This window comes from Nitrospira sp., from assembly GCA_024760525.1.
Lineage (GTDB): Bacteria > Nitrospirota > Nitrospiria > Nitrospirales > Nitrospiraceae > Nitrospira_D.
The window spans coordinates 2075165-2190507 of sequence record CP060499.1 but is presented as its reverse complement, the minus strand read 5'-3'; the positions used below and the strand labels follow the sequence as shown (position 1 = coordinate 2190507).

At 56.1% G+C, this 115343-nt stretch carries 103 protein-coding genes, 1 tRNA gene and 13 pseudogenes (2 of these 117 running past the window's edge); 85 read left to right on the top strand and 32 right to left on the bottom strand.

Annotated elements, in window-relative coordinates:
• On the top strand, nt 1–280 hold the 3' portion of the coding sequence (locus H8K04_10305) for a hypothetical protein (protein ID UVT14259.1). The gene continues 203 nt to the left of window position 1, outside the view; only the last 280 of its 483 coding nucleotides appear in the window; its start codon lies beyond the left edge, outside the window; its stop codon occupies nt 278–280.
• 51 nt (nt 281–331) lie between these two features.
• Here the strand turns inward: H8K04_10305 and H8K04_10300 are convergent, their stop codons facing one another.
• Nucleotides 332–661: a Rieske 2Fe-2S domain-containing protein gene (locus H8K04_10300; protein ID UVT17942.1), complete on the bottom strand. Its 330-nt coding sequence runs from the start codon at nt 659–661 to the stop codon at nt 332–334.
• A 158-nt stretch (nt 662–819) separates the two neighbouring features.
• Here H8K04_10300 and H8K04_10295 point away from each other — a divergent pair, with 158 nt between their 5' ends.
• The 5 genes from H8K04_10295 (at nt 820) to H8K04_10275 (ending at nt 7161) form a co-directional block, all read left to right on the top strand.
• On the top strand, nt 820–1365 hold the full coding sequence (locus tag H8K04_10295; GenBank protein UVT14258.1) for an HNH endonuclease: 546 nt from the start codon (nt 820–822) through the stop codon (nt 1363–1365).
• Nucleotides 1366–1586: 221 nt separating this feature from the next.
• Complete coding sequence (locus tag H8K04_10290) at nt 1587–2249, top strand: bifunctional precorrin-2 dehydrogenase/sirohydrochlorin ferrochelatase (GenBank protein UVT14257.1); 663 nt, start codon at nt 1587–1589, stop codon at nt 2247–2249.
• An 8-nt stretch (nt 2250–2257) separates the two neighbouring features.
• Nucleotides 2258–2566, top strand: a complete 309-nt coding sequence (locus tag H8K04_10285) for an MTH1187 family thiamine-binding protein (GenBank protein ID UVT14256.1) — start codon at nt 2258–2260, stop codon at nt 2564–2566.
• A 283-nt stretch (nt 2567–2849) separates the two neighbouring features.
• Complete coding sequence (locus H8K04_10280) at nt 2850–5708, top strand: response regulator (GenBank protein UVT14255.1); 2859 nt, start codon at nt 2850–2852, stop codon at nt 5706–5708.
• Nucleotides 5659–7161 carry an outer membrane protein transport protein gene (locus H8K04_10275; protein UVT14254.1) on the top strand — a complete coding sequence of 501 codons (1503 nt, stop codon included), beginning with the start codon at nt 5659–5661 and terminating at the stop codon, nt 7159–7161. Before H8K04_10280 ends, H8K04_10275 begins: the two co-directional genes overlap by 50 nt.
• Before the next feature lie 38 nt (nt 7162–7199).
• Here H8K04_10275 and alr read toward each other — a convergent pair whose 3' ends face one another.
• The 12 genes from alr to H8K04_10215 form a co-directional block, all read right to left on the bottom strand.
• On the bottom strand, nt 7200–8333 hold the full coding sequence (gene alr, locus H8K04_10270; GenBank protein ID UVT14253.1) for an alanine racemase: 1134 nt from the start codon (nt 8331–8333) through the stop codon (nt 7200–7202).
• A gap of 29 nt (nt 8334–8362) precedes the next feature.
• A complete protein-coding gene (frr, locus tag H8K04_10265; GenBank protein ID UVT14252.1) occupies nt 8363–8926 on the bottom strand; it encodes a ribosome recycling factor in 564 nt (187 codons plus the stop codon).
• A gap of 20 nt (nt 8927–8946) precedes the next feature.
• A complete protein-coding gene (locus H8K04_10260; protein UVT14251.1) occupies nt 8947–9672 on the bottom strand; it encodes a UMP kinase in 726 nt (241 codons plus the stop codon).
• On the bottom strand, nt 9669–10265 hold the full coding sequence (tsf, locus tag H8K04_10255; protein ID UVT14250.1) for a translation elongation factor Ts: 597 nt from the start codon (nt 10263–10265) through the stop codon (nt 9669–9671). The genes H8K04_10260 and tsf overlap by 4 nt, the downstream gene beginning before the upstream one ends.
• A gap of 62 nt (nt 10266–10327) precedes the next feature.
• Entirely contained in the window at nt 10328–11101 is a 774-nt protein-coding gene (gene rpsB, locus H8K04_10250; protein ID UVT14249.1) for a 30S ribosomal protein S2, read from the bottom strand.
• Nucleotides 11102–11312: 211 nt separating this feature from the next.
• Nucleotides 11313–12521, bottom strand: coding sequence for a bifunctional glutamate N-acetyltransferase/amino-acid acetyltransferase ArgJ (argJ, locus tag H8K04_10245; protein ID UVT14248.1), 1209 nt, complete (start codon nt 12519–12521; stop codon nt 11313–11315).
• Between the two features lie 53 nt (nt 12522–12574).
• Complete coding sequence (locus H8K04_10240) at nt 12575–13627, bottom strand: N-acetyl-gamma-glutamyl-phosphate reductase (protein UVT14247.1); 1053 nt, start codon at nt 13625–13627, stop codon at nt 12575–12577.
• A gap of 100 nt (nt 13628–13727) precedes the next feature.
• A complete protein-coding gene (gene rpsI / locus H8K04_10235) occupies nt 13728–14120 on the bottom strand; it encodes a 30S ribosomal protein S9 (protein ID UVT14246.1) in 393 nt (130 codons plus the stop codon).
• A gap of 33 nt (nt 14121–14153) precedes the next feature.
• Nucleotides 14154–14582, bottom strand: coding sequence for a 50S ribosomal protein L13 (gene rplM, locus H8K04_10230; GenBank protein ID UVT14245.1), 429 nt, complete (start codon nt 14580–14582; stop codon nt 14154–14156).
• Between the two features lie 44 nt (nt 14583–14626).
• Nucleotides 14627–15115 carry a bifunctional nuclease family protein gene (locus H8K04_10225; protein ID UVT14244.1) on the bottom strand — a complete coding sequence of 163 codons (489 nt, stop codon included), beginning with the start codon at nt 15113–15115 and terminating at the stop codon, nt 14627–14629.
• 16 nt (nt 15116–15131) lie between these two features.
• Nucleotides 15132–15587 carry a bifunctional nuclease family protein gene (locus tag H8K04_10220; GenBank protein UVT14243.1) on the bottom strand — a complete coding sequence of 152 codons (456 nt, stop codon included), beginning with the start codon at nt 15585–15587 and terminating at the stop codon, nt 15132–15134.
• 148 nt (nt 15588–15735) lie between these two features.
• Nucleotides 15736–16017 carry a Fe(2+)-trafficking protein gene (locus H8K04_10215; GenBank protein UVT14242.1) on the bottom strand — a complete coding sequence of 94 codons (282 nt, stop codon included), beginning with the start codon at nt 16015–16017 and terminating at the stop codon, nt 15736–15738.
• Nucleotides 16018–16178: 161 nt separating this feature from the next.
• On the opposite strand from H8K04_10215, the gene H8K04_10210 reads away from it, so the two are divergent.
• From H8K04_10210 to H8K04_10200, 3 genes are all read left to right on the top strand, one after another.
• Nucleotides 16179–16265: transfer RNA gene (locus tag H8K04_10210), tRNA-Leu, on the top strand.
• Nucleotides 16266–16532: 267 nt separating this feature from the next.
• Complete coding sequence (locus H8K04_10205) at nt 16533–17297, top strand: hypothetical protein (protein ID UVT14241.1); 765 nt, start codon at nt 16533–16535, stop codon at nt 17295–17297.
• Between the two features lie 135 nt (nt 17298–17432).
• Nucleotides 17433–17693, top strand: a complete 261-nt coding sequence (locus tag H8K04_10200) for a sulfurtransferase TusA family protein (GenBank protein ID UVT14240.1) — start codon at nt 17433–17435, stop codon at nt 17691–17693.
• A gap of 2 nt (nt 17694–17695) precedes the next feature.
• Here H8K04_10200 and H8K04_10195 read toward each other — a convergent pair whose 3' ends face one another.
• Nucleotides 17696–18421, bottom strand: a complete 726-nt coding sequence (locus tag H8K04_10195) for an rRNA (cytidine-2'-O-)-methyltransferase (protein ID UVT14239.1) — start codon at nt 18419–18421, stop codon at nt 17696–17698.
• 101 nt (nt 18422–18522) lie between these two features.
• Between H8K04_10195 and ccsA the strand changes: the two genes are divergently transcribed.
• The 57 genes and pseudogenes from ccsA to mtnA all read left to right on the top strand — a co-directional run bounded on the left by ccsA (nt 18523) and on the right by mtnA (nt 72792).
• The gene (gene ccsA, locus H8K04_10190; protein ID UVT14238.1) at nt 18523–19326 is read left to right on the top strand and encodes a cytochrome c biogenesis protein CcsA; all 804 of its coding nucleotides are present in this window, start codon (nt 18523–18525) and stop codon (nt 19324–19326) included.
• A gap of 18 nt (nt 19327–19344) precedes the next feature.
• Nucleotides 19345–20736 carry a glutamyl-tRNA reductase gene (locus tag H8K04_10185; protein UVT14237.1) on the top strand — a complete coding sequence of 464 codons (1392 nt, stop codon included), beginning with the start codon at nt 19345–19347 and terminating at the stop codon, nt 20734–20736.
• A 29-nt stretch (nt 20737–20765) separates the two neighbouring features.
• Nucleotides 20766–21713 (top strand): hydroxymethylbilane synthase, encoded by a 948-nt coding sequence (hemC, locus tag H8K04_10180; GenBank protein ID UVT14236.1) that lies wholly within the window; start codon nt 20766–20768, stop codon nt 21711–21713.
• Between the two features lie 5 nt (nt 21714–21718).
• Nucleotides 21719–23281, top strand: a complete 1563-nt coding sequence (gene cobA / locus H8K04_10175) for a uroporphyrinogen-III C-methyltransferase (protein UVT14235.1) — start codon at nt 21719–21721, stop codon at nt 23279–23281.
• Between the two features lie 46 nt (nt 23282–23327).
• The gene (locus tag H8K04_10170; protein UVT14234.1) at nt 23328–23720 is read left to right on the top strand and encodes a CBS domain-containing protein; all 393 of its coding nucleotides are present in this window, start codon (nt 23328–23330) and stop codon (nt 23718–23720) included.
• 8 nt (nt 23721–23728) lie between these two features.
• Nucleotides 23729–24700, top strand: coding sequence for a porphobilinogen synthase (gene hemB, locus H8K04_10165; protein UVT14233.1), 972 nt, complete (start codon nt 23729–23731; stop codon nt 24698–24700).
• A 6-nt stretch (nt 24701–24706) separates the two neighbouring features.
• Nucleotides 24707–25654 carry a bifunctional riboflavin kinase/FAD synthetase gene (locus tag H8K04_10160; protein UVT14232.1) on the top strand — a complete coding sequence of 316 codons (948 nt, stop codon included), beginning with the start codon at nt 24707–24709 and terminating at the stop codon, nt 25652–25654.
• A gap of 16 nt (nt 25655–25670) precedes the next feature.
• Nucleotides 25671–27107, top strand: coding sequence for a tRNA lysidine(34) synthetase TilS (gene tilS / locus H8K04_10155; protein UVT14231.1), 1437 nt, complete (start codon nt 25671–25673; stop codon nt 27105–27107).
• 18 nt (nt 27108–27125) lie between these two features.
• Nucleotides 27126–27671, top strand: coding sequence for a hypoxanthine phosphoribosyltransferase (gene hpt, locus H8K04_10150; GenBank protein ID UVT14230.1), 546 nt, complete (start codon nt 27126–27128; stop codon nt 27669–27671).
• A gap of 99 nt (nt 27672–27770) precedes the next feature.
• Complete coding sequence (locus H8K04_10145; protein UVT14229.1) at nt 27771–29582, top strand: ATP-dependent metallopeptidase FtsH/Yme1/Tma family protein; 1812 nt, start codon at nt 27771–27773, stop codon at nt 29580–29582.
• Nucleotides 29583–29817: 235 nt separating this feature from the next.
• Nucleotides 29818–30627 carry a dihydropteroate synthase gene (gene folP / locus H8K04_10140; GenBank protein UVT17941.1) on the top strand — a complete coding sequence of 270 codons (810 nt, stop codon included), beginning with the start codon at nt 29818–29820 and terminating at the stop codon, nt 30625–30627.
• Nucleotides 30620–31969 carry a phosphoglucosamine mutase gene (locus H8K04_10135; protein UVT17940.1) on the top strand — a complete coding sequence of 450 codons (1350 nt, stop codon included), beginning with the start codon at nt 30620–30622 and terminating at the stop codon, nt 31967–31969. The genes folP and H8K04_10135 overlap by 8 nt, the downstream gene beginning before the upstream one ends.
• 29 nt (nt 31970–31998) lie before the next feature.
• Entirely contained in the window at nt 31999–34515 is a 2517-nt protein-coding gene (locus H8K04_10130; protein ID UVT14228.1) for a DNA internalization-related competence protein ComEC/Rec2, read from the top strand.
• Between the two features lie 230 nt (nt 34516–34745).
• Nucleotides 34746–34922, top strand: coding sequence for a hypothetical protein (locus tag H8K04_10125; protein ID UVT14227.1), 177 nt, complete (start codon nt 34746–34748; stop codon nt 34920–34922).
• A gap of 39 nt (nt 34923–34961) precedes the next feature.
• Nucleotides 34962–35915, top strand: a complete 954-nt coding sequence (locus H8K04_10120) for an HD domain-containing protein (protein UVT14226.1) — start codon at nt 34962–34964, stop codon at nt 35913–35915.
• A gap of 10 nt (nt 35916–35925) precedes the next feature.
• Entirely contained in the window at nt 35926–36714 is a 789-nt protein-coding gene (locus tag H8K04_10115; GenBank protein UVT14225.1) for an SLBB domain-containing protein, read from the top strand.
• Nucleotides 36715–36741: 27 nt separating this feature from the next.
• Nucleotides 36742–38880 (top strand): polysaccharide biosynthesis tyrosine autokinase, encoded by a 2139-nt coding sequence (locus H8K04_10110; GenBank protein UVT14224.1) that lies wholly within the window; start codon nt 36742–36744, stop codon nt 38878–38880.
• A 24-nt stretch (nt 38881–38904) separates the two neighbouring features.
• Nucleotides 38905–40287, top strand: coding sequence for an O-antigen ligase family protein (locus H8K04_10105; protein UVT14223.1), 1383 nt, complete (start codon nt 38905–38907; stop codon nt 40285–40287).
• On the top strand, nt 40284–41471 hold the full coding sequence (locus H8K04_10100) for a glycosyltransferase family 4 protein (protein UVT14222.1): 1188 nt from the start codon (nt 40284–40286) through the stop codon (nt 41469–41471). The genes H8K04_10105 and H8K04_10100 overlap by 4 nt, the downstream gene beginning before the upstream one ends.
• Nucleotides 41449–42636 carry a glycosyltransferase family 4 protein gene (locus H8K04_10095; GenBank protein ID UVT14221.1) on the top strand — a complete coding sequence of 396 codons (1188 nt, stop codon included), beginning with the start codon at nt 41449–41451 and terminating at the stop codon, nt 42634–42636. The genes H8K04_10100 and H8K04_10095 overlap by 23 nt, the downstream gene beginning before the upstream one ends.
• A gap of 42 nt (nt 42637–42678) precedes the next feature.
• Nucleotides 42679–44151 (top strand): oligosaccharide flippase family protein, encoded by a 1473-nt coding sequence (locus H8K04_10090; protein ID UVT14220.1) that lies wholly within the window; start codon nt 42679–42681, stop codon nt 44149–44151.
• Between the two features lie 29 nt (nt 44152–44180).
• A complete protein-coding gene (locus tag H8K04_10085) occupies nt 44181–45131 on the top strand; it encodes a glycosyltransferase family 2 protein (GenBank protein UVT14219.1) in 951 nt (316 codons plus the stop codon).
• Between the two features lie 11 nt (nt 45132–45142).
• Complete coding sequence (locus tag H8K04_10080; protein ID UVT14218.1) at nt 45143–45883, top strand: class I SAM-dependent methyltransferase; 741 nt, start codon at nt 45143–45145, stop codon at nt 45881–45883.
• A 59-nt stretch (nt 45884–45942) separates the two neighbouring features.
• A complete protein-coding gene (locus tag H8K04_10075) occupies nt 45943–47211 on the top strand; it encodes a glycosyltransferase family 39 protein (protein UVT14217.1) in 1269 nt (422 codons plus the stop codon).
• Nucleotides 47211–48053, top strand: a complete 843-nt coding sequence (locus H8K04_10070) for a methyltransferase domain-containing protein (protein ID UVT14216.1) — start codon at nt 47211–47213, stop codon at nt 48051–48053. The genes H8K04_10075 and H8K04_10070 overlap by 1 nt, the downstream gene beginning before the upstream one ends.
• On the top strand, nt 48050–49225 hold the full coding sequence (locus tag H8K04_10065; protein UVT14215.1) for a glycosyltransferase family 4 protein: 1176 nt from the start codon (nt 48050–48052) through the stop codon (nt 49223–49225). The genes H8K04_10070 and H8K04_10065 overlap by 4 nt, the downstream gene beginning before the upstream one ends.
• On the top strand, nt 49222–50103 hold the full coding sequence (locus tag H8K04_10060; protein UVT14214.1) for a class I SAM-dependent methyltransferase: 882 nt from the start codon (nt 49222–49224) through the stop codon (nt 50101–50103). The genes H8K04_10065 and H8K04_10060 overlap by 4 nt, the downstream gene beginning before the upstream one ends.
• A gap of 5 nt (nt 50104–50108) precedes the next feature.
• Nucleotides 50109–50360 carry a hypothetical protein gene (locus tag H8K04_10055; protein UVT14213.1) on the top strand — a complete coding sequence of 84 codons (252 nt, stop codon included), beginning with the start codon at nt 50109–50111 and terminating at the stop codon, nt 50358–50360.
• A gap of 4 nt (nt 50361–50364) precedes the next feature.
• Nucleotides 50365–52296: an asparagine synthase (glutamine-hydrolyzing) gene (gene asnB / locus H8K04_10050; GenBank protein ID UVT14212.1), complete on the top strand. Its 1932-nt coding sequence runs from the start codon at nt 50365–50367 to the stop codon at nt 52294–52296.
• Nucleotides 52293–53516 carry a glycosyltransferase family 4 protein gene (locus H8K04_10045; GenBank protein ID UVT14211.1) on the top strand — a complete coding sequence of 408 codons (1224 nt, stop codon included), beginning with the start codon at nt 52293–52295 and terminating at the stop codon, nt 53514–53516. The genes asnB and H8K04_10045 overlap by 4 nt, the downstream gene beginning before the upstream one ends.
• Before the next feature lie 10 nt (nt 53517–53526).
• On the top strand, nt 53527–54714 hold the full coding sequence (locus H8K04_10040; protein ID UVT14210.1) for a glycosyltransferase family 4 protein: 1188 nt from the start codon (nt 53527–53529) through the stop codon (nt 54712–54714).
• A 22-nt stretch (nt 54715–54736) separates the two neighbouring features.
• Nucleotides 54737–56290 carry a hypothetical protein gene (locus H8K04_10035; protein ID UVT14209.1) on the top strand — a complete coding sequence of 518 codons (1554 nt, stop codon included), beginning with the start codon at nt 54737–54739 and terminating at the stop codon, nt 56288–56290.
• 15 nt (nt 56291–56305) lie between these two features.
• Complete coding sequence (locus H8K04_10030) at nt 56306–57013, top strand: WbqC family protein (GenBank protein UVT14208.1); 708 nt, start codon at nt 56306–56308, stop codon at nt 57011–57013.
• An 11-nt stretch (nt 57014–57024) separates the two neighbouring features.
• The gene (locus H8K04_10025; protein UVT14207.1) at nt 57025–57672 is read left to right on the top strand and encodes a PIG-L family deacetylase; all 648 of its coding nucleotides are present in this window, start codon (nt 57025–57027) and stop codon (nt 57670–57672) included.
• Nucleotides 57673–57686: 14 nt separating this feature from the next.
• Nucleotides 57687–58748, top strand: coding sequence for a DegT/DnrJ/EryC1/StrS family aminotransferase (locus tag H8K04_10020; protein ID UVT14206.1), 1062 nt, complete (start codon nt 57687–57689; stop codon nt 58746–58748).
• Nucleotides 58745–59911 (top strand): undecaprenyl/decaprenyl-phosphate alpha-N-acetylglucosaminyl 1-phosphate transferase, encoded by a 1167-nt coding sequence (locus H8K04_10015; protein ID UVT14205.1) that lies wholly within the window; start codon nt 58745–58747, stop codon nt 59909–59911. Before H8K04_10020 ends, H8K04_10015 begins: the two co-directional genes overlap by 4 nt.
• Nucleotides 59912–60527: 616 nt before the next feature.
• The gene (locus tag H8K04_10010) at nt 60528–60749 is read left to right on the top strand and encodes a hypothetical protein (protein UVT14204.1); all 222 of its coding nucleotides are present in this window, start codon (nt 60528–60530) and stop codon (nt 60747–60749) included.
• The gene (locus H8K04_10005) at nt 60746–61471 is read left to right on the top strand and encodes a hypothetical protein (protein ID UVT14203.1); all 726 of its coding nucleotides are present in this window, start codon (nt 60746–60748) and stop codon (nt 61469–61471) included. The genes H8K04_10010 and H8K04_10005 overlap by 4 nt, the downstream gene beginning before the upstream one ends.
• A 26-nt stretch (nt 61472–61497) precedes the next feature.
• Nucleotides 61498–62040: a DUF2974 domain-containing protein gene (locus tag H8K04_10000; protein UVT14202.1), complete on the top strand. Its 543-nt coding sequence runs from the start codon at nt 61498–61500 to the stop codon at nt 62038–62040.
• On the top strand, nt 62037–62459 hold the full coding sequence (locus H8K04_09995; GenBank protein ID UVT14201.1) for a hypothetical protein: 423 nt from the start codon (nt 62037–62039) through the stop codon (nt 62457–62459). The genes H8K04_10000 and H8K04_09995 overlap by 4 nt, the downstream gene beginning before the upstream one ends.
• A 346-nt stretch (nt 62460–62805) precedes the next feature.
• Nucleotides 62806–64629, top strand: a complete 1824-nt coding sequence (locus H8K04_09990) for a DUF2974 domain-containing protein (protein ID UVT14200.1) — start codon at nt 62806–62808, stop codon at nt 64627–64629.
• Between the two features lie 56 nt (nt 64630–64685).
• Nucleotides 64686–64907, top strand: a complete 222-nt coding sequence (locus H8K04_09985) for a hypothetical protein (GenBank protein ID UVT14199.1) — start codon at nt 64686–64688, stop codon at nt 64905–64907.
• Between the two features lie 59 nt (nt 64908–64966).
• The gene (locus H8K04_09980) at nt 64967–65698 is read left to right on the top strand and encodes a hypothetical protein (GenBank protein UVT17939.1); all 732 of its coding nucleotides are present in this window, start codon (nt 64967–64969) and stop codon (nt 65696–65698) included.
• 2 nt (nt 65699–65700) lie between these two features.
• Nucleotides 65701–66105 (top strand): annotated as a pseudogene (locus tag H8K04_09975) (hypothetical protein).
• Nucleotides 66082–67161 (top strand): annotated as a pseudogene (locus H8K04_09970) (hypothetical protein). Before H8K04_09975 ends, H8K04_09970 begins: the two co-directional pseudogenes overlap by 24 nt.
• Nucleotides 67162–67236: 75 nt before the next feature.
• Nucleotides 67237–67674 (top strand): annotated as a pseudogene (locus H8K04_09965) (hypothetical protein).
• Between the two features lie 177 nt (nt 67675–67851).
• A pseudogene (locus H8K04_09960) lies at nt 67852–68148 on the top strand (hypothetical protein).
• A pseudogene (locus H8K04_09955) lies at nt 68122–68415 on the top strand (hypothetical protein). The pseudogenes H8K04_09960 and H8K04_09955 overlap by 27 nt, the downstream one beginning before the upstream one ends.
• Before the next feature lie 12 nt (nt 68416–68427).
• Nucleotides 68428–68763, top strand: a pseudogene (locus H8K04_09950) (calcium-binding protein).
• Nucleotides 68764–68973, top strand: a pseudogene (locus H8K04_09945) (hypothetical protein). It begins immediately after the preceding pseudogene.
• Nucleotides 68953–69195 (top strand): annotated as a pseudogene (locus H8K04_09940) (hypothetical protein). Before H8K04_09945 ends, H8K04_09940 begins: the two co-directional pseudogenes overlap by 21 nt.
• Before the next feature lie 102 nt (nt 69196–69297).
• Nucleotides 69298–69516 (top strand): annotated as a pseudogene (locus tag H8K04_09935) (hemolysin).
• Nucleotides 69517–69696: 180 nt separating this feature from the next.
• Nucleotides 69697–70029, top strand: a pseudogene (locus H8K04_09930) (hypothetical protein).
• Between the two features lie 162 nt (nt 70030–70191).
• Nucleotides 70192–70461, top strand: a pseudogene (locus H8K04_09925) (calcium-binding protein).
• Nucleotides 70435–70731: pseudogene (locus H8K04_09920) on the top strand (calcium-binding protein). The pseudogenes H8K04_09925 and H8K04_09920 overlap by 27 nt, the downstream one beginning before the upstream one ends.
• A 159-nt stretch (nt 70732–70890) precedes the next feature.
• Entirely contained in the window at nt 70891–71580 is a 690-nt protein-coding gene (locus H8K04_09915; protein UVT17938.1) for a hypothetical protein, read from the top strand.
• Between the two features lie 180 nt (nt 71581–71760).
• The gene (gene mtnA / locus H8K04_09910; protein ID UVT14198.1) at nt 71761–72792 is read left to right on the top strand and encodes an S-methyl-5-thioribose-1-phosphate isomerase; all 1032 of its coding nucleotides are present in this window, start codon (nt 71761–71763) and stop codon (nt 72790–72792) included.
• An 18-nt stretch (nt 72793–72810) separates the two neighbouring features.
• On the opposite strand, the gene H8K04_09905 is transcribed toward mtnA, so the two are convergent.
• Both H8K04_09905 and H8K04_09900 read right to left on the bottom strand, forming a co-directional pair.
• Nucleotides 72811–73197: a hypothetical protein gene (locus H8K04_09905; protein UVT14197.1), complete on the bottom strand. Its 387-nt coding sequence runs from the start codon at nt 73195–73197 to the stop codon at nt 72811–72813.
• A 76-nt stretch (nt 73198–73273) separates the two neighbouring features.
• Nucleotides 73274–74749: a B12-binding domain-containing radical SAM protein gene (locus H8K04_09900; protein ID UVT14196.1), complete on the bottom strand. Its 1476-nt coding sequence runs from the start codon at nt 74747–74749 to the stop codon at nt 73274–73276.
• Between the two features lie 483 nt (nt 74750–75232).
• Between H8K04_09900 and H8K04_09895 the strand changes: the two genes are divergently transcribed.
• Nucleotides 75233–77560, top strand: coding sequence for a 6-phosphofructokinase (locus tag H8K04_09895; GenBank protein ID UVT14195.1), 2328 nt, complete (start codon nt 75233–75235; stop codon nt 77558–77560).
• A gap of 16 nt (nt 77561–77576) precedes the next feature.
• Here H8K04_09895 and pyk read toward each other — a convergent pair whose 3' ends face one another.
• Entirely contained in the window at nt 77577–79025 is a 1449-nt protein-coding gene (gene pyk / locus H8K04_09890; protein UVT17937.1) for a pyruvate kinase, read from the bottom strand.
• A 293-nt stretch (nt 79026–79318) separates the two neighbouring features.
• Here pyk and H8K04_09885 point away from each other — a divergent pair, with 293 nt between their 5' ends.
• The 4 genes from H8K04_09885 to H8K04_09870 all read left to right on the top strand — a co-directional run bounded on the left by H8K04_09885 (nt 79319) and on the right by H8K04_09870 (nt 86011).
• Complete coding sequence (locus H8K04_09885; protein UVT14194.1) at nt 79319–80386, top strand: P-loop NTPase; 1068 nt, start codon at nt 79319–79321, stop codon at nt 80384–80386.
• Nucleotides 80387–80574: 188 nt separating this feature from the next.
• The gene (locus tag H8K04_09880) at nt 80575–82167 is read left to right on the top strand and encodes a tetratricopeptide repeat protein (GenBank protein ID UVT14193.1); all 1593 of its coding nucleotides are present in this window, start codon (nt 80575–80577) and stop codon (nt 82165–82167) included.
• A gap of 280 nt (nt 82168–82447) precedes the next feature.
• Nucleotides 82448–83725, top strand: coding sequence for a FecR domain-containing protein (locus tag H8K04_09875; GenBank protein ID UVT14192.1), 1278 nt, complete (start codon nt 82448–82450; stop codon nt 83723–83725).
• A 228-nt stretch (nt 83726–83953) separates the two neighbouring features.
• On the top strand, nt 83954–86011 hold the full coding sequence (locus tag H8K04_09870; GenBank protein ID UVT17806.1) for an adenylate/guanylate cyclase domain-containing protein: 2058 nt from the start codon (nt 83954–83956) through the stop codon (nt 86009–86011).
• A gap of 58 nt (nt 86012–86069) precedes the next feature.
• Here H8K04_09870 and H8K04_09865 read toward each other — a convergent pair whose 3' ends face one another.
• The 5 genes from H8K04_09865 to H8K04_09845 form a co-directional block, all read right to left on the bottom strand.
• Complete coding sequence (locus H8K04_09865; GenBank protein UVT17805.1) at nt 86070–87563, bottom strand: GAF domain-containing protein; 1494 nt, start codon at nt 87561–87563, stop codon at nt 86070–86072.
• 159 nt (nt 87564–87722) lie between these two features.
• Nucleotides 87723–88088: a hypothetical protein gene (locus H8K04_09860; GenBank protein UVT17804.1), complete on the bottom strand. Its 366-nt coding sequence runs from the start codon at nt 88086–88088 to the stop codon at nt 87723–87725.
• A 262-nt stretch (nt 88089–88350) separates the two neighbouring features.
• On the bottom strand, nt 88351–88587 hold the full coding sequence (locus tag H8K04_09855; protein ID UVT17803.1) for a hypothetical protein: 237 nt from the start codon (nt 88585–88587) through the stop codon (nt 88351–88353).
• A gap of 37 nt (nt 88588–88624) precedes the next feature.
• Nucleotides 88625–89524 carry a hypothetical protein gene (locus tag H8K04_09850; protein UVT17802.1) on the bottom strand — a complete coding sequence of 300 codons (900 nt, stop codon included), beginning with the start codon at nt 89522–89524 and terminating at the stop codon, nt 88625–88627.
• Between the two features lie 10 nt (nt 89525–89534).
• Nucleotides 89535–90194: a DUF4412 domain-containing protein gene (locus H8K04_09845; protein ID UVT17801.1), complete on the bottom strand. Its 660-nt coding sequence runs from the start codon at nt 90192–90194 to the stop codon at nt 89535–89537.
• A 35-nt stretch (nt 90195–90229) separates the two neighbouring features.
• On the opposite strand from H8K04_09845, the gene H8K04_09840 reads away from it, so the two are divergent.
• Nucleotides 90230–90412, top strand: coding sequence for a hypothetical protein (locus tag H8K04_09840; GenBank protein ID UVT17800.1), 183 nt, complete (start codon nt 90230–90232; stop codon nt 90410–90412).
• Nucleotides 90413–90731: 319 nt separating this feature from the next.
• On the opposite strand, the gene H8K04_09835 is transcribed toward H8K04_09840, so the two are convergent.
• The 3 genes from H8K04_09835 to H8K04_09825 are packed head-to-tail and all read right to left on the bottom strand — an operon-like array spanning nt 90732 to nt 92919.
• A complete protein-coding gene (locus H8K04_09835) occupies nt 90732–91463 on the bottom strand; it encodes an intradiol ring-cleavage dioxygenase (GenBank protein ID UVT17799.1) in 732 nt (243 codons plus the stop codon).
• Between the two features lie 48 nt (nt 91464–91511).
• Complete coding sequence (locus H8K04_09830; GenBank protein ID UVT17798.1) at nt 91512–92243, bottom strand: Slp family lipoprotein; 732 nt, start codon at nt 92241–92243, stop codon at nt 91512–91514.
• A 13-nt stretch (nt 92244–92256) separates the two neighbouring features.
• A complete protein-coding gene (locus H8K04_09825; GenBank protein ID UVT17797.1) occupies nt 92257–92919 on the bottom strand; it encodes an outer membrane beta-barrel protein in 663 nt (220 codons plus the stop codon).
• Between the two features lie 247 nt (nt 92920–93166).
• Between H8K04_09825 and H8K04_09820 the strand changes: the two genes are divergently transcribed.
• Genes H8K04_09820 through H8K04_09810 form a run of 3 tightly spaced genes read left to right on the top strand, consistent with a single transcriptional unit; the run spans nt 93167 to nt 95068 of the window.
• Nucleotides 93167–93577: a DUF937 domain-containing protein gene (locus H8K04_09820; GenBank protein UVT17796.1), complete on the top strand. Its 411-nt coding sequence runs from the start codon at nt 93167–93169 to the stop codon at nt 93575–93577.
• Between the two features lie 34 nt (nt 93578–93611).
• Nucleotides 93612–94475 carry an SUMF1/EgtB/PvdO family nonheme iron enzyme gene (locus H8K04_09815; GenBank protein UVT17795.1) on the top strand — a complete coding sequence of 288 codons (864 nt, stop codon included), beginning with the start codon at nt 93612–93614 and terminating at the stop codon, nt 94473–94475.
• A 53-nt stretch (nt 94476–94528) separates the two neighbouring features.
• Nucleotides 94529–95068, top strand: coding sequence for a hypothetical protein (locus H8K04_09810; protein ID UVT17794.1), 540 nt, complete (start codon nt 94529–94531; stop codon nt 95066–95068).
• Between the two features lie 15 nt (nt 95069–95083).
• Here H8K04_09810 and H8K04_09805 read toward each other — a convergent pair whose 3' ends face one another.
• The 3 genes from H8K04_09805 to bioF form a co-directional block, all read right to left on the bottom strand.
• The gene (locus tag H8K04_09805) at nt 95084–96259 is read right to left on the bottom strand and encodes a PilT/PilU family type 4a pilus ATPase (protein ID UVT17793.1); all 1176 of its coding nucleotides are present in this window, start codon (nt 96257–96259) and stop codon (nt 95084–95086) included.
• Nucleotides 96260–96286: 27 nt separating this feature from the next.
• A complete protein-coding gene (locus tag H8K04_09800; GenBank protein UVT17792.1) occupies nt 96287–97345 on the bottom strand; it encodes a type IV pilus twitching motility protein PilT in 1059 nt (352 codons plus the stop codon).
• Nucleotides 97346–97464: 119 nt separating this feature from the next.
• Nucleotides 97465–98625 carry an 8-amino-7-oxononanoate synthase gene (bioF, locus tag H8K04_09795; protein UVT17791.1) on the bottom strand — a complete coding sequence of 387 codons (1161 nt, stop codon included), beginning with the start codon at nt 98623–98625 and terminating at the stop codon, nt 97465–97467.
• 153 nt (nt 98626–98778) lie between these two features.
• On the opposite strand from bioF, the gene H8K04_09790 reads away from it, so the two are divergent.
• The gene (locus H8K04_09790) at nt 98779–99555 is read left to right on the top strand and encodes a tetratricopeptide repeat protein (GenBank protein ID UVT17790.1); all 777 of its coding nucleotides are present in this window, start codon (nt 98779–98781) and stop codon (nt 99553–99555) included.
• 58 nt (nt 99556–99613) lie between these two features.
• On the opposite strand, the gene H8K04_09785 is transcribed toward H8K04_09790, so the two are convergent.
• Nucleotides 99614–100876, bottom strand: a complete 1263-nt coding sequence (locus H8K04_09785) for a transglycosylase SLT domain-containing protein (protein UVT17789.1) — start codon at nt 100874–100876, stop codon at nt 99614–99616.
• A 281-nt stretch (nt 100877–101157) separates the two neighbouring features.
• Here H8K04_09785 and H8K04_09780 point away from each other — a divergent pair, with 281 nt between their 5' ends.
• The 9 genes and pseudogenes from H8K04_09780 to H8K04_09740 all read left to right on the top strand — a co-directional run bounded on the left by H8K04_09780 (nt 101158) and on the right by H8K04_09740 (nt 112288).
• Nucleotides 101158–102300, top strand: coding sequence for an alanine--glyoxylate aminotransferase family protein (locus H8K04_09780; protein ID UVT17788.1), 1143 nt, complete (start codon nt 101158–101160; stop codon nt 102298–102300).
• Between the two features lie 32 nt (nt 102301–102332).
• The gene (locus tag H8K04_09775) at nt 102333–103916 is read left to right on the top strand and encodes a phosphoglycerate dehydrogenase (GenBank protein ID UVT17936.1); all 1584 of its coding nucleotides are present in this window, start codon (nt 102333–102335) and stop codon (nt 103914–103916) included.
• A 22-nt stretch (nt 103917–103938) separates the two neighbouring features.
• A complete protein-coding gene (gene hisZ, locus H8K04_09770; GenBank protein UVT17787.1) occupies nt 103939–105327 on the top strand; it encodes an ATP phosphoribosyltransferase regulatory subunit in 1389 nt (462 codons plus the stop codon).
• Nucleotides 105324–106676: a replicative DNA helicase gene (gene dnaB / locus H8K04_09765; protein ID UVT17786.1), complete on the top strand. Its 1353-nt coding sequence runs from the start codon at nt 105324–105326 to the stop codon at nt 106674–106676. Before hisZ ends, dnaB begins: the two co-directional genes overlap by 4 nt.
• 126 nt (nt 106677–106802) lie before the next feature.
• The gene (locus H8K04_09760) at nt 106803–108599 is read left to right on the top strand and encodes a tetratricopeptide repeat protein (GenBank protein UVT17785.1); all 1797 of its coding nucleotides are present in this window, start codon (nt 106803–106805) and stop codon (nt 108597–108599) included.
• 335 nt (nt 108600–108934) lie between these two features.
• Nucleotides 108935–109036, top strand: a pseudogene (locus H8K04_09755) (prepilin-type N-terminal cleavage/methylation domain-containing protein).
• 586 nt (nt 109037–109622) lie between these two features.
• Nucleotides 109623–110546, top strand: a complete 924-nt coding sequence (locus H8K04_09750; protein UVT17784.1) for a hypothetical protein — start codon at nt 109623–109625, stop codon at nt 110544–110546.
• Between the two features lie 15 nt (nt 110547–110561).
• Nucleotides 110562–111527: an ABC transporter ATP-binding protein gene (locus H8K04_09745; GenBank protein ID UVT17783.1), complete on the top strand. Its 966-nt coding sequence runs from the start codon at nt 110562–110564 to the stop codon at nt 111525–111527.
• The gene (locus tag H8K04_09740) at nt 111527–112288 is read left to right on the top strand and encodes an ABC transporter permease subunit (GenBank protein ID UVT17782.1); all 762 of its coding nucleotides are present in this window, start codon (nt 111527–111529) and stop codon (nt 112286–112288) included. Before H8K04_09745 ends, H8K04_09740 begins: the two co-directional genes overlap by 1 nt.
• A 96-nt stretch (nt 112289–112384) precedes the next feature.
• On the opposite strand, the gene ilvD is transcribed toward H8K04_09740, so the two are convergent.
• The 3 genes from ilvD to H8K04_09725 form a co-directional block, all read right to left on the bottom strand.
• The gene (ilvD, locus tag H8K04_09735) at nt 112385–114058 is read right to left on the bottom strand and encodes a dihydroxy-acid dehydratase (protein UVT17781.1); all 1674 of its coding nucleotides are present in this window, start codon (nt 114056–114058) and stop codon (nt 112385–112387) included.
• Nucleotides 114059–114075: 17 nt separating this feature from the next.
• A complete protein-coding gene (locus tag H8K04_09730; protein UVT17780.1) occupies nt 114076–114705 on the bottom strand; it encodes a periplasmic heavy metal sensor in 630 nt (209 codons plus the stop codon).
• Between the two features lie 115 nt (nt 114706–114820).
• On the bottom strand, nt 114821–115343 hold the 3' end of the coding sequence (locus tag H8K04_09725; GenBank protein ID UVT17779.1) for a DnaJ domain-containing protein. Its footprint extends 539 nt past the window's final position; only the last 523 of its 1062 coding nucleotides appear in the window; the start codon falls outside the window, past its right edge — the gene reads right to left on this strand; the stop codon is at nt 114821–114823.

Genomic DNA, 115343 nt, shown 5'->3' with positions numbered 1-115343 from the left:
CATGACTGAACATGTCCGTATGATGAAGGAACGCGGGCAGGGGGTTCGGCTCGGAGAATGGCGCGTCAAGCACGTCGATGGAGATATCTTCGAAATCCGCGTGCAACTTCGCGATCAAGGTGTACATGGTCAATGGTTCGAGCGGGAGTTCATCTGGCATGCCCATCTTCAACTCAAGAAGGTCAACGCCGCCTCGTTGCCGGCGGACGGCGTGACCCCGAAAGCGGCCGATGCCGATGAGCGACCTGCTCCATCGCCACCGGGTCCGTCACAGAGTTAGATTGTCGGTGCTGGAAAGCGATGTTCTCCGATCGACGGTGCGGCAGCTGTCTCAAGCCGGCTCTCTGAGCGCCGGTGGTATGGCGATCTGAACTTCATCCCCTTGAATGCGCACCTCACAACGGGTGATTTGGAAGTTGGAGTTCCCGACTCGTTCGCCTGACATGACGCTGAATTTCCAGCCGTGCCAGGGACATTCGACGACGGGTCCGCAGAGCGTTCCTTCCCCAAGCGGACCGCCCGCGTGGGGACAGGTGTTGTCGACCGCATAAAACATTCCGTCCACGTTGAAGAGCGCAATCCAAATCCCGTCGATTTCGACGGTTCGTCCCGTGCCGGGTGGAATCTCGTGCGTGAAGGCTGCTTTGACGAAATCGTTCATCATGGTCATCTTTCCGGGGGTCCGCCGCATGCGGCATCAGATGGGCGCTTGCTTGATTTAACAGCCACCTTATGGCATAGAACTATCACCAAGTAGTCCTGCCCCGCGGACACGCTCCACGACCCTCTTGGAGGCCCCAATGGGGATGAGGTTTCTGCATGGAAATGACCCTCCTGCTGAACGCGACCTATGAACCCCTGCGGGTCGTGCATTGGCAAAAAGCGATCGCGCTTCTCTGGCAAGGAAAAGTCGAAGTGTTGGAGGTCTACGACCGCGAGATCCACGGAATCTCTCTGTCGATCAAACTTCCGGCCGTGATGCGGCTCTTGAAGCTGGTGAAGTTGAAGGACAGTCATCGCGCGGTCAAGTTTTCCCGTATCAATATTTTTACGCGAGACGGCTACTGTTGCCAATACTGCAATCACAGATTCCGAACCGAAGAACTGACGTTCGACCATGTCGTGCCCATCGCCAAAGGCGGAAAAAAGACATGGGAAAATATCGTGACCGCCTGCTGGCGCTGCAACAATCGTAAGAGCGGGCGGACTCCGGAAGAAGCCGGCATGCGGTTGAAAAAGCGGCCGGTGAAACCCCGGTGGAGCCCCGTCATTACCATCACCATCGGCATTCGCAACACGCCGGAAAGCTGGCGTGACTATCTGTACTGGAACATGGAGTTGGATGCGGATCCCGCCGACACGTGAGGGTCGTTCCCGGCTGAATCATCTGTGCTTCACATCCCGTGTCTTCACACACGTCCTGCTAGTTTGAAGCCTCGCCCTCACCTCTCCCGCCCGATCGAGAGCGCCGCATTATAACCAGGCCTCGATCAAAAGTGGAGTCGGGACATTCCGTCCAAAAGCCTCTTGCATGCCGAGGCACATTCTCGGATACTGGCCCCCTCAGTCGAAACGGGAGTACCATCATGGCTGCGAATCCTGGCTTTCCTCTTGTCCTGGACGTAAAAGGCTGGCTGGTCCTGGTGATCGGCGGCGATGAGGAGGCGGCGGAAAAATCCCAACGCCTGCTCGATTCCGGCGCGCGTGTGACGGTGATCAGTCCTACGTTGAATGAACCGCTGCGGCAGTTGGCGGCTTCGGGCAAGATCATCCATCGCGGCCGCCATTTTCGAGACGCGGACCTTGAACACGCCATTCTCATTCTCAACACGCTCCGAGGTGAGCGCGATTTCGCGCAGATGCTGTCGGCCAAAGCCAGGGAGAAGCGCGTGCTGCTCTGGTCGGTCGACTATCCGGAAGCGAGCAGTGTCACGATGCCGGCGGTGGTGGCGGCGGGACACGTCCGTGTGGCGATCAGTACAAGCGGGGTGGCTCCGGCCCTCTCCGGATTCATCAAGGAAGATCTGGAACACGTCCTCGATACCCAGTTCATCGAGTTCGTCGAGTGGGTCAGGCAATTGCGGGAGCAGGCCAAAGCGAACGAGCCGGATGCCGAGAAGCGGCGCGCGCTTCTCCATGACGCGTTGGACGGTTTCCGTTTGCTTGGCCGCGTGCAGTACCCCAAAGTCTGGCTGGAACGACGATCTCAAACGGTCACGAGCGCGCAACCGGAACTGGAAAAACAATAGGAGCAACGATGGTTCTACTGGAATTCAGCATGTCCCCGTTGGGAAAGACTGAAAGTGTTGGAAAATATGTGGCCCGTTCCCTCGACATCATCGATAAGAGCGGAGTGCCCTATCGCTTGAACCCGATGGGGACGGTCCTGGAGGGAGAATGGGAAGAGGTCTTCGGGGTCGTGCAGCAATGTTACGAGCGGATGAAGAAGGATTGTAACCGTATTTCCTGCACGATCAAAGTCGACTATCGAAAGGGCCATTCCGGTCGTCTCCAGAGTAAGGTCGCCAGCATCGAAAAGACGTTGAAACGACCGGTCAAACAATAGGGCGATGTGAGGCCTTCTCGTCTTGCAGGCAAACCGAGAAGGCCGACTCGTTCGGACAGGGTCTGGATGTTGAGATTTCTGTCCCATCTATAGACGTGCTCGCCTCCTCTGTCACAAGGAGGCGAGCCGTTGTGTTGAAAACATTCTCCTTCGTCTATATACTTCAATCCGTACGAGGTATTCCTATGGTGAAACTGCGCAGTCTCTCGGCGGTCAGTGATAGATCGCATTCCGAACCAGCCGTGTTCCTTCCAATGATCACGTTGTTTCAGAGAATGACGGCATGACAAGCAGCGCGACGGAGAGCGTCGAGGCCAAATCCCTACCGACGATGGAGCTTTTGCCCAAGGATCACACGATTCTTGAGCAGGGCGCGATGGTGTTTCGCCCGTTCGGTCTGGACGAACAGGGTCAGACGATCCGAGACCTCAGTGGGGTCAGCATTCGAGCGGTCACCGTCTTTCTGGAGAAGCTGGTGGCGTCCGAGCGGGGAGCGCCGGCGGGGAAAGAGGCCGTGGAGGAGTTGTGCCGTCTCTTGAATGATCGCATCAAGGACCCCGTCTACCATGTCACGCCGGAATTTTTGAAGAATCCCTGGAACAGCTACTCGTACGAATTCGCCTCCTATCTATATGAGTTCTGCGAGAGGATTTCCGGAGAGCAGCGGTTCGCGTTCAAAGCGGGCGCGGAAAAGGTGTCTCCGATCATGTTGGCGCTGACCCGGCCATTTTCCCTGTCCCAGATCTACACGATGTTTCCCTACTTCGGGAATAAGTTTACCTCCGGCTCCGTTGAATTCCGGGTGGTGGAAGTCACGAGCAGCACCGCTGTGGTGGCGATGCAGTTCACCGAGCGTACGCTTCGCCAATTCGGACTCTATCGGAGGCGGTGTGCCTGTCTGGTGTGTCAGTCGGCGCAAGGCATCATGGTCGCGATGGCGGATCGCATCCACGGTCTTTCCCAGGCGGAAGCGATGGAGACTTCGTGCATCGGCAATGATGATGAATGGTGCCAGTGGACCATTCGGTGGCAGGAAGATAAGGGGTATCGAAAACGATTCTGGCGGGCCGCGTCGCCGCTGGAACAGGCGCGGCCGACTCTCCCGAGCGGGCCGGCACCGGCCGAAGTAGCCAGTGAGCACAGCACCCATCCGGTGACCACCGGGCGTGTCATTCCCCCCACTCATGCGCCGAGGCATTTCGCATGGTTCCTGTGGGGAGGTCTGTCGGGTATCGCCCTCATGGCGGGGGTCGGCATCTTCAACCCGGCCGTTAGCCTCGGCGAGGTATTGCTGGTGGGAGTATGCCCTATCCTCGCGGTCGGTATCATCGTCAACCGACGGCTCCTCCGCGAGAGCGAGCGTCGCGAGGCCCTGATTCAGGAACAGATCTCGTTCGTCGAATCCCGCCATGAAGAATTGCGCGCGGCCTATTTGGAACAAGAACAGATGCGGGTGGAGTTGCGCCGAAAGGTGGCCCAGCTCACGGCCCTTCATCGAGCGGGACTCTCGTTCAACTCGACTTTTGAACGAGACGCGTTGCTGCATCAAGTCTTGGAAGCGCTCACGCACGAACTCAGCTACAACAGCGCCATGGTTTCCATGTTTGATCCCGTTGAAAATATCGTTCAGCACATCCGCGTTATCGGCGCGCCGCCGGAGGTTGAAGAATTCGCTCAATCCTGCCGCATCCCGATCAAGGATCCTGAGAGTCCCGAAGGGATGGTGGTCCTGCAAGGACGGCCGCTCTTGGTCAAGGATATCGAATCGATACGGCACAATCTGCATCCGCTCAATCAGCGATTGGCCGAACTGAGCAGAACCAAGGCCCTGGTCGTGGTGCCCATCAAGACCAAGGACCGACTGTGGGGCATGTTGACGGTCGATCGCTCACACAATCAAAGCGTGACTGAGGACGATTTGGAACTGATGACGACGGTCGCGAGTCAGGTCTCCATCGCGCTCGACAACGCCTCGGCCTACCAGCAGATCGAAGAGTGGAATGCGGGCTTGGAGCTCAAAGTGCGGGAGCGCACGGAAGCGCTGGAACGAGCCGATCGTCTGCGCGCGCAGTTCCTTTCGCACGTGTCACACGAACTGAGGACACCGCTCACGTCCATCAAAGGATTCATCCAGAATTTGCTGGACGGACTGACCGGGCCGTTGAACGAGAAGCAGCAGCGCTATCTCGTCCGGATGTCGGAGAACTCGGATCGGCTGGTGCGTATGATAGAAGATCTCCTCGACCGCACCCGGATCGAAACCGGTCGTTTGGAAATCCATCCCGCCAACGTCGACCTGGAGCCTTGCCTCGCCGACGTGATCGAACAGCTGAAACCGTTAGCTCATGTGAAACAGCAAACGTTGGAATTCTGTTGCACCGATTCCGACATCGTTGTCTGGGCGGATCGGGACCGTTTGATTCAGACCGTGGTGAATCTGGTGCAAAACGCCATCAAGTTCACTCCACCCGGTGGAAGCGTCATGGTGACTTGCGAACTGACCGATCACCGAAGAGCGACCGTGCTGGTTCGCGATACAGGCCCCGGCATCCCTTCCGTGCATCTCGACAAGATTTTTGACCCGTTCTTCCGCATTCAGGAGGGCCAACGCACCGGACCCAAGGGATTGGGGCTGGGGCTTTCCATCGTGAAAACGTTGGTGGAATTGCAAGGAGGGGACGTGACGGCCCGCAACCGCCCAACCGGCGGTGCAGAGCTTGCCTTCACCATTCCGATCTACACGGTCCAGACGCCGCTTGTGCTCGAATCGCATCTCGCGGGCCGGCAAATCCTGGTCGTGGATGATGACACCGACATTCAGCAACTGCTTCATGACCGATTGAGGGCAGGGGGGTACCTGACCTACTCCGCGTACGACGGTCGTCAGGCGTTGGATACCCTGCAAACACGGGAATTCGATGGGATGATTCTTGACATCGGGATCGGCCAGATCGACGGTCTGGAAGTGTTGCGACGAGTCCGCATGACAAATCAGGAACTCCCCATCATCATCATCACGGCATCCGGATCCCTTGAACTGGCGGTCAAGGCGATTGGAATGGGGGCTCAAGCCTACTTGCTCAAGCCGTTCGATGCCGGCGAACTTCAGCAGGCCATGGATCGTTGGTTCCAACGTGTGTGACCCGCAGACGACACGCGCTCTCGGTCATCGGACACGACCTGGAGGGCGTCGAAGCCGCTTCACCCTCAGCGATGTCAGGATTCTCTCGAGGTGGGCGCTCGCCCTTCTCACCTATGCCATCATCGTCTGCGGCGTTTCCCCTGTATCGGCCCAGGTCCCTCGTGTCTATGGACAAGGGGCGGCTGCGTCGGGCATGGGCAATGCCTTCGCGGCCCAGGCCGACAATGCGTCCGCCATTCATTACAACCCAGCCGGTATGACGCAGCTTCGCGGCGTGGAAATGATGGCGGGGGGAATACTTGTCGGAGGGACCACCGATTTCAGAAGTCCGGGTGGAGTCACGACAGTTGGAGATCATGATGGCGCGTTCGCATGGCCCGGTCCGGGTCATGGGTATATCACGGCGAATCTCCAGGACCTTGGTGTCTCCCTGTTTGGCAAACTGGCGGTAGGGATAGGAATCACGACACCATTCGGGTCGGTCATGCGGTGGCCTGACGACAGCCCATTTCGGGCCATCTCCACATTCAGCGCACTGCCGTTGTTCGACATCAAGCCGACGCTTGCCTATCAGCCCCACCCGGATTTTTCCATTGGAGCGGGGGCGGACATCTACACCTTTGCGAGTTTCTTTGGCGAGGGGCATGCCGAATTGCAGTCCGTCTCACCCGGTGGATTGGCACCCGCCGGAAGCAAGCTGGAATTTCACGGCAAAGACACGGCTCCCGGGTTCAACGTCGGCGCCTTGTATACGGCATTGCGAAATGAAAATGGACAGCCGGTTGCGAATCTGGCCGTGGTGTACAGAAGCCAGGCGACCCTTCATTTGGATGGAGCGTTGATGGCTAATGGCATCAAGGTTCAAGATGCCACCACGACGCTGGTGTTGCCCCAGGTGATCACCGGCGGAATCGCCTTGTGGCCGATTCGGAATGCCGAACGCGAATGGAAGCTCGAGTTGAATGTGGATTACGTCGGTTGGAAATCGGTCAGAAACTTAGATCTTCGGCGACCAGATGGAACGGCCATTCTTGAACAACCGCAAAACTGGAAGAGCACCTATGCCATTTTGGCCGGGACCGAGTATCGATGGCTCAAAGTCGATCGGTTGCCCGGCTGGGAGATAGCCGTGCGGGGCGGCTATACGAATCAGCAAGCGCAGGTGCCGGATCTCAATTTCAATCCGGGAGTACCATCGGCCGATCTCCATGTTATTTCAACAGGTATCGGGCTGCAGTGCAAAGGCAATGGGTCGTTCTTGGGATTGTTCTCCTGTGGTGGTTTGGGAATAGGATCCGTCAAAGCAAAATTTATCGGTGTGGATCTGTCGTACCAGGCGTTCCTCTATGAGCCGCGGACAATTTCAGGGAATACGGGGCTTCGCGCTGCCGTGAACGGACTGTACAATACGACGCTGCACGCCGGCGGGTTTTCCGTCCGCGTCGGTTTCTAGCCGTGACGCTTCCAACGTAAGCGCTGTGAGAAAAGGATCTAAGAGGAGAGGTAGATTCGTGGAATCTTCGGACTCATCGCACACAGCACTTCGTAGGGGATCGTTCCGGTCCATTCCGCAATATCACCGGCTGTGATCCGCTCGTTCTCCTGTCGCCCAATCAGTACTACTTCATCCCCGACGGCGGCGCTCAGGATGGTCGTGACATCCACCATCACCATATCCATGCAGACCAATCCCACGATGGAAGCCCGCTGTCCTCGGATAAGCACATGGCCTCGATTCGAGAGATGGCGGCTGATCCCGTCGGCGTAGCCAATGGGAAGGACGGCCACTCGGGTGACTTTCTTTGCAGTGAAGGTCCGATTGTAACTGACCGTTCCTCCCGGCGGGATGGTTCGGATCTGTGCGATACAGGTTCTGAGTGAGAGAACGGGTTTGAGGTCGGGAGCCTGAACGGAACGGGGAAGAGTATGATATCCATAGAGCATGATACCGGGACGAACGAGGGTAAAGTGGGCTGATGGAAAACGGACGGCTCCACAGCTATTGGATACATGGATGAGGGGAACGCGGAACCCTGCCCCGACCACGACCTTCAGAGCTCGGCTAAAGCGGCTGATCTGTTCCTCGGTCGCATCCGGAACGAGACCGTCGCTATCGGCCAGATGAGACATCAATCCTTCCAGTTGTAGAGAAGCGGGGACCTGACGGGCGCTGATCAGGGTGTCCAGTTCGTCCTGCGTCAGCCCCAACCGACCCATGCCGGTCTCGATCTTGAGATGGATCGGGTAGGGGACGGCACGGGCAGCCGCAGCGTGGCCGAATGCCATGAGCATGGAAAGATCGCTCACCACCGGAGTGAGTTGATGGGCAAAGAGGTCCCCAAATTGCTCTTTAAAAACCGGGCCTAGAACGACGATCGACACATTGATGCCGGCCTGCCGAAGCTCGATTCCCTCGTCGGTTGAGAAGACCGCAAGGCGAGTGACGCCATGCCGGATCAACGTGTGTGCCGCTTCAATCGCCCCATGGCCATAGGCATTCGCCTTGACGACCGCCAGGACATTGCATCCGGGAGAAAGAATCCGTCGAAATTGAGAAAGGTTATGGGCCAGTGCCGTCAGATCAATGGTGGCAACGGTCGGTTGGAAAGTCGATGGAATCGGCACGCGATGAAGAGAGAATCAGGAAGCCGGACTCAGACTTCCATGATTTCCTGTTCCTTTTTCTTGATCACGTCGTCGATCTTTTGCCCGTATTGCTCGATCAGCTTTTGAGTGTCCTGCTCGGCTTTGCGCAGTTCGTCCTCGGTAAGCTTCGCATCCTTTTGGAGTTTCTTCAACTCTTCGTTCGCTTCCCGCCGGAAGCTCCTGATCTGTACCTTCGTTTCTTCGCCGTGCTTCTTGCACACCTTGGTCAACTCTTTGCGGCGCTCTTCCGTCAGCGGTGGGAGTGGGACGCGAATCAACTTCCCGTCGTTCGACGGCGTGACACCCAATCCGGAAGAGGATATGGCCTTCTCGATTTCCTTGATCAGCTTCGGTTCCCAGGGTTGAATGGTGACCAGCCGTGCTTCCGGGGTGGCGATGTTGGCAACCTGCTTCAGCGGGGTCATGGTGCCGTAATAATCGACGCGGACTCCGTCGAAGAGGGCTACGGAAGCTCTTCCGGTGCGAAGGCCGGACAAATCTTTGCGCAGATGCTCGAGAGCTTGATCCATGCGGGCGATGAATGATTGTCGAACCGGGGCTGCATTGGACATGAGAGCACCTCGTGATAGGGTCAGTGATCGCCGAGCGTCACCAACGTACCGATCGGCTCACCCATAGCCACACGTTTAAAGTTGCCTTTCACTTTCAAATTGAACACGGTGAGAGGCAATTTATTATCCATACATAGACTGATGGCCGTAGAATCCATGACCTTGAGATTCTGATTCAGGATGGACAAGAATGAAATCTTCTCATACTTCTTCGCCGTGGGGTTGTTGACAGGATCGGCGTCATAGATTCCGTCCACCTTCGTGCCTTTCATGATCACTTGGGCGCTGATCTCCATCGCGCGCAGCACGGCGGCGGTGTCGGTTGAAAAATAGGGGTTTCCCGTTCCGCCGGCGAAGATGACCACGCGGTTCTTCTCGAGATGACGGATGGCCCTTCGGCGGATGTAGCCCTCGGCCAGTTGGCGCATCTCGATGGCGGATTGAACACGGGTGATGATCCCTGCCCGTTCCAGCGCGTTTTGGAGGGCCAGGGCGTTGAGCACCGTCGCCAGCATCCCCATATAGTCGGCGGACGCCCGTTCCATTCCGGCGGCGCTTGCCGCGATCCCGCGAAAAATATTGCCGCCGCCGATGACGATGGCGACTTGAATTTCAAGGGCGACTACGGAGGCGATCTCCTCGGCAAGGTTTTCAAGAATAGACGGTTGGATGCCGTAGCCCTGCTCACCGGCCAGCATCTCCCCACTGACCTTCAGAAGGAGGCGGCGGTATTTCGCTGAGCTCATGCTTCGCCTAACTGATAACGGGTGAACCGGCGGATAATCATATTCTCGCCGATCTTGGCGATCTTTTGGGCGAGCAGATCCTTGATGGTGATGGCCGGATCCTTGATGAAGGACTGCTCCAGCAGGCAGTTTTCCTGGTAGAACTTTTCGAGTTTCCCTTCGATGATTTTTGGCCATGCGGCGGGAGGCTTGCCCATTTCCTTGGCCTGTCCCTCGTAGATCGATTTCTCCTTCTCGACGACCGCAGGCGAAACATCTTCGCGCTTGACGAATGAAGGCTTTGCGGCGGCGATCTGAAGAGCGAGATCGTTGACGAACGCTTTGAATTCTTCGTTGCGCGCGACGAAATCGGTCTCACAATTGACCTCGACCAAGACGCCGATCTTTCCACCCATGTGAATGTAGGAATGAATCAGCCCTTGATTGGTTTCGCGCCCGGCTTTCTTGGCCGCCGCCGCGAGTCCTTTCTGCCGCAGATAGTCGACGGCCTTTTCGACGTCGTCACCGTTTTCGGTGAGGGCCTTCTGACAATCCAGAATGCCTGCCCCTGTCTTTTCCCGAAGTTCTTTCACGAGCTGACTGGATCCTGCCATGATTCGTTATTCCTTCACACGTTCGATGAGGATGGGCCATTGATGGAATCGATCGTACGACCTTACGAAACCGGAACGCTTTCGACGCGCATCCCTGGTTTCTTTTCCCCGCCGGCGGGAGCCGATTGAAACTCGGCTTCTTCGCGCTGGACTCTCACATGCGCGCCTTCAATGCACGCATCCGCGATCTTGGACGTAATCAGCTTGATCGAGCGAATAGCGTCGTCATTTCCGGGAATCGGGTAGGTGATGTCATCAGGGTCGCAATTGCTGTCCAAGATGGCGATGACCGGGATATCGAGCCGTTTCGCTTCCTGAACGGCAATCTTCTCGATTCTTGTATCGAGAATGAACACCGCGCCAGGAAGGCCGCGCATGTTCTTGATCCCGGACAAGTACTTTTGGAGCTTGGCGATATCCTTCTGCATAAGAAGGATTTCTTTCTTTTTGAGGCCGTGCTCGCTGGGGTTGAGGAGGGTGGTCTCCATCTTCTTCATCTTATCGATACTGCGTCGAATGGTTTGGAAGTTGGTCAACATCCCACCCAGCCATCGCTGGTTGACGAAAAACATATTGGCTCGCTTGGCTTCTTCTTCGAGTATTTCCGCCGCCTGCCGCTTCGTCCCGACGAACAGGATCGATTCTCCGGCTGTGACAAGATCTCGGACGAAGGCATAGGTTTGCTCCATCCGTGCGAGGGTTTGTTGCAGATCGATGATATAGATCCCGTTCCGCTCGCCGAACAGAAACTTTTTCATCTTGGGATTCCAGCGGTTCGTCTGGTGCCCGAAATGAACGCCGGCTTCCAACAATTCTTTGATTGCCACCACTCCCATGCCTTCACCTCCCTTCAAGCTTGCAGAGCGCCCAATATCAGGGCGAGGGAATCGCTTCCCTTATTCTCAAGCTGTGCAGCGTGCCTAACGCTGATAGTGATTTTATTGAAATGGACCGGTTCCATTTACCGCGAATCGGCCCCTGTCAGACCCAGACCGGGGACGCTACCATAGTCCCGCAGAGGTTTCAAGCTGCAAAGCATCTTTCGACCTACGATCGATAACTTGCATTAATGCGGACATAATCATACGAAAGATCCGTGGTCCACATGTGCGCGCAGGCTGGGCCCTGCCCGAGATGGACGGCGACGGTAAACTCTTTCCGCTTGAAGACTTGAGCGATCTTGCTCTCGGCTTCAAGCCCCAGTCCGACCCCTCGTTTCACCATCACGACATCGTCAAAGCGTACCGTGACTTTGCCCGGGTCGATTGCAATACCGGATCGGCCGAGGGCCGCCATGACTCTTCCCCAATTCGCGTCCTCGCCGAACATGGCCGTTTTGACCAGATTGGATGTCGCAATGGTTTCGGCCACCCGTTTCGCCGACGCCGCCGTTGAGGCTCCTTCAACCAGAATCTTCACGACTTTGGTGCCCCCTTCTCCATCACGGCAAATCATGAGAGCCAACGTCTGTGCGGCTTCGGTTAAGAGGCGTTCGAAGTCGCGATAGGGTCGGGTACCTGGTTGGAGAGCCCGATTTCCGGCGAGACCGTTCGCTAGACAGAGGACGGTGTCGTTCGTGCTGGTATCACCGTCCACGGTAATGCAGTTGAACGATTGATCGACGGCGGATTTCAGCACCCGCTGGAGTGCGAGCGGAGCAATGGCCGCATCGGTCGTCAAATAGGCGAGCATGGTCGCCATATTCGGATGGATCATTCCCGAACCTTTGGCCATGCCCCCGATGGTGATTACGCGACCGCCTATTTTGGATTGGAGAGCGACCGTTTTCGGTCGCAAGTCCGTGGTCAGAATCGCTTGAGCGGCTTGGCCGCCTCCCTGGACACTGAGGCGTGAAATCAGGGTCGGAATGGCCGCCGTGATGCGATCGATCGGCAGCGCTCGACCGATGACGCCGGTTGACCCCACAAACACCTGCTGAATCGGAGTGCGAAGCTGCTGCGCCACCGCTGCGGCCATGGCTTGTGCCGCGACCAATCCTTGTTCTCCTGTGCACGCATTGGCATTGCCGCTGTTGACGATGATAGCCCGTCCATGATGAGACCGAAGATGGCGTCGGTCCACGAGAACCGGGGCGGCAGCGACTCGATTCTTCGTAAAGACTCCGGCGATCGGTCCGCTGACATCGGACACGCACAGGGCTAGATCGAGCAGCTCCGGCTTTTTGATCCCGCAATGCATACCGGTTGCTCGGAATCCCAGCGGTGCTGTAACACCCACGCGCTTTTGTCTCATCATAATTTCTTAGTTAGAGTTGCGGGCTCAGGGCGGCGATCGTCGGGGCCTTGCGACTAGGGATAACTGCCCGGCGCCGTAAGGCCGGTGTCTTCAGGAATGCCCAGCATTAGATTCATGGCTTGAATGGCTTGACCGGCGGCTCCTTTGACCAGATTGTCGACGGCAGCGACGGTTATGACCCGTCCGGCCCGCCCGTCTGTGTAGACACCGATGTCGCAGTAGTTCGTCCCCTTGATATAGCGCGGATTGGGAACACCGTCTTCGTAGAACCGGACGAACCGTTCGCCTTTATAAAACTCTCGGTAGAGATTCCGAAGATCTGAAAGGTCCATCGGCTCCGCCAACGTGCAATAGGCCGTACTCAGGATGCCGCGATTCATCGGCACGAGATGAGGCGTGAATGTCACGGTTACGGATTCGGCCATATCCTTAAATCCGGAAAGTTCTTGTTCGATTTCAGGAATATGACGATGCTGCCCGATCTTATACGGCTCCAATGATTCATGCGCTTCGGGGAAATGATAGGCAAGGGCTGGACTCCGACCGGCGCCCGACACGCCGGATTTGGCATCGATCACCACCGTCCCGGGCTGCACGAGTCCTTTGGCAAAGAGAGGCGCCAATTGTAAGACCGCCGCCGTGGGATAACATCCCGGCGAGGCGACCAACTTCGCCGTGGTGATTGCGGCGCGATGGAGTTCCGGCAAGCCATAAACCGCTTCCAGCAACAGCTGCGGGTGCGCATGCGAAGTCTGATACCACTTTTCATAGGTGCCGACGTCCTTCAGCCGATAGTCCGCGCTGAGGTCAACGACCAGTTTGCCGGCCTTGAGACAGATTGCCACGGCGTCCTGAGATTTGGTGTGGGGAAGCGCGAGAAAAATGGCGTCCGCTCGCTCCGCCAACGCTGCCGGCTCCATGGCTTCGAATCGATGCTCCACGATTCCCTTCAGGCTGGGGAAGACCGAGGAGATCAACTGTCCCGCCGACTTTTCAGAGGTTACTGCGGTGATCGTAAAATAGGGATGGCCTGCAGCGAGCCGAACAAGCTCTGCGCCGGCATATCCACTGGCACCCGCAATGGCGATTCGGAATTTCTTGGTCATCAGTTAGAATCCAGCGAGAACCGACGCCCACCCATCTGACGAAGACACAAAAAAGGGGAAGGCATGGAGCCTTCCCCTTTTGGAACGTTGGCTCCTGTGCCTAGCGCTTGGAGTACTGGAATCGCTTTCGGGCGCCTTTCTGCCCGTACTTCTTGCGTTCCTTCACCCGTGAGTCACGAGTGAGCAGCCCTTCCTTTTTCAATGGGCTGCGTGTCGAGGGGGTCATCGCAACGAGGGCTCGCGCGATGGCATGACGGAGCGCACCGGCTTGTCCGGTCGGTCCGCCTCCATAGACTGTGGCGCTGATCGAGTATTTGCCCATGAGACCGGCCATTTCAAGCGGCAGCTGGATGATTTGCCGAAGGGTAAGACGAGGAAACGCCTTTTCCAACGGCTTATCGTTCACAATGATGTCGCCCGCGGTTCCCGTTACCCAGGCTCTGGCGATTGCACACTTTCTCCGTCCTGTTGCGTATTGTGTCACCACTGCCATGCGACTCGTCTCCTTCTGTTATGAAATGAATCTCTAGAGAGCAATAGGCTCAGGACGCTGCGCCTGATGCGGATGGTCAGGTCCGACATAGACACGGAGTTTTCGCGCCATACCATTGCCAAGCGGCGTTTTGGGAAGCATACCCTTGATCGCTTTGGTCAGGAGTTGTGTAGGGTCTTTTCGAAACAGGTGCTCGGCGGAAGCGGTCTTAAGACCCCCTGGATATCCCGTGTGACGGCGGTACAGTTTGGTTTCCATCTTTCCGCCGGTCAACTGGATCTTCTCCGCATTCACGATGACCACATGATCACCCAGATCGACATTCGGGGTGAATGTCGGCCGATGCTTCCCCCGTAAGACACTCGCCACCCTTGCGGCCAGCCGGCCCAGGGTTTTCCCTTCGGCATCCACAAGATGCCATGTTTCTTTCACCTCTGTCGGTTTTTCCAAGTACGTCATCATCTTTTTCTTCTCCACTGCGTTAACGTTGCAACATTAAGAAGGAGTTAGACTTCCCCAGCACCGATATTCTTCGTTTCCAGCCTCGACAACCAGGCATCGAGATTTTGGCCGCTTCGCCTTTTCCATACATCCTGAGTGACATAAATAGGTGCTTGGCATCGCAGGGCCAAGGCGATGGCATCACTCGGCCGAGAGTCGATCGTTCGTGCGACTCCTTTGTTTGCGAGGAAGACGGTCGCATAGTAGGTGCTGCTCTTCACATCCGTCAGAACCACTCGCTCCGTCTTGATGCCCAGATGTTCTCCGAAACTTTTGATTAAATCGTGGCTCATGGGTCGTGGGGTCATCGATGTATCCAACGCGCGCCTGATCGCTTCACCCTCGGAAGCTCCGACCCATACCATGAACTGTTCCGATCCGCCGTCCGCTCGGGCCAACACGACGATCCGCGTGTCCGTATTCGAGTCTTCAACGACGCGATTGACGGTGAGCTGAATCAACGGCTCCGGCGATTGAGGCGAGTGTTCTTCCATAAAACCAGGCGATCCGTCAAGAATCCAGCTTTCCAAAGTCCTCGGGTTTGAGATTCTCCAACCACTGATCGAGTTCTTCCGAGCTCTGTTTTCGAATCACGGACTCGCTCGCAAAAATGGGAGCTTGGGTCCTGAGCGCAAGGGCGATGGCGTCACTCGGACGGGAATCGACGGTATATTCGGAATCTGCATAGGTCAAATGCACTTTGGCAAAGTACGTGTTCTCGCTCAGATCTGTAATGACCACACTGATGATCTTGGCGTTAAATGCGTCCAGATACGACTTCATGAAGTCATGGGTCATCGGGCGAGGCGGGGCGACATTTTCGAGCGCCAGGCTGATCGAACTGGCTTCGGATTTTCCAACCCAGATAGGAAGCATTTCCGCTTGCTCATCGTCCCGAAGAATGACGATATACGCATTGTTGTAGGGGTCGAACATGAGCCCCTTGACCTGCATCTGCGTAATCATCCGCCCACCTGTTCACCACACAGTTCTACGTAACGGATAGCAGCCCACCGTAACACTTTCGAATTCATGATGTCAACGAACTCAGCGACAATGCAGAGAAAACTTACAGGTTGGTCTCCCAGCGCGCTTCTTGAATGGAACGTCTATTTCAGTTGCTTGGCGGGCGATAATTCTCTGCGACCTTTGATGAGTCAACCTGTTCCCCTAGTTTCAGGAAGGCCTTCATCTGTTTGCGAACGAGTTCACGACCGCTCTCATCACCGAGGTTGACTTGATATTCATTGATGACCATCACGCGCATGCCTTCCCACTTTTTCCAGCAGTTTATACAGACCTTGCTCTTGACCTCTGATTCAAGCTTGCCGAGAAATAGGGGAGCCGTAATCGCCTCGCCGGTTTGCCCGCATGTCACACACGATAACTCCGCCATAACCACCGTGCTCCTTTGTCAAGTTACGATTCAACCATCACTAACCGAATTTTTATTCTAGCAGAACTGTTGGAACCAAAGAAAGACAGGATCGCGCAATTGACCCCGTTCTGACGACATGCTAGAAAAGGCGCTCCACAAGCCGACCCGTGGATGGCTTTGCCCGGATGGCGGAACTGGCAGACGCGCCGGACTCAAAATCCGGTTCTCGCAAGAGAGTGGGAGTTCGACCCTCCCTCTGGGCACCAATTCCACGTCAAGTCGACCTGGCTCATGGCTTGAACGATGCCATCGAGTCGTGATCGGTGAGGCTCTGGTGGAGCTGCAAACTTTACGATGCAAACACCCCTTGACAGCGCCGTGCCATTAGCCTAATTTCTCCTATATTTCTCAATGGTGTATAACTGATGCCATCGTAGAGATCACAATCAGCCAAGATACATCCAAATTCTAAAGCATGATCGTTCGAAATCTTCCAACAGCGTCACCTGTTCAACTCATTAAGGAGGCAGCACATGCGTAAAGTGTTGGCACTAGGGGCCGCGATACTTTGTGTCGGCTCTATGAATGTTGCAGTGGCTCAAGAGCGGCTACAGCAATCGGGTGGGTCTGCGATGGGCGTGGGTACCGGGGTCGGTGATGTGTCCGGGAACGCCAATCGCGTCCAGGCGTATGATCGTAATGCATTCCTCGATCGCCTGTCTCTCCCAGAGACGATCTATGGACGCGTCCTGGCCATTGATTTTCCTGCGGGAAAACTGCTCCTGGAATCCGGTGGAAGCTCCCATGACGAAGGTCGTGCTGGGTCAGGTACCATGAGTTCCATGACGGTCTACTTTGATGAGAGGACCAGCATGGACCAGCTCAAGGTCTTGAACAGCGGGGATGATATCTCTCTCCAGGTGATAGAAGCGGTTACACCCAATCAGCAGTATGGCATCGGCCGGAAGATTGTTCGCGAGGTCTACTTGCTGCGTGGTAATGAAAAGCTTGCAGGATTCGGCGGGTTGGGTCAGCGTCCAAATCCTTCGACTGAACGCGCGATCGAGACCAGCAGCGGCAGTACGACCGGCGGAGTGGCGGGATCCGTGCTGCCCGGCAAGATCACCGGAACCATAGACACCACCATCGGCGAGTTCACCGGTTCGGCTCCATGTTGGAATTGCGAACCTCAACCGGGATGGGGATATCAGACCGTGGCGCCGGAAACAAAGGTTCCCAACAAGTCTGATTACGGGACTGATGCGGCCAAGCCGAATTTGGTGAAGGGATTCAACTGAGGCTTTAAGACTCGATGTTATGAAAGGGGCAGCCTTGGCTGCCCCTTTTTTTTGGGACTTCGCCGTATGCTAAAATTTCACTCTTGACGGTCATGCGAATGTACCTGAACCCGATCGCACGGAGTTGATATACATATGACTGAGCATCAGCCTCCGTCCGAGAGCTCCGACATTGAATTGGATCTTCGCGGGGTCGTTTGTCCCTATAATTTTGTGAAGACAAAGCTGAAACTCGAGACCTTGAAGGAAGGGCAGGTGCTGTCGGTCCTTCTCGATGATGGAGACCCTATCCGCAACGTGCCTCGGAGCGTCGAGAATGAAGGCCATACCGTGTTATCGAAGGAACGGGTCGACCAGGCATATCGGGTTTTGATCCGTCGAGCAGAAAACGACTGAATTCACGACAGGCCTCGGTCATTCGGTTTTCTCCCGCCGATTCCGGCAAGCACAAGCGTGATATCTCTCCCGCTGATCCGGCGCAACTCCCGATGAACCTGACGCGCCGTGCCGCGAATGATGAGCTCATCCGGTGTCGTCAAGTCGCATGCGACAATCACCAGGTGTCGAGGAGCGATGGCGCTCAGTGTCGCCAGGGCATGTGCGACCGATGCCACGGTACCGAACGCGACCGTTGGAACCTTTCTCTTCAAGGAATCGGTCAGCCATGGGCGAATACGTGAGGGGGTCCTTGGAAGATGCCCGAGAAAATGAAACGCGTCGCAGGGGAAGCCTGCGATCGTGAGTGCCGCAACAATGACGGAAGGACCGGGGACGGGGACCACAGGGATTCGATGTGCATGAGCCGCCGCCACAAGGAGATGCCCAGGGTCAGCAATGATGGGAGATCCACAATCCGAGACAAGCGCAATATCCATACCGCCTTGTAATCGTTGCAGAAGCACCCCAACTTTTTCTTTGAGATTGCTGGGTCCGTAGCTGGTCACCGTGGTCTGAATAGCATGATGCGTGAGGAATCGTTGTGTTGCTTTCGGATCTTCAGAGGCGATCACGTCTACTTTCTCAAGTACCTGCAGGGCACGCACGGTCACATCATCGGGATGTCCGATGGGGACGGCCACGACATAGAGGGTGCCGCTCTGTTGCGGCTGAGCATCCGAAGTCATTGCAGCTCCTACGTTTTGTTGACTCCGTTTGGTCCGCATCGATATAATTTCTAACTTATCCCGTTGGCAGTAACATTCCGCGTCCCATAGGGAAAATCCCGATGGCAGCCGTTTGCTTCATGATCACCATCGTCCTGTATATCGTGGGCACGGTGTCGTTTCTTTCGTATTCGCTGCGGCGCTCAGAAGCCTTGTCAAAGGTATCGTTGGGTGTGACGGCCGCCGGGTTCGGTTTCCATACGATCGCCCTCATCATTCGAATGGCCGGCGTCTCATCATCCTCGCCCCCCAGTTTTTCCGATGCCCTTTCGTTTTTCTCGTGGATGATCATTCTTGTCTTGCTGGTCGTCGAGTTTCGACATCAAATTCATGTGCTTGGGTCGTTCATGGTGCCCTTGGCCCTCGTCTCCTTGATCTCCGCCGCGGCTCTTCCTGAAACAGTGCCCACACTTCAGCCTGTACTCAAAACCTTATGGTTTCATGTCACGCTCAGCATGTTGGGCACGGTGGGCTTTACCGTCGCGTTTGTTGCGGGTGTGATGTACCTGATTCAGGATCGACTCCTCAAGTCGAAACGGTTCAATGTTCTTTACAGCAAGCTCCCTGCGCTCGATTTTCTCGATCACCTCAATCAACAGTCCATTGTATTGGGGTTTCCGTTGCTCACATTGGGCATCGTGACGGGAGCGATCTCAGCCGACTTTGCGCGAGGGTCCTATGTCAGTTGGAATCCTGAACAAACCTGGGCGCTCGTCACATGGCTCTTTTATTTTGTCGTGTTGCTGGGGCGGTTGACGATAGGGTGGAGAGCCAAACGCGCGGCCTATCTCACGGTCATCGGATTTGCCTGTGTGATTCTTACCTTGGTGGGTGTGGTGCTGAAGGGGCATGGTGCGTTGTCGTAACATGCGGTTGATGGTCCTATGCATCTGATCGTCGTTGGGTTGAGCCACAAGACGGCCCCGGTCGAGATCCGGGAGCGACTGGCTGTTCCAGAAAGTCGTCTCGGCGAAGCCCTCACCAGACTCTGTTCGTATCCCGGGGTAAAAGAGGGCGTCCTGCTTTCGACCTGCAATCGGGTGGAGGTCTATTCGGTTGTCGACGACATCGAAGCCGGATATGGGCGCATCCAAGAGTTTCTTGCCGACACGCATCTCTCGCTTTCTTCCGAACAACTGACGCCCCATCTGTACTGGCATACCGGAGACCGGGCGATCGCCCATATGTTCAGGGTGGCCGCCAGTCTCGACTCGATGATTATCGGAGAGTCGCAAATCCTGGGACAACTCAAGGATGCATTTGAAGTCGCGCTGGCGCACAAGACGACCGGCGTGATCATGAATAAGGTCGTCAAGAAGGCCATCTCGGTCGCCAAGCGTGTGCGGACCGAGACCAAGATTTCTGAAATGGCGGTTTCAGTCAGCTATGCGGCGGTCGAGTTGGCGAAGAAAATTTTCTCCGATCTTCACGAGAAGACGGTGTTGCTGGTCGGCGCGGGTGAAATGGCCAAGTTGGCGGCTCGGCATTTGATCGCGAATGGAGTGGGCCACGTACGCATCACGACGAGGACCGCGCAACATGCCGTCGATCTCGCCGCCAAATTCGGCGGGACGCCGGTTCCGTTCGATCAGTTCAAGGCCGACATGGCTTCGGCCGACATCGTCTTGGTCTCAACCGGCGCGGCGCACTATATTGTCGGCGCCGAGGACGTGCAACGGGCGGTCAACGAACGAATGAACCGCCCCATGTTTCTGATCGATATTTCCGTCCCTCGGAACATCGATCCGTCCGTCCGCCACGTCGACAACGCGTTTCTCTTCGACATTGACGACCTGAAACATCGAGTCGAACAGAACCGATCCGAGCGGGTCAAGGAGGCCGAAAAGGCCGAGAGCATGGTGCTCGAAGAAGTGACCACCATGCTTGACTGGATGAAATCCTTGGAGGTCACGCCGACGATCGTCGCCCTCCGGAGCCGGGTTGAGGACATCAAGCGGGTGGAACTAGAAAAGGCGCTGGGCCGATTGGGGCATCTCTCACCGCAAGACCGCGAACTGGTCGAAGGTCTGGCCTCGTCGATCGTGAATAAATTGATCCATCGCACGATGGTGACGCTCAAGACCGAAGTCAATTCTTCGAACGGGCCCGCATTCGTGGAGGCCGCGCGCCGATTTTTTCACCTCGACAGGCCTACCTCTTCCATCCCGCAAACCGAAAACTATACGGAGCCGCCGCGTTGCCTCACCGAAAGTCCAGCGGAATTGGAAGCTGAGGATCCGGCTCGGGAAACGACCATTCACAAGCGAGCCCGCTGATCCGCGGGTGAAAGGAAAAGGAGCCTCTCGTGTCGACGGAGAACGGTCAACGCTCAACCCTGGTGCTTGGAACGCGCGGGAGCAAGTTGGCGCTATGTCAAAGCGAATGGTTTCAATCCAAAATTCAGGAGGTCGCGCCGGAAATCCGTGTCATGCTGCGAAAGATTCAGACGTCCGGTGACAAGATCGTCGACGTGCCATTGGCGAAAATCGGGGGGAAGGGCCTGTTCGTCAAAGAAATCGAAGATGCGTTGCTCACCGGTGAAATCGATTTTGCCGTTCACAGCATGAAAGACGTTCCCGCGCAGCTGCCCGACGGGCTCGAGATTCTCTGCGTCCCTCCACGCGAAGATGCGCGCGATGCCTTGATCAGCCGGGAAGGGCACTCATTCAGTACTCTTCCCTTGGGGGCGACGGTCGGAACGGCCAGTCTCCGACGCCAGGCCCAGTTGTTACACGCCAGGCCGGATCTGAAGATTACGATGCTGCGCGGCAACCTGGATACACGGCTGAGAAAACTCAAAGAGGGACAGTTCGACGCCATCGTGTTGGCGGCCGCGGGTCTGCATCGGTTGGCGTGGTCTCAGAGTATCACGGAATATCTTCCACCCATCCTCAGTTTGCCGGCGATCGGACAAGGAGCGCTGGGGATCGAAGGTCGGACCAATGATCAATTCGTTCGTTCCATTTTGTTGCGACTCAATGATGAGCCCACCCATACGACCGTGACGGCCGAGCGCGCCTTTCTGCATCGTCTGGAGGGGGGCTGTCAGGTGCCGATCGCCGCGCATGCCATATTGTCCGGTGAACGACTGGTATTGGATGGACTGGTCGCCAGTGTCGACGGCAAGACCATCATTCGCGAACAAATCGAAGGCGTGCGCCAGCAGGCGCATGCTCTGGGCGTGCGCTTGGCCGAACGACTGTTGACGCGGGGGGGAGACAAGATCCTCCGTGAAATTTACGGGTCGGCGTGATCACGATGCAGCGAACCAAAGGCAAGGTGTATTTGGTCGGCGCCGGTCCCGGAGATCCGGGACTTCTGACGCTTCGTGGAAAAGAGTGTCTCGAACTGGCCGACGTGGTTCTGTACGATTATCTTGCGAACCCCGCGCTGCTGGCGCACGTCCAGGATCACGCCGAACGAGTGTATGTCGGCCGGCGCGGCAGAGGGAAATATCCGGAACAAGAATCCATCAATCGCCTTCTCGTTGAACGCGCACGGGCCGGGAACGTGGTCGTGCGATTGAAAGGAGGAGATCCGTTTGTCTTCGGACGGGGAGGGGAAGAAGCGGAAGCTCTGGCGTCAGCGGGAGTTGAATTTGAAGTCGTCCCAGGAGTCACCGCCGCAGTCGCGGTGCCTGCCTATGCCGGTATTCCCGTCACGCACCGAACCTTGGCCTCCACGCTGACGATCGTCACCGGGCACGAAGATCCCGAGAAACCGTCGACGGCTTTGGAATGGCCGCGGCTTGCGACGAGCCAGGGCACACTCGTCTTTCTGATGGGCATGAAAAATCTTCCTGGGATTGTGACCAATTTGATGGCGGAAGGGCGGCCGGCATCCACCCCCGTCGCGATCATTCGCTGGGGAACGAGGGCTGTACAGCACACGCTCGTCGGCACGTTGGCCGACATCACCGAAAAAGCCGAGTCGGCACACATGGAACCACCGACCGTCATCGTGGTAGGTGAAGTGGTCCGGCTGAGGACGCAGCTGAACTGGTTTGAGCAGCGGCCGCTGTTCGGAAAACGAGTCTTGATGACGCGGGCAAAGGAACAGGCCGTTGACTTAGCCGTCCGATTGGCCAGATATGGCGCAGAACCGGTCGAAGCCCCGACCATCACGATTGCCCACCCGGCGGAATGGACTGCGGTCGATCGCGCCATTTCCGAGATCGGCACGTACGATTGGGTGATTTTCACCAGTGTGAACGGAGTGGACCGGTTCATGACTCGGCTGTTGGCCCAAGGGCTGGACTCACGCTGTCTGGCCGGCCGCCGGCTCTGCTGTATCGGACCCCGCACGGCTCAAGAACTGGAGCGGTTCGGTCTCAGAGCTGATGTGGTTCCGGCGGACTATCAGGCAGAAGGCGTACTGGAAGTCCTGAAGCAGGAAGACCTGTCGCGGGTCCGTGTTCTGATTCCTCGTGCGGAGGTGGCCCGAGAACTCTTGCCGGACGAGCTTCGTCACTGTGGCGCTCGCGTCGATGTCGTTTCCGTGTATCGAACGCTGGTCCCCGCTCAGGATGCAGAAGGATGGCGCCAAGAGCTCATGGATCGGCGGATCCATATTGTCACGTTCACGAGCTCTTCCACGGTGCGCAATTTTGTCGCCATGCTGGGCGGTATCGAACCCGTCCAACCGCTCTTGCGATCCGTCGCGATCGCATGTATCGGACCCATCACGGCCAAGACAGTGGAAGAATATGGTTTGACGGTCTCGATCATGCCGAGAGAGAATACGATTCCGGCTCTGGTGGACGCGATCGCCCACCATTACGGTAGCCGCGAGGAAGCCCCCATGGGAGCGCTGCAGCAGTAACGAGGATGCGGCGTGTATGGTTGTCATGTGAAAGGAGGACGGTGAAATGGTTCCTGTAAAATCCTTTATGATTCCGCGAGAAAAGTTTGTGACGGTGCCCCGTGATACGGACACACAGACGGCCGCCCGCATCATGCGCGACCGCGGGATCGGCAGTTTGTTCGTGACCAACGATCGCGAGATTATCGGAATCATAACGGATACGGACATGATGCGCCGGGTGGTTGCGGCCGGAGCGGATGCCACCAAGACGACGGTCGAGCAAATCATGTCGGCGCCGATCATGACCATTGAAGAGAGCAAGACGCTGCTCGACGCCAACGATTTGATGGCACAATCCCATCTCCGCCATCTCGGCGTCTCGCGCGACGGGAAGCTGGTCGGGATCATTTCTGTTCGCGATCTCGTCGTCTTTTTGACGAACCTCCCGCGAAAGTAAGGCGAGCTATGGCGTTTCCTATTCAGCGACTTCGGCGGCTGAGACAACATGCATCGCTGCGGCGAATGGTGTGTGAGACGACACTTTCTCCCGCAAACTTCATCTATCCGCTGTTTGTGGTCGAAGGCCAGGATCGCCGCGAGGAAATCGCGTCGATGCCGGGTCAATTCCGGCTGTCGATCGATTTGCTGGTCAAAGAAGCCGGCGACATTCACGCCTTGGGGATTCCGGCGATTATTTTATTCGGTATTCCGGCGCACAAAGACGAGCGCGGCAGCTCGGGGTGGGACCCCGACGGGATCGTGCAGCGGGCGATCAGAGCGGTCAAGCATGCGGTGCCGGGGGTGATGGTCATTACCGATGTGTGCATTGACGAATATACGAACCATGGACACTGCGGGATCGTCAGGGAAGGGAAAATTCTCAACGACGAGACTCTCGAATGTCTCACCGCCATGGCCCGCACGCATGCCGAAGCCGGAGCCGACATGGTGGCGCCATCGGATATGATGGATGGTCGTGTTGCCGCCATCAGGCGCGAATTGGATCAGTCGGGATTCTCCGAAACGCCGATCATGGCCTATGCCGCCAAATTCTCCTCATGTTTTTATGCCCCGTTTCGTGACGCGGCCTTCTCCAGCCCTCAATTCGGAGACCGGCAATCGTATCAAATGGACCCGGCAAACGGGCGCGAGGCGATGATCGAGATCGATCTCGACGTCGAAGAGGGTGCCGATATCGTCATGGTCAAGCCGGCGTTGCCGTATCTGGACATCATCGCGGCCGCGCGCGCGCGTACGCTCCGTCCGATCGCCGCTTATCAAGTGAGCGGCGAGTACAGCATGATCAAAGCGGCCGCGAGGGCGGGTTGGCTCGACGAATCACGCGCGATGATGGAGTCGTTGCTGGCGATCAAGCGGGCGGGAGCTGACCTGATCCTGTCTTATTTCGCGAAGGACGCCGTCAGGCTGCTTCATTGATCGAAGATGAAAGTCACCCGTGGATATTCGGGCGAGACGGTGCGGCCGTATCCCGTGGGAACCATCGGGAACTTCGACGGACATCACATCGGCCATCATACTCTCTTGAAACAAGTGGTCGATTCGGCGCGCCGAGCCCAGGGCACGGCGGTTGTGCTGACCTTCGATCCTCACCCGGCGAAAATCCTGGCTCCTCATGTTGACCTACGGTTTTTGACTGATAAGGAGGAGAAGCTCGCTCGTTTTGAACGAGCAGGAATCGATGAAGTGGTCTTCCTGGAGTTCACCCAAACATTTGCCGCACTTTCTCCGGAAGAGTTTGCTGAACGGATTCTATCCAAGGGGCTTGGATTGAAGGAGATCTTCGTCGGACAACACTTTGCCTTCGGACACAAGCGAGCGGGAAACATCAGCGATTTGATCGCGCTCGGCGAACGGCTTGATTTCCTCGTCCACCCCATGCCTCCTGTGACCATCGATGGAGGAGTCGTCAGCTCGACAAGAATCAGACAGCTCGTTATTAAAGGACAGGTCGATCAAGCCGCTGTTTTGCTTGGCCGCCAATATGCGCTCAGCGGTGTCGTATTACCCGGCGAAGGGAGGGGGCGGACGCTGGGATGGCCAACGGCGAACCTTCGACTGCCTCCGGAGCGCGTGGCTCCTGCCGACGGAATCTATGCCTCCATCACGATCATCGATCAGGAGCGGCACGATTCGGTCGCGTATATTGGGACAAGACCGACCTTTGATGGAGGAGAGCGTCTATTGGAAGTATCGATCCTAGACGGAACGCATGAGTTGTATGGACGATCGCTCACTGTTGAGTTCATCGGGCGTATTCGAGGTGACGTTCGATTCGACGGAGAAGACGCTCTGAGCCGGCAGATTGCGTCCGACACGGAGTCAGCAAGGAGCATGCTGCGTCAACATCATCAAACCATCGGAGGTCGATGACTCATTGCACCCTGCCATGAAAAAATCTCTCGGCAAAACGGCGTGGCCTCCTCTACTGCACGGCGTTCTCCATACGATTCGATCGAGGAATCTCTTCCAACGTGGACAGCACCTATTGGTCGCCGTTTCCGGCGGTGCTGATTCCATAGCCTTGCTGTCGCTCCTGGATTGCCTTCGTCCGAGCTGGTCGCTGAAACTGACGGCCGTTCACTGCAATTATGGATTGCGCGGAACGGAGTCGGACAATGATCAAGAGTTCGTAAGGGCTCGGTGCAAAGAACGGAATATCCCCTTCCATGTTCGACGGTTCCAGCTTCACGGTGGTCTGCAGCATTCATCTCTGCAAGCGATGGCCCGCGATCTTCGCTATCGGGCTTTCAACGAGATTGCTGAGGAATGCGGAGCGGACCGGATCGCCGTAGGCCATTCAGCCGATGATCAGGCGGAGACGGTCTTGTTATGGCTGCTTCGTGGGTCGGGACTCACCGGTCTTTCCGGCATGCCGGCGTTCCGAGACGACAAGGTTATTCGGCCGCTGTATGAGGCCAGCAGGCGGGAGATCTCGACGTATCTTCGCCAGGCAGGAATATCCTTTCGCGAGGACTCGAGCAATGCCAAGCCGCTTTACTTGCGGAACCGAATCAGGCAGGAACTCGTTCCGATTCTGAATCGGCTGGTGCCTTCCAGCACGGATGCGCTCTGCAGGCTAGCCGATATCTGCAGGGAGGATGATCGCTATCTGGACCAGCAGGCTACGGCCTTGTCCTCTTCCACTGTGAAATGGGAGTCTGCCGGGGGCTGGGTGATCGATCGTGGTGTTCTCCTGGACCTCCCATCTGCTCTGCAACGGCGTATCATCCGCGGCCTGCTCCGCCGGAATCATGCCCAACATCGCTCCTCTGGTCTGCGGACCATTGATCGAGTCATTCGTCTGGTTTCGAAGCGGGGACGCGTTTCAAGCCTTGATGTGGCAAAAGGACGCGTCATTGTCGGCCGCGACGAGGTGCGATTTATTTCACGGCAAGCACAGGTGCTCTCGCCTGACCGACAAGGGCACGTCAGACCTCCGGAGCAACTGACCGTCCCAGGTACTTTCGTGTGGCCTAGCACCGGCCAACAACTTCAGGTACAACGTGTGGCGCGCGACCAGGTTCCGGCGTCTCTGGGAAAACATCGGATTGTCGTGGATGCCGATCGAGTTTCCCAGCCGCTGCTGGTACGGTCCTGGTCGCCGGGCGATCGATTTCACCCATATGGTATGAAAGGTCATTCGAAAAAACTGCAAGACTTTTTCACGGATCTCAAAGTACCGGTCGCCGCGCGCTCCCGTATTCCAGTGGTGGCGGCTCCCGAGGGGATCGTGTGGATCGTCGGCTATCGGCAGGATCAACGCTGGATGCCGACGGCTGCAACAGAACGCTGTTTGGTCTTGACCGTGGATGAGCTCTCTTAAGGGAAGGAATTGGATGAGATGGAACGCATGTTTGGACGACCGATCGTTACCCAGGAACAAATGCGGAGCCGTATCCGCGAGTTGGGAAGACAGATCAGCGCCGACTATGCCGGCAAGGATCTTGTGCTTGTCGGAGTGTTAAAGGGGGCGTTTGCGTTTTTTGCCGATCTGGCACGAGCCATCCGAATTCCAGTGCGGGTAGATTTTATCGTCGTGACGAGTTATGGAACACGGGCCAGGACCTCCGGGACGGTGAAACTCGTGACCGAACTGACCGAAAAGATCAAGGGCAAGGATGTCCTGCTTGTCGAGGACATCGTCGACTCGGGATTGACGGTTCACTATCTGACGAAGGCGTTGGCGAAACAGAAGCCGAGAAGCATCAAGGTCTGCACGTTGCTGAGTAAGCCGGAGCGCCGGGTCATCAATGTACAGGTACAGTATATCGGTTTCAAAATACCGAACCAGTATGTTGTCGGGTATGGACTTGACTATCAACAGAAGTATCGTAATCTTCCTTACCTGGCGGTTCTGGATCAGTTGAGTGCGCAGCAAGATGAGTAGAGTTTTGTAAGGAGCTGTTGTCAATGTGCGCCAGGCTGTGTTAACATCACCTCGATTTATGAGTCCGTTCCGTTCAACGTTGTCGCGAAGGAGAACTGGATGAATTCCCGGGTCAAGAACTTGCTCTTCTGGGTGGTCGTCGGCTTGTTCATGATTCTCCTATTTAATTTGTTCAGTGTGCCGACTCATGCGCCTGAAGAAGAAGTGATATTCAGCGACTTTATGGCGAAGCTCGACAAGGGTGACTTTGAGAAAGTCATCATAAAAGGCAATCACATCAGCGGGGTCTTGAAGGATAAGACTCGCATCCGTACCTATTCGGCCGATTACCCTGATCTGGTCAAAGTTCTTCGCGAAAAGGACGTTCAGATCGAGGTCAAGCCACCGGACGAAAGTCCTTGGTATATCACGTTCCTCGTCACATGGGGGCCGTTTATCCTCTTCCTCGGTCTCTGGTTCTTCCTGATGCGCCAGATGCAAATTGGTGGGAATAAGGCTCTGTCCTTTGGAAAAAGCCGTGCCCGTATGCTGACGGAGGAAAGAAAAAAGGTCACATTTTCTGATGTGGCCGGCGTCGATGAGGCGAAAGAGGAAGTCCTTGAGATTATTGAGTTCTTGAAAGACCCTCGGAAATTTCAAAAGCTCGGCGGGCGCATCCCTAAAGGCGTACTTGTCGTCGGCCCTCCTGGAACCGGCAAGACTTTGCTGGCAAAAGCCATTGCCGGAGAAGCCGGGGTACCGTTCTTCAGCATCAGCGGGTCTGATTTCGTCGAGATGTTTGTCGGCGTGGGAGCCTCGCGGGTTCGTGATTTGTTTGAGCAAGGGAAGAAACATGCCCCCTGCATCATTTTCATCGATGAGATCGATGCAGTCGGCCGACTGCGAGGCGCAGGCCTCGGCGGTGGCCATGACGAGCGAGAACAAACGCTCAATCAGTTGCTGGTAGAAATGGACGGGTTCGACACAACCGAAGGGGTCATTTTAGTTGCAGCGACAAACCGCCCTGACGTGCTCGATCCGGCCTTACTAAGGCCCGGTCGGTTTGATCGCCAGGTGGTCGTCAATCGCCCGGATCTCCGAGGGCGCTCTGAGATCTTGAAAGTTCACACAAAAAAGGTTCCTGTAGCCGCCAATGTAGAGCTGGAAAAGATCGCCAGAGGGACACCTGGATTTTCGGGAGCTGATCTGGAAAACCTCGTGAACGAAGCCGCGCTGTGGGCGGCTCGCCAAAACAAGAAAGAAGTTGAAAGCATCGACTTTGAAATGGCCAAAGACAAGGTCATGATGGGTGCCGAACGCAAGAGCATGATTCTCACCGAGGAGGAAAAGCGGGTCACGGCCTATCACGAAGCCGGACACGCCTTGATGGCCAAGCTCCTTCCTGGAACCGATCCGGTGCACAAGGTGACGATTATTCCCAGAGGTCGGGCTCTCGGTGTGACGATGCAGTTACCGACCGATGATCGGCATAATTACTCCAAGGAATTCCTTTACAACACCTTGGCCATTCTTATGGGCGGACGTGTCGCGGAAGAGCTTGTGTTTAAACATGTCACGACCGGGGCCGGCAACGATCTGGAACGTGCTACGGACCTTGCCAGAAAAATGGTCTGTGAATGGGGGATGAGTGAGAAGTTGGGTCCGCTGACGTTCGGACAAAAGGAGGATTCCGTATTTCTCGGTCGAGACTTCACCACCAAACGGGATGTCAGCGACCAAGTTGCGCTTGAAATAGATCTCGAGATCAAACGCTTTGTGACGGAAAACTATGAACGCGCCAAACGCGTCCTGACCGAACAGATGACGAGTCTCAAGGCGTTGGCGGAAGCGCTGCTTGAAAAAGAGGTGCTCGACGCACCGGAAATCGATCAGATTTTATTGCAATCCTCCTCTCAAACAGTTCCTGCCTAGAAAGATATCGTGCACCAGCTCCCATGGAATGGGAGCTGGTGCATCTCATAATTCAAAATTCCCCTGGATGCTACTGGCAGCTCAGTGGCGTGCAACTCTAGAGTGGTGAACTGCGTATGAGATATCACATGCCTTGGTGCAAGAGTTGAGACACGTCATCTCACAGGAGATTCCCATACGAAATTGGTTTTCAGCCAAAGGACGCAGGATTTACTGGCAGACACGCCCGCTCATCATGGGTGTCGTCAATGTCACGGCTGATTCCTTCTATGACGGGGGACGATATGTGGTACCCGAACGCGCGATCGCACATGCGTTGGAACTCGTCAAACAAGGAGCGGACATCATCGATATAGGAGGAGAATCGACGAGGCCTGGTTCCAGTCCAGTCAGTGAAGATGATGAACTGGCTCGAATTATCCCGGTGGTTGAAGGATTAGCGCACCGTGTGAACGTCCCTATTTCGATCGATACCACGAAGTCACGAGTGGCTCGGCTTGCGCTGGATATTGGAGCATCGATTATCAATGATGTGAGTGCTCTGCGGCACGATCCAGCGATGGCTTCCGTAATTATCAAATCAGGCGCGGCCGTCGTCCTGATGCACATGCAAGGAACTCCCCAAACGATGCAACGCGCGCCGCATTACTCTGATGTCGGCGCCGAAGTGTCGCAGTTTTTTGAGGAACGTGTAGAAACCGCTCTTCTCGCCGGGATACCTCGAACGAACATCATTCTTGATCCTGGATTCGGTTTTGGTAAGCTGTTGCTGCATAACCTTGAGCTTCTGAGAGGACTGACATCTTTGGCCATGCTGGACTGTCCCTTGCTCGTCGGTCTGTCACGGAAAGGTTTCATTGGGGACATCGTCGACAGGCCCGTTGACCAACGTGAATGGGGAACGGCAGCGGCCGTTGCATTGGCTGTTGACCGAGGCGCGCACATCGTGCGTGTTCATGATGTCGCCATGATGATCGATGTAGTCAAGATGGCCGCGGCGTTGAGCCCTCGTTGGTCGTCTTGCGGACAGGAGTATGATGCGTAAGTTATTCGGCACGGACGGTGTCCGAGGCGTCGCGAATCTCGACCCCATGACCAGCGAGATGGCGATGCAGTTAGGACGAGCAGCCGCGCATATCTTCATGCGACGGGCAGGGCGCCATCAGATCGTGATCGGTAAAGATACCCGGATTTCAGGCTATATGCTGGAGTCTGCCTTACTGGCGGGAATCTGTTCAATGGGGGTCGATGTGCTGTTGGTCGGACCGATGCCGACGCCGGCCATTGCCTTCTTGACTCGGAGTCTTCGCGCAGATGCGGGGGTCGTCATCTCGGCGTCGCACAATCCTTACCAAGACAACGGAATCAAATTCTTTTCAAGCGACGGCTTCAAGCTGCCGGACGAGGTGGAGGCGCGTATCGAGGAACTGATCGTGTCGGATGAAATTCGGCATCTCAGACCGACGGCGGATCTTATCGGCAAAGCCTACCGTATCGACGATGCGGAGGGGCGCTATATCGAATTTGCAAAGCGTTCGCTGCCCAAGGATCTGGATTTTCAAGGAGTCAAGCTCGTTGTCGACTGTGCCAATGGTGCAGCATACAAAGTCGCGCCGACCGTTCTTAAGGAATTGGGAGCGACGGTTGAGGTCATCGCCAACAAACCTGACGGTATGAACATCAATTCAGGGTGCGGTGCCGTTCATCCCGAAGTCCTTCAGGAGGCCGTGCGCCGCCATAAAGCGGACATCGGGATCGCCTTGGATGGCGATGCCGATCGGGCCGTCTTCGTCTGCGAACAAGGGATGATCATCGACGGAGACCATGTCATGGCCGCGCTGGGTCTCGATCTCCATCAACATGGCCTACTTGCCAAGCAAACCCTGGTCGGAACCGTCATGAGCAATTTTGGACTTGAGTTGTCGATGGCCAAAGCAGGCATTAAACTGATTCGAACACCGGTCGGTGATCGATACCTGCTCGAACGTATGTTGGCGGAGGGCTTTAATTTCGGCGGCGAACAATCGGGACATTTCATCTTTCTGGACCATAACACGACCGGAGACGGCCTCATCTCGGCTCTGCAAATGTTGTCATTAATCAAACGAACCCAAAAGCCGTTGTCCGAGTTGGCAAAAGCGATGACCGCTGTGCCTCAGGTATTGGTCAATATTCACGTCAAGCGAAAGCCGGTCTTGGAGTCGATTCCCGATATCGATCGGGCGATACAAGAAAATGAGCGTCGCCTCAACGGAAGCGGTCGAGTCGTGATTCGATACTCCGGGACTGAACCGTTGTTGCGAATCATGGTGGAAGGCGAGCAGTCTACGGTTGTGAAAGAAGTGGCTGAAGATCTGGCCAGAGTCGTGCGGGAACATATCGGCTGAGTGTTCCTTCTCGCGCATAAGGGACGCTCATGCTTCCCTCCCTTACGGCAGCGTTTCTCTTCGGTCTTCTGTGTGGATCGGAACTCCCTTTTTTCCCGCTCTCTCTCATTGGTTTACTGGTCGGTGTGGCCGTTGGATTCAGTGCTCTCGAACGAGCCGGCTATCTAGACACACAGTCCGCCCTGCTCTTGTATGTGAGTGTTCTTTCCGGGGTCGTCTATTGGACCGTCACAGCTCCACCGCCACAGGATCGAGCTTCTTTACCGGCGCTGCATGACACTGCTCAAGCCACGTTCACGGTTCGGGTTGTGGCGCCTGTTCAGCATAGTCTAAGGCGTCAGACACTTCTCGTGCAAACTGAAGACTCGGCCTCGAAATCAAGGCACATACGCCTTGTGTGGCGTGATCCGGGTGTCACGCTTCACCATGGCGACCGTATCCGATTTCACGGACGCGTTCACCGTCCGAACGGGTCGTTGAATCCGGGAGGATTCAATTATGCCGCCTATTTAGACCAACAAGGGATCGAACTTGTCGCCACTATCGCCGGTCCTCAGGCGGTGACGCTGTTGGAGAAGCCCCATAGTGGACTATGGAGTTGGTGGAATCACATCGATCGGTGGAGAGCCGGTATACGGGATGCCGCGATCCGCACGTTGAGCCAGCCTGCTCTGGGAGTATTTCTCGGCATGATCATTGGGGAGCGTGGATACCTCGAGCAAGATCTCCAAGAGTGGTTCATGGTCACCGGAACCGTTCATCTACTCTCGATCTCCGGCTCACACCTCGGGCTTGTCGCCATGGTCGTGTTTTGGGTAATAAGACAAGTCGTCTTGCGGCTTCCCACTAACCTCTTGTTGGCCCTTTCTCGACGACTCACGCCTTCAAAGGTCGCAATTCTTCTCACGTGGCCGGCTGTCGCGCTGTATGCTTTGCTGGCCGGAGCTGAATTAGCGACCATGCGCTCGCTTGTCATGATTACGCTGGCCATGGTTGCCGTCTGGCTTGGGCACGAACGCCATCTCGGTCACATGATGGCGACGGCTCTCTTGGTGATCGTCTTACACGATCCTCGGGCGATCTTCGATATTTCCTTTCAGCTCTCGTTTCTGTCCGTACTCGTGATGATCAACATGATCTCGTTTGCACAATCATGGAACCAACAACAGGAACATGCTGACAGAGGACTGAGATCCCGCCTCGTGAACCATGGGCTCAAGGCTTTGTCGATGAGCGGGGTTGTGACGTTGGCCACTTTCCCCATCGTCGCCTTTTATTTCAATCAGGTTCCATGGATGGGAATCGTTAGCAATCTCGTGGCTATTCCGTTTACGGGTATCGTCTTAGTTCCACTGGGCTTACTCGCCGCTCTGTGGACGATCATGTCCGGCGCTGATTCCTTGATCTTCGGCTCAGCTTTGGAGCACTTGTTCGAGTGGATGATTATTGCGCTTCGGTGGTGTGCAGGCCTTCCAGGAGGGGAATGGCATGTGGCTGCGCCGTCGATACCGATGATGGCGCTATTTTATTCAGGGCTGATCGTGGCATGCATTCATGCTCTGCCGCTGCGCGTCCGGGTTGCGAGCGCCGGTATGGCGATCGTGTTGATCAGTTGGTGGCTTGTCGTTCCAGGATTGCCGAGGGATGGTGATCACTGGCGCGTCACGTTCCTCGATGTTGGACAAGGGGATAGTGCCGTGGTCGAATTGCCGGATGGTCGGACGGTGCTTATCGACGGTGGATCTCGACATGAGCGGTTTGATATGGGGCGTGGGGTGGTGGCACCATTTCTGTGGAATAGGGGAATCCATCATATCGATCATGTTGTCGGCACACATCTGCAACTGGATCATGTCGGCGGGTTGATTTGGGTGCTCCAACACATGTCAGTCGGTCAGTATTGGGGAGTGGGAACGGAGCGGTCTGAGCGATTCGTCGAAGACCTCAACGCAGCCCTGCGCCATCGGCACATCGACGAACAAACTGCCGTGCGCGGGAAAGACTTGTTACCGTCCGGCCCCTGTCAGTTGAGCATTCTCAATCCGCCGGAATCAACCGGTATGCCTGAACTATTCCGACCCCACAGCGGGTCATCCTTGAACAATCGATCCATTGTCTCGCGATTACAGTGCGGAGTTCATTCCATTCTCTTTGCCGCCGACATTGAGATTGGCGCGTTGAGTCGATTGACAGAAGAGGGGCGAAGGCCGGTCACCATACTGAAAGTGCCGCATCACGGAGCGCGCAGCTCACTGGATCGGGACTGGCTCCGGCAACTCCACCCGCAGTATGCAGTCGTCTCGGTTGGCGCAACCAACCCTTATGGACATCCGGTTGAATCAGTGCTCCAAGCCTATGAAGATGAGCATGTGACTGTCTATCGTACGGATCGTGATGGAGCGATCTGGGTGACAGGACGTTTGACGAGTCCCGAATTTACCGTGACCCGCATGAGAGATCTTCTCGTGCAACCGGTCGATCTTCCCAACTGCCTTTGGCGCTGTGAATACCAGAATTGGCGCCGGCTCTTCCTCCAATTGGCCTGATCGGCCGACACGTATCGGGTCGACCTCTTTCTCACGGAATCCGCCGGCGCTGTCACCTGACTGTACAAGATCGGTAAGGAGTGACAGTTTTTGGCGCTTTTTTGCAGAAATGCTGAGAGACCACAGCAGAAGTATCAGTATTTTCTCACTTTTAACGAAATGCTAGCAAGGCATAGCACGTGCAGAAGTCTCTTGCCAGACCAGCGCTCTGTCTAAAGGGAGTCACAATCATGCCTAGGCTCGTTCGCATCGTTATTCAACTTCCGGTCGAGCTCAAGGAGAAGCTCGACGCCCTGAAGCAGCAGGGATACACGACGAGTGGGTTTATTCGTGCCACATTGGAACGGGAGCTTAACAAGCTCGATCCGCGGCCGGACTCCACTACGAGAAAGGTTGTGCACAAATGAGGTTGTTGAGAGTCGCAACCCACAGGAGGAAGCACAAGGGTGGCACGGCTATCTGATCTGATCCGGGAGGAGGCCTCTGATCCAAAAAGGGGCGAGCCGCCTCGGCCTCAGGCCGCGGCGTTATCCCTCGATGCCGATCGCTGCTGGTGTGTTTCGACGAGGCAGGAGCTACACCGGGTCAGAGAGGCGGTTCGTTCGAACAAAGCGCCGCAGCTCAAAGGATGCACTGATCTGGCCGGTCGTTTGGTGCAACTACTCCGGCGCAGCGACGAGCTCATCGGATGGGTCTTGGACGGTCAGGCCGAGGATTATCTCATAGAGAATGCACTGCACGTCGCCGTGTTGGGCGCCAAGGTGGGAATGGGGTTGCAGTACTCTGAGGACGACTTGGAACGATTGGCGTTGGCGGGGCTGCTGCACGACATCGGTATGTGGACCCTGCCTGCATCACTCGTCGAGAGGAGTGGATCTTTCTCGGATGACGAGCGAGATCTTCTTCGTACTCACCCTGAGCGGGGTCGGCGGATTCTCGCCGGGCACGGCAGCGTGTTCGAATGGGTTTCGGTGATAAGCGCGCAGGAGCACGAACGGTGGGACGGCAGTGGATATCCATGCCGATTAAAGGGCAACCAGATCACGGAGCCGGCGCAGATCATCGGCATTGTCGATGCACTGGATGCTATGGCGACCGCGAGGCCCTATCGAAAAAGCCTCACCCCTCACCAGGCAATCCGGGACCTGCTGCTTCACGCCAAGACGACATTTTCGCTCCGTGTTTTAAAGGCCGTGGGGGATCAGATCACTCTCTATCCGGTTGGAACAAGGATACGCCTCAGTACAGGAGAGATCGGAACTGTGAGGAGGATCAATTCACGGTATCCGCTGCGTCCGGTGGTCGCGGTCTCCAAGTTCGATGAAGTAACCGAATTGGATTTGTCCCAAGGGCTGTCGTCGCACGTCGCGGAGGTCCTGCAACCCATGGCGGCATCGTAGGAGAGACTGTATGCGGTGGCTCAGAAGAGAACCGGTCGCGATCGGTGTCGTAGCAATGGGGGTCGTGCTGCTTCTGACAGGCTGTCGAAACCCCGGGCAATCGACGTTGTCCCCATCGGCGGTGAGTGCTGTGCCGCATTCGCTTCCGTCGTTGCCGAAAGGCGATGTGTATGCCGATGAAACGGTTCCAACCGCCGAGACGCCGATCGAAACAGGAGATACGTTGGAGGTCGTCATCCGGAGAGGCGCGGGAGAAGAAAAGTTCAGCAGTTTGATACGGGAAAACGGGTCCGTATCCGTAGGGTTCATGGAAGTGGCCGTCGGCGGCCTCACCGTGGCTGAGGCCGAGCAGCGTGTTCAAGAAGCGGCCAAGCCGTTCATGCGGGACCCGCGCGTTCAGATCGCGCTCAAGAAAAAGCTGCTCAAGGTCAAGCGGGTGTTCGTGTTCGGAGATGTCAGAAAGCCCGGGGTCATCCCTATGGCGCGCAACATGACGGTATTGCAGGCCTTGGCTGCCGCCGACAACTTTCAGGAGACCGCGCTTTTGGAAGAGATTCGAGTGGTGCGGGGAGGGGACTTCGCAAAACCGCGCATTCTGACCGCCGATGTGGCGCGCTTGTTTACATATGGAGACCTCTCACGAAATATCGCGCTTGAAGAGAACGACGTCGTCTTTGTCCCGCGGGAACACCTCGGGGATGCGACCGAGGCGGCAAAGAAGATTATGCCGATTATTCAGGTCGCAATCATGCCGATTTATCCGGCGTATCTGATTCCGGCATTTACGTCCAGGCCCTAGACCGATGGTTTGAACCCAGGATTGCTCATGGCACAGTACGAACTGAACGTCATCGATTATTGGCTCATCCTCAAAAAGAGAAAGTATCTGATCCTACTTTCCACCGTCATGGTGGTCGTCTTTACATTCCTGTTTTCCGAGTTCCTTAAACCCAACCCGATTTACGAAGCCTCCGCGCGAGTGAAGTTCGAGCGTAGTACGACGATGGCGCAGCAACTCCTGGAATCCCTCTCATACTCCAATGTGAACGATCTTGGGACACAGATCGAGTTTGTTCGGAGCTTCCCGGTCATGGAGCGAGTGGCCGTGGATCTTGGGCGCGTCTCTCGTGAGGCGTCCGAAGAGGAGAAGAGGTCAGCCGCTTACCTCAACATTGTCTACAACCTGGGTCAAGAGATTACGGCGCAGCGAGAGGGAGATACCAACATCATTCGTATTTCAGCCGTATCCGGTCAACCTGAACAAGCGGAACGGATGGCGAATTCTACGGCGTCCGCTTATCGGGTTGAAAATATCGCCGCGCGGAATCGTCTCGTCAACGAATCGCGGCGGTTCGTCGAAGAACAGCTGGAGTATCTTGAAAAAAGCCTCAACGACTCGGAAGAGGCCTTGCGGGGATTCAAAGAAAACGAAGGCCGGGTGTTCCTCTCGGACGAGGCGAGAGCCGCGCTGGATACCTTTACCAAACTTGAAGAGCAGTACAACGAAGTGTTGCGAAAGCGCGCTGAGGGCGAACGCCAGATTGCCGTGCTCAAGAGATCGGATGCGGTCATCGGGAATCAGACGGGCCGGATCTTTACCGAGGAACAAAATGCCCTCCTCACGATCCTGAATCAGCGGCTGTTGGATTTGATTCAGGAAAGAGACACCCTGCTCATCAACTACACACCCGATCACCCGCAAGTGACGGAGCAGCAGTTGAAGATCGACAATGTCAAATCTGAAATGATCCGAGAGTTGAAGTCCAAAGTGGCCACACTGATGAATCGGGAAGACGCGCTGCAAGAACAGCGGGATCATTATCGGAAGCGCTACCTCGGATACCCTCGCGCCGCGATTCAGATGAGTCGATTGGAGCGCGAGGTCAAGGTGAACACCGATCTCCTCGCCACTCTGAAGGCGAAGCATCAGGAATTATTGATCAAAGGAGCAGAACGGATCGAGGAAGTGGCAATGATCGCTCCGGCCATGACTCCCATGAGTCCCATCAATGCATCGAACGTCACATTGAATCTGATGATCGGAGCGTTGATGGGATGCTTCCTGGGCATTGTCCTTGCGTTCGGCCGGGAATCCTTCGACACCTCGATAGGAACGATCGAAGGAGTCGAAGAGTTTCTCAAAGTGCCCGTCTTGGGAATCATTCCACAGTTCGATCAGAACGTCCTCAAAGACATGGCCGTGGAGGCGTTGCCTCCGGATACGCCTCCTTCCGTAGCGGACAGTTTGTCGAAGCTGGTGTGCCTGCTCGATCCCAAATCTGTCCTGTCGGAGAGTCTTCGGTCACTTCGAACGAATATTCAATTCGCCAGTATGGATCGGAGAGTCAAATCGATCATTTTTACCAGTGCCGCTTTGGGCGAAGGCAAAAGTACCTGTGTCATCAATCTGGCGATCACCATGGCGCAAGAGGGGATGAAGGTGCTGTTGGTCGATGCGGACCTCCGCAAGCCGATCGTGCATCAGCGGTTGGGCTTAGAGCGCGAGCCCGGACTGGTCGATGCCTTGCTCGGGACGACCTCGTGGCGATCCTATGTGCGCTCGGCGACGGATCTTATGCTTGGGACGGTCGGTGTCGATCGGTTGATGAATACCCCAGGGTTGGACAATCTTCACGTGCTCACCAGCGGGTCGGAATCGAGAAATCCGAACGAGTTCTTGAACATCAACAAGATCAAAACGCTGACATCAGAAATGCAGGAAGACTACGACATCGTGTTGATCGATACTCCGCCGATTCTCCCGGTCACGGATGCAGTCGCCTTTAGCTCGCGCGTCGACGGGGCCATTCTCGTGTACCAGGTCGGTCGGATCGGGCGGAATGCTCTTAAACGCGCCAAATTCCTGCTCGACCATGCGCAGGCGAATGTGCTTGGAGTGGTCCTCACTAACGTGAAATCGGAAGTCACGCCGGAGTACGGGCTCTATCGCTACGAGTATCGTTGACGTGATTCCAGGAGCTTCCGCGCCATGCAGCACACGGCCGTTAATGCACAAGACAGCCTCGTTATTTCGGCTCTTGCGGTCGCCATCGCGCTCGGCCTGACCCTGACAACACCCGCCATCGGCATGCAAGCCGTCGTCGGCTTCTTGATCGTTCTGACGGCCTTCACGTCCGTATCCGCTGCGCTCTATCTCCTGATCGCGTCGATGCTGTTGTCGCCTGAAATTGCGGTCGGACGGGTCGAAGGCCGCGGTGTTGGCGGGCGGGAACTGTCGTTTCGAATGGACGACATCCTCTTGGTCATCATCGGAGCGAGCTGGTTGGTCAAGAATATCATCTATCGTGAGCTGGCCCTGTTTCGGGAGACTCCACTCAACCGACCGATCGCCGTGTACATGGTGATCTGCGTGGTTTCGACTCTCGTCGGCATCTTGAACGGACATGTCAGACCCATGACAGGGTTTTTCTTCGTCCTGAAATACTTCGAATACTTCTTCGTGTTTTTCATGGTCGTCAACCATGTGCGGTCACAGGAGCAGGTCGTAGGCCTCGTGTCGGCTCTGCTCGTTGTGGGTCTCATCGTGAGCGTGTATGCGATTTATCAAATCCCAAGCGGGCAACGCGCATCAGCGCCCTTCGAGGGGGAAAGCGGTGAACCAAATACGCTCGGCGGCTACCTGGTGTTTTTACTGGCCATCATGACGGGTCTGTTGTTGCATATTCAGATCGGCCCAATCCGCATTGCATTGCTGGTGCTCAGCGGTTTTGCCATCTTGGCGCTCATGGCTACCTTGTCGCGTTCGTCCTACCTCGCCGGAGCCGTCCTGCTCATGGCGGTAGGGTTGACCCAGTGGCGGCGGCCGCGTGTGGTCACGCTCCTGCTCGCCATCATCATGCTGATTCCACTGTTGGCGCCTGCGAATGTGAAACAACGTGTGAATGAAACGTTTTTCGGGCGCCAGTATGGCGGAGAGATAAAGGTCGGCAAGGTGGGACTGGATCTTTCGACGACAGAGCGCTTGAAGTCATGGGCGTACGTCTTGAAAGACTGGGTTCACGATCCGATCTTAGGGCGTGGCATCACGGGATATGCTTGGGCGGACGCCCAATACGTCAAGATCATCGGCGAGACAGGCCTTGCAGGGCTTGTCGCCTTCGGATTCATCATCTATCGACTCTGGCGCTGCGCTCGAGAGTCGTTTCTGTCTCAAACCGATCCGTTCGCCAAAGGATTGGCCCACGGACTTCTGTTGGGCTTGCTCGCTCTCCTTGCCCACGGGATCGGGGCCAATACCTTCATCATCATCCGCATTATGGAACCATTTTGGCTTTGCGCAGGGCTCGTCATGCTATTGCCGACTCTATCGGCTCAGATTGAGTCGCCGGCCAGGCCCCAGGAGGCTGTGTGACGTGGTTTCTCTTTTGCTATTGGTATGAGCCGGATGCTCCTCGTGATCCGGTCGGGTTGATCCGAATGTGGGCCTTGGCGGACGCCCTCACCAAGGTTGGAGATAGAGTCACGCTCTTTCCCCCGCGGTATCGATCCGCGCTGAGACGGCGTGTCTGCACGGTCATTCCGATCCGGCTCATCCACCTGCGGTTTCTCCGGCCGCTTTCGTACGCACTGTTCTCATTCATACATGGGCTGATGCGTGCCCTGCTCGCACGGCCGGATGTCGTGTATTACCGATGGATGGACAGCCCACACGCATTGGTTCTGGCCAAACTCCTTGGCGTGCCGTGCGTCTGCGAGGTGAACGGCGAGCCGGTTCCCGAATGGCTCGATGATCGGACAGGAGTCGTGCACAGTCTCAAGCGGCTATCGGCCCGCCTGGCATTGCGGCATTGTGACCGCATTGTCGTGCTGACGGAGGGATTGCGGTCGTTGCTTCATGAACGCTATGACGTGCCGCTCGAGCGGATCGCACTACTTCCCAGTGGAACGGATGTGCAATTGTTTGTTCCGCGTGACGCGGTGGCCGCTCGATTGGAGCTGGGGCTCTCGCCTTCCCGCCCGTATGTTGGATTCGTCGGGAGTTTCTACCGTTATCAGGGTTTGGATGCCCTGCTGAGTGCGATGCTTGTGATCAAGACGGTGTATCCGACGGCACAGCTCATCTTGGTGGGCGACGGAGAGGCGGCTGAAGAACTCAAGCAACAGGCGGCGCGACTTAATCTGGAGGACAGCATCGCATGGACGGGTCGCATTCCATACTGGGAGGTTCCGGTTTGGATCAGTGCCATGAGTGTCTGCGTGGCTCCGTTTCGCGGCGATCGAGGTGAGACCTCGCCCGTGAAGATTTTCGACTATCTCGCGTGTGGCCGGCCGGTAGTGGCCAGCGCCATTCCCTCCGTCGTCTCGATCTTCACTACCGATAGCGGTGTGCAATTGGTGCCGCCGGACGAGGCCCGCCCGCTTGCCGATGCAATCATCGCACTCTTGAAGGACTCAGCGCGGTGCGGAGTCATGGGTGCGCAGGGTCGCCGCTTCGTGGAAAGCAGGTTTTCCTGGACGGCCATCGCGGGACAACTCAGACGATGGCTCGATGAAGACATGACAGCCACTCATCATGCACATTCTCACGTACTGTGACGAAGATCTCGGGGTGGCGGCGGGTGGTGCGCGGCAGGTATTGGAACTTGCCAAGGCGTTGGCATTACGAGGGCATGAGGTCACCGTGGTGGCTCCGGAGTCTCATCGATACGAATCCGGCTTCTCAGCGCCGGCCGCAATCCGCATGCAGCGGGTTCCCGTGGTCAGATGGGGAAGCATGCGTCCCGTTTCATTTCTCGTGAACTCGATCCGTACACTCAAAAGACTCCTATGTACAAGTCGACCGGATCTGTTGCTGTGGTTCGATTCACCCGGTCAGATGGCTCCCCTTTGGGCTCTGCGAAACGTCTCCTGTCCTGTCGTGTACTTCGTCAACGGACTCCCCGCTGAGGAAGTACGAGGTCTGTGGCGTCTTGCACCGCTTCCTGACCTATTAACGTATGGTCTTCGCTGTGCATCAAGGAAGGCAAAGGCGGTCGTGAGTGTATGCCCAGAAATGTTGATAAGTCTCCAAAGCCTTGAGCCGGTCGATCCCAAGAAATGCTTCGTGATCAGGAATGGGGTGGACCCAGATCGGTTCTGTCCGCAATCGCATGAACGAGCCAGGAAGGAATTACATCTCGGCGGTTCGGGACCCTACATCGGATTTGTCGGAGGATTTTTCCCGTGGCATGGTCTGGATACATTGGTCGATGCAATGGTCATCGTCGCAAAATCCTTTCCAACGGTGCAATGCCTTTTGGTCGGAGACGGGCAAACAAAGGCCGCATTAGAACAACGGGTTGATCGCCTCCAACTTTCTCCTTACATCCGTTTTACCGGGCGCGCCGGCTTCGATGTTGTGCCTCAATGGATTGCGGCCTGCGACGTCTGTGTGGTCCTCCATCGACAGACTCGTTCCTATCCAGGGGATTCAATGAAGCTGTGGGAATATTTGGCTTGTGGGCGACCGGTCGTCGCAACGGAAGGGCCCGGCTACGGAGACACCGTATCTGAGCTGCGCTGCGGTTTGCCGACAGCAGCCGACGATCCAGACGATCTTGCTCGGCAACTCGTTACGCTCTTGGGCGATCATCAGCTCCGACGAAGCATGGGAGAGCGCGGGCGGGCTGCCGTGATGAGATCTCATACCTGGTCGGCACGAGCCGCGCAACTCGAGCAGGTCTGTCACCGGGCTATCGCCGGAACAGCGCTCGCGGCATGAACGGCACGGCAGGGCAACAGGCACACGGACAGTCGACTGACCATGTCTATTCAGAATGATGAATCGGGCGCGACGCGTCTACGTCATCGGATCCTTCGCGCCGGCTGGTGGGCTGGTGGAGGATTCTTGCTCGACAAGGTGATTGCGGCGGGACAACTTGCCGTCCTGGCGAGAATCCTGACACCGGTGGATTTCGGAATCATGGCCGCGTCGGCCGCCGTGTTACTGGCGATGTTGACCCTCAGTGAGTTGGGGGTTGATTCGGCTCTCATTGCGAAAGAGCGCGTGACTGAGGAAGACCTGGCCACGGCATGGACACTGTCGGCTCTCCGGGGGCTGGTGATGGCGGCAGGAATCTGGGTCTTGGCGGGGATAATCAGCGATCTGATGCGTATGCCGGTGCTTGAGTCCCTGTTGCGTGTCCACGCCCTGGCATTGATCGTACAGGGAGTCCAAAGCCCGGCACTGGCCATGATGATGAAACAACTCGACCTGAAGCGTCGCGTGACACTGGATGTTGTCCGTCGAAGTGTGGAAGCGACCGTGACCGTCACCGTTGCGGTTGTCTACCGGACCGTCTGGGCACTCGTCATCGGGCAGCTGGCCGGCCTGGTGGTCGGATGTGTGCTGTCTTTTCTGGTGTCGCCCTTTACTCCGCGGTGGTCCCTGAAAAGCTCATCAGTATCCTACTTTTTCCGGTACGGCAGCCGTCTCAACATCACGACGCTGTGTGCCTTCGGGGTCATGACCGGTGGAGAACTGGTCGTCGGTCGGGAACTCGGAGCGGAAGCGCTCGGATTCTATCAGGTGGCGCTCGCCATCCCGCTGCTGTTGGGCGCTCGAGCCACATCGCTCATGCAGCAAATCAGCGTGCCGACGTATGCTTCATTGCAGCAAGACCGGCTCGGGGTTGCCCGTGTCTTCGACCTCCAAGCGGGACTTGTGGGTATCGCCTACATTCCGCTGGCGGTGATGATCGGTACCTTGGCGCCTATTCTTGTGCCCTTCGTGTTTGGCCCGCAATGGATCGGTATTGTCGATCCGCTGAAAGTGCTTTGTGTATATACCGTTTGTAGCGGATATGCCGCTGTGATGGCCTCGTTGCACTTTGGAATGGGACGTCCCGACCTTCAAATGAGGAGTTGGGTCGGGCAGTGTGTATTGTATCTGGCCATCATTGTTCCAATGACGAGCTCGTTGGGGGTACTCGGCGCCGCTCTCTCGCTGACAATCAGCTTCATACTCGGCGTTGTACTGCAAGCGTTGGAAACACACCGACTTCTGGGCTCATCCGGCCATGCCACCTTCGTGGCACTCGGCCGAACAGGGATCATTGGTCTCATAGCGGGCGTACTCCTCTCCTCACTACAGGGAGAGCATCAAGTCGCGATTCCCTGGACGCCCGAGATCCTTGCTCTGCTTGCCGCTGGAATGCTCGGTGGGTATCTGTGGTGGATTGAGCGTCCACGCCTCAATGCGCTCTGGAACTATCAAGCACAGGGTGCAAGAGCATGACATCGGGAGATTCAGGAGATTTAGTGGACATGTCGATCGCCATCATCAGCTACAACACCCGAACGTTGTTGCTCGATTGCCTCAAGTCGGTGTTCGAATCTACGGATGCGATTCGATTTGAAGTCATCGTCGTAGACAACAACTCGCAGGATGCGACGGTACCCGCCGTGCAAATGACGTATCCCAAGATTGACCTTATTGTGAATCCAGACAACCTGGGATTTGCCAAAGCGGTCAACCAAGCGTTCGCACTGAGCCGCGGGCGATATTTTCTCATGTTGAACAGCGACACACGTATATGGCCGCAGACATTGGATCGGATGCTGGCCTGTCTTGATCAAGAGCCAACGATCGGCGCCGTGGGGTGCAAACAGTGGACCGGGGATGGCCTCCTGTACCAATCTTGTTATCCCTTTCCATCGATTCGGGATCATCTGATCTATGCCGAGGTCTTCCGACGATGGGCTCCTACGTTACAGGGTTCCCTGGCGGCCAGGCAGGTCATCGACTGTTCGCAGTCACAGGATGTGGACTGGATCAATGGGGCGTGTCTCCTGGTGCGCCGCGAGCTGATGAAGGCGTGCGGTGGGTTAGACGAAGGGTATTTCATGTATTTCGAGGATGTGGATCTATGCCGGGAAATCCGGCGGCGGGGGTATCGGATTCGGCATCTGGCCGATGCAGACATCGTACATTTGCTCGGCCGCAGTGGAACGAATGATCGAGCTTGTTTGAACATCGTATGGGAGTTCAGCCGAATCAGGTACGTGGAAAAACACTTTTCATGGCTCAAATGCTGGATCATGAAAGGCTGGATAGCCGTTGGAGCACTGGTTCGTCTGATCGGGGCGCTCGGCAGATCCCAATCGGTTGCGACAGACATATCTTTCGACACCTATCTGTCGATCGTACGTCGTTTATTGATCGGAAGACGGCCGACACAGACTGGCTTGGCCTGGTCCGGTCTGAATAAAGGATAAAGGACACGCTCGTGGAACGACGATCCCCTTATCCCACTGATACGCAGCACATGGTGAACTTGTCAGGATATGTGTGGGCCGCTCGTCAAGTCGGCTCACTGGGGAACCGGCGCATTTTGGATCTCTCTTGTGGAACCGGTTACGGTGCCGACTACCTCGGCGCTAGGGCGGATCGGATTGTCGGGATCGATTGCGTGCCAAGCGTCGTCGCCAAGAGCCGAACCGATTATCCTCGATGCAATGTCGATTTTCTTGCGATGGATGGATGCGCCCTCGGTTTTCGGGATGAATCGTTCGACTGCATCGTTTCACAGGATACGATTGAACACATCCAAGATGACCAGCGTTTCGTCGCCGAGCTCACTCGCGTGTTGAAACCTCAAGGCATGCTCATCATTTTTACACCTCATGGAAAGGGGAGGGGAGTCATTCCAGGTGATCCTTACCACGTTCGTGAATACACGGCGGATGAGTTCGAAGCGCTCCTGGCGCCATACTTTTCGATCATTCGCTGGTATGGACGCCGCCAAGGCCGGCGGTTGATGGCTGTAGAACAATCGATGGATCGCGTCCGTCAGTGGGATCCGTCAGGACTCCGAAATTGTGTGCCACGACCCATCCGTCATTGGATCGGTGGCCTGATCAGTCGATGGCATGGGGGACCACCGTTGGACGAGATCGTTCCGGCGGATATTGAATACGGCGAAGGAATTGCCGAAGACACCAACTTGATCGGGGTCTGTATTAAATGATCGGCCGCCCGAATAGTCAGAGGTTCAACACAGGAATGATTGTCCTGTCGGCAATCTGTATGGGTCTGCTTGCGCGAGCCTGGGTCATCTGGACGGCGCCAGGGCATTCGTTTGCCGTCGATCAGCTGTTTGATACGCTGGCATGGAATCTGGTGATTCTGGGGCGGTTCACGCTGGATGGGGTCGATCCTGCCGCGCATGTCGCCCCTCTCTATCCGGCCGTGCTCGCAAGTTTCTATTTCCTGGTCGGCCATCGACCGGACTGGGTGCCGATGCTTCATATACTCTTCGATCTCGGAGCCGCGTGGAGTCTCTACCGAGTTGGAACTGCATTGTGGGATTCCCGAGTAGGGGCGTGGACTGCGTCCATCGTATTCCTTTATCCGGCCTATTGGACCTATGACCCAAGGATCCGGAGCGAAGCCCTTTTGACACTGTTAATCAGTGTCTGGCTCTGGACGGTGGTCAGATCTGCACAGGTCCCGTCCAGCCGTCAATTCACCCTGATGGGGCTCGCTGCCGGTCTGACGATCCTGTGTAAACCGGTGGTCTTGGTGTTGGCCGTGGTCTTGATGGCGTTCATATGGATAGACACCGATCAGCTCTCACAACGGGTCAAGTATGGAGTGGTGTACGGAGCGACGTGTCTCGTGCTCGTGCTGCCGTGGTCCGTGCGGAACTACATGTCGTTTCATCACATTATCCCGGTTTCGGCCGGTGTGGGCGCAGGGCTGTGGATGGGAAGTGATCCCTCGTCTCGGGGCAGTTGGCCGATGTCGCAGGAACAAGAACAAGCCATATGGGAGAGTGCCGGGATCACCCCGCTGCCCTATGCATATGCGATGTATGACGTGTCGACGGATCAACTGCTTCGTAGAAAGGGAGTAGATCGAATCGTGGCCGACCCATTGAATTACGCGGCCCTGACATGTGGAAGGATCTGGGATTTCTGGGTCGGCAACGCATACTACTTGTCGGATGAAGGACAAGGGTTCATGCATGGGCTGCAGAAGGATCTCAAGGAGAGGAATTTGGCGGTGGCCACGTATAGTCTGGTCAAGCGGCTGTTGCTTGTTCCTGGTCTGATTGTCTTGGCTTGCTTCAGTGCGTGGGTTCATCGAGAGCACTGGAAGACCCTGCTTCCTCTCTATCTGTTCCCTATCGGCCTGACGGCGGGGTATGTGCCCTTCACTGTGGAAGCCGGTCGCTATGCGCTACCCGTACTACCGTGTCTCATGATGCTATCAGTCGCAGCAGTTCCTCATTTTAGGATGCGTCGAGCAATTCTCCAGAGGCGGCCGGTTTCATTACATATGACGAGCGCGTGATGGCCTACGAATTGACGAGAGATCACTTTTCCGACGTCCTGAAAACCTACCAGCCGTCTGCCTATGAGTCTTTCGGGCAGCAAGATGAACGGTTCAAGATTCCCATGCACCATGCGATGAAATGCCGGGACCGTTTGCATGTGGCATTGCGGAGCGGTTTGCGCATGCTGCCGCCGGAGACACAGTCGATCGTCGATTTAGGGCCTTTCCCCGGAAGCTTGTTGAGACTGCTCCGTCGCATCAGGTATACGAAAGCGGCTCAGTTGTACGGAGCCGGGCTGATGGTTTCCCGGGACTTCGTAGAGTTCATGCGGCAGGACATCCATGCGGACATCATGACGGTCGACCTCGATCCGTTGGGCGGTCACTTTCAAGCTAAGGGATACTCCGAGAAGGTCCCTCTTCCGGACCATTCGGTCCAACTGGTCTTCGCGCTGGAAATCATCGAACATCTGACTTCGCCGTTCCATTTGCTCGAGGAAGCGTTTCGAATTCTTCGTTCCGGCGGTCATGTGGTGCTGACGACGCCGAACGTCACTCGGATCGGGAACATCTTCAAGCTCTTGATCGGTCGTACCCTGAACGATCGCCTTGCTCCACCGGGATACAAGAATCCCGATGATGAATGGCGGCCGCATGCCCGAGAGTATGCCATGCACGAATTGACCGACATGCTGAGCCAAACCGGATTTTGCATCGCGGAATCCCGGTATTTTCTCGGCGAAGACACACAAGACTGCCGTCAGTCCGTCAAGCAACATGGCATTGATTGGGCCAAATGGCCGTTCTATGTCGTGCCTCACTTGCGCGGCAGCCTGTTGATCGTCGGGAGGAAACCATGAAGCCGGTCGTTCTGGCGCAACTGGCCGGCTCAGCCGGGTATGGTGGAGGTGAGCGGTATCTGGAACTGCTGTTTGATCGATTGGACCACACCCGTTTTCGTCCGCTCCTGATCTGTCCGGAACCGGGTCCGTTTGTCGGGAGAATGATATCAAAGAAGGTTCCGACCAGCGTCGTCCCCCTGACCCCGCTCTTCAATCCGTTGGCGCTCCTGCGGCTGGCATACGTACTCAAGCAGAACAAGGTGACGGTTCTCCAAACGCATGGGGCGCGCGCGAACGTGTATGGGCGCCTGGCAGCATGGTTGGCCGGAGTGCCTTGCGTGGTGGCGACGATACACAACTCCATCAGAGATTACGAAATCAACCCGGCCAAACGGTCTTTCTATATCGCGATCCTGCGGGCTCTGCTTCCACAGGCCGATCGACTGATTTGTGTCTCCGATGCCATCAAGCGAGATGTCCTGGCCGACTGCCCCGCTGCTGCTGCGAGAACGACGACGGTTTGGAACGGGATTGACCTCCTTTCGTTCTCCGGTTGGGGAAATCGCAACAAGATCAGGAGAGAATGGTGTGTAGGAAATGGGCCCGCGCTCCTCACAGTCGCGAGACTCACGGAGGAAAAGGGCCATCGGTTTTTGATCGGTGCTCTCCCCGGTCTTCTGGAAGAATGGCCGTCACTGGTTTGCTTGTTTGTTGGGGAAGGTGAATGTCGGGAAGTCCTCAGGACCTTGGCGAGAGAGAAGGGAGTTGAGCAGTCCTGTCGGTTTGTGGGCGCTCGGGACGACGTGGGAGACTGGTATGCCGCAGCAGATGTGGTCGTGTTGCCTTCCCTGTCAGAAGGGTTTCCCTTTGTAGTCCTAGAGGCGTTGGCCATGTGCCGGCCCGTTGTTGCAACGAGCGTCAATGGTGTGCCGGAGATCGTCCGCGACGGCAGCAACGGCCTACTGGTTCCCCCGAGGAACTCCCATGCCTTGGAAGCGGCGATTCGGAGTATGCTTCGGGATCCGGCTTGGGCCGCGCGAATGGGCAAGACAGGGCAACAAGAAGTGGCAGCGCGGTTTACGGCAGGGAAAATGGTTCAAGACACGGTCAAGGTATTTGAAGAGGCGATGCCGGCCTTGCGCAGCTCATCGGCGGTTGCACCTCCAGAGGTGCAGAAGGAAGCGGCATGAACGCGGCAAGCGCTCTCCAAGAAGCTTCCAGCATATGTCCCTGCGGAACTCTGGAACCGCCGTCCGAGGTATTTCACACTCCAACCAGGCGGTATGTTCAGTGTCCCACGTGTGAGCTCGTGTTTCTCTCTCCTCGCCCGGCACGCGAGTCAGTCGAAGACTATTTTCGTGAAAGCTACGATGGTGATTATGGAGCCGTCGAAGCCTTAGATGATCGTCAGCCGGTGTTTCGAAGTGTGTTGAAGCACCTGTCTTCGTATCGATCGCCCTCAGGTACCCTGCTTGATATCGGGTGTGGAGATGGAGGGTTCCTGTTGCTCTGTCGAGAGGGCGGATGGAACTGCTCGGGAATCGAACTATCCAAACAGGCCGCGCTTCGAGCCGCGCAGAAGGGGTTCCCTATGTTACCGCCCCACACGCTTGGGGATGGTGAACAGGTGCCGCGATTCGATGTCGTGACCTTGATCAACGTGCTGGAAACCGTGGCCGACCCGTCAGTCATGCTTCAGCAAGCGAGCAACCTCCTCACACCGAAGGGACTGATGCTGGTGCGCGCGACAAACGGAGTGTTCCATCTATCGATGCGGAACCCCGCTCGCTGGATCGGCTCCCAATATGACCAAGCCTTCCATTGGTATCTTTACACTGCCAGAGCGCTGACGACCTTGATGGAACGAGCCGGGCTCAGCATCATCAGCCTGCGCAATTCCAGGCCCAGCCGAGGTCCCTTGTCTCCCGTGCACCCATGGGTGAGCCGATTGAAATGGACAGTCAGCCGAACAGTACTGTGGCCGCTATCTCAGACTGTGTACTACGTAACGAGCGGTCGTCTCCTGTGCGCTCCCTCGTTTGAAATCGTCGCTCAGCGACCAGGATAGGAACCATGAGTGCCTATTTGGCGCACAAGCGGTCTTGGAAACGGACACTGCGCGGATGGGGTGCGATCTTGTTGTTGTGCCTTCTCGGCGCCATGGCGGCACTCGGTGTGCGCACACTCCTGGAGTCAGTCGGAAGCGCGAAGCATACGCGATATGAACCGGTGGACGTTCCGCCGCAATCGGTATCGCCACAACACGAACGCGAGCGGCAAGAGTTGGAGCGTCGCGATCGTGCCGTACTCGACAAGGGGAAATAGTTCCATGTGCGGAATTTGCGGAGTCATAGGACAGAATGACGGCACGGCGGTCCACGCAATGCTTGGAAGACTGGTCCATCGTGGTCCGGACGAGGAAGGAGTCTATCGGCAATCTGGAATCGCGCTTGGCGTGCGGAGACTTCGAGTGATCGATCCGGAAGGTGGCCGGCAACCGGTCAGCAATGAGACGGGTACCGTGTGGGCCATCATGAACGGCGAGATCTACAACTACCGAGAATTGCGGAAAGAGCTGTTGAACAGAGGGCACCACCTGACGAATCAGTGTGATACGGAAGTCCTGGTCCATTTGTATGAAGATGAAGGGTTCGAGGCGTTTCGCCGATTGCGAGGCATGTTTGCCATTGCCTTGTGGGATCAGGAGCGTCGCTGCGCATGGTTGATCCGTGATCGTCTTGGCATCAAACCGCTGTACTATGCGATCCGCTGCCCCGAAGCCGGTGGGGAAAGGTGCGTGGTATTTTCATCGGAGATTCCCTCATTACTCGAGGCCTTGCCCGATTGGCAGCTCTGTCCCGAAAGCATCGCCGAATATTTGACGCATTTATACATACCGGGATCTGCCACGGCTGTCGCCGGCGTGCAACAGCTGCGTCCCGGTCAAGCGTTGAAGGTATCGGATGGACGTACAGAATTGCTGCGCTACTATCGTCTGGAGGATGAGCTTCACCATGACGGCCAGTGGACGAGCCAGGATGCCGTACCGGAAGTCTTACGCGCGTTTGAGGAGACAGTGCATGCTCATCTCGTGAGCGATGTGCCCTTGGGATTATTCCTCTCAGGCGGCCTCGACTCCGCGTCCCTCTTGGCTGTCATGGCCAAATACCAGACAGACCCCATCAAGACCTTCACGATCGGATATGAGCATCCTGCCGATCAATCGTTCAGTGAACTGGAATCGGCGCGCTTTCTGGCTGCTCATTTCAAGACAACCCATACCGAAACGATTCTGAAACCGGATGCGGTTGCCCTTATCGAGAAGGTGGTCGAGGGGATGGGCGAGCCATTCGCCGACTCATCGGCCATTCCGACCTATTTGGTGTCTGAAATCGCTCGGCAAACCGTCACGGTTGCGCTCTCGGGGATCGGTGGAGACGAACTCTTCGGTGGGTATCCTCGATATCTTGGCATGCGCACCGCCGCACAGTATCAACGCCTCCCACTGAAGCTCCGTGAACGGATAGCTCAATGGAGTGCATCCATTGGCGAGCGAGGAACCAGCCGCGATCACGCTGCCCGCCTGAAACGATTTCTCCAGGGTGGCCATCTCCCGCTTCCAGAGCAGTACCGCCGGTGGACCACGTTTATTCCTGCTGAATGGGACGGCACTCTCTGGGGGGACCAATTGGAGGCCATGTTTGCCGGTGAGAGGCCGCGAGGACTTGCCGACGAGTTGTTCGACCAGTGGCCCTCAACCGATCCCATGAATTGTGCCATGGGCGTGGACCTACAGAGCTATCTGCCGGATGATCTCCTGCGCATGGGGGATCGAATGAGCATGGTGCATTCGCTCGAGCTGCGCGTTCCATTTTGCGACCAGCAACTGGTGACCGCAGCGCTGCGGGTCCCGTCTTCGATGCGGTTTGCCGGTTGGCGCTTGAAAGGATTCATGCGTCGAATGCTGCGAGGGATCCTGCCGGATCGGATTCTTCATGCACCCAAGCAAGGGTTCATGGTGCCGATGGCTCGATGGCTTCGAGAGGACCTTCGTGAGATGGCACACGACCTATTATCGGATGATGTGATCAGGAAACGAGGCTATGTGAAACCGCGCTACGTACAATGGCTATGGGAAGAGCATGACGCCGGCCGTCGAAACTGTTCGGATCAACTCTACGCACTGATCGTGCTGGAACTCTGGCATCGACGGGTGCGTGCCGGTTCCCATGACAGAACGGAGGTCGTGGCGAGCGCATGAACATACTATTACTGGCCGAAGTCTCGGCACAACGCGTGATCGGCGGGGCGGAGCGCGTGCTGCGCAATCAAGCTTTGGGGTTGGCAGCGCTCGGACATCGGGTGGAGTTGCTCGCGCGAGCTCCGGAGAATGAGCCGGAAGGCGTGATCGAGGTGGATGGTCTCCGGGAATGGCGGTATCCCGTCAGCCGGAGGCATGAAGCGGCGTTTCTCTGGTCCTCGGTGCGCCGATCGGTCGAGTACTTCGACCGTCTCCGCGCAACCGAACCGCTGGATGCCGTCATCGTGCATCAGTCCATGGCCGGACTCGGACCGATTCTGTCGCGCCGCCATGCGGCGTCACGATGGATCTATATTTGCCACTCTCTCGCTCACGAGGAATATGGGACGAGACAGGCTCCGGCTCGATCGACCATCACGAGCTTGCGTCGACATGCCAATCTTCGAGGCAGGCGCTCGGTGGAACACGCAGTCATGTCCCGATGCCACCGTGTGGTGGTCCTCAGTCAGTTCATGCGCCAGCGGGTGATAGGCACGCACGGGATCTCGGCCGATCGCATAGGACTGATTCCTGGAGCGGTCGATCCGCAAGCCTTTATGCCTTCAGGAGAGCGGAACTTCGCAAGAGCCGCGCTCAACCTGCCGGACAACCACACGGTCCTCTTCACGGTTCGCAATCTCGTGCCGAGGATGGGGTTGGAAAATTTGCTCAGTGCGATACAGATGTTGAATACCGCCGAGCACCGATTCGTGCTGGTGATCGGGGGAGAAGGCCCGCTCCGTGAACACCTTCAAGCGGACATTCGGCGAAAAAGGTTGCAGGACGTTGTACGCCTCGCCGGATTCATTCCAGAATCCCAACTCCGTCAATACTATCAGGCAGCCGATCTTGTGTTGATGCCGAGTCTTCAGTTGGAGGGGTTTGGGTTGGTGATGGTTGAGGCTCTGGCCTGTGGAACACCGGTCCTGGGGACGCCGGTTGGCGCCATTCCTGAAGTCTTGAACCAGGTCGACCCCATCTTGGTTGCTCAAGGGGCGGATGGTCGTTCGATTGCTGAGGCCCTTGAACGGGTCTTGAGACGTTTGCAGGAACCGGGTGAGGCGGTTCGCCTGGCGAAAAAGGGGCGAGCTCTGATCGAGCATCGCTACAATTGGACACAACATTGTACCGAGTTAGTCAGAATGTTGGACAACCCAATGGCGTTTCGGATGGCTGCGTAGAACAGGACAGATGGCAGCTCACAAGGTCGTGCACATCATTACTCGGCTTGATCAAGGGGGTTCTGCTCGGAACACCATGCTGACAGTATTAGGGCAAGATCGCACCCAGTTCGAACCGGTTGTGATCGCAGGTGAAGCGCGCACCTGGGACGCTCAGGGGGGAGTGGCGGCGACCATGGAGAATCTTCGGCTCTTAGAGAAGGAGTCGATTCGTTACTACGTCGTCCCGTCGCTGGTTCGTCACATCAGCCCAGGGTCCGATGTCATTGCACTCTGGAAGCTAGTCTCCCTGTTGCGACAGGAACGGCCCCGCGTCGTGCACACACACACATCTAAGGCAGGAGTGTTGGGACGGTTGGCTGCTTGGATCATGGGGGTTCCGGCGATCGTTCATACTCCGCACGGGCATGTCTTCTACGGCCATTTTGGATCGGTGGCTTCGTGGGTGTTTCTTCAGATCGAACGAGCGTTGGCTAGGATCACCGATTACTTGATTGGGCTCACCACCGCAGAAACACGTGAACATCTTGAGCGGGGTGTAGGACGGGCCGATCGCTTTGCCGTGATTCCAAGCGGGATCGACATCCACCGTTTCAAGAATGCTCGTATGGAAGGACGACTGGTGCCTGATTGGTTCGGTTGTCCACCGGACGCAACAGTCATCGGTTCCGTGGGTTGGCTGACCGATATCAAGGGGCATCGATTCTTAGTCGATGCGGTGGCCCTTTTGCAACACGAGTATCCCCAGCTGCATCTCGTCATTGTCGGCAGCGGCGATCAGCGAGACGCGCTGCTGAATCGGGCGCAGGAGCGTGGAATCAGCCACTGCGTGCATTGTGTCGGTTATCGAGAGGATATCGAGGTTTGTCTGGTAGGCATGGATTGTTTCGTATTGCCGTCGCTCAATGAAGGGATGGGGCGGGCGTTGATCGAAGCGATGGCAGCGGGGCTTCCCGTGATAGCCAGCCGAGTAGGCGGGATTCCCGCTCTCATTGAGGATGGGAAGAACGGCCTCCTTGTTCCCCCGGGAAATGGTGCAGCGTTGGCCGGTGCGATACGGCGTGTACTGAATGATCCCGTGTGGGCAGGTGAGCTTGGAACAAGGGCGATGCAACGCGTCGGAGCGAGCCACGGTATCCCGGCTATGGTCCGAGCCATCGAGTCGGTCTACAGAGAGGCTGCGGTCGGTCATGTGTAACGCCAGCGTTTGGATCATAACCATGCTTTTCACCTGGACGGTCCATCTGACAGCTGCCGTCCCAGGTATTGCCGCCGGGCCGGCACAGGCGCCACTTTCACTACGGGCGGCCATTCACGTGCATAGTACGATGAGCACGGGATTGCTAAATCTGGAATCGTTGGCGAGACGAGCTGAGCAGCAACAGTTGGATGTCTTGATTCTCTCCGAGAACTTTACTCTTCGATACGACTATGGCCTCCATCCGTTGGAAGGGCTTCTTCGCTACCACGTGACATTCCCATCCGTTATGGAATACGGACTACAACGATTCCTCGATGAGGTTCGCGCAGTTCAAGGGCGCCATCCGAATCTGATCATTATTCCAGGAGTCGAGGTGGCTCCGTATTATTATTGGACTGGCTCGCTGTTCCATGGTGATCTCACCATGCACAACGCCCAGCGGAATCTCTTGGTGATTGGCCTGGAAAAGGTCGAAGACTATGAGGATCTTCCTTCACGAGGAAATTCGCTCTCGTTTGTGTGGAGCTGGCGGAGCGTGTTCAATGGGCTCCCGCTTCTCCTCTTGGCTCCAATTGTCTGGTTGTGGAAACCTCAGAGACGGAGATGTGCTGAAGAGATTGTGTCCAAGTGCAGCCGTCGTCACGTTCTTGCCGGGACCTTTCTGGCCATCTTTCTTGTGCTGATGGCCAATGCATGGCCGGTCAGGGTGCCTGCATATAGTTCTTATGATGGCGGAGCCGGATATAGGCCGTATCAAGCCCTGATTGATACGGCAGTCGAACGCGGTGCGCTGGTCTTTTGGTCAATGACGGAGGCTCGAGATTTCAGCCAGCACTCGTTTGGCCCTTTGGGAACGGTCACGATTCAGACAGAGCCTCATCCCGAGGCATTGGTCTTAACGCAGGGCTATACGGGATTTGGGGGACTCTACCAAGACACCAGGCGGGTGGTGACCCCGGGTGGGGTGTGGGACCAGTTGCTGGGATTGCACATGGCAACTGGCCAGGCAGAGTTTCCCATCATGATCGGGGAAGTCGCATTTCATGGAACCAGCGATGCCGGAAAGGACCTCGACCGGGTGTACACCGTCATCAAGACCGCTGAGCGAACTATGGCCGGTATTGTGGCCGCGCTCCGAGACGGTCGAGCCTATGCTGTAGCAAGAGGTGACCAGGACGTCCTGCTTCGGCTTGACGAGTTTCGGGTGTCGAGCGGTGGCAAGTCGGCGGAGATCGGCGAGATACTTGACGGAAGCACCAGTGATGGCATCCTTATTCGTGTTGGGGTTTCGACCATCGATGAAAAACCGTGCGCGGCTCACCTCCGCGTCATTCGATCCGGAAAGGTCATCAAACAAATCGAGGGCCGGACTCCCTTACAGCTGGAACTTGTGGATCGCGAAGCTCGGTATGGGACATGGCTGAACTATCGCGTAGAGGTCGTCGGCAAAAGCGGGGAATTATTGACCAACCCGATCTATGTCACGCCGACAGGCGGTGCAATCCAGAGCAGCCGTCAACGAATAGCCGATGGCTCGGAGCCTGCCGATCAAAACCTAACAGCGGTCGGCTGATCATCTGGAGAGAAGATGCGCGTCACCATTCATCAACCACAGTTCTTGCCCTGGCTTGGGTACCTGGACAAGATCGATCAAGCCGACCTCTTTATCGTGCTGGATACTGTGCAGTTCAAGAAAAATGAGTGGCAAAATCGCAATCGCATTCGGACCGCTCAGGGATGGCAATGGCTGACCGTGCCGGTCCTGCATCATTTTGGTCAGCGCATCGACGAGGTGCGGATTAATCCGACTTCCGAATGGAAGGCTCAACACCTCCGGGCGTTGGAGATGCATTACGCCAAGGCTCCCTACCGGCATCACTATCTAGCCCAGTTGCGGGAGCTCTACTCGGAGCCGTGGACCAAGCTGAGCGATCTCAACAAGGCTGTCGTGCAATGGCTACTCAAGGCCTACGGGATTACCACACCGGTGCAGAACGCATCCGATCATCTGTCCCGTGAAGAGCCGACGGATCGGCTGATCGATCTGTGCCGGGCGGTGGGTGCGACGCAGTACCTCGCCGGGCCAGGGGCCGAGCACTACATGGACACACCACGATTTGAGGCTTCCGGCATTCGACTTGAAATGCAAGCGTTCAAACACCCGATCTATCGCCAGATGTACGAGCCGTTTGAACCGAATCTGTCTGCACTCGACCTGTTGTTGCTACAAGGGGCTGGGGCACTCGCGACGGTACGCGGTGTGCAATCGGGGGCTCGCTATCTGATGACCGCATAGGAGGGACAGGCATGAGGAGCACCGATCTCAAAGAACCAATGCGCATTCTCGCACTGGGGGCGCATCCGGACGATATCGAAGTAGGATGCGGCGGGACATTGATCAAGTATGCTGAGAACGGCCATCGCATTTTTCTCATGGTAATGACACAAGGCGGAGCCGGTGGTCAGACAGCGGTGCGCAAGCAGGAGCAAGAGCGGTCGGCCAAATTACTTCAAGCCGAAGAAGTGTTCTGGGGAGGCTATAAGGATACAGAAGTTCCCCTCGGGCGCGAGCTGATCCAAACCGTCGAAGAGATTGTGCGAAAGATCGAACCGCATTTTATTTTTGTTCATTACCACGATGATACACATCAAGACCATCGGCATTTGGCAATGAGTACAATTACCGCCACACGATACACGAAGAACGTTCTGTTCTATGAAGGGCCGACCACGCAAAATTTTACACCGACGGTCTTTGTGGATATTCAGCAGGCGTTGGATCGAAAAATTCAGTCGTTGGAAGCGCATGCCTCGCAAGTGAAGAAGACGAATATCGAAGGGCTGAGCATTGCGGATCTGGTCAGGTCGTCGGCACATTTTCGCGGTATCCAAGGCCGCGTGCGGACGGCGGAGGGATTTCTCCCTCTGCGATTGTTTATCAACATTGGGGTCTGATCGACGTTCGAACGATGATTCCTCATTCACGACCTTCCATCGAAGCGGACGACATTCGTGCGGCGGTTGAGGTGCTTCAGTCTCGGCAGCTTGCTCAAGGAGGTATCGTCGAGCAGTTTGAGCAAGGAATGGCGGCGTATTTCGGCCTGGCCGGTGGGGTTGCGATGACGTCTGGAACGGCCGCATTGGAGGTCGCCCTTCGAGTATTGGGAATCGGGCCGGGCGATGAGGTGCTCATCCCAAGTTACGTCTGTGCTGCGCCGATGCTGGCAACCGAACGTGTCGGAGCCAGGCCCCGGTTAGTGGACATCGAACTGGAGACATTCAATATCGATCCGTCGGCTGCGCGCGCCGCCGTGACCACGAAGACCAAAGCGTTGATTGTCCCGCATCTGTTCGGTCTGCCTGCCAATCTGACGGCGCTTCAGGAGGTGGGAATTCCCATCATCGAGGACTGTGCGCAAACACTGGGGGCAGCAGAGCAGGGGAGGTCCGTAGGGTCGGTTGGGCTGTTGACCATCTGTTCGTTCTATGCCACGAAGCTGCTCTGCACAGGTGAGGGTGGCATGGTGTTATCGCGGGATGAAGGCTTGTTGGAACGGGCCCGGAGACTCAGAGAGTATGACGAAACACCATCCCTCCGCCCTGGGTCGACAAATTTAAAGATGACGAATCTCCAGGCAGCGATCGGTTTGGCGCAGCTGGGACGGTTAGGGTCTTTCCTTGAGCGACGTAAATGGCTGGCTCATGATTACCGAACGTCGCTGACGAACGCAGAATTGGTTCAGCCGATCGTACCGACCGGGTACACCCATGCCTACTATCGTTTTGTCGTGCGCCTGCCTGGGATGGCAGAGCACATAGACGGACTGAATAAGGTGATCGCTCGATTTGAGGCTCATGGCATCCAATGTCGGAAGCCGGTGTTCCGTTCGCTTCATCGCTATCTTGGATTGGATGGGTTTCCCTCCGCAGAAGAGGCAGAACGGACCGCACTCTCCATCCCACTGTTTCCGGCGATGACCGACGAGGAAGTGGCCCAGGTGCATGTGGCTTTACGGTCGGAGTGGTCATGAAGGCAACCCAATCGGACCTGGCAATTCCGTTTACAGCCACCACCTGGCGCTGGATTACTCCGCTGATTTCCGGCGCGGCGCTAGGCACCGTCGCGCTGGCGATTCCCGCTGTTCGAGACCTCTTCCAGCTTGAGGGCCTCCGGTGGCTCTATATTTTTCTGTTTGCGTTTCTTGGAACCGGAGCCCTGACGCCGTTGATGGTATGGATCGGCCATCACTGGAATCTCGTCGATCAACCGACCGATCGAAAGATTCATGTGACTCCGACTCCGCGACTTGGCGGCATTGCCCTGTATGCCGGCTTCGTCGGATCGATACTCCTCAACTCCATCGTACTTGATTGGATGGTGGCGATTCTGGCGGCTGGATCTCTCCTGCTGGTCATCGGCGTGCTTGACGATATTCGCGAGTTGCCGGCTTCAGTCAAGCTGCTTGGCCAATTGCTGGCGGCCGGAATCGTCATCGCTTCAGGGAAGGCATTGACGCTCTTTCCCGCGGGACTGCCTGGTGACATGGCCAATATCTTTCTGACGCTGCTCTGGATCGTTGGAATTACGAATGCATTCAACTTCTTCGACGGCATGGATGGATTGGCCACCGGTCTTGCCGTTCTGATGGCGGGGTTCATGGGCGTCGTCGCGTTTGAGACGAACCAAGCGGGGCTGGGTTGGCTCGCGATTGCGATGATCGGAGCAGGCCTTGGGTTTCTGCCGTATAATTTTCGAGGGGCAAAACCGGCCGTCATTTTCTTAGGTGACGGCGGATCGACCTTCATTGGATTCACATTGGCCTGTTTGGCCGTGAAGGGAAACTGGGCCGATTCCAGCCCGATTGTCTCCTTCAGCAATCCGCTGCTGATCTTCGGAGTGCTCATCTACGACATGATTCACATCACGGTGGAGCGTATCGTAACCGGAAAGGTCAAATCCGTGAAAGATTGGCTGGACTATGTGGGAAAAGACCATCTACATCATCGTCTGGAGCGCGCTCTTGGCTCGCGTCAGGCCAGTGTCGCCATGATTTTCCTCTTCACGATCTGTCTTGGGCTGGCGGCGCTGGCCCTTCGGCAGGCCGGCACGATGGAGGCGGTGGTCCTGCTCATTCAAGCCGGCTTGATTGCCGCGATGATCACCGTCCTGGAAGTCAGCGGTCGCCGCCTCTAAGGGCTTGCACTCCTTCTGGTTGGATTCTGGCAAGATGGTGGGCGGGGACAGATTGTTCTCCCAATCTACTCCACTCTGTATCAGTCTTGTTTAATCAGATACTCACCAACCGTATACCCGCATACTAACCCAACATCAGTACACAACTCGCTTGTGCTTCAGCCGCTGATGGTTGCTGGATGTGAGCGATTGCACGTGTCCTTGTCTAGTTTGCCTCCGGATTTCTAGCACATCTATAAGTGGGCCTGAGTATTAGGTACAGAGCGGCACACTCGGATCGAGTCAACTCTGCTTAGAATAAACTTGGCCGAAATAAACTAGAAGAATGGTGGAAATACTCTGGAGCCTACACACGAGGCTGCTCGATACAGGATTCCGACAAACTGGCTCTGGTAGCCCCATAGAACAAAAATGATCCTTGGCAGATAGCCAGTGGCGCCTCTACACTCACTTCACTTTATAATTAAGAATAGACACGTGAGTGTTTAAGCTTACTATATCTATTCTTCAGGTCTCTCACACACTGCCAAGGAGTGTGCGTCGATGAGCGAAGCGAAAGCTACGAAGCTGCAGCTAGACCATCTCCCCTCATTTATCATTCCAGGAATCCACGCGCATGAGTGAAATGAAAGACCAGCCAATTGCGGTGCTCCGCACTGCTGTGCCTGTGGGTGAGATTTCGAACCTCAGCTTGGTGGACAGCATCAATGTGGCCAGGGAACTTGTATCCGGGATGCCTTGGAACCTCCTGAATTGCATCGATCGAAAAAGAAGCAAACGTTTCTGCGGTGGCAAGGTTGCAGCTTCGGGATTTGGGATGGAAAGGAAAGCGGCATGAGTAACCAAAAGGCAATGCTTCTCACACTCGCCGTTCTCGGAGTGTTACTGGCGTGTCTGAGCGGCGGTGTCGAAGCCGGTCTCTTCGGTTTTGGCGGAGATAGCTGGCAGGAAGAAGTGCTGTTGCATGACGGAACCAAGATGGTTGTCACCCGCTCGCAAACGTATGGGGGGCGGCGCGAAGTTGGCCAGCCGCCACCGATCAAAGAGCACACGATTGCCTTCACACCGCCAGGGTTGGATAAGCGCATCACCTGGACCAGCGAATATGGAGACGAACTTGGGCGGACTAACTTTTATTTGCTGGCTGTGCACGTACTGAGCGGAACATCCTACATTGTTGCGGAACCGAACCTGTGTCTCTCGTACAACAAATGGGGTCGGCCCAATCCGCCCTATGTGTTCTTCAGGTATGACGGAAAATCCTGGCAGCGTATTTCACTTGAAGCCCTTCCTGCCGAGTTTCAATCCATCAATGTGGCTCTCGACATTCTTGGACGTGAAGTAGAGAACTTGGTGAGACTTGGTATTGTCTCGTCAGAGCAGATCAAAGAATTGAACCGTCATGTAATCAGACCGGAATACAAAAGCATTCTGCGGGAGACGGTAAAGCCAGGGACAGCTGGATCATCGGTCAATTGCGAAGAGATGATTCACTATAAATGTGGATGGGGCGCGCCGGGCGAATTCAATAAGAAATACTTTGAACGTACTTGCAAGTAAACCAATTGTACGAGAGGAACTAAATCATGGCAACGACTCTTGAGTACGCATTATTGGCGGGCGTTTCATATCGTTCAACGCGAACCCAAGTAAATCGCTTTTCAGCACCAACAGGGTGGAGTGAAATTCAGAATTCACATCGAAATTTGAACGATAGTGGCTTTGAAGCCATCTCCTTCCAAAGTGGCAACGACATCGTGCTCTCCTTTGCCGGCACCGATCCGACCGATCTGTTAGGCGATATCGCAGCGAATATCGGGTTGGCCGCTGGGGTGGGCTCCGTGCAGCTTTTGCAGGCGGCCGAATACTATCTGCAAGTTCAGGCGGCGAATCCCAACGCCACCATTACGTTTACGGGCCACAGTTTGGGCGGAGGGTTGGCGGCCCTGATGGGTGTGTTCTTCGGCGAACAGGCGGTGACCTTCGATCAAGCACCATTCGCCAACTTCGCAGAACTGAGCCTAATACCACCGGATGTGGCGGCGAATCTGAAAGCAAGCTTGCTTGCCAGTGGCTATACGAAAGCTGACCTCGCGCTAGTATTCAGCTTGGGAAGGAGTGCGACATGAGTGCCTGTTTCTTCCTGGTCCGGATTGTTGCCGCCGTCTGTTTAATGTCGGTCTGGGGGATAACTATGAGCGCATGTGCGACGGTATTTACGTGGAAGGAAGAAGTGTTGTTGCATGATGGCAGCACGATTATTGTGGAACGATCCGACACCTATGACTCCAGTCTGCCGCATCAAATTAATCAAGGTGCCCCTCTGGCCGAACATACCACGGCGTTCAGTATTCCTGGTGTCAATCGGACGGTGATCTGGAAGAGTAATAATCGTCCCTCGCCAGATGCTGATAATCTCCACTTGCTGGCGCTCGACTTTCTTGATGGCGTGCCATATGTGGCGACATTGCCATCAAGATGCCTTAGTGTCGAAAAATGGAATCGGCCAAATCCGCCGTATGTGTTTTTTAAGTATCTGGATGGATGAAAGCCTATTTCTCTGAGTGAATTTCCGGAGAAGTTCAAGATTAACCTGATAGTCTTTTCGCTACAGCATAAGCCATATAAGAAAAAAGTGATGGCGGAGAGCCATATTCACGGATTTGTGCGCGCGCAAACCGTCGCAGAACTGAACAGAGAGCCTGGAGCGAGCAAGGAATTTTACGTTCTCCTTCGCGAGCCAATTGAAGACCGAGGTACCTGTCCTGAACCTACAGGGGCAGATGGGTTACCTGTCAAAAAGCGATCCGGTGCCGTGCCTTATGGCTCCGTCAAGTAGAGCGAAGGCACAAGATAGCGTCCAATCGAAATATTAACAAAAGAGGGTAATGAAGATGATCACAGATCTCCAATATGCGTTGATGGCGGGACGGGCCTATCAATCAACTCTCAACCCCAGTGGTATTAACTTCTTTCCCGTCCCAACAGGTTGGACGGAATCCTTTCATGTGCCAAATAGCCCTGTCTTCACACCCTCATCCAGTGGTTTTGAAGCGGTCTCGTTTAGTAGGGGAACTGGAGCAGACGAGGAAATCGTCATCTCCTATGCCGGGACCGATGGGCTATTTACTGTCGACAATTTTGCCAATTTGGGTTTGGCTACAGGATTTGGCGCTGCTCAACTCAATGATGCTGCCAGGTACTATCTACAAGTTCGTCAAGAGCATCCCGATGCCACCATTACCTTTACGGGACACAGCCTCGGTGGCGGTTTAGCAGCATTGATGGGTGTGTTTTTTGGTGAACGGGCCGTGACCTTTGACCAGGCCCCGTTTGCCAAATCTGCGGAACTAAGTGCCGTGCGTCCAGACGTTGCCGCAAACCTGAAGAACTACCTGCTTGGTCAAGGTTACAGCGAGGGTGATCTGTCAAGACTCACTAATTTTATGCAAGAGCGACAAGTTATTGGTGGAATTCCGAATACTGACCTCATAAAGGCGTTTTCTGTGACCGGGGAGTTCGTCTCATCCACTGCACCATTTAATACCTTTAGTGCGATCGGCACAGCAATTCCCTTAATGCACGGCCCCGCTGATTGGTTCGGTTCAAGTTTTGATTTGCACGCACAGTCCTTGCTCACGACTTTCATCCAAAACGACCAGTTCCGCCAAGTCACGTCCAAGTTGACGGATTTGTTGGCGATGGTTTTTGATGGCAATTTATACAAGTTTTCAACAGCCTCAAATTCAGGCCAAGAAAATTTTCTTGAGCGCCTAGTTCGCCACGAAAACGGAAATGCTCCCGGTGTAACCACAGCCGATGCCATGCTCACTCGCTTCACCAACGATCTCTGGAAGCTGGCGCAGGATGGTGGGTTGACGATGGCGGATGATTCCTTTGCATCGGTGAAACTGGTCAGCCAGACCCTCATCGCCTTTGCCATGCAGATGTATTACGAGAATACGGCCCATGCCACGACGGCGACGAAGGAATTGTTCACGGGCATAACGGGTGGGATCCAATTCGACCGTGAGGATGTCTCCAGCACGCTGACGACGACCAAGGGCTACGACCTCTACTTCCAGACCTATCTCGCCAACAGCTTTACCGCCAGCGATCGGGACCGGATCGAATCCTTACTGCCAGCATTGCGCGATTGGTACGTACAGGCAGGAGCGGGCGGCATGAATGCGACCGATACGCAGAATCACGGCGCGTTCATGCTGGGTGGGCGTGGCGCTGATTCACTGACTGGTGGTACAGGTGCCGATCTGCTGGTGGGGAATACGGGGTTCTATCGTCTCACGGGTGGGGTTGGAACCGATACATTGCTGGGCGGGGCGGGCTTCGACCGCTATTACTGGAGCACCGGGGATGGACACGACCGGATTGAGGACGCCGATGCCACGGGAGCGATTTTTGTCAACGGCCGGATGCTGGTGGGGGGCGTGAAGAAGTCCGGGCATACTGATTGGGAAAGCGCAGATGGCACGATCACGTACCAGCTGGCAGGGGGCGATCTCGTCGTGAAGCTGAATGGTACGCAGATCCTGACCGTCAACGAGAACTTTGAAAGTGATGAGAGCAATGATCCGCTGATGAATAGCGGAAGTCGGACCGAAGGGGCGACCCCCTCGAAAGAGATATGTACAACAGTAGAAAGTAATTATTATAACGTAGGTGTAAGTACAACACAGTGCTCTCGTAAGAATGGATAATTCACGAAGCTGCAGCTAGGCCATCTCCCCTCATTTATCATTCCAGGAATCCACGCATGAGTGAAATGAAAGACCAGCCAATTGCGGTGCTCCGCGCTGCTGTGCCTGTGGGTGAGATTTCGAACGTCACTTTGGTGGACAGCATCAATATGGCCGGGGAACTCTTATCCGGGATGCCTTGGAACTTCCTGAATCGCATCGATTGGAAAAGAAGCAAACGTTTCTGCGGTGGCAATGTTGCAGCTTCGGGATTTCGGAGGGAAAGGAAAGCAGCTTGAGTAGCCGACAGCGTGTGAGACGAATTGTTCAAACGATTGGCCTGGTGGTGTTTGCGGGTGTGAGCGGAAGTGTCGAGGCTGGTCTTTTCGGCTTTGGCGGAGACAGTTGGCGAGAGGAGGTGCTGCTCCATGACGGCAGCAAGATGGTCATCACACGTTCACAAACCTATGGTGGGAGCCGCGAAATCGGCCAGCCATCGCCGATCAAGGAACATACCATTACCTTCACGCCGCCGGGGTCGGCCAAGCGTATCACCTGGACCAGCGAATATGGGGAAGACCTCGGGCGCACCAATTTTCACTTATTGGCCGTACATGTTTTGAATGGAACGCCCTACATCGTTGCGGAACCAAACTTGTGTCTCTCGTACAACAAGTGGGGCCGACCCAATCCGCCCTATGTGTTCTTCAAGTACAACGGCAAAGCTTGGCAGCGTATTCCACTTGCAGATGTTCCTGTCGAATTCATTACCATGAACGTGGCGATTAGCTTGGATTCACGATATGTCAAAGAGATGGTCCACCTGCATGTCGTGTCAGCGGAGCACGTTCGGCAACGCAATCATGAGATTCCCGAGCCTGAATACCAAACGATCCTGCGAGAACCGGTGAAGGAGCATGGGCAAAGCCAGTGTGGCGAAATGGTTGATACCGGAAAAGGTAGGTGGATTGGGTTGGGGTGGTTTAAGAGACAGGCTTCACTCAGTGCTTGTGAGAAGTATTGTGAAAAGAGGAACGTGCCGAAGGAGCGATGTCCCTGTGCCACGTTGTTTAAGGAAAAGGGAGAGTAACCATGGTGACGGAACTTGAATATGCATTGATGGCTGGTCGGGCGTATCAGTCCACTCGTGCCGAAAAGAATTGGTTCCCGGTCCTAAGTGGTTATGGCTGGTTAGAGCCTCCAGAAGAAAGGGAAAGAGATCAAGTCACTGGCTTTGAAGCTGGGTATTTTCAGCGCGGCAATGAGATCGTGATCTCCTTCGCAGGCACCAACCCTAACGACGGCATCCTACCGCCGGGTCCAGACAACACGGCCAATATCTTGCTTGCCTCCGGTATAGGCTCTGTGCAGTTGTTACAGGCGGCCGAATACTATCTGCGAGTTCAGGCGGCTAATCCTGGCGCCACCATTACGTTCACAGGTCATAGCCTCGGTGGCGGGTTGGCGGCCCTCATGGGTGTGTTCTTCGGCAAACAGGCGGTGACCTTCGATCAAGCACCATTCGCCAACTCGGCGACGCCAAGCCTGTTCCCAAATGTCGCCGAGACACTCCTCTCCGATCTGCTTACCCGTGGTTACAGCGTAACGGCCTTGGCCGGACTGACCGACTTTCTGCAACGCCGTGCGGTCAGTGGCGGAATTCCAAACGCTGACCTGGTGAGCAGCATCAACGTGCAAGGGGAATTTCTCGCTGGGGTGCCCTGGAATGTCCTGGCGAACCGCATTGGTCTGCCAACCTATCTCCCGACTGATGCTCCGGGCGTGTCCGGGGGCGATCTGCATTCGCATGCGTTGCTGACCGCATTTCTCCAGAGTATGCAGACCTCCGTGTCAGGACAGACGTTAAACGGCGTCACTGCCAAACTCACCGATCTGATGGGGATGATCTTTTCAAGCGGCTTGTTTGCGCATCCGACCACTGACCCTCAGAATCGAAACTTCCTCGAGCGTCTGGTCCAGAATGAACAGGGCAACGCGATGGTGACGCGGTTCACCAAGGATCTGTGGAAACTGGCCCACGATGGGGGACTGACGATGGCGGATGGTCCGACGCCTGCTACGAATTTGGTCAGCAAGACGTTGATCGCTTTTGCCATGCAGCTGTACTACCAGGACACCGTTAATGCCACGAACGCGAGTAAGGAACTGTTCACCGATCTTGCCACGGCAGACATTGGTAGTGGCGGCGTCCACTTTGATCGGGCCGATGTGGCCACCACGCTCGGCGACGCCAAGGGCTACACCCTGTACTTTGAGAACTATCTCAACTCATCCGCTTTTACCAATACCGATCGCCAGCTGATTCAGTCGCTACTGCCCACGCTGCGGGACTGGTATGTACAGGCGGTTAGGGGTGGGATGGATGCAACCGACACCCAGAACCGCGGGGCATTCATGGTGGGTGGCCGGGGGGTCGATACGCTGACCGGAGGCACCCAGACCGATCTGCTGGTAGGCAATGCTGGTGCTGACACACTGGATGGCGGTGGGGGCAATGACACCTTACTCGGCGGAACAGGCTTCGACACCTATTACTATTCGACGGGCGATGGGAACGATCGGATTGAGGACGCCGATGCCACGGGAGCGATTTTCGTCAACGGCCGGATGCTCGTGGGGGGCGTGAAGAAGGCGGGACACACGGATTGGGAAAGCGCAGATGGCACGATCAAATACGAGCTGTCAGGGGGCGATCTCGTCGTGAAGCTGAACGGCACGCAGATCCTGACCGTTAACGAGAACTTTGAAAGCGGGCAGTTCGGGATTCAGTTATTTGAGGGGCCGGAGACGCCGTCGTATGACAATGGGTGGGATACCAGACGATACTATTGGGAAACCGGGTTGGAACCAGATGGTCCGGTCTCCGATTATCCCACCGAAAATCTCGTCAACATTCTCCTATATGGTTCGGAATATGTGGACAATATTCTCGCCGTCAGTGACATGGACGGGAACGATCGAGTCTATGGGTATGGCGGGGGTGACCACATTGTAGCGGGTTTCGGGCACGATCGGGTCTATGGAGGAGACGGCCCTGATTGGATTGTCGGTGGCATCCGCGACTATTGGGTCGAAAACGTCGATACGTTGGATGGCGATGATTATTTGGATGGAGAAAATGGGAATGATAGCCTCTCCGGCCTCGCGGGCAATGACCGCCTATTTGGTAGTGCGGGAAACGACACGCTCATGGGTGACAGCGATACGTCGGTTCCTTTTTATGTGGTGCCTTCAGGGGGAGACGACTTCCTTGATGGAGGAATCGGGAGGGACTTCCTTTATGGCGATTATGGCGCGGATGTGCTCATTGGGGGTGACGACAACGATGTCCTTCGAGGCGACTATATCATTCATTATCAAGTTCCTGGTCCAGGAGTGCCCCAGTACTTGAAGGTCCCGGTCCCCTTCGATGTCACCAGGGCGCAGAACGACTTCCTGGATGGCGGTGCCGGGGACGATGAGCTGTATGGCGATGGGGGTGATGACACGCTCATGGGGGGTGCTAGAAACGACGTCCTCGTCGGCGATTACAAACGAGAATTTTATGTGGGAAGCGGGTGGACAGACGATGGCATCTATCAAATGGGGGACCCGTGGACCGACGAGGCGGTCCTGGAAGAGTTTGGTCACGATGTGCTGGAGGGGGGCGATGGTGACGACGTGCTCTATGGGCAGCGCGGCGATGACGTTCTCGCCGGTGGTGCCGACAACGACATCCTGTTTGGTGATGTGGGGGCTGATACATTGTTTGGCAACGAGGGAGACGACCTGCTCTATGGCGATACCGATGGGTCTGAGGTGTTCACAGGCACGAACGATTTTCTCGACGGAGGAGCCGGGGACGACCAGCTGCTTGGGGAGTGCGGGGACGATATCTTAGTCGGTGGCCTCGGCAATGACCTCCTCGTGGGCGACAACGATCAGCATCCGCAAATTGTAGGGGCCGATGTCCTGTTCGGAGATGAGGGAGACGACGAGTTACAAGGAGGCAGTGGGAGCGATGTGTTGTATGGCGGGGGAGGCAACGATCTACTCTTTGGCGAAGCCACTTCATTTCAGGGGCAAGCAGGTGACGATACGCTCGATGGGGGAGAGGGAACAGATCACCTTCAAGGCGGCGGTGGAGCCGATACGCTGTTTGGAGGAACAGGAAATGATTCACTGTTTGGCGATGATCCGCTCGATCTGAGTATTGCTGGCGGGAACGACTGGCTGGACGGCGAAGAGGGCGATGACGAACTGCAAGGCGGGCTTGGGAACGATACGTTAACGGGCGGGGTCGGCAACGATACGCTCGTCGGCGGTGGGGGGCAGGATACCTACATGTTCAATCAGGGCGACGGCACCGATACGATCGTGGAGGCGGCGGGGGAAGGTAATCGCCTGGTCTTTGGGGGCGACTCCGGGTCGGTGACGCTGGGGATGGAGGTGGGCGATACATTGGTCCTTCACATGGGCACGGCCGGGGATACGGTGCGGATCACCAACTTCGGCGTGACGGTCCCAACCGGCGCGCATCCCATCGACACGTTCGAATGGGCCGATGGGACCGTGCTTACCTATAGCCAGCTGATCGGGCGAGGATTCCACCAAAGCGGAACGGCCACTAGCGAGACCCTTACGGGGACGGCATTCATCGATCACCTGGCCGCCGGTGCGGGAAACGATGTGGTCTCCGGCCTGGCCGGCGCGGATACGCTCCTGGGGGAAGAGGGGAACGATGTGTTGGACGGCGGTCCTGGTGACGACATTTTAGAGGGCGGCGCCGGCCATGATCGGCTGTTCGGGTCGGAGGGAAATGATGTGCTCGACGGCGGTGCCGGCGATGACCGCTTGAGCGCCGACCTCGGGACCGATCGTTTAGTGGGCGGGGCCGGGAATGACCTGTATGAACTCTTTGGGACGGGCCATGTGATCGTCGAGGTTGCTGGAGAAGGCAATGATACGGTCCGCATCGCGGTCCCCGGATCCTTTGTGGTGCCTGAGGCCGTGGAGCATATCGAATTGCGCGAGGATACCTTCTTCTCCGGGGCGGTCGATCTGGTCGGCAACCAACAGGACAACCGGATGACCGGGTCCAACGTGTTGGATGGGCGGCAAGGCAACGATACGCTGATCGGGCTCGGGGACAATCTCTATGTGTTCGGACGAGACTACGGGCAGGATGTGATTCAGACCGGCACGCAGACCTATGCGTCGCCGACCTTTATCGATTCCATCCACATGCAGGCCGGCGTGGCGCCTGCTGAGGTGACGTTTGAGGGACAGGGCACCCATTTGGTGATGAACATTGTCGGCACAGCCGATCAGCTCACGGTGGAGAACTATTTGATCGAGCCCGGCCTTCGGACTCCCACGATCGGCGCGATTCAGTTCGCCGATGGGACCATCTGGGGGGAGACGGAGATCATCAGTCGTCTCCGCGTGGTCACCGGCACCAGCGGCAACGATACCCTCACGGGGTTCGACACCGAGAATGAGCTGTTCGGGCTCGGCGGGGACGATCAGCTGGCGGGGAATGGCGGCAATGACCGATTAGATGGCGGCACAGGCCTCGATAGCATGGCAGGCGGGGTGGGGAACGATCTCTACCTCGTCGATCAGATCGGCGATGAGGTGACGGAGAACTCCAATGAAGGCACCGACACCATCCACAGTTCGATCACCTACACCCTGGGGGCGAATATTGAACATCTCACTTTGGTCGGGACGGCGGCGATCAATGGGACGGGCAATACCCTGAACAACGTGCTCACGGGGAACAGTGCGGCCAATGTGCTGAACGGCGGGACGGGCAGCGACAGCATGGCCGGCGGCGCCGGCGATGACACCTATGTGGTCGAGACCGCGAGTGAGGTCATCACCGAACTGGCCAATGACGGCATCGATACGGTTCAGAGCGTCGTCACCTATACCCTCGGCGTCAACGTGGAAAACCTGACCCTGACCGGGACGAGTGCCATCCATGGCACGGGCAACACGCTCGACAACATACTTACGGGCAACAGCGCCAACAACACGCTTACCGGTGGGGCCGGCCACGACACGCTGGATGGCGGGCTGGGGAGCGACACCCTGCGCGGCGGCACGGGCCACGACACCTATGTCGTGAATACCACGGGCGACATCGTGACGGAGCAAGCCAATGAGGGCACCGACACGGTCAAGAGCGCGGTCACGTGGACCGTAAACTCGAATGTGGAAAACCTGACGCTCACTGGGACCAGTGCCATCAATGGGACGGGGAACACGCTCAACAATGTGCTCACCGGCAACAGTGCCAACAATATTCTTACGGGTGGAGCCGGCCACGACACGCTGGATGGTGGCCTGGGGAGCGACACGCTACGTGGCGGCACGGGGAACGACATCTATGTGGTCAATACCACTGGAGACGTCGTGACGGAGAATGCGAATGAGGGGACCGATACCGTGCAGAGCAGTGTCACCTGGACCTTGGGCTCGAATCTCGAGCAGGTGACCTTGACCGGCCACAGTGCGATCAATGGGACGGGGAACACCCTCAACAACATCCTAACAGGGAATGCCGCCAACAATGTCTTGACGGGGCTGGGCGGCAATGACACCTACCGGTACAGTCGCGGGGGTGGCCAAGACACGGTCGTCGATAGCGCGGGGACTTCGGATACGCTGGGATTTGGCGCGATGATCACCCCGCTCGATCTAGTCATCAGCCGCCAGGCGAATAATTTGCGCCTGGCGATTCATGGGAGCACCGACCAGGTGACGATTCAGAACTGGTACAGCGGCCCGACGAATCAGACGGAGATGATGCAGGCCGGCACTGGGCAGACGTTGCTCAGTACGCAAGTCGATCAACTCATTCAGGCCATGGCGGCGTTCACGCAACAATCGGGGCTCACCTGGGATCAAGCCATCGACCAGCGGCCGCAGGACGTGCAGGCCGTCCTGGCCGCCAGCTGGCAGTAAAAAGGAAGCTGATTAAGGGACCATAATCAGGGAAATAGTGTGATCATAAGGCAGCGTATCTTGAGAAGGTTCATGTAAGCAAGCCGGCTTGATTGCTGCGATGATCACTGTGTTGGAAGTCAGCCGTCACCGCTTATAAGGACTTGCACTCCTTCTCCATTCCCGCTAGAAGATTCCTCTATGGTTCCAACCGTTGAATGGAAAAACGGGAGTGTCCGTCTGCTCGATCAGACACGGCTTCCGGAGCAGGTGGAGTTTCTCGACTGCCGTGACTACCGGACAGTGGCGGATGCCATCCGCACGTTGAAGGTGCGTGGGGCACCGGCCATCGGCGTGACGGCCGCTTTGGGTGTTGCCCTCGGTGCTCAAACAATCGAAGCAGCGGACTATCCTACCTTCGCGCAGGAGGTCCACAGGATTTGCGATGATCTGGCTTCGACGAGGCCGACTGCGGTAAATCTCTTTTGGGCCATTGAACGGATGAGACGGAAACTTGAGTCGCTACAGGCTCATCCCATCGCATCCATAAAGCACGCACTGATTGGTGAAGCTCAAGCTATACTTGAAGAAGATATCGAGCTCTGCAAGGCCATGGGCCGGCATGGAGCCAAACTTATTCTAGATGGGCAGACGATTCTCACTCACTGCAACGCTGGTTCGCTTGCGACGGCCGGCTATGGAACAGCCTTAGGGGTGATCCGTGCTGCATGGGAACAAGGCAAGAAAATCAAAGTGATTGCCGATGAAACTCGTCCCGTACTTCAGGGTTCGAGACTGACGGCTTGGGAGCTGATGCAAGATCAGATACCGGTCACGCTGATTACCGACAATATGGCCGGGACACTTATGAAGCAGGGGAGAATCCATCTCTGTGTGGTCGGAGCCGATAGAATTGCGGCGAATGGCGATGTGGCCAATAAGATCGGGACCTATTCAGTCGCGGTGTTGGCCAAAGCGCACAACATTCCCTTCTATGTCGCGGCTCCGTATTCGACCATCGATCTGAAGACGAAATCCGGCGAGCAGATACCGATCGAGCAGCGGAATCCGTCAGAAGTGACGATGATTCACGGCAGCCATCCGGTCGCACCAAGAGATGTCGCTGTTTACAATCCGGCCTTCGATGTGACCCCAGCCGACCTCATTACCGCGATCATCACCGAGCGAGGTGTCTTCAAACCTCGTGAGATTGGTGAACATTTCACCAGATAAGAGATCGGATTCGTACGCTTACCCCTTTCTACAGGCGACTTCCCACAAACCTTGATTGACGCTTTCCGGCTGGATGGTGGACCAGTGTCCTTCACTGGATAGACCGGTACCTCCAACCGGGTGAGCGGTTCCCATGTGGCCGTAGAAGTCTGTGGCGGCCAGGGTCCGAACTTGCTTCTCGGCGCAGTCAAACTGTTTGGTGAGCCTGGTGGAATAAAATCGGGTCGGCGATCTATTCCCCTGCATCCAGTTCCAGTCAATCAACGCCAAAAGGGTTACCAGGTTGCCTTCTCTACGGACGCTGTCGCGATCGACGTACACGGTTTGGAGGCCTGGTGATTGGTATTGCTGATCGATTGCCAGCCACCCCGCTTCTACGGGTTGATGCACCAGGGTGAGCATCATTATGGCAAACCAGGAACCTGACCGGGACATATACACGATCACGTCCTCACGAACAGAGGACCCGGCTGATTCTTGCTCAACACTTATTAATCCGCGGTCGTGGTTGGATCTTTGAGCGGACCTGATCTAGGCGATCGGTGATAAAGCTGAACCGTTTCTTCGGCGGATAGGGGAACCGGTACGCGATCGGCTCCTCCTGAGGCGGTAAGTGATCCATATCCCGATACACGTTGACGGGCGCAGAGTCCGCCGCCAGGTGAAACATGGAGCGATAACCCAACCCACAGCCGGTGATGTTGAGTAGTTCACCAAAGCCGTTTTGGGATGCCCTCTGGACGGCTCTCTGCCCTATGGAACGAAACGAATAGAATTGTCCTTTGGCCCACTTGTGGCCCCAGTACAGTTGCTCGACGGTCATCTTGGCCGGTTTGTACACGACATGCTCGCCGGTGTAGGCGGTCCAGTTCTCGGTGAGAATACGGCCGGCCGCCTTGAGTTCGGCGAACTGCTTGGTGCCGGGGTAGGGAGTCATGATGCGCCAGAGTGCCCCTGCCAATCCCATCTTGGTCGCCCATTCTGCGGTGCGCTCGAAGTCATAGACATCTTCATGGTCCAAGCCGCAGATAAAGCCTGCGTGGATATCGATTCCCTGGTCATGAATGCGCTTGATCATCTCCTCATACAGCTTCGCCTGATTTTGTTTATCGACGGATTTCAGTGAATCTTGATTGATGGATTCGATTCCCATGAACATCGCCGAGCAACCGGACTCTTTCAATGTCTTGAGCAACTCGGGATGATGCGCGACATAGGTTGCGCTCATTTGGCTCATCCATTTCTTTCCGAGAGGCTTCATGGCCTGGCAGAGCTCTCGTGTATAGGCCGGATCGGAGAGCAAGTCGTCGTCCCAAAACATCACCATCGGCCCGTTCATCTTCTCGACGAGCTTCACAACATCGGCCGGTGGTTTTTTCCGGAACCCATACTGACCACCGCCTAAAGCCAAATGGATAGAGCAGAATGTGCAGCGGTAATTACACCCTCTGGTCGCCGTCAGCGCATCGCGGAACATATAGCCCGGCGGCAAAAGATCCCAGCGGGGCGGCTTGTCATCCCATTTTTCTACCATGTACGGCATGCGGTACTGCGGTTGCATCTTGCCTTTCTTAAAGTCTTCGATCAGCCTCGGCACAGTCAGCTCTCCTTCCCCGATCACGACTGCGTCGGCGTGCTGAACCGCTTCATCAGGCATCGTCGATGGATGAATACCGCCGAGCACCACCTTGGCGCCGCGCTCGCGGAAGAGTCGGGCGACCTCATAAGCCCGGATGGCCACGACGGTGGTGACGGTGATAAAGACCAAATCATAATCGCGAGTGAAGTCGAGGGGACCGACAATCTCGTCTTGGATCTCAATGTCCCATTCGTCTTCTGGGATCAACGCGGCGAGGGTAGGGAGATTGAGATTGGGTGTACGGAACAACTTCCAGACCGAGTCCCATTTCTGATCTTCGGGATGCGGAATAATGAGACCGATCTTGTAGTGCCCCATAGCATCATCCTCCAGAAGTTGTGACTAAGGTTTGTTAAGGTTTGCCTCCTGCATGCGTCCTTGTACCAAGCCAATTCATAAAAGAGGACTCGGGAAATTCCTAGCTTCCGACAACATTGATAAAATTGTTCACGGCTGAGGCGGTCAATCGCATAAGAAACAGATACTCTGTGTTTGCCAAAGATTAGCCTGTCGAAAACGGGAGATCAACAGTGTTGAACACCACCATGGAAAGGTGCTTGATTGAATCGTCGAACTTCCTGTACCTTACTTAGTCTTGCCGTCCCGCTCTTGTGTTTTTCTTGGTGGACCATCCAGACACATTGATCCCCGCGGCACTTCAATCACGCATGCATGGGCTTCCGCATTTCACACGCTCGTATTCGATCGCATTCGACTGACCGCTCCGGCTTGACATCGTCTTATAGAAGGTTCAAGAAAGGTAGACGTTCGTTTTGTATCCTCACTGCCGCCTGGGTGATCATGCCGTCTTCGGCCGCCACGTTGAATTTTGTCACGCTTGAAAAGCTGGTTGCGTATGGAGAAGCCTTGATGCGGTTGCCACGCATCGGCGATCCCACGCTTCCACCTCCGGCCCCGGCGAGTTCGGATCGAATCGAGCGGGCCGAAGCGGCTATGTCGGCCATCCTGTCGTTGGTCCAGCGCGCCCATAAGGGATTTGCCGATGCAACTGAATATCAGGCGGCTCGACAAACGGTGATCGATCAGAGTTGTGGCGGCGACGCGTTGGTCTTTTTTGCCACGTGGAACAAACTGTTGGCGGGGGGAGAGCTTGCACCGCTCCTCCGTGCCCCGATCGGACACAGTCAAAAACCAACGGTCCGCCGACCGGTGGCCATCGTTCCCCGTACACAACTGACACCGCAGCTGGCGGAGGGACGGATCCTCCTCGATCTCGGCGATGATCGGTTTTGGCTGCTGCCGAGAGATCTGGGGCAGCGGACGCTGCTCTTCACCATGCGGCACGGTGTCTCCCAGGTAGAGAGTAAGACGCATCGTGTCGGATCTCGGCTTGCCAATCGTCTGGATCCGGAGCGGGGGATTGTCAAGGCGGACGCCGTCGGAATGGCCTTGGCGAGGATTATCGGAGTAGTGGGCAAACAGCTCGACTATCTGCAAGTCCACAATTATCTGGACCCGCGTACCTTCATCCACCTGGTCAGCCGAAGCCCAAACACAACCCAACTGTATCATCGAGTGGTGGCCGCACTCGCGCCCGGCAATTCGGAGGTGTCTGCGCCGCAGCAAGCCGATGCTCTCGAATCGCAAGACTTCGGATGGGCGACCGGCATCGAGAAGACGGCCGAAGTTGAAGCCGCGGCACGGGCGTTCGGCGTCGATGAGGCGACGGCCAAGAAGCTCATCAAACATCCGCTCTACAGTTATCCGGGCGGCAATTCCTTCTTCGACACCTATGTGCACGTCGTAGACGGGGTGCATCGGCTCGCGTCTGCGCATCACGGTTCCGTCGCCTGTCTCTATACGCACAGTTCGACGTTGCGGGCGCTGGTGATTTTTCTCGATCCCCGGCCGTTCAGTGAGGCATTCGCCGAGTTCGGCGAATACAAAGAAGGGCAAGACAATGTCGTGCTGTTGACCTATGAGCACGGACAGTTGTCCGGCTACTCGACGGCGGTTGGGTTGTCGCAACGCGAGCGGACGGAACGGGATGCCTGGTTGACAGTGGAGAAAGAACGACGGGATCGGGTGACACTCAAGCCGAAACAGATCAAGAGGTTGGTGGCGCTTGTTTCGGGCGGCGACTTTGCGGGCGGCGGGGCGGCGTTGAAAGAGTTGCGGGTGACCGGCAACCGGTTCGGCCTGGAGGTCTATTTCGTACGGCACGGGTTTCTAGGGTTGGCCAACAACTGGATTGAAAAGGTCTCGGAACAGGACACGCGCATGATGGGCAGCCGTCCCAGCAGCCCGATCGGCAGCAGCCGGTTCGAGGATTTCAAGGACCAACAGGTACAGCAGGCAGCCGTCCGCAATTTGGAGCCGTATCTGCGCGATGGCGCCTTGGTGGTGCTGGGAGGCGATGGAAGTTTACGCGGCGCGCGTGCGATGTATGAAATGTTCGGTGTCCAAGTGGCAGGGATCCCCGGTACGATCGACAACAACATTCGCGGGACCGTCTCGTTGGGGTTCCACTCGGCCCTTCGGCTGGCGGATCAGTCCATCGAATCGCTCAAGGCCACGAGCTCCGCGATGGGCAGCATCTTCTTTGTCGAATTGATGGGTGCCGGGTCCGGTCACCTTGCGTTGGCATGTGCCTACCAGGCGAGAGCGGAAGGGGTATTGGTCAACGAACATCCGGACCCTGATACCTACATCAATGACGTGATTCTTGGAACCCTGAAACGATCGTTGGGTGTACCCAACAAGAGCCATTTGTTCATTGTCGCCGAGCGGACTCCCCATCAACACCACCCTGATGGAGGCATCCACGGATTGCCCGACTATGTGGCCCGTGAAATTTCGAAATGGCCGCAGGTCTGTCCGCAGCCGGGCCACTATCCGCTCACTCCCGCCACTAAAGCAACAATTCTGGGACATACGCTTCGTGGGGCCCCTCCGACACCGGAGGACAAAGCCATCGCACAACAGTTGGCGTACGAAACCGTGAGACGTCTAGTGGAACAGCCGGACGACATCGTCGGCTGCATGGTCGCTTATCGCGAGTCGGGCTCGATTGAAACCATTCCATTACACGCGCTGACTTCCAAACCCTTCGATTGGGAAATCTTTTCGCGCATGCATGGACAGGAGACTCGGATGATTGACGGTTGAGATCGTCAGGACAACACTACCTCACCTCATGCAGCTTGATCAGATTAGTCCCCCCTACTTGCCCTACGCGGGTTCCTGACAAGATGACGATCTTTTCCCCGGTCTTGACCAGCCCTTCCGATTTCGCTCGTCGTTCCGCTTCTTCCACTCGCGCATCGGTCTGCTCAATTTGTGGCATCGTATAGGGGCGTACGCCCCAATAGAGCGCCATCTGTTGTCTGACCGGCTCAAACGGCGTGAATGCGATGATGAGGGATGACGGACGTTGTTTCGAAATCAATCGGGCGGTGGCTCCTCCTTCGCTGAAGGCCACGATCGCGCGTGCGGCCACCGCTTTGGACGCGGAAGAAGCAGCGATACAGATGGCTTCCGGAAAAGACAGGTTTTCCAAGTCGGTTTGGCGCTTAAGGATCAGGTTGGGTTCGGCTTCCTGCTCTGCTGCTCGGATAATGCGATCCATGACTTGGACCGTTTCGATCGGATGAGCACCGATGGCTGTTTCAGCCGAGAGCATAAGCGCGTCGCTGCTGTCGAAGACGGCATTGGCAACGTCTGAGGCTTCCGCGCGGGTCGGACGCATGGCATTCGTCATTGACTCCAGCATCTGGGTGGCGGTAATGACCACGCGACGTCGGCGATTGGCTTCTGCAATGATTCGCTTCTGGAGGACCGGCACGGCTTCAGGACCCATCTCCACACCTAAATCTCCACGCGCGATCATGACACCGTCTGCTCGTTCCAAGATCTCGTCCAATGAAGCAACGGCCTCGGGTCGCTCGATTTTGGCGATGATCCGGATGCCGCTTCCGTACTCCGCCAATAGCGTCCGAGCCTCATCGATGTCCTGTGGGCCACGCACAAAGGAAAGCGCCAGATAGTCCACACGCTGTGCTATGCCAAATAGAATGTCTTCCCGATCTTTCTTGGTCAGCGTAGGCGCGCTGACGGCGGTATCCGGCAGATTGATGCCTTTGGATGAAGTAATCTTGCCGCCGGTCATGACGGTGCACTCCACAGCATCATCCATAATGCGATCAGTGAGCAGTTCGATCAGCCCATCATTGATCAAGACTCGAGCGCCTACGCGAAGATCGCGCGCGAGCATCGGATACGTCACTGGAATTTCGGCAATAGAAGGGGAGACCACGTTCTGAGCATGCCCTTGTTCACCGGACCGAACCGGTGTACCAAGGCGTACCTTCTGGCCGGACGTGACCTCGATCCCATCCTTCTGGAGAAGCCCCACTCGGATTCTGGGACCTTGCAGATCCTGGATGATCGCCACCGCCGAACCACGGCGTGCCGCTGTCTGACGAATAGCCGCGATGGCAACAGCGTGCGAGGCATGGCTTCCGTGCGAGAAGTTCAATCGGGCGGCATTCATCCCGCTCTCGATCAGCCGATCGAGGATTTCAGGTGACTCGCTGGCCGGGCCGATGGTGCAGACGATCTTGGCTCTCCGCATAGTCACCCCGATCATCACCTCCGTTGGATTCCACCAAGAACGAGAGAGGATACCATAGATTCACTCATTGGATGAGCGGTTAGCGGAGATTGACCGCTATCGCGGTTCACAGTTGGAATTTCCCCAACAAGCGCAGGGCACCGCAGGGTAAGGTGAACGGGACGTCGTTCGTTGCGACAATCCTGCATTTTCTTTTCTTTTGGCCCTCAGGCCGTACAATGACGTCATCACAAGAGTCTGCATTCCGAAAGACTCCAAGGGCCCCTCTTCCCACTAACGAAACGGCAGACACCATGGCGACCCTCATCTCAGTGGCATCCGGCAAAGGCGGCGTGGGCAAGAGCATCGTTTCAACCAACCTTGCCTTGGCGTTGGCAAAGACCGGACGCAACGTTCTCCTGGCGGACCTCGACGTAGGTGGGGCCGATGCCCACATCATGTTCGGGGAGTTGAATCCACCGGTGACGCTGACGGATTTTCTGAACAAGCGGGTTGCCCGGTTGGAGGAGGTTGCGATCCCCGTGACGTTCCACCCGAACCTCCGCTTGATTGCCGGTACCGGCGATACCTTGGCAACAGCCAATATGGTGTATGCCCGTAAAAAGCGATTGATGAAGCACTTCCAGGATCTCGAGGCTGATGTGGTCGTCATCGACATTGGGGCCGGCACGAACTACCATTCCCTGGATTTCTTTCTCATGGCCGACATCCATTTAGCTGTGGCCACTCCAGAGCCGACCTCGGTACTGGACCTTTACCGATTCATCAAATTAGCTGCAATCCGCCGTGTCTTGGCCTGCTTTCTCGCGCGCAGCTCTATGGCTGAGGCGCTCTCAAACCGGGACTTCACCAGCGTGGAAGAGGTTATGGAGGTTGCGGACGCCGCCGACAGCGAGGGGCGCGACGCGGCCACCTCGGCATTACAATCGTTCCGTCCCTGCCTTATCATCAATCGCGTCACCGGCCGTTCTCAAGTCAACGTCCTCTACCTTCGCAAGATTCTGCATGAATATGTGGGCGGTGACCTCATGCTGCTCGGTGAAATCCCCGATGACCCGGCCGTGAGCCAGGCCGTTCGAAAGTTTCTGCCCGTCCTCGAAGCCGCTCCTGAGTCCTCGGCCGCGAAAGGTCTGATGGCTGTCTCTGCAGCAGTCGAGCGACTGGTCGTAGCATGTGCCGGAAGTGGCGACACGCAGAAGACACAAGCAAGTGAAGACGGGACGAATTCGCTCACGACGGAAGTGACTCTGTCTTTCCACTCTTCCAACCCATCGACGCCCGAGACCCCATCATCTGCGTATGAATTGAGGCCGCCTGACTGTGCAGATCCTGTCGAGAACCCCAGCGGGTTAGTCGCCTAAGGCCATATCGTCACCATCGGCTCTTGGCGAGGCCGCCACGCCATACTCGCGCCGGATGTCCGGTTGTCAATGTATCTGCCACCTGAATTCATGCATTTCATTGACTGCAACAAGTGCTTTGCTAATCTGCCTGAGACAAAGCAGTTGAAGAACACATCCGAGCTCGGTCTTTGCGTTAGACATCTACCATGCAACGACGAAGTGGATTCGCGAACGGTATTGGGGCCCTCTGCGTGTGCGTGATATGGTTCGCGATCAAACCCGTTACCTGGGCCCAGATTCCGAATGAAACCTATGATTTCAGTATTACCAAAGGGGTGGTCGAGTTCGGACGTGGACACTATGAGCAAGCTGCAGATTTCTTCGAGCAAGCCCGTCGGGCCATGCCGAACGATGCAGAGGCGGCTGAGTACCTTGGACAGACATGGTTACGCCTGAAGAAGTACCGTGAAGCCGAGGCGTTGTTCCAGAACTTGACGATCGGCGAGACCGTACGCGCTCAATCTTGGCTGGGACTCGCCATCGCGCAGAGCCAACTTGGGAAATATCGCGAGGCACTGGAATCACTGGAACACGCTCAACAGCTTGATCCTCAAAATCCGCTCGTCTACTTTTATCAAGGCGTCGTTTCCCACGAACTGAAATCATTCAACCAGTCGTCCGCCCTCTTCTCGAGGGCCATGGCGCTCAGCCCGGATCTGACGCCGACAGTCCGCTATTACACAGGAATGTCGTACTATGAACGAGGTCTGCTTGATCAGGCTCAGAAAGAACTGGAAGCAGCCATTTCGGCGGGGGGGCCTGAGTCCGAACTAGCCCGCACCGCCCGCGCGATCCTGCAGCAACGGTCCGCCGTTCCCAAGGGAGTCAAACAGTGGGATCTGAGCCTCAGCGCCAGCGGCCAGTATGATACCAACGTGGTGTTGCTTCCTCTCGGCGTTCAGCCGCCCGGCGGCACGACCGGAATTTCCCAGAGAGACGACTTCCGCACGACCATCTATGCGCGCGGTGAGTATCGGCCGATTCAGACATCCCTTTGGACAGCCGGCGTTGCGTACGGCTTTTATCAGAGCTTCCACCAACAATTGACCGCGTTCGACATCCAGGATCACGCACCGTCCGTTTTCGTTCAGCGGCAGCTTGGGATGGTCACGGCCCGGCTGCAGTATGCTTTCGACTACGTGCGGGTCGGCCAGGATCCGTTTCTCTTCACCCATGCGATACAACCCATCATCACTTTCGCGGAGAGCAACAGCCTGTTTACCCAAATTCAGATCCGGTATCAGAATAAGAACTTCCAGGACGATCGCTTCATCGGAAACTCTTTCAGAGACGGGACCAACTGGCTGGCAGGTATCACGCAATACGTCTATTTTTCTGACGGGACCGGACATGTTCGGATGGGATACACATTCGATACGGACCGTACAGGCGGCGGGAGTCCGTCGGTCGCGACACCCGGCGTGCAGTCCCACGCCGATTGGGCGTATATGGCGCATCGTCTGTCGGTCGGATTGAGCCTGCCGGAATTCTGGACCATTCGATCGACGTTCGCATTCGATTACTACCATTTGGACTACGACAACCCGAATTCATTCTCCTCCAATGGGATGATCAAACGGCGCGACAACATCATGTTTGTCACTGCGTCAATCGGCAGACGTCTCACCGATTGGCTCTCGATTTCAGCCGACTACAACTACACGAGGGATCAATCCAATCTGCAAGTCTTCGACTATAACCGCAACGTGTTTTCCCTTACCCTCAGTAGCCGATTCTAGCCCTAACCGCCGTTCCTCTTAATTACGCAATTTGTCGCCCTTGGTGACGAATATAGACCCATAACTAATTGAAACTATTACTAAAAGTGTACTTCTTTTGAGGGGGGATTCAGAAATCGGTAAGGCGTAAACGTTAGCTTTGTCAACTAGTTGGAGAAGCACCGACATCCTCTGGAAAAACGAGGATTCGGTACGGTTCCTGCCATTCTCACCCATGACGAAAGTTCGGAACTCCGATTCCGCAAACGGCATGGTTTCTCAGCACGGAGGGAATCGCGTCATGAGTATACATCGATTGTTTCAGGGGTTAGTCGGAATAAGCCTGATGTCCGTTTCCTCCCTTGCCTTCGCCTCAGAAAGCACAGAGAAAGGCATCGGGTTCTATACGGCAGTCATTGGCCAGGTCAGTGTGACCCATCCAAGCGAGCCACGCGCTCTTCCGGTCACACTGCATGACACGGTTCTGTTCAAGGATGTGATCCAGACGCACAACGAGTCCCGCACAAGAGCATTTTTCCAGGACGACAGTATGCTGACGGTGGGAGAAAACAGCCGCGTCGAGATCAATGAATACGTCTATGATCCCGACCAGAACGTGCGGCGGGCGATCGTGAAGCTCATGCAGGGACAGGTCAGAGCATTGGTGAGTAAAGTGTTCAAGGCCAATGGATCGAAATTCGAGGTCCACACCCCTTCGGCGGTCGCGGCGGCACGAGGGACCTACTTCACGGTGTGGGTGGCAAACGGCCAGTCGGGGATCATCAACATCGGCGAAAAGGGGCGTGTCGAATTTACTTCGGGCGGATCCACGGTGGCCGTCGATCCCGGCTTCTTTTCGATCGCAGAAGAGGGCAGGGCGCCGTCCGTTCCGGTGCCGCATCATCTTGGCGAAACCACCGGCTCTGCTTCGCGGTCGACTGGAAACAATGTCACGACATCAGTCTCAACACGAGTGATCGATGGAGGCCAGGAAGCAAGTTCTGCTCAGATAGGTGTTCGCGGAGTCGTCGAGCAGATGCACGTGTCTTCTCCCGTTGGGCTGGCCGAGGCATTGAGGGCAGTTGATCTGACGACCTTGCGGGATGCACAACTCGTTGAATTGCCGGCACACGCACTTAAAGCGCTGAGTGTCGATGCCAATTTGTTGAGATCGCTGACCACCTTGGCCACGTTGACTCCTGGGTCTTCCGGGGATAACAGCGGAACGACAACGACCGGAACCTCCGGTACACTTTTGAACGGGTCTTTGACCGTCGGATCCGTTTCTGTGGCGACGTGGAGCGCTTCCGGTGGAACGATTTCTGTAGGATCACTTTCTGTGGGGTCCACGACCGTGTCCGTGGCTCCTTTGACGTCGGTGGTCTCAACGGTTGTGGCCCCGGTAGTCCCGGTGATCTCGACAGTTGTGGCGCCGATTGCTCCGGTTATCACAACTATTGTTGCGCCCGTTGCTCCCGTCATTTCCCCGCTCGTCGCTCCTGTGACACCTCTTGTGACTACAGTGTTGACGACCCCTCCTGCCGTCATCAGCGGCACTCTCAGTTTGCTGCACCAATAAGCTGCGATGAATGGCCGGGTTGCGGTCTTGATCCAGTGGGATCAAGACCGCCGCCACTCCACAGTGCAAACTGCATCAATTGTCTTGTTCTTCCGGCATAGCCAGGCACAATGGGATTCGCGGTGTGCCCTCAATTGCTCTCCTTGGCCATGAACGGTGAATGATCTCGTGAATTCTTCAGGTGGGAACGGCAGAAAGACTGGATCTCGACTGGGTATTGTATTGGGAATGACCATAACGGCTGGATTAGCCTGCTTGTCATGGTTGGCTCCCAATGCGCTCGTGCGACTCAATAATGACGCGTTGGATCTTCAGTTGAGACTCCGGGGGGAACGCAGCCCAGGACAAGAAATTGCGCTGGTGTTGATCGATGAGAAGAGTCTCAAGGAAATCGGCCGATGGCCATGGGCTCGTGACACGCAGGCACTTCTGATCGAGCGGATCGGCGCACAACAGCCGGCGGTCATCGGCATCGATATCATCTACGCCGAGCCGGAACAATCTACCGCGATTCGCGATCTGGAGAGCTGGTCGCGTGCCGAACGACGAGAAGGACGGCTCGGCGACCGCGTGTTCGACTCGTTACGCACACACCTCAACGCGCTGGACACAGATCAACGTTTCGAGAATAGCATGGCTCAGGCGGGCAAGATCGTCCTGACGTTGCCCCTTTTTGTGCCGGAAGGCGAAGCTGCCGGCTCATTAACCTCTGCAACCAGGGTTGTGTCTGAAACCCTCAAACAAAGCGAGTTTATGATCGTCAGGCACACGAAATCGGCCGAAGAATCCATCCTGTATGAGGCTGCGGCCATCCTTCCACCACTCGACAGATTTGCCCGACAGGCCACAGGACTTGGGCATGTCTATCGATTGCCGGATCACGATGGTGTCACACGGCGGGAGGTGCTCGCCCTGCGACATGGAGATGCCTATTTGCCGTCCTTCGCGTTGGAGGTCGCGCGGCTGTATCTCAATCAGCCACGGGACCGCATGGCGCTGCTCCTCGGGGAGGGAGTGACGGTTGGGAACATCATCGTCCCGACGGATCAGAAGCTCCGCATGCTCATCAACTACCTCGGGCGTGACCTTCGATTTCCATGGATATCCGCGACGGATGTGATCCATCAGCGAGTGCCCTCCAATTTGCTTCGAGGGAAAGCTGTGCTTGTGGGAACGGCTGCCCTGGGTACCTACGACCAGCTCAGCACGCCATTTTCCGCCAATTTCCCGGGAGTTGAAAAGAACGCGACAGTCGTCGAAAACATCCTCCACCAACGGTTTCTGACCGCCGGACTGTGGACCGGTCCCATCGAATTCGGTCTGATCCTTCTGTTCGGATTGGTGCTGGCCGGCACGTTGCCGCGAGTACGTGCCTTTCATGGAACGTGTTTGACCGCGGCGATCGGGATCGGATATGCGGGAACCGCACAAGGAGTGTTGGTTACCCATGGAGTGTGTCTCCCGGTTGTGATGCCCACTCTGACCATTGGATCGGTATTCATGGCGACAACCGTCCTCAACTATGTCCTCAAGGAACGTCAGGCGCGTGAAATCCACTCCATGTTTGCCAGGTACGTGAGCCCCCGGATCGTCCAGGAACTCGTGGCCTGTCCGTCCAAAGCCACCCTGGGAGGACAGCGAAAAGAATTAACCATGATGTTCGTCGATCTCGTCGGCTTCACGACCTATAGCGAACAGCATTCCGCAGAAGATGTCGTCGCACAACTCAACGAATATCTCTCTGCGATGACCGAGGTCATTTTTCGATGGGACGGCACACTCGACAAGTTTGTGGGAGACGAGATCGTCGTCTTCTGGGGAGCCCCGATTGATCAACCGGACCATGCCGACTCGGCGGTGCGATGCGCCTTGGAGATGCGCGCTCGATTGGTGGAATTGCAAGGCATGTGGAAGAGATCGGGGAAACCCGTCCTCGACAATGGCATCGGCATCAATACAGGAATGGTTGTCGTCGGAAATATTGGAGCGGAAGGGAAGAAAATCGACTACACCATGATCGGAGACCAGGTCAACCTAGCCTCCCGCATTCAAGGCTTGACGAGGACATTGGGTCATCCGATTCTGCTGAGCGAATCGACGGCATCACGTCTCACATCAGGGCCGAATCCAGAGGGACTGACAACTCACCCAGACCAATATGACATTCTGCTTACCCCGTTGAAAGCCGTGATGGTGAAAGGACGTCAGGAGGCTGTCACCGTCTATGCAGCCCAGTCATCAGACGGTGGGTCGGAATATCTGCAGAGTGAAGCCCGCGCTAGTTGAGCGGGGATCGGTAAGAACCGCAACAAATGGGATACGGAGGAGCCGGAGGGATGATCGCTTATGCAGCTTTACGCAAAGGCGCGCGGGGTTGAGTCATCAGATAGATTTTCTGACTCGTAAACACCCGGACGAGGTCTGCATCAAGTTTCCCCTCGTGTGCCTGCTTGACCAAGTAGCCGACGGCAATGTCAGGTTCGACGGCAGCCTTGTAAGGCCGATCTGAGGCCGCGAGTGCATCATAGATATCACAAATCGTCATCATGCGGGCTTGAAGCGGAATCTGATCGTGGGATAGTCCGCGCGGATACCCGCTGCCGTCGAGTTTTTCGTGATGGCTCCACGCGATGGACGGCACATTGCGGAGGGCTCTTGTCCAGGGGATTTTCGAGAGAAATTCGAAGGTGTGCGTGACATGCCGCTCGATTTCCTGCCGCTCGGATTGAGTCAACGTTCCGTGCGTGACCGTCAATGCGGCGATTTCATCTTCCAGCAGAAACGGGCGAGGCCCTTCATACGAACGATACCGGCGATAGGCTAACGCCTTGAGTTTGTCGGCTTGTGCCGGAGCCATGGACGTGGGTTGATTGCATGTCAGAATACACGCATACAATTCATCGACTTCCTTCATCCGTTCCGCCAACCGTCGGTCCAATTCTGCCAGCAGCGTGTGCGTTTTTCGGCTTCGGTTCGCCTCATGCACCGCAAGCTTTCGGCGCAACGTGTCGGCTTCCAGGGTCCGCTTGATGAAATCGAATCGCGATTTGATGAGCTCCTGCTGCAGTGGATAGAGTTTTTTCGCCTTCAGCAGAACATGCTCCCGCACGCCGACCTTTCCGAAGTCGTGCAGCACCGCCGCGTAGCGAAGTTCCTGGATGTGATCCGCCGTGAATCGAACGCCTGCATAGCGTCCGGAGTCGGACTGACCGAGGGCCTCTGCCAGCCCGCATGTCAGGGCCGCCACGCGTTGACTGTGTCCGCTTGTGGTGGGATCACGGCTTTCAATGGCCTGCACGCTGGCCGAGATAAAGCCTTCGAACAACCGGTGGATTTCCTCGTACAGATTCGCATTTTCGATCGCGATGCCGACTTGGTGTCCCAGGGCGATGAAGTTCTGGAGGTCGTCTTCGCTGAAGAGCTTGTGGTGCTTGCGATTGATGGCCTGCAGCACGCCAAGCAAATGCCCATGAGCCGTCACGGGGACACAGACCATGTTGCGCGTCACAAATCCACTGACCTGGTCCACCTGGCGGAAAAACCGGGTGTCACGCTGGACATCGTTGATGATAATCGGTTCTCCGGTTCGCGCGACGTGCCATGCGATACCTTGTCCGTGGCGTAGCCGAGCCCGTTGAATGACCGCACCCTTTTCGCCGTGGGCTACGTCAAAGTAGAGTTCGTTCGTCGTTTCATCCAGGAGCAGGAGCGAACCGGCTTCGGCATCCATCAGCAGTGTCGCGGCTTCGATGGCACGCTTGCGGATGGCGGCGGGATCGAGGCTTGAATTGAGCAGCGCACTGATGTCCTGAAACTGTCGAAGGATCGGGTTTTCCATATGATGATCAAGAGCCTAAGCTGCGACAGACGTGGGCAGCCACTGCCAACTGTAACACGGTATGGTGGCAATGCACGCAAAAGCGGTGTTTGAGATGCATCCCATGCGCTGCCTGAACGACAATTCGCACGCGGCCGCTACGCCTATGCTGCGGAATCGCTATTCCGGTGCGGCCATCACTTTCGTGCCTTCCTTCACGGGTGGGTCAATGGTGATATTTGGACCTTGCACCTTTGGAAGCAGTCCTGCTCCAGGTTTCTCTAACAGACGTTCGTCGTTTTGGTTGAATGGAAGATGCTGTTTCGAACGTGCATCGTCGAAAACCGCTGCGTTGGTCAGAGCCTCATTGATTCTCACATTGGCTTGGCCTGGATCGTTGGCGAGTGATTGACCCAACACGGGATCGACGGCCTTGTTCATCGGGTAGCCGGGGTGTTTCGGCAGCATGGCCGGATTAGCGAACACGAGCGATACCGTCAACAGGACAACAGCGGTTACGGGCAATGTTATGGTTGAGATTTTCATGGCGCCCCCCTGGCTAAGAGGCAGAAGAGTTACTGACGCCCTCATCGGCACACGACCATTGAGGGTGTCAGTAGACGGGCAGGCCCTGCATAGATGAAGAATGAAGGCGGCTACCCCGGTTTCATGGAAACCTCCGGGATAGCATCAGCATGGCCCCCGCTCTGCCAAGAGTCAAGATGGCGAAAACGGCTCAACAAGCGGACACATCACCCCACAGCGGATGGATGCTGGTCACAGCACCAATAGGAATCAGAGTGGACGACTACTTCGGTGAGGGACTGCCCGCCGGCGGGAGGCCGAGGGCTTTGCGCTGGGCTTCCGTCAGGTGTTTGCTCATCGCGGCGTTGGCTTTCGCCATCGCCTCATTCTTCTGCCGTTGCGCCTCGGCCTGCTTCGCGCTGCGTGTATCCAGGCATTTTTCAGCCTCCATGCCCATTTCGGCAAAGGCTGGCGTCACGAACGCCAACGCGATGAACATCATGGTCGACAATCGCTTCATCGCACACCTCCGTTTCAAGGCGTGCCCGGCATCAGATTCAGAGCCCCAGTTCTTTCTCCAAATCAGCCTGGTCTTTCTTGAACGTCTTTTTCCGTCCCTCTTCCGCCTTCTGCTTGGCGGCTTCAGCCTGCTTGCCGACGGCTTCGGCCTTGTCGCCTTGATCGGCGATCATATAGTAGTCCGCCGCCACTTCCGGTTCACCTTTGGCTTCCGCCTGCTTGCCCAAGCCTGCGGCTTTGGCTTTGACGCTTTTGATTTTCTCCTCCAGGCTGCCGACAAAGTAGTAGGAGATCGCCTTCTTCAAGGCTGTGCGCGAGTCCTCCTTGGCGTAGAAATCTCCCCGCTGCTGGGCGCGGGTTTTCACCTTGTCTTGCCCTGACTGGGCATAATAGGTCCATTCCTGCGCCTTCTGCAAAGAGCTGTGCGACTCCTTGAGTTGCGTCGCAAACTGCTTCGCCTCTTGGGCCAACTGTTTCTCGACGTTGCCCTTCGCGATGTCCCGCATTTTCTGCTCGCCTCCCTTGTCGCTTTTGGAGCGGAAATACTCGATAGCTCGTCCGATGAACTTCACGTCGTCCGAGCGGTCTCCCGCCGCTTTGTTGATGACGCGGGTGGCATCGGCATCGGCGTTCACCCGCTGGTACCAGTCGATGGCCTCATCGATCCGGCTCTTCTTTTCTTCCTCCGCACCGATGGCTCGGCCGATTTGCTTCTTCAAGGCATCGGCGCCATCGGCGCAGTCGGCGTCCGCCTTCACGGCCGTGTCCCAGGCTTCATGGAGCTTTCCGCCCGTTTGGAGGGCTTGGGCTTTCGCGAGCGCGGCCTTGGCCTCGGCTTTCCTGGCCGGCTCCGGGCACAACTCATCCGCCCAGGCGGGAATGGCTCCGATGGCGAAGGCAGTGACGATGGTTACAGCGATTAACTGTCTCTTGTGCATCACCGCCTCCTTATTTGCCGAACATACCCTTCATCATATTGCCCATGTCGCCCATACCTTCCATGGCTCCCATAGCCCCCATATCCATCTTTTCATAGCCTTTGGGAATCTCAAACAGATCGGCCGGCTGTTTGCCGATTTTCAGATTCGACATCTCCAGCTTGAAGCGGTCTTTCTTGCCTTTCTCGACGGAGAGGGCGTCCATCTTGGCGATGATGCCTTCCTTCGTGGTCCACATGAAACCGCCCATCTTTGAACCGTCCTTGCCGGTCATGATCATCTTTCCCTTGTTCATGACGATACCGTTCAGCGTCTCCTGGCCCATCGGCGTCTGCTCGATCTTGTAGGCGGAAAGATCCGTCTTCTCTTCTTTTTTCGCTGCGCTCTGTCCGATCGACATCTCCATATACATTTTTTCTTCCGGCATCAGGTTCCAGACGACTTTCTTGTCGTGCCGGGTGATGGCGATCATCTGTTGCCCGCCCTCGCTCATTTCCCGCCGCTCCATTGTGGGCGTCGAATAGACCTTGGTCTTCGACATGCTATCGGCCGTCTCGACGACTTCTTCGGCCGAGTACTCGGCGTTGATGCCGGGACCGGCAAACGTGGGGACAGCCAAGATTAGACTTGCTGCCACGATGATTAACCATGAATAGAGACGTATGTGCATGGATGCTCTCCTTTGTATGTGGAAACCAGTTCTATATGCTCCTCGCTACACTGGAGCTCGAAGGGGAAGGATCACCAATCCTGCGTCGGGTTCTTTTCTCCCGATTGGCAGGGGGACCCGCCAGTTCGGGCAATTCTTTGCTGAATGCCTCGATCATGTCGGTGCTGAGCGCCGGGATGGGCACATTCGGATCGATCGTGGAGACGCTGGTTGGCTGAGCGGCCGTCGTTGCGGGAGATGGTGGCAACTGATTCGAAGCTGGAGCAGGGCTCGACGCGGGCGGTTCCGGCTTCTTCGCGATCGTGTCGCTGCTGTTTGGATTGTCGCAGCCGGCGAAAGCCGTGAGAATCACCAATGCCGGTGGAAGCAGGATGGGAAACAATGATCGCGGAGTTCGACTCGTCCTCAAGTGATTCGTCTGGCTTGCGATCAAAGTCAGGCGTCGCCTCTCTTGATGGATCGGATTCGAAGATACCGTCCTCCGATTCAAACCGCAACTAAGAAATGGGAATTGGTCAGGGTAGCGCCAATGATCGGCTAGAGTTGTAGGCCGATTGAAAATATCGCTGCATAGCCGTCGTTCGTCGCCGACGGCTCCAGCATCAATTGGTCGCCGCCCTGTCTAAAGATGAAATCCTGGCGGTTTCTTATTCTGCGTGGGCCATTCGACGAGTAGGGGAGGCTCGCATAGGCACGATCGGTGAACTCATCAGGGAAATACACTTGCGAGGTAAACTCAAAGGCCTTGTGGGTCACCGGAGCCGTACGAATCTTGAAATGAATGTGCACGGTTCGAATCGGATACCACCCTGGATAGATGGTTAGGAAGCGCGCATCTCCCTGCGCGTCGGTCATTTGGTGTCCGCGCAAGAACTTCTGGCCGAGCGTGTTGAAGCTTGGATCGCGTACATCGGAGTAGATTCCCTGGGCATCACAGTGCCAGATATCTACCTGTGCGTCGGGCAACGGCTGACAGGCTCCTGCATTGAAGCGCATAACCCGAAAGATCAAAGCCAACGGTGTTCCAAGCTTCATCTGTCCGCTGGCCGGATCAGTGCGGATGTCGGATCGGTGCAATCGTTCGTCCACAAAATACGGACCCTCGGTTTGTTCAGGTCGGACAATGCAAAGGGATCGAGGTGCACCGGTATCAGCCTGCGCCTTGGTTGGTCGACTACCCACCAGGAAGCCGGCGCCGGCCGCTCCCATCAACACGAGTGCTTCACGGCGAGAAAGAACGTACTCAATATGCTTATCTCTCTCGTTCATTCGGTCAGGCCTTGGTCGCCATGTCACAGCATCGTACGCCGTCGATTCCTACCTGCCTCTGAGTCGCGGGTGAACGCTTCGCGGAGGGGGCGGTGGCGAGGAATGAGATGGCCCGCGTGGGGCATAAAAGCCAGGACCACCATAGAATCCACGCCCTCCCCAATAGCTACCAAAGCCACCAAATGGACCCCAATAACCACCATAGGGACCGAACCCACTATAGGGAGCAAACCCATCCCAACCATAGGGCGGATAGTAGGGGGCATAATAGGGTCTGCCCCTCGGGCTCCGCGCGGCGATACTATTCCAATCGATAATGTGTTTCACCTCAAGAAGGGGATAGGTGTAGTCGCTCTCATCCAACGGTCTTGTGGTTTCACCTTTGACGGTGCCGATCACTGTGATAGGTGTATTTTCCGGAAGACTGGCGGGATCGAGAAACGCTTCTTGAATCGCCAAGAATCTTCCTTCGGATCGAAGCCCATCTTCTGTCTGGGGCCCTTCCTTCGCTGTCGGCAATTGTAAGACTTCGAGTTCGGTTCCCGCCTGTGTCCGTTTGGCTCGAATGACTTTCCCGCCGATCATGACCGTTCGACCGACATAGTCACGTGGACTTGTCTTCAGCTCGGCAAAACTGACGCTGGCATCGATCTCCTTTTCCAGCCCAAGAGGAACCCCGAGCAACTCCGTATCGCGTTGTACCTGATGGATCGATTCTGCGCAGGCCGATAACATGAGTGCCGCACCAATCAGGGGAGCGAACCTGGGCATGCGAGACATGAGTTCTCCTCCGCTAGAAGTGATACGACAGCCCACCAAGGATATGCTGTGCCCTATAATTGCCACTGAAGCCTCCTAGGTCACCGAATGCCTGATCGAACGCGAACGTCGCACCGGTGTACTTATATTCTCCAAAGACGGCGATCTTGGGTGTGACGAATGCGCGCAAACCAGCCAACACATTCCACGCCGCAGCCACATCACTGTCGCCTCGTACGGTAGCAGTATCCCCGATGTGGGCAATCCCTGCTCCTACGCCGGCACCAATATAGGGTTGAAAGGTGCGCCCCGGATAACGCGCGATAAAGTTTACACCCACAGTGGTGACTCGAAAATGGATGCCCGGATCAGCAGGCAGAGTCGCGGTGGCCGGCAAGCTCTTAATATGCGGAGTGGTAGTGAAGACTTCTCCCTCGATTCCGTACCAGCTGTGTCCGGGGAAGTATCCAACCTTGCCTCCGTAGGTTATCGAATTTTGGAGGTCAAAGTCGATGAAAGAACCAGGGACACCAGCTTGAGATCCCGTCCCTGCAATACTGTTAATACGGTCCGCAAAGTTTACGCCCCCATATCCAGCGACATACATTTCTGCAGATGCTTGAGGCGGGCTATTGAGCGGAACAAGCGAAATCCCTGTAAGGAACAAGCCGGCAAGCAACCGATTAAGTTTTGGCATGCGCATGACTCCTTTAACCAGTAAATTATCATACCAAAAGTTTGATGGTTTTATAGCCCCTCACAATTGGTCCGATCCTCGGTTTTTGTAGGTACGACGAGCATTCTAGTTTTTCGACTTTGGGCCAGAACGTATCCAAAGTGCCCATTGGATTGTCGCTTGTGTCTGTGTTACATCCTCATTCCAGAGATGACCGGAGTGACATATCTGTTGACATTCGACTGCCCACACACAGAAGGAGCTCGTCATGGGATTAATGGATCAATTGGGGCAAGCAGCAAGCGGAATGATGGGCGGGCAAGGAGGCCAGAATCCTCTGCTTCAGGCTTTGACCAGTCTCCTGGGTCAAAATAGCAGCATCGGTGGGCTAACCGGCCTCGTCCAAGCATTCCAAAAGAATGGTCTCGGTGAGATCGTGAATTCGTGGGTGAGCACAGGGCACAATCTTCCGGTGACGCCCAATCAGGTTGAGCAAGGACTTGGAAACGACCTCCTCAAACAAGTGGCGGCCCAAGCAGGGCTCTCGTCTGGTGCGGCCAGTTCGCAGCTAGCCGGCCTCCTGCCGGATTTAGTCGACAAGCTGACACCCAATGGCAAGATCGAAGCCGGCGGCCTCGATCAGCTCCTCAAATTCGTTCAAGGGAAGATGTCCGTCTGAAGGAGCACTCTCCGTCGCCCTTTCCAAAATTCCTATGCTGCCCCGAACTTACACGTGGCTCACTGCCCTGTTGCTGATCCTTTTAGTCAATGGGGCAGGTCTCACAGTCGCCGCGATATCGGACGAGGGACATCAAACAGGTACTCCTGCTGAGACCATCAGGGGAAAAGACGGGGCGCCGATGATCCGTATTCCTGCCGGACCATTTCTAATGGGAAGCAACGATGGACTGCCGAATGAAAAACCGGAACATCACGTGACACTCGACGAATATTACATCGATCAGTTTGAAGTCACAGCCGGCCGCTATCAGACATTCGTTGAGTCGGCTAATCGCAACTTGCCTCCAATGTGGGATGATGGGGCCACTCAGAGCCTCAAGGACCTTCCCGCCGTTGGGATGTCGTGGACTGACGCAGCGAGGTACTGTAAGTGGGCGGGGAGACGTCTACCCACGGAAGCAGAATGGGAAAAGGCTGGTCGGGGGACTGACGGCCGACGCTACCCTTGGGGGCACATGCAGCCATTCGTCGACATCGCGAATTATAATCGAGGTGTATGGGTGAGTGACGCTGTGACCCTGGTTCCGGTCGGAAGCGGGCTTGAGGGGATGAGCGTACGATTTGGGCTGAAGAGCGGCGGCAGGAGCCCGTATGGGCTCTCCCATATGGCTGGGAACGCGGCTGAATGGGTGGGTGATTGGTATGATCGTGAATACTATCTTCTGAGTCCAGAAAAGAATCCGACCGGTCCCTCAACCGGAGAAAAGCGCGTGCTGCGAGGTGGATCCTGGGCCGACTTGCCGATCGCGCTCCGTGTGACCGCTCGGTTTTCGGCTGAGCCGGATTTTGAGGATCGCACGATCGGGTTCCGATGCGCAGCGGATGTTGGGAACTAATCTCTTCTCCCGTCATGCCCGCACTCCTTGCTCATCAATCGGCAGGGTGATCTTTGAGCACTGAACGAGATCCCGCTCAGTCTTCAGTATCAGTCGGAAACCCTACGCCGCGCTCCCGCGAACAGGTCGTGGTTCTAGCGGCCATCGTGATGGTCCTATTATCGGTGCTTTGGGCGCTTCGTGATCCACCTGTCTCTCACCGACAGCCGAGCCCATCCATGGATGCTGCACTCAAACCAGAAGCCGTTCCGCTGGTCACGGGAGACGAGCCTCTTATCGATATATTCACACGGCCTGGTTGCCCGGTGTGCCACATCATTCCTGGGATTCCCGGAGCCAATGGCCAAGTCGGACCGCCGTTGATCATGGGCACAACGGGGAAACAGCGGATCAGCGACGCCGACTATCATGGGGACGCCACGTCGGTGCGCGAGTATATCGTTGAGTCCGTGCTCGAACCGGAGCGATTTGTGGTGCGCGGCTATCCCGGCCATACGATGCCGACCTGGTACGGATCCAGGCTCAGTGCCCTGGCTCTGGAGAAGATGGCGTCGTATCTTGAAGGTCAGACTGAAGGGAGTTCGAACCGGTGAAGGTGAGCGGTGGGGCTACCGCTTGCGAATCGGAGTCACGTTTCCGGAAGCGCCCCCTTGTATCTTAAAGGCATCCGTCGCGTGGCTATCCATCTGTTTATCCAGCAAGGCATTCACCGCGTCGTCGCCTTTCAGCCCCTCGAGCTTGATTTTTAAGCGTAGGTTGTTCGCGCTGTCGGCGTTGATCAAGGCCTGTTCGAGGCTGATTTTATTGGCCTTGTACAGCTGAAACAGTACGTGATCGAACGTCTGGCAGCCTTCGTCGATGCCTTGCTCCATGGCTTCTTTTAACGTATCGACCTCGGCTTTCTTGATCAAGTCTTTGATGCGCGGCGTGTCGAGCATGATTTCCAGTGCCGGGGCTCGTTTGCCGTCGACCGATGGAATCAATCGTTGGGAGATGATCGCGCGCAAATTCAGGGACAGTTGCAGATAGATCTGGGCGTGACGTTCGACCGGGAAGAAATTCATGATGCGTTCGATCGCCTGGTTGGCATTGTTCGAATGCAGGGTTCCGATACACAGATGCCCGGTTTCCGCGAACGTAATCGCGGCTTCCATGGTTTCCGTATCCCGAACCTCGCCGATGAGGATCACGTCCGGGGCTTGGCGCAAGGTATTCTTCAACGCGTTCTGAAAAGTCAAGGTATCGAATCCGACTTCGCGTTGAGTGATGATCGACTTTTTGTGCTGGTGCACGAACTCGATGGGATCCTCAACCGTGATGATATGGCCGGGATGAATCGAGTTCCGGTGGTCGATCATGGCGGCCAGCGAGGTCGATTTCCCTGAGCCGGTGGCGCCGACGACGAGCACGAGGCCGCGCTTCGTCATGGCGATATCTTTGATGATCGGAGGAAGCTGCAACTGCTCCACCGTCTGGATTTCGGCTTTGATGAGGCGGAAGACGAGCCCGACATTGCCTTTTTGCCTGAAGATGTTGACGCGAAAACGGCCTAAATCCTTGTAATACAGCGCCAGATTCATCTCCATCTTTTCTTCGAATTCGCTCCGTTGCTGACCGCGCATCAGCGCCAATGCCAAGGCTTCGAGCTGCTCGTTGTTGAAAGGCGGCGCATCGGTTTGCTGAGTCGCGCCATGAATCCGGTAAATCGGCGGGGCGTCGACGGTCAAATACAAGTCCGACGCTTCGCGGTCCACCATCACTTTTAACAGGCTTCGAACTTCCATGGTGAGAGGTCGCCTTTGTTCCGGATTCTACGCTGCGCCGGCAACCGACGGACCGAAAAGATTGGGGTTCATGCTGCGAGATTGCGCTTCGGCCTTGTGCACGACACCGCGTGTCGCGAGATCGACCAAGGCCATATCCATCGTTTGCATGCCGTCTTTTTGGCTCGCCTGCATGATCCCAGGAATTTGGTGCAGCTTGGCCTCACGGATCAGATTCCGGACGGCGGTCGTCGCCACCATGACCTCCAGCGCGGCAACACGACCACCTGCTTTTTTCTTCAACAGCGTTTGTGTGATGACGGCTTCCAGCGCCTCCGAAAGCTGGGTTCTGATTTGTGCCTGCTGCGCCGGGGGAAAGGCGTCGATGATACGGTCGATCGTCTTAGGAGCGCTCGATGTGTGGAGGGTTCCGAAGACCAAGTGTCCGGTTTCCGCGGCCGTCAACGCCAGCTGAATGGTATCCAAATCCCGCATTTCTCCCACCAACACGATGTCGGGATCTTCGCGAAGCGCCGACTTCAGGGCGTTGGCGAAGGACAAGGTATGGACACCGAGTTCTCGTTGGTTGACCAGGCACTTCTTGGATCTGTGGACGAATTCGATCGGATCTTCGATGGTGATGATGTGGCCTTCGAACGTATTGTTCAAGTAATCCACCATCGCCGCAAGCGTGGTGGACTTACCGGAACCGGTTGGTCCAGTGACTAATATCAACCCCTTTTCCTTATCGCAGAGTTGCCGAAGGATAGGCGGCATCCCCAGCTTCTCCAGCGGGAGAATGGTGGTCGGAATGTTCCGAAACACGGCACCCAATCCTCGCTGTTGCACGAAGACGTTGACACGGAAACGGGCGATATCACCGAGTTCGAAGGAAAAGTCACATTCACGCTTTTCTTCGAAGTTCTTCCGCTGGGAATCGTTCATCATGTCGTAGATCAAGGCGTGCGTTTCATCGGGAGTGAGAGCAGGGTGGTCAAGCTTTTTCAGATCGCCGTGAATACGAATCATGGGGGGTTCTCCGGCACTGATATGGCAGTCGGAGGCGCCCTCCTTGACGGAAAACGTAAGGAGCTTGGAAATATCCATTGCCCGAAATCCTCAGTAATATGAATCGAACGCGGGACAAAAATCTCTTGTGCATCATGCCATAGCAAACCCGGAAAGCAAGAAAATAGGCGGAAGGTGCGAGCCGGTTGAGATGAGGCCTACAGGAGCCCTGTCGCGCGGCCCGTGATGTCCAGCACGCGAAGCGCTTCGTCGATCTGATCGGCGGTATGTTCCGACGTCACCGTAAATCGTATCCGGCTGGTTCCGTCCGGCACCGTCGGCGGCCGAATGGCGGGGGCGTAAATTCCGTGAGAGAGCAGCTGTTCGGCTAGCGCGGCCGCACCGGCCGCACCACCGACCAGAACAGGCAGGATGGGACCGACCGTCTGAGTCATCCGAAAACCGAGGCGCAGCAGTCCGTTGAACAACCGCTGTCGATTCGACCAGAGCCGCGCCCGACGTTCCGGCTCATGTTGAATGACATCCAACGCGGCTGAAGCGGCCGCCGCGACAGCAGGCGGAAGAGCCGTTGTGAAAATGAACGGACGGGTTGTGTTGATCAAATACTGAACGAGGTCGTTGGGGCCGACCACGTAGGCGCCGTGGTTGCCGAGCGCCTTACTGAGCGTCCCCATGTGAAAGGGGATCCGATGCTCCAAGCCGAAATGTTCGATCGTGCCTCGACCGGTCGGCCCCATGATGCCGGTCCCATGGGCATCGTCGACATACAACATTGCGCCGTATCGCTCGGCCAGTGACACCAAGTCGGGTAACGGCGCAAGGTCGCCGTCCATGCTGAACAGCCCCTCCGTGATGATAAGCGTGGGGCGATTCGTTGTTCGTCGCCGAAGCAATGACTCGACATGAGCGCAGTCGAGATGGCGGAATACGCGAAAATCAGCATGGCTCAACCGGCAGCCGTCGATCAGGCTGGCATGACACAATCGATCCGCCAGAATGAGGCCTCCACGCGCGATGAGATTGGGGATGACGCCGAGGTTCGCCAAATAACCGGCCCCAAAGAGGAGGGCGGCTTCGGTTCCTTTGAAAGTCGCCAGGGCGGCTTCGAGGTGCACATGGGGTGGAAGAGTTCCGCTGATCAGGCGCGACGCGCCTGACCCGGTGCCATATTGTTCGGTGGCCTCGATTGCGGCGCGTATCACTTCCGGATGTGTTGAAAGTCCGAGATAGTCATTCGAGGAAAGCAGGAGGATCTCGCGTCCGGCATATCGGACGGTCGGCCCCGTGGCCGATTCCAATGGCGATAAGCTGCGCAATAACGATTGGTCCGCGAGCTGCTGGAGTCTCATTCGAAACATACCGCGTCGCAAAGTCCTTAAGCCGTCGCAGTGATTCTCCCTTGCGATGCGGTCCCATCGATCGCATTGACAAGGGAAATCATCCTTAGTATAAAGCAACGGTTCTGAAGCAGAAAGCCGGTTCTTAGTTGAGAAATCATGTAAAGGTCCCTGATGACATACCGAATTAAAGTACCGCCTCGAACATTGCCGGTCGATGAAGCGCACCTTGTGAGTGGGTTGGAGCACTGGGTGCTCGGGCTGAAGAATTATCGATGGTCACTCCTGGTTGGATTCGTTCTTCTGCTCGTCATGGCGGGCGGTCTCTGGGGAGTCTTCTGGTATGACGCGCAAAATGCCAGTAAGGCTCAAGAGCTAGAACGAGAAGCCACCCTTCATCTCTTTAATCGTCCGCCCAACGATCCTCAGAAGGCAGCAGCCAATCTGAAGGAGGCGATTGCCCTGTACAAAAAGATACTGGAGGAATATCCCCGGACCCCGACGGCTCCTCTGGCCCAGTTCAGTCTTGGAAATGCATTCCTTCAGTCGAACGATCTAGACTCAGCCATCGAAACTTACAAGCGGTTCATTGCCACGTATGGATCTAATATCTCGCTTCTCGGACTGGTTCATCAAAAACTGGGCTATGCGTATCTTCTGAAGGGAGATCTTGAGCAAGCCGCCAAGACCTATGCGACGATCCTTGAAATCCCTGGAGCGATGAACCGGGATTCTGCTCTCTTTGAAATCGCCAGACTGGAAGAGAATCGATCCAAGCCGGACGAAGCTCTCAAGCATTATCAGGATCTGACCAAGACGTACCCCAATTCCCCTCTGACAGGCGAGGCTGCGATGCGTGTCAAAGTCATCGAGGCCAAGAAAACTCCGGAGCCTGCACCGGCCGCCGCAGCTTCCGCTCCAGTCGCCCCTTCAAAGCCATCCAAACCATAGACAGACCACTCCGTCGCCGACGGAGTGGCGGAACGCGTACGCTCCCGACAGTCGTTTGCTACCGGGCAATAATCAGAAGTTCGCCGGCCTTGATAGTGGGAGTGGAAAGATTGTTGAGCGTTTTGAGGGTCTTGAGGGGCACACGAAACCGCCGAGAGACTTTTTCCAGCGTATCACCCATGCGGACCCGGTACTTCCGTGCCGCATCCGTTTTGACATACTGAGGTTGGGCTCGCAGGGGAGGAAACTTGTATGTGGGAACTCTGTCGATGAGCTCGACGACTTTGGCGCTCGTGCCTAGGGGAACCTTCAGATGATACGCCAAGTCGTCTGGAGGTGTGGCATCCCGCCGTAATTCCGGATTCAACAGCCGAAGCTCGCTGTATGGGATACCCGTCACGTTGGCGATCGCCCGGAAATGCAACGGGCGAGTCACGACGACTTCCTCAAACTGGTGGAGTGGGACAGGCTCCTGGTTAAACCCATATTGATCCGGGTTCCGCACGATGATCGTGGCGGCCATGATCCGGGGAACGTATTGTTTCGTCTCCCGCCGGATCAGTTTTGTTCTTGAGATCTCTGAGAAGGATTCCGCCTGGGCCTTATGCAGGGCCCGTAACACTTTCCCTTCCCCGGCATTGTAGGCGGCCATTGCCAAGGGCCACGCCCCGAATAAGTCGTATAAGTCCCGCAGATAGCGAGCCGCCGCGACCGTAGATTTAATGGGATCACGTCGCTCATCAACATAGTGGTCGATACGCAACCCATACAGCTTCCCGGTCCCTTTCATAAACTGCCATGGCCCGGTGGCTTTGGCCCGCGAATAGGCGTAGGGGTTGAAGCCGCTTTCAACGAGAGAGAGATTCACGAGATCGCTGGGAAGGTCGAATTCGGCAAAGATGTGTTCGACCAGCGGACGATAGCGGTTGAGACGCAGGAGCCACTGTTCAAACCGGCTTCGAATCGACGTATTAAAGAAATGGATATGGCTTTCTACTGTCGGATCAATGACGATGGGAATATTGTACGTGGTACTCTGAGGATCGGTGCTCGCCGTGTTCGGAGGCGCTTGAACGACTGCATCTTCAGGCTGTTCAATCTTGCCTTCGGCTGATGGGAGGTCCGGAGGAGAGACCGTCAACTCGGGCTCCAGCGGGACCAGATTGGGGTCCACATCATCTTCTTCCTGCAGGGATTCTGATTCAGCAGGGAGAACATCCTGTGCCCAGCTCCCGTGCGGGAGCATTATCGCGCCGGCGCTGATCACCAAGATCGCGACAATCGCCGCCTCAACACTCCATGGTTTGGCCAGCTTCGGCATCGTCGGTAGCATTCGTGAAGCCAGCCTATCGATCCATCGCATACTTGTCAAGAAATTGAACAGGTACGGCGCTGCTCCGTTCATGCAACGAGGGCACGAAATGAGGACAATGAGGCCAGCGGATTGTGCCGCCGTGTCGAGCGCCTCATAGAAGAGAAAATCCTGATGCCGTCTTCAGTTGCGTCGTTCAATTCCTTGACAGCCTCCTGACACAGATGGTAGCGTACCACCTCTTCGAGCGCCCATCCCACAATATTGGCATCGTGAAGGAGGATCGATCAATGTTGAAGCGGTATCTCTTGGCACCTGGCCCGACGCCCGTACCCCCGGAGGTGTTACTGGCGATGGCGCGCCCGATGATTCATCATCGCGCACCTGAGTTTGATCCGATATTCGCAGAGGTACGCGAAGGACTGAAATGGTTGTATCAAACACGAAATGACGTTCTGATGCTGGCCGCTTCCGGGACAGGCGGCATGGAAGGGGCGGTCTCGAACTTTTTGTCTCCAGGCGATAAGGCCCTCTATGTCAACGGGGGTAAATTTGGAGAGCGCTGGGGCAAACTCTGCAAGACCTTCGGAGTACAAGCCACCGAGATCAAAGTTGAATGGGGACATGCGGTCAATCCTCAGCAAGTTGCCGATGCTCTCAAAAAAGATCCTTCGATCAAAGCGGTGTATGTGCAAGCCAGCGAGACCTCGACGGCCGTCGCTCATGATGTCAAGGCGCTGGGTGAGATCATGAAGAGCTACGACAATACTATTTTGGTGGTCGATGCCATTACAGCCTTGGGTGTATTTGACATCAAGACTGATGCATGGGGGCTCGATGTCGTGATCACCGGTTCCCAAAAGGCCCTGATGCTGCCTCCCGGCATGGCATTTGTCAGTGTCAGCGATAAAGCGTGGGCATTGGCCGACAAAGCCAAAAATGCCGCCTTTTATTTCAACTTCAAAAAGGAACGCGAAAATCAGGTCAAGAATCAGACCGCCTTCACACCCGCCGTCTCGCTTGTGATCGGCCTTCAAGAGGCGTTCAGAATGATGAGGGCAGAGGGACTGGAGAAGATGTTTGCACGACAGGGCCGCTTGGCCCATGCCATGCGCGAAGGGGTGAAGGCTGCCGGGCTGGCGCTGTTTCCAAAGGAATCGCCCAGCGATGCCTTGACGGCGGTCTGTGCGCCGGATGGAATTGACGGGCAGGCGATTTATAAGAATCTTCGTGTGCAATACGGTATGACAGCTGCCGGTGGACAGGATCACCTCAAGGGGAAAGTATTCCGATTGTCTCATATGGGGTATGCGGATACGTTTGATGTGATCGCCGCGCTGGCCGCGACTGAAATGGTCCTGAAGGGGCTCGGCCATTCGGTGAAACTCGGAAGTGGTGTCGGGAAGGCGCAAGAAATCTTATTGGCGAAGTAACCATCGCGAGGATGCACATGGCAGCAGCGGGAATGAAAATCTTGATCAGCGACAGCTTATCGAAACAGGGTGTCGAGGCGCTCGAGAAAGCCGGATTTACCGTCGTGGTGAAATCCAAGATGCCGAAAGATGAGCTGTTCAGGGAGATTAAGGATGCCGATGGACTGATCGTGCGATCCGGCACCAAGGTGACGGCGGAACTCATTGCTGCAGCCGAGAAACTGAAAGTGGTGGGAAGAGCCGGATCCGGCCTGGATAACGTCGATACCCCCGCTGCGACCCGTCGAGGCATCGTCGTCATGAATACGCCTGGCGGCAATACGGTCACCACCGCCGAACATACGATGTCGATGATCTGCGCGATGAGCCGTCGTATTCCGCAAGCCACCGCCTCGGTGAAAGCGGGCAAATGGGAGAAAGACAAGTTCATGGGCGTCGAGCTCTATAACAAGGTGCTCGGCATCATCGGCGCCGGACAGATCGGCAGTCATCTGACAAAGATGGCGCAGGGGATCGGCATGAGCGTCGTCGCGTTCGACCCGTACTTGACGCCTGAGCGGGCCGAACGAATGGGCGTGACGATGCTGGATCTCGATGAGCTGTTCCGGAGAGCAGACATCATTTCCGTCCATACGCCGCTCACACCGGAAACACGAGGAATCATCAATGCGCAGGCAATCGCCACGATGAAGCCCGGCGTGCTGATCGTCAACTGCGCCCGCGGCGGGATCATCAATGAGAGCGATTTGTGCGAAGCCTTGAAAACAAAACGGGTCGCCGCCGCCGCTTTCGATGTGTTTGAGGAAGAACCGGTCAAGCAAGACAATCCCTTACTGGCATTGGACAATTTCATCTGCACGCCGCATATCGGAGCCCAGACGACGGAGGCACAAGAAAACGTCGCTATTGGAATTGCGGAACAGATTGTCGACTACTTCACCAAGGGCGTGGCGAAAGGGGCCGTCAATATCCCTTCAGTCGCTCCGGAATTACTGCCGCGTCTACAACCTTTTCTCACACTGGCTGAGAAGCTCGGCTCGCTCCAGACGCAACTCGTTCAAGGGGGGATCGAACGAGTCACGGTGGAATACAGCGGAGAAGTCGCCACACTGTCGATTGCACCGTTGACGATCGCCGTGTTGAAAGGCCTGCTCAGTCCGATTATGGAACATCCGGTGAACTACGTGAACGCGCCGATCGTGGCAAAGGAGCGGGGCATCGAAGTCAAAGAAGTCAAGAGTACGGATGCCGGAGACTTCACGAGTTTGATCCGGGTTCGGGTCGAGGCCGGGAAGCTCTCACACCAAGTCGCAGGAACGCTGTACCACAAAAAAGAAGCCCGGATCACGGAGATCGCCCAATTCAAGGTCGAAGTCGTGCCTGAAGGGCATATGTTGTTTATCCACAACGTCGATCGTCCCGGAGTCATCGGCATGGTCGGTAACGTCTTGGGTGATCAGGGGATCAACATTGTGCGAATGCAATGCGCGCTGGAGAAGCGGGGAGGGGATGCGCTGTTGATCATCGGATCCGATACCGAATTCCCAACTGCGGTATTGGACCAAATTAAGTCCAGTTCGAACATTCTCTCGGTGAAGGTCGCTAACCTTTCGTAATCATCCTCGCCATCAGGTTGTTATGTCCTCTGCTCCTCCGATGTTCAATCCTACCTCGGGGCAGTTTCCTTCTTTGCGCGAGCATGCTCTGGTTCCGGTCGGGATGGCCACGATCCTTCCGGATGCTGCGCGCCATGTCAGACATTTGGAATCCGAGTTGCTCACGTACTTCAATCGTTATGGGTATGATGAGATTATTCTGCCGACGTTCGAATATCTCGACGTCCTTGCGCCGGGTCTTGAGCCCACGCTGTTGGAGAACTCCTACAAGATCGTCGACAGGACAACCGGCCGTATTCTGCTGTTGCGGCCCGATGTGACCGCGCAGATCGCCCGCACTGTAGCCATGGGCATGGTGGGCGCTCACTTGCCGTTGCGCTTGTCGTATCGCGCGACCGTCTTTCGCTATGAACCTGAGCACGTCGGTCGCGATCGAGAGATCTTTCAGGTGGGTGCCGAACTAATCGGGGCCAATGATCCCTCCGCCGATTGCGAGATCATCATGCTGATGATCGAATCACTACGGAAGGTTGGATTGCACTCGTTCAAGGTTTCACTGGGGCATGTCGGCTTTTTCAAGGGGCTTCTTGTTCGCGCCGGCCTGTCGCCGGACGGTCAGAAGCGGGCCGAGCAGGCGGCAGCCAGAAAAGATTTGCCTCGGCTTGCAGAGATTCTCCGGCACGAGCGGGTCGGCAAGAATGCAGCTCGCGCCATCCTGGAAACTCCCGAACTGTGCGGCCAAGCGGAGGTGCTTTCGAAAGGACGAATATTGGCCAGGGGTGAGAAGCCGCTGCTACAAGCGTTGGACCGATTGGAGGCAGTCTATCAGTTGCTCTGCGCGACCGGGTTTCAGGATGTGGTCCTGCTGGACTTAGGAGAGTTTAGAGGATTCGACTATTATGACGGTGTCATCTTCGACGTCTTTACTCCCGGCATAGGAGTCGAGTTAGGCGGCGGCGGGCGGTATGACCACTTGATCGGACGGTTCGGTCGGGACATCCCGTCGACCGGATTTGCGCTCAATGTCGACCGACTCTTCCGCGGACTCAATCTCTCCGATACGACAACGCCGGTGAGGTCCGAGGTGCTCGTCGTCGCACCGCTTGCGTTGTCGAAGGAACTCGTTTCTGTGGCGAGACAGTTGCGTCAGGTAGGCGTGCGAGTCGTCCAACGAGCCGTACCGGCATCGGGACGAGGTGTGATCCGTATTGCCGCCAGGGCCGGCCTTGAAGCGGACATCCACACTGCTATTGTGGTCGTCACAGACAGCGCTGAACGTGTCATTGTCCTGCGACGGAATACCCAACAGCAGACCGGTGAACCGACTGACTCATCCGATCTCGATAAGCAAGCGATGTCTATGAGGGACCTCGTCGCAAGCCTTCGCGCGAGCCACAAGGGGATGTCATGAAATCGGTCGGCGCCGTCGATCTCTCTCAACCCAAGCTTCCTCCGCAGAATCTGGAAGCTGAGCAGTCGGTGCTGGGGGCGATCCTCCTGGATAACACCGCCATGCCGAAGGCCATGGAACTGCTGGTGGACGAAGATTTTTATCGAACGGCCCACAAAAAAGTCTATCAAGCCATGCTGGAGTTGTCTGACACGGGCGAAGTGATCGATCAAATCACACTGACCGAACGGCTAAAATCTCGAGGAGAACTTGAAGCAATCGGGGGTGCCGCCTATCTGGCGGAACTTGTCCAGATCGTTCCGAGTTCAGCCAATATTCGATACCACTGCAAGATCGTCCGCGACAAGGCCGTGGCCCGTCTGCTGATCAGCACATCGACCGAAGTCCTGACCAGAGGCTATGAGGGAACATCCGCCATCGACGATCTGCTCGATTTTGCCGAGCGATCGGTGTTCAGCATTGCTCAAGGCAAATTAGAACGGTCGTTCAGTCCGATCAGTCAGGTCATCAAAGAGAGTTTGGATGTCATCGATAAGCTCTCCAAACGAAAGGAACACATCACGGGAGTGCCGACCGGCTACTATGATCTCGACGACATCACGGCCGGGCTTCAAGCCTCGGACCTCGTGGTCGTGGCGGGGCGGCCGAGTATGGGCAAAACGAGCCTGGCACTGGGATTTGCCACCCATGCCGCGATTCATGCCAATGCCGTGGTCGGCATCTTCAGCTTGGAAATGTCCAAACCGCAAATCGTTCTTCGCATGCTGAGTTCTGAAGCGCGGGTTGATTCGCATGCGTTACGAACGGGGAAGCTTCAAAAAGAAGATTGGTGGCGATTGGCGGAGGCGGCCGGCCGCTTGGAACAAGCGCCCATCTACATCGACGACACCGGCGGTATCACGGTCCAACAGATGCGCGGTAAAGCCCGACGGCTCAAGGCGGAGAAGGGACTCGACCTTCTCATCGTGGACTATCTTCAGCTCATGCAAGGGCGAAGTGACTCCGAGTCCCGCCAGCAAGAGATCTCCGATATTTCCCGCTCATTGAAAGCTCTGGCCAAGGAACTGAATGTGCCCGTGGTGGCGCTCTCCCAGTTGAGCCGTGCCGTAGAGGCGCGCAAGCCGCCCATTCCCATGTTGGCCGATCTGCGGGAAAGCGGAGCCATCGAGCAGGATGCCGATGTGGTCATGTTTATTTACCGAGAGGATGTCTACGATCAGAATTCTGAACGCAAAGGGATTGCCGACATCATCGTCAGTAAGCATCGGAACGGACCCATCGGCAAGAAAGAATTGTTTTTTCAGGACCGGTTTGCCAAATTCGAGAGCCTTGACCTCCGCGAAGCCTAGTGGTTTGCGCATCGTTCCGGCACTCGGTATAATCTTCCTGCCTCTTGTGTGTTCATTCCGAAGAAGGGCTGGGTGAAAATCCTGATGATGGTAGACACTCGAGTGTCAAGCGCGGGTTGTTCTCCTATGGCGGCCGCGAGATGGTTCTTCCTGCTCCTGCCCTGTACTCTCGTGGCCTGCAGCACCACAGCACCGCAGCCACACAAGACACCTGCGTCACCCATCACCACCGTACAAGAGCCTTCGCCGGCCACCCCCGAGTCTGATGCCACGCTCCATTTCATGATGGGGCATCAAGCCGAACTTGCCCAGGATTTTGAAACTGCATTGAAGGAGTATCAGGCAGCTTTGAAGGCCGATCCCGAGTCACGTGAGGTCAAATCCCGATTGGCGGCGCTGTATTTCGCCCTTGGCGATTTGACTCAGGCGGTGCAATACGCGGAAGAAGTCGGGCAAGGAACCGGACAAGATCCTCAATTGCTGACCCACATGGCCGGGATCCTTGCCAGCGCCGGCAAGCATGAGCGTGCGCTGGCGTTATTGGACAAGGCGATCGAGAGCGCTCCGGAACGGGGAGAATCTTACTTTCCCAAAGGGCTCATCTTATTGAACCAAAAACGACTGGCTGAGGCCGAGCAGGTCGTGAAGAAAGGCTTATACTATACGGCCGATTCACCGGTCGGGTACTACTATTTGGGCCGTATTTCCGTTGAAGCCGGCAATATCGACCAAGCCTTGGCAAGCTTTGAGCGCGCCATCACGGTCAACCCGTCTTTTGAGCCGGCGTATTTGGCTCAAGCCTCGGTCCATGAATCACGCCAAGAAAAGGGCAAAGCCGTCGCGGTCCTCAAAAGATATCTTTCTCAGGTGAATCCTCGGAATAAGGACATTCGCCAGCATTTGATCCAGTTGTACATCGCGACGAAAGACTACCACGCAGGTCTCGCGGAATTGGAAAAGATGCTGGAGGACAATCCCGGCGATCTCGACGCACAACTGCGCATGGCGCTTATCTATGGAGAGAAAAAAGAGTTCGCAAAGGCGATCAGTCAATTAACAGAGATTTTGAAGGCTAAGCCGGCCGAACTCAAAGTGAGAGATTACCTTGGATACTTGTATGAGGAAACGAAAGACGTTCCCAAGGCCATCGAGACCTATCGGTACAATATTCACTTGGATCCACGATTTGCCGACAGTCATATTCATCTGGGAGTGCTCCTCTACCGGCTCAAACAGTTTCCGGAAGCCGTCACGCATCTCAACGAAGCGGTCCGGTTGATGCCGAAACAACCTGAACCGCACATCGTGCTGGGGTTAGCCCATCTCCAAAGCGAGCAGTTCGACAAGGCTTCACAAGCTTTCGAGGAGGGGATTCGGCACAATCCAAAGAACGCGGATCTGCATTTCAACCTCGGGACAGCGTACGACAAACTCAACCGGTTTGATGACGTGGAACGTGCCATGGAGACCGCGCTTTCTCTCGATCCACATCACGCCGATGCCTTGAACTATCTTGGGTACAGTTATGCGGAACGGGGCATCAAGATCGATCAGGCGTTATCCCTCACGAAACGCGCCGTGGCGCTCAAGCCGGAAAACGGGTACTACGTGGATAGTCTTGGATGGGCGTTCTACAAATCGGGGATGCTGGCCGAAGCCCTCACGGAGATCAAGCGGGCTGTGAGTCTCGTCGGCGATGATCCCGTCATCTACGAGCATCTTGGGGAAATCTATATGAAGCAGCAGAAAACTGCTGATGCTCGTGAAGCGTGGCTCCACTCACTCGAGATCGACCCTTCCAACGAAAAGCTGCTCCAGCGCTTCCGCGAGCAGGGCATGGCCAATCCTGCGTATGAAGACAGAATTCAACAGGCCAAACGCCGCGTCTCAGAGAAGACTCAGACCCAGCAAGCCACACCCTAAACTCTCCCAACGATTGTTTCCCCATATCTTCGGCTCCTTACGGCCTCCTGGAGGTTGCTGCACCATAATTGGCGCCGAAACATGCCGTACCGGCCCAAGCCCCATAAAGTGCCAATTCTCGGCACTCCGAAGCAGATTGCGGAAGGACCGGAGGCTTCTTACCGACCGGCGGCGCGCTGATTTCTCGTAAGTTGTTGCGTCATCAGGGATCAATGGTACGCTAGGCCTTGTCATTGATCGGCACCAAACCTGCTATAGGCACAGGTAGGCGGCAACATGAGCGCCGCAGGTTATGAACCGGGCCGTCAGTGAACCATCAACAAGGAGGCAGTACGATGTTTAAGTCGCTCCGTAAACAAGAGGGTTTTACCCTCATTGAGTTGATGATCGTCGTGGCGATCATCGGGATCCTGGCGGCCATCGCCATCCCCAACTTCCTACAGTATCAGATGAAATCGCGGCAGTCTGAGGCGAAGACCAATTTGCAGGCCATCAAGACTTCCGAAGTATCCTTCCAGGGTGAGCGCGGCTGCTATCTCGGTATAGCGGTCGAAGCTGGTCAGCCTGCGGCTGTGGGTGGTACCAAGACTGCGCCATGGCCCTGGGGTGTAGGACAGCTAGCCACGGTGCCTGCTGCGGCTGGTTGGTGTGTCGCGGGTGGTACTTTCGCTGGCGTATTCACTGACATTGGATTCAGAGCCACAGGTAACGTGAACTATGTCTATGGAGTTGACGCACGAACGGTTGCGGCTCCTGGGCTCTATACGCCAGCCGTTGCTTGTCCGTTGTATTCTCCCGGCGCGGGAGGGACTGCTGCCTTGGGAGTACTTGGCGACAACAACTTCGTAGCGGTTGCGAAGACGAACCTGGATGGTGATGCGGCGATCTCAACCTGGATATCTACGGTTGACTTTGGTGCAAACGATTGCACGACCGGTGTGTTCTAATCCGGGTGAACTGTTCTGTTCTAGCCCGCCGGCCTAACAACCGGCGGGCTAGATTGTTTCTAACGAAGAACCTTCCATGACCCCGACAACTGAACAGGCTTCACACCATCCGATAAGTCAACGCATCCGAACAGGACTCTTTGCGGCTGGATGTATTCTGGCTCTAGCCTCTATCGTTCAGCTCCAACGATCTCTTGATTCTGGATCCGATCGCGCTGTTGCACAAATCGAAGAGCTAGCCCAGCTCCCACGTGGGGAATATCTGAAACCAGCGCTACTCGGTTACCACAACCTTGGAGCAGATATTCTGTGGCTTCGGTTATTGCAGGTGGTAGGTAAGAGAGAGAACACCTTAGACGACTATGAATGGATTTATCACGGCCTCGAGGTCATCACCACCCTCGATCCACAGTATGACTACGCGTATTATGTCGGCGGTGTCGTGTTGACCAACGTGGCCAATCGTGTCGATCTCAGCAATCGTCTGCTTGAAAAAGGGTTTAAGGAAAACCCGACTGTTTGGAACATTCCTTTCTTGCTGGGATACAACCACTACTTCATTCTTAGCAATGCGGCTAAGGCATCCGAATACATCGCTGCAGCGGCGCGATTACCCGGTGGACCTGCCTATCTTCCCGGCCTTGCGTCCCGAATGTATGCAGAGGCGAACAACCCTGAAACCGCACTGCAATTTCTGGAAGCTCTGTGGCGACAGACTCAAGATGCCGGAATGCGTGAAGTCCTAGAAAAACGGGCGAAGGAGGTTATGATCGAGCGAGATATTCAAAGATTGGAGTCGGTCATTCAACAGTATCGAAGCAAACAAGGATCGTACCCGAAGACATTGCAGAACCTGATAAACGGCGGGTATCTGAGTCAGTTACCGGTCGAGCCGTTCGGCGGTTCCTATGCACTGGATTCCAAAACCGGAAAGATCAGTAGCTCAACCCATCCTGACCGACTTAGGGTATTCAGACTGGACAAGCAAAATAGTGAATAACTGAGAGCGGAAGTCATGGATACAGTAGCCCACCCTGTGGTTCAGGTTCAAAGCTTGTGCAAGATTTTCAAAGTCGGCTTTTGGGGTCGCCGAGTAACGGCCGTGAATGGGTTGTCGTTTGAGGTGCAGCGAGGAGAAGTCTTTGGATTTCTCGGACCGAACGGTGCTGGGAAGACGACGACAATCAAGATGCTGATGGGGCTCATCTATCCCAGTGAGGGAAGTGCAAGATTGTTTGGAAAGCCGATTGGCGATCCAGCGGCCAAGACCAAAGTCGGGTTCCTCCCTGAATCACCGTATTTTTATGATTATCTGACGGGTCGAGAGTTTCTGCGATTCTACGGTCATCTGTTTGGACTCCAGGGCTCTGCGCTTGGGAAACGTATTGATGAGCTATTGGAACTCGTCGGTATGAGGCATGCCCGTGATCTGCAACTACGAAAGTTTTCAAAAGGCATGCTCCAGCGGGTGGGGATCGCTCAAGCCTTGATCAATGATCCAGAGCTGGTCATCTTGGATGAGCCCATGTCTGGTTTAGATCCCATCGGGCGTAAGGAGGTGCGGGATCTCATTCTGCGACTCAAGGAGTCCGGCCAGACCGTGATGTTCAGTTCACATATCCTCCATGATGCGGAATTGCTGTGTGACCGAGTGGCCATGATTATGAAGGGACGGCTGGTTGCGTGCGGACATGTGTCGGAATTGATCGCGGGGAACACGACTCATGAAGTGGAGGTGGTGATCGATCGCCTGCTCCCGGAAGCCCGTGAGCAAATCAGGTCTCTGGCTGCGAAAGTCGTCCTGCAAGGGGAGCGAGTCATGGTTGTCTTGAACAGTCAGCAAGATGTCGATCAAGCGCTCGATGTCGTTCGGTCGGCCAAAGCCAAATTGGTCTCGCTCACGCCGCACAAGGCCTCACTGGAAGATCTTTTTATCCGTGAGGCCAAAGGAACGCAGCAGACAGTGGAGGCGCGAGTCTGATGAAGGTACTCTCGATTGCGCTGAATACCTTTCGTGAGAATCTCCGTGACAAACTGCTCTACAACCTATTGATCTTCGCTCTGCTGATGATCGGCAGTTCGCTGATATTGATGCGTTTGACGCTTGGGGAGTTTCATCGTCTCATCTTGGATATCGGCCTCGGGAGCATCAATTTCTTCGGGGTGCTGATCGCCATTTTCGTCGGCATCGGCCTGGTCAGCAAGGAAATCGAGAAGAAAACCATCTACACTATCGTTTCCAAACCGGTCGCCCGGTTTCAGTTTCTGTTGGGGAAATATCTGGGACTCAGTCTCACATTGGTCATCAATACGACCATCATGGCAGCCGGGTTACTGGCGGTGCTTTCCCTTCAGGACGTTCCTGTTCATGCCGTGCTGTTCAAGGCGCTTGGGATGATTGTCTTGGAATTCATGGTCATCACGGCAGTCGCGCTGCTTTTCTCGACCTTTTCGAGCGCGACACTCAGCGCAATCTTTACCCTGGCGATTTATGTGATCGGCCACCTGACGCCTGATCTAAAGGCCTTCGGCCAAAAGATGGAAGGGGGAGGCCGTACCGTACTGGAGGGGATGTATTATATTCTGCCGAACCTGGATCGATTCAATCTCAAAGGACACGTGACTCATCAACTTGATGTGCCGGCCGGTGATCTGCTGCTGATCGCGGCCTATGGACTGGCCTATACCACCTTTCTTCTGATGCTCGCGTCCGTCATCTTCCAACGGCGCGATTTCCGCTAGGACGCTGTTGAAAAACGCCTCAAGCTTCGTTCTCACATCGCTCAGAGATTCTGAGGCTCCTGTGAGTGTAAGCAGACACGATAGAGTCGGGATGATCTAACTCGTGATGGCGCCTTCCGAGGCGGATGAGACATGCCTGGCGTATTTCCCCATCACACCCGATGTATAGCGTGGTACGGGTAGTTTGACCTTTTTCAGCCGGGACACTATGTCTTTCTGAGATAACGCCACGTCCAGACGGCGTTTGGGAATATCGAAGGTGATGATATCGCCGTTCTTAACGGACGCGATGGGCCCGCCTTTGACGGCTTCAGGGGCGACATGACCCGCCATCAATCCGTGTGTCGCACCGGAGAAACGCCCGTCGGTCAGCAGGGCGACGGAGTCGCCAAGCCCGGCCCCCACGATTGCGGCCGTCACGCCCAACATTTCACGCATCCCTGGTCCACCGGCCGGACCCTCGTACCGAATGACGACGACATCACCAGGCTTGATCTGGCCCGCGTTGACCGCCACGAATGCATCTTCTTCCCGGTCATAGACCTTTGCCGGTCCCTGGAATTTCGTCATGGAATGTCCGGCCACCTTGACCACACAGCCTTCCGGCGCCAGATTGCCCTTGAGAATCACAAGACCTCCTGTCGGTTTAATAGGATCGGAGAGGGGACGCAGGACCTGCTGGCCAGGAGTTTCACGGGCGTGCGATGCCTCCTCGCCGATGGTTCGCCCCGTGACGGTGGGCTGACTCTTATGGAGGAGTCCGGCATCGAGTAATCGTTTGGCAACCAGGATCGTCCCACCAGCGGCGTAGAGGTCCGCCGCGGCAAAGCGGCCCCCTGGTTTAAGATCGGCAAGGAGGGGAACCTTGCGGTTGATCTTGTCAAAATCATCGATGCTCAACTTGATCCCGGATTCACGGGCAATGGCGAGCAGATGCAGAACGGCATTGGTCGATCCACCGGTCGTGGCGACGGCGGCGATGGCATTCTCCAACGACTTTCGGGTAATGATCTGACGAGGGCGCAGATCCTGCTTGATCAGATCCATCACCATCTTGCCGCATTCAAACGCGACGTCATCCTTTCGGTCGTCCATGGCCGGAACGCCATTGCGGCCCATCGGTGAAATACCGAGAAACTCGAACGCAATGGCCATGGTATTTGCGGTGAACTGACCTCCACAGGCACCCGGTCCCGGACAGGCATGATCTTCCAAGTCTTTCAGTTCAGCGTCGCTCATCTTACCGGACGCATGTTTACCGACTGCTTCAAACACGTCCTGGATGGTCACGTCATGGCCCTGGAAACGGCCAGGCATGATCGATCCTCCATAGAGCATTATCGATGGAAGATTCAACCGGGCGAGCGCCATGACGGTGCCGGGGATTGTCTTGTCACAACCAGACAAAGCCACCACCGCATCAAACAAATGTCCGCGTGCCACCAACTCGATTGAATCGGCGATCACCTCGCGGCTGATCAGCGACGCTTTCATTCCTTCCGTGCCCATCGAGATCCCGTCGGACACTGCGATGGTGTTGTATTCGATCGGAGTTCCACCAGCCGCTCGAATCCCGGCCTTCACTCGCTCTGAAAGCCGCCGCAAATGGAAATTGCAGGGCATGACCTCGATCCATGTGTTGGCAACACCGATGAGAGGTTTCGACAGGTCATCGTCGGTAAACCCGACGGCTTTCAACATGGCTCGAGCCGGAGCCCGGCCGGCGCCGACGAGAAGATCATGACTCTGTAGCTTCAGTTCCTTATGCATAGGCCTTCCTGACCGCATTACTGTACGGACATATTGCTCGGTGGTGTAGGGGGTACGGCTTCATGAGGGTTCTTACCGTGCGGGTAGGCACCGTGCGGATTAGCGCCATGAGGATTCCCGCCATACGGCATTGCGCCTCCATGCGGCGCGCCAGAGCCTTTGTGCTGATCCATCACCTTGTCGTGCTCGGACGCTTCCTTTGCACGCTGTTCCGGAGTCAGCAAGCCCATCACATCACGGCGGGTCTTTATGGAAGTCATCCGCAGCCCGACCTGCAGGTCTTCGCTTTGCTTCAGCTTTGCTTCGATCGCGGTGAGATCAGACTTCTCACTCTCCGTCAGCGCTCTCAGTTCACGTTCAGCGATTTGAATATCGGCTTCGGCCTTGATCCGTGCTTTGTCAAGATTCAGCTGAATGTCTTTCAGTTTGGTGACCTGGTCGGCGGTGAGCCCGATATCCTTTTCGTGTTTGAGCAAATGCCGGATCAGGTGCCCGGTGCCGCTGTGCATCATCCCTTTTCCATAGCCATGTCCTCCTCCGGAATGGCCATAGCTCGGATCATTCGCCCAGAGGCCGGGTACGCCCAACACCAACAGACAAATCGAGGCGACCGCAGAGGCAGTGGTGGCCCTCATTACAGACTTCATGAATTCCTCCTTGGTTGAGACACCTTGGGTTCAAAGCTTGCCACAGCAGTCATCGCAACGCAAGCAAGCACGACGACTCAAAGACGAATCACCCAGGAGTTGAGCACACTTCACATCAACGTCTCTGGGCGGTATAGAGCAGCTCCATTCGTGGATCTGGATGTCGCTGCTTGCTCAAACGTTCGTACAACACCCGCTCTTCTTCGGTCGCGGTGGTCGGCATCACGATTTGGAGCGTGAGGAACAGATCACCATGCCCGCCTGTCGCCGAGGGAAGCCCTTTACCCTTCAGTCGTAGTTTACCATCGGCTTTGCTGCCCGGAGGCACTTTGACTTTCACCGGCTCTGCCAAGGTAGGAGCCGTCACGTCAGCTCCCAATGCGGCTTCCCAGGGATAGATCGGCAACGTGACATGCACGTCCGAGCCTTGTCGACGAAAGATCGGATCTGGAGGGATCACCACGTGAAGATACAGATCGCCACGCTTGCCGCCGTTCGCTCCGGGCTGGCCCTTTCCGGCAACCCTGACCCGCGTCCCATCTTGCACCCCGGCCGGAATCCGAACTTCAATGGTCTTATACTCGCTGGTCATACCGGTTCCCTGGCAGGTGCCGCACGATCGCCCTCGTACGGAACCG

Coding starts and splice junctions, on each gene's coding strand:
- H8K04_10160 (UVT14232.1), top strand. CDS start 24,707: ATGAAAGTCACCCGTGGATATTCGGGCGAGACGGTGCGGCCGTATCCC.
- H8K04_09905 (UVT14197.1), bottom strand. CDS start 73,197: ATGATGCTCACCCTGGTGCATCAACCCGTAGAAGCGGGGTGGCTGGCA.
- H8K04_09750 (UVT17784.1), top strand. CDS start 109,623: ATGACCCCGACAACTGAACAGGCTTCACACCATCCGATAAGTCAACGC.
- ilvD (UVT17781.1), bottom strand. CDS start 114,058: ATGCATAAGGAACTGAAGCTACAGAGTCATGATCTTCTCGTCGGCGCC.
- H8K04_09880 (UVT14193.1), top strand. CDS start 80,575: ATGCAACGACGAAGTGGATTCGCGAACGGTATTGGGGCCCTCTGCGTG.
- H8K04_09815 (UVT17795.1), top strand. CDS start 93,612: ATGCTGCCCCGAACTTACACGTGGCTCACTGCCCTGTTGCTGATCCTT.
- H8K04_10185 (UVT14237.1), top strand. CDS start 19,345: ATGCATCTGATCGTCGTTGGGTTGAGCCACAAGACGGCCCCGGTCGAG.
- H8K04_10130 (UVT14228.1), top strand. CDS start 31,999: ATGCTTCCCTCCCTTACGGCAGCGTTTCTCTTCGGTCTTCTGTGTGGA.
- H8K04_10075 (UVT14217.1), top strand. CDS start 45,943: ATGGGTCTGCTTGCGCGAGCCTGGGTCATCTGGACGGCGCCAGGGCAT.
- frr (UVT14252.1), bottom strand. CDS start 8,926: ATGTCCAATGCAGCCCCGGTTCGACAATCATTCATCGCCCGCATGGAT.
- H8K04_09825 (UVT17797.1), bottom strand. CDS start 92,919: ATGCCAAAACTTAATCGGTTGCTTGCCGGCTTGTTCCTTACAGGGATT.
- tilS (UVT14231.1), top strand. CDS start 25,671: ATGAAAAAATCTCTCGGCAAAACGGCGTGGCCTCCTCTACTGCACGGC.
- H8K04_10045 (UVT14211.1), top strand. CDS start 52,293: ATGAACATACTATTACTGGCCGAAGTCTCGGCACAACGCGTGATCGGC.
- H8K04_09855 (UVT17803.1), bottom strand. CDS start 88,587: ATGAAGCGATTGTCGACCATGATGTTCATCGCGTTGGCGTTCGTGACG.
- H8K04_10135 (UVT17940.1), top strand. CDS start 30,620: ATGCGTAAGTTATTCGGCACGGACGGTGTCCGAGGCGTCGCGAATCTC.
- H8K04_10260 (UVT14251.1), bottom strand. CDS start 9,672: ATGAGCTCAGCGAAATACCGCCGCCTCCTTCTGAAGGTCAGTGGGGAG.
- folP (UVT17941.1), top strand. CDS start 29,818: ATGGGTGTCGTCAATGTCACGGCTGATTCCTTCTATGACGGGGGACGA.
- H8K04_10220 (UVT14243.1), bottom strand. CDS start 15,587: ATGATTACGCAGATGCAGGTCAAGGGGCTCATGTTCGACCCCTACAAC.
- H8K04_10095 (UVT14221.1), top strand. CDS start 41,449: ATGCACATTCTCACGTACTGTGACGAAGATCTCGGGGTGGCGGCGGGT.
- H8K04_10010 (UVT14204.1), top strand. CDS start 60,528: ATGAGTGAAATGAAAGACCAGCCAATTGCGGTGCTCCGCACTGCTGTG.
- argJ (UVT14248.1), bottom strand. CDS start 12,521: ATGATGAGACAAAAGCGCGTGGGTGTTACAGCACCGCTGGGATTCCGA.
- pyk (UVT17937.1), bottom strand. CDS start 79,025: ATGCGGAGAGCCAAGATCGTCTGCACCATCGGCCCGGCCAGCGAGTCA.
- H8K04_10055 (UVT14213.1), top strand. CDS start 50,109: ATGAGTGCCTATTTGGCGCACAAGCGGTCTTGGAAACGGACACTGCGC.
- H8K04_09865 (UVT17805.1), bottom strand. CDS start 87,563: ATGGAAAACCCGATCCTTCGACAGTTTCAGGACATCAGTGCGCTGCTC.
- H8K04_10035 (UVT14209.1), top strand. CDS start 54,737: ATGCTTTTCACCTGGACGGTCCATCTGACAGCTGCCGTCCCAGGTATT.
- H8K04_09985 (UVT14199.1), top strand. CDS start 64,686: ATGAGTGAAATGAAAGACCAGCCAATTGCGGTGCTCCGCGCTGCTGTG.
- H8K04_10040 (UVT14210.1), top strand. CDS start 53,527: ATGGCAGCTCACAAGGTCGTGCACATCATTACTCGGCTTGATCAAGGG.
- H8K04_10085 (UVT14219.1), top strand. CDS start 44,181: ATGTCGATCGCCATCATCAGCTACAACACCCGAACGTTGTTGCTCGAT.
- bioF (UVT17791.1), bottom strand. CDS start 98,625: ATGTTTCGAATGAGACTCCAGCAGCTCGCGGACCAATCGTTATTGCGC.
- H8K04_09740 (UVT17782.1), top strand. CDS start 111,527: ATGAAGGTACTCTCGATTGCGCTGAATACCTTTCGTGAGAATCTCCGT.
- H8K04_10170 (UVT14234.1), top strand. CDS start 23,328: ATGGTTCCTGTAAAATCCTTTATGATTCCGCGAGAAAAGTTTGTGACG.
- H8K04_10215 (UVT14242.1), bottom strand. CDS start 16,017: ATGGCGGAGTTATCGTGTGTGACATGCGGGCAAACCGGCGAGGCGATT.
- H8K04_09860 (UVT17804.1), bottom strand. CDS start 88,088: ATGAAAATCTCAACCATAACATTGCCCGTAACCGCTGTTGTCCTGTTG.
- H8K04_10070 (UVT14216.1), top strand. CDS start 47,211: ATGGCCTACGAATTGACGAGAGATCACTTTTCCGACGTCCTGAAAACC.
- H8K04_10300 (UVT17942.1), bottom strand. CDS start 661: ATGAACGATTTCGTCAAAGCAGCCTTCACGCACGAGATTCCACCCGGC.
- hpt (UVT14230.1), top strand. CDS start 27,126: ATGGAACGCATGTTTGGACGACCGATCGTTACCCAGGAACAAATGCGG.
- H8K04_09845 (UVT17801.1), bottom strand. CDS start 90,194: ATGCACATACGTCTCTATTCATGGTTAATCATCGTGGCAGCAAGTCTA.
- H8K04_09790 (UVT17790.1), top strand. CDS start 98,779: ATGACATACCGAATTAAAGTACCGCCTCGAACATTGCCGGTCGATGAA.
- H8K04_10240 (UVT14247.1), bottom strand. CDS start 13,627: ATGACCAAGAAATTCCGAATCGCCATTGCGGGTGCCAGTGGATATGCC.
- H8K04_09760 (UVT17785.1), top strand. CDS start 106,803: ATGGCGGCCGCGAGATGGTTCTTCCTGCTCCTGCCCTGTACTCTCGTG.
- H8K04_09780 (UVT17788.1), top strand. CDS start 101,158: ATGTTGAAGCGGTATCTCTTGGCACCTGGCCCGACGCCCGTACCCCCG.
- H8K04_10005 (UVT14203.1), top strand. CDS start 60,746: ATGAGTAACCAAAAGGCAATGCTTCTCACACTCGCCGTTCTCGGAGTG.
- hemB (UVT14233.1), top strand. CDS start 23,729: ATGGCGTTTCCTATTCAGCGACTTCGGCGGCTGAGACAACATGCATCG.
- H8K04_10015 (UVT14205.1), top strand. CDS start 58,745: ATGAAGGCAACCCAATCGGACCTGGCAATTCCGTTTACAGCCACCACC.
- H8K04_10065 (UVT14215.1), top strand. CDS start 48,050: ATGAAGCCGGTCGTTCTGGCGCAACTGGCCGGCTCAGCCGGGTATGGT.
- H8K04_09820 (UVT17796.1), top strand. CDS start 93,167: ATGGGATTAATGGATCAATTGGGGCAAGCAGCAAGCGGAATGATGGGC.
- rpsI (UVT14246.1), bottom strand. CDS start 14,120: ATGGCAGTGGTGACACAATACGCAACAGGACGGAGAAAGTGTGCAATC.
- ccsA (UVT14238.1), top strand. CDS start 18,523: ATGGCAGCCGTTTGCTTCATGATCACCATCGTCCTGTATATCGTGGGC.
- H8K04_10145 (UVT14229.1), top strand. CDS start 27,771: ATGAATTCCCGGGTCAAGAACTTGCTCTTCTGGGTGGTCGTCGGCTTG.
- H8K04_10280 (UVT14255.1), top strand. CDS start 2,850: ATGACAAGCAGCGCGACGGAGAGCGTCGAGGCCAAATCCCTACCGACG.
- H8K04_09785 (UVT17789.1), bottom strand. CDS start 100,876: ATGCCGAAGCTGGCCAAACCATGGAGTGTTGAGGCGGCGATTGTCGCG.
- H8K04_10105 (UVT14223.1), top strand. CDS start 38,905: ATGCAGCACACGGCCGTTAATGCACAAGACAGCCTCGTTATTTCGGCT.
- H8K04_09730 (UVT17780.1), bottom strand. CDS start 114,705: ATGAAGTCTGTAATGAGGGCCACCACTGCCTCTGCGGTCGCCTCGATT.
- mtnA (UVT14198.1), top strand. CDS start 71,761: ATGGTTCCAACCGTTGAATGGAAAAACGGGAGTGTCCGTCTGCTCGAT.
- H8K04_10205 (UVT14241.1), top strand. CDS start 16,533: ATGCGTAAAGTGTTGGCACTAGGGGCCGCGATACTTTGTGTCGGCTCT.
- H8K04_10115 (UVT14225.1), top strand. CDS start 35,926: ATGCGGTGGCTCAGAAGAGAACCGGTCGCGATCGGTGTCGTAGCAATG.
- H8K04_10295 (UVT14258.1), top strand. CDS start 820: ATGGAAATGACCCTCCTGCTGAACGCGACCTATGAACCCCTGCGGGTC.
- H8K04_10020 (UVT14206.1), top strand. CDS start 57,687: ATGATTCCTCATTCACGACCTTCCATCGAAGCGGACGACATTCGTGCG.
- H8K04_09900 (UVT14196.1), bottom strand. CDS start 74,749: ATGGGGCACTACAAGATCGGTCTCATTATTCCGCATCCCGAAGATCAG.
- dnaB (UVT17786.1), top strand. CDS start 105,324: ATGAAATCGGTCGGCGCCGTCGATCTCTCTCAACCCAAGCTTCCTCCG.
- H8K04_09990 (UVT14200.1), top strand. CDS start 62,806: ATGATCACAGATCTCCAATATGCGTTGATGGCGGGACGGGCCTATCAA.
- H8K04_09805 (UVT17793.1), bottom strand. CDS start 96,259: ATGGAAGTTCGAAGCCTGTTAAAAGTGATGGTGGACCGCGAAGCGTCG.
- H8K04_10285 (UVT14256.1), top strand. CDS start 2,258: ATGGTTCTACTGGAATTCAGCATGTCCCCGTTGGGAAAGACTGAAAGT.
- H8K04_09850 (UVT17802.1), bottom strand. CDS start 89,524: ATGCACAAGAGACAGTTAATCGCTGTAACCATCGTCACTGCCTTCGCC.
- H8K04_10060 (UVT14214.1), top strand. CDS start 49,222: ATGAACGCGGCAAGCGCTCTCCAAGAAGCTTCCAGCATATGTCCCTGC.
- H8K04_09840 (UVT17800.1), top strand. CDS start 90,230: ATGCTCCTCGCTACACTGGAGCTCGAAGGGGAAGGATCACCAATCCTG.
- asnB (UVT14212.1), top strand. CDS start 50,365: ATGTGCGGAATTTGCGGAGTCATAGGACAGAATGACGGCACGGCGGTC.
- H8K04_09835 (UVT17799.1), bottom strand. CDS start 91,463: ATGAACGAGAGAGATAAGCATATTGAGTACGTTCTTTCTCGCCGTGAA.
- rpsB (UVT14249.1), bottom strand. CDS start 11,101: ATGGGAGTGGTGGCAATCAAAGAATTGTTGGAAGCCGGCGTTCATTTC.
- H8K04_09800 (UVT17792.1), bottom strand. CDS start 97,345: ATGGATATTTCCAAGCTCCTTACGTTTTCCGTCAAGGAGGGCGCCTCC.
- H8K04_09885 (UVT14194.1), top strand. CDS start 79,319: ATGGCGACCCTCATCTCAGTGGCATCCGGCAAAGGCGGCGTGGGCAAG.
- H8K04_10225 (UVT14244.1), bottom strand. CDS start 15,115: ATGGAAGAACACTCGCCTCAATCGCCGGAGCCGTTGATTCAGCTCACC.
- H8K04_09895 (UVT14195.1), top strand. CDS start 75,233: ATGCCGTCTTCGGCCGCCACGTTGAATTTTGTCACGCTTGAAAAGCTG.
- hisZ (UVT17787.1), top strand. CDS start 103,939: ATGTCCTCTGCTCCTCCGATGTTCAATCCTACCTCGGGGCAGTTTCCT.
- H8K04_09775 (UVT17936.1), top strand. CDS start 102,333: ATGAAAATCTTGATCAGCGACAGCTTATCGAAACAGGGTGTCGAGGCG.
- H8K04_10200 (UVT14240.1), top strand. CDS start 17,433: ATGACTGAGCATCAGCCTCCGTCCGAGAGCTCCGACATTGAATTGGAT.
- H8K04_09830 (UVT17798.1), bottom strand. CDS start 92,243: ATGTCTCGCATGCCCAGGTTCGCTCCCCTGATTGGTGCGGCACTCATG.
- H8K04_10030 (UVT14208.1), top strand. CDS start 56,306: ATGCGCGTCACCATTCATCAACCACAGTTCTTGCCCTGGCTTGGGTAC.
- H8K04_10275 (UVT14254.1), top strand. CDS start 5,659: ATGCCGGCGAACTTCAGCAGGCCATGGATCGTTGGTTCCAACGTGTGT.
- H8K04_09745 (UVT17783.1), top strand. CDS start 110,562: ATGGATACAGTAGCCCACCCTGTGGTTCAGGTTCAAAGCTTGTGCAAG.
- H8K04_10125 (UVT14227.1), top strand. CDS start 34,746: ATGCCTAGGCTCGTTCGCATCGTTATTCAACTTCCGGTCGAGCTCAAG.
- H8K04_10290 (UVT14257.1), top strand. CDS start 1,587: ATGGCTGCGAATCCTGGCTTTCCTCTTGTCCTGGACGTAAAAGGCTGG.
- tsf (UVT14250.1), bottom strand. CDS start 10,265: ATGGCAGGATCCAGTCAGCTCGTGAAAGAACTTCGGGAAAAGACAGGG.
- cobA (UVT14235.1), top strand. CDS start 21,719: ATGCAGCGAACCAAAGGCAAGGTGTATTTGGTCGGCGCCGGTCCCGGA.
- rplM (UVT14245.1), bottom strand. CDS start 14,582: ATGATGACGTACTTGGAAAAACCGACAGAGGTGAAAGAAACATGGCAT.
- H8K04_10195 (UVT14239.1), bottom strand. CDS start 18,421: ATGACTTCGGATGCTCAGCCGCAACAGAGCGGCACCCTCTATGTCGTG.
- H8K04_09995 (UVT14201.1), top strand. CDS start 62,037: ATGAGTGCCTGTTTCTTCCTGGTCCGGATTGTTGCCGCCGTCTGTTTA.
- H8K04_09875 (UVT14192.1), top strand. CDS start 82,448: ATGAGTATACATCGATTGTTTCAGGGGTTAGTCGGAATAAGCCTGATG.
- H8K04_09870 (UVT17806.1), top strand. CDS start 83,954: ATGACCATAACGGCTGGATTAGCCTGCTTGTCATGGTTGGCTCCCAAT.
- H8K04_10025 (UVT14207.1), top strand. CDS start 57,025: ATGAGGAGCACCGATCTCAAAGAACCAATGCGCATTCTCGCACTGGGG.
- H8K04_10110 (UVT14224.1), top strand. CDS start 36,742: ATGGCACAGTACGAACTGAACGTCATCGATTATTGGCTCATCCTCAAA.
- H8K04_10000 (UVT14202.1), top strand. CDS start 61,498: ATGGCAACGACTCTTGAGTACGCATTATTGGCGGGCGTTTCATATCGT.
- H8K04_10090 (UVT14220.1), top strand. CDS start 42,679: ATGTCTATTCAGAATGATGAATCGGGCGCGACGCGTCTACGTCATCGG.